A 115,343-nucleotide genomic window follows, 5' to 3' on the forward strand; every position below is an offset into this window, starting at 1 on the left:
TTAATCGCATTGAACAACTACGATTCCGTCGAAATCCTGAAGCTTATTTGGCAACTCTTGAGAAACTACTTCTCTAGCAAACTTTGCGGTTCTAGAAAAAAATCAAACCGATGAATCCCCAACTCTCCACGTTTTGGAGCTTATCTTATGAAGACGTTAAGCCAGTCTCCCAATTCATCCAAAAAACCTAAAACGGGATCTAGCCAGTCTGTAGACTCATCCAACGCGCTGATTGATATTGCTCAACATGATGTGGATGGAGTTCTGCACTTATTTGACACTTCTTTGGAGGGGCTAACTGAGACTGAAGCCAAGCAGAGGTTAGGGAAATCAGGGCTAAATGAGATCGCTCGTGAAAAAGCGATCGCTTGGTATGTCCAACTCCTAAAAACGGTGACTAATCCCCTCTCGCTTTTACTTATTGTTCTGGCGACAATTTCACTGTTAACTGGGAGTCCGACAGCCGCCTTGATCATTTTTATAATGGTTATTTTCGGTGGGTTACTGCGCTTTTCACAAGAATTTCAATCAAACAAAGCTGCCGAAAAGCTGCGGGAAATGGTGAGCGCAACGGCAACAGTGAGCCGCAAGGATGCCGCACCGAAAAAAGAGAAGGGAATAACAGCAGGAAAGGAAATTGCCGTAAAGTTCCTGGTTCCTGGTGATGTCATCTTTCTTTCAGCCGGAGATATGATTCCAGCCGATGTCAGGCTGATTGCGACGAAAGATTTATTTCTCAGTCAGTCAACTCTCACCGGGGAATCTCTACCCACTGAAAAACACGCAGAACTCCCGGATCACAAGGAGAAAAACCCACTAGAGTTAGTCAATCTCTGTTTTATGGGTACGGCGGTAGTCAGTGGTTCTGGAACAGCCGTTGTTGCCGAAACGGGTAGTCATACTTATCTAGCATCACTGGCGAAAACCGTTAGCGGACGCAAACCACGCACGAGCTTTGACAAAGGTGTGAATGGCGTCACCATGTTGCTGTTGCGCTTTATGCTGGTCATGGCTCCACTAGTCTTTTTGATCAATGGGGTAGTTAAAGGCAATTGGATCGAGGCATTCACCTTCGCTTTATCTGTGGCTGTGGGATTGGCTCCAGAAATGTTGCCTGTGATTGTCACGGCAAATTTGGCCAAGGGGGCAATTACCATGTCTAACAAAAAGGTGATTGTCAAAAACATTGATGCAATTCAAGATTTTGGCTCCATGAATATTCTCTGTACTGACAAAACAGGCACTCTCACCCAAGATAAAATCGTTTTACAGAGGCATTTAGATCCTTACGGTCAAGAAAGTACAGATGTCCTCAAATATGCTTATCTTAATAGCTTTTACCAGACTGGCTTAAAAAACTTATTGGATGTCGCCGTTCTCGATCACAATCAAGAACTTGCATCTTTAGACATTGAGAAAAACTACCAGAAATTTGATGAAATTCCCTTTGACTTTGTGCGTCGTCGGATGTCTGTTGTCGTCGAAGAAATGGGAAAACAGCACGTCCTAATTTGCAAAGGTGCTGTTGAAGAAATCCTCAAAGTATGCACCCAACTCAAAGTTGATAACAAGGTTTTGCCAATGGATGAGTCAGTCCGTACCAAGGTGGCCGATTTACAACAAAAGCTAAACTCTGAAGGGTTACGGGTAGTTGCGGTGGCATACAAAGTCATGCCACCGGATCAATTGCATTATGCCATTCCCGATGAGAGTGATTTGGTTCTGTTGGGTAACATCGCCTTTCTCGATCCGCCTAAAGATTCCGCAGCCCAAGCGATTAAAGCTCTCAAGCACAATGGAGTTGAGATAAAAATTATCACCGGGGATAATGAAATCATTACTCGTAAAATCTGCAAAGATGTTGGCTTACCTGTCCAAAAGGTTTTATTAGGTAGCGATATTGACTCTTTATCAGATGATGAATTAGCTTTATCTGCTGCAACCACAACTATTTTTGCTAAATTCTCTCCCACTCAAAAAGCTAAAGTTATTCAGGTGCTGCGAAAAAAAGGCAATATTGTAGGATACATGGGAGATGGTATCAATGATGCAGCCGCTTTGCGGGAGGCAGATGTGGGCATCTCAGTTGATACGGCAGTCGATATTGCCAAAGAGTCGGCAGACATTATTTTATTAGAAAAAAACTTATTAATTCTGGAAGCTGGGGTAATCGAAGGTCGCAAAACGTTTGCCAACATCATCAAATATATCAGAATGGGCACTAGTTCTAACTTTGGCAATATGTTTAGTGTCTTGGGTGCGAGTGCGATTCTGCCATTTTTACCGATGCAGCCAGTGCAGATATTAATAAATAATCTCCTCTACGACTTTTCGCAAACGGGCATCCCCTTCGATGATGTGGATCAAGAAGCCCTAATCAAGCCGCCGAAATGGAAAGTTGATAATATCCAGCGATTTATGATCTTCATCGGCCCGGTTAGCTCTATTTTCGACTATTCCACTTATGCCTTGATGTGGTTTGTCTTTGGGGCAAACTCTGTAGACAATCAAGCTTTGTTCCAAACGGGTTGGTTTGTAGAAAGTCTGATGACTCAAACGCTGATTGTCCATGTGATTCGCACGGCTAAAGTACCTTTTTTCCAGAGTCGGGCTTCTTTACCCATGCTCATGATCACCGCCACTGTGATGGCAGTCGGAATGTATCTGCCATTTTCTGCGATCGCACCCGATTTAGGGTTTGTTCCTTTGCCAGCCGTTTATTTTCTCTGGTTAGCTTTAATCCTAACTTGCTATTGCGTATTGACTCAATTTGTGAAAACTTGGTTCATCAAGAAATATGGATATACCTAACCCAGATTTCTCACAAATGAGAAAAAAACACGACGATATGCAGCCGGAGAATCGGCTCAATGGCTAGAACTGTAGAATCGGATGATAGGAAAAATTAAACTAACTCTTAGGGAACTCCAAGAAATAAATTATCCAATATTGTGGGGTGGGCATCTTGCCCGCCCTATGAACTGGGCTATCGTGTCGCCCACCCCACAAGAGTTAATTGAATATTTTTTTATTTGGAAGTCTCTTAACTTTTTTGATACCGCATCCCTGGTAGTTGTGAAACGAAACCCATAAGTTCTAACTGTAATAAAGCACCGGAAACTGAGCCAGCAGCCATACCGGTTTGTTGGACAATAAAATCAAAGGGTAAAGGATCGCTTCCGAATGCATCCATTATCGTTTGCAATTCTGGCGATAAAGTTGGCAAACTTAACTGTTCTGGTGCTATTGAAGCCTCAATGCCATCAAGTTGTGGTATTGCTCCTAACATTGTTAACAGTTCGTCTAATTCCTTAAGAATGAAAGTTGCTCCCTGACTCAATAACTTTAAGCACCCTTGGGATGGATAATCATCCAATCTTCCAGGTAAGGCATAGACATCTCTACCAAATTCATTGGCGTAGGTAGCAGTAATTAGGGCACCTGATTTTAATGGCGCTTCCATTACCAAAATGGCGCGGCTTAAGCCTGCAATAATTCGGTTGCGACGGGGAAAGTGAGTGCGATCGGGTGGGGTTTTTGTGGGGTACTCACTCACGACTAAACCAGCCGTCAAAATTTGCTTATACAAATCCCGATTTTTATGTGGATAGATGACATCTACACCAGTTCCCAAAACTGCGATCGTCCTTCCACCTGCTTTCATGGCGGCGATGTGGCTTTCGGTGTCAATTCCCTCTGCCATCCCAGAGACAACTGTAAAGCCATTTTTAGCTAAAGCTGTACTAATTTGCCGAGTCCAACGGATACCATATTCTGAAGGTTGGCGGGTTCCGACAATTCCAACCATTGGTTTTTGTCCGAGATTTTCTTGGAGTTCGACTTCACCGCGATAGTATAAAATTGGCGGCGGACTGGGAGTTTCTAGCAGTAAGCGGGGATAATCTGCATCTGCTGGTGTCCAGAAATGGGAATTTTCCTGCTGGTGCTGAATGAATAGTTGTTCTGGGTGCAAACGCGATCGCTGTTGTACTACTTTTTCTAGTGTTTGAAAACCCAAACCTTCCACTTCTCCTAACTGTACTTTGGTAGCGTTCCAAGCGGTTGCCAGCGTACCAAAATGCTGTTGCAGTCGTCGCAGTAATACCGGGCCAATTCCTGAAATTTGCGCCCAAGCTAGCCAATATGCACCTTCTTCTACCACCGTTCCATCCTCACACCTACTGGATTGAGTATTCCCAAATTAGGGTTGGCTGTTGATGGCGAGGTGGAGTTAAGGCAAGAGACGCGATGAATCGCCATATCTACAAAGACGCGATGAATCGCCGTCTCTACAAAGAACTTCTGTTTTTTCTTTCCCAATTCCCCTTGACTTTTGACTCTTGACTCTTGACTATTAACTATTGACTATCTATTTTTTGATCTTTTGTGATGAAATATTTTTATCGTCTTTTAATAAGCCTATCTGGGTGCTTAATATTTTTACTGGTGCATAGTGTGCCTAGTTTGGCAGCCGAAAAGATTGTTTTCAGGTACGGATTGTTTGAGCAATCGGTTCCGGTGGCAGATATACGCAACTATGACGAGACACAAAAGGCTTCTAGCGATTTGCAATCTTTCCTAAATTACCTCAGCCCTAAGGAGAAACAAAAGTTTCAAGATGCTCTGAAAGTGAAAATGTCTCTTGATATTGCGGCTTTAGATAAGCTGATAAACACAGGAATGGGCAAGCAAATTTTATCTTTTGCTTCTGGTGCGATCGCTCGTCGCGATCAAGCCAGTACACAAGCGCTACGAGCTGCTATTATTGTAGGAGCAAAATCACCAGAAGGTCTGGGAATAACCAGCTTTCTAGAAGCTTATCCCAGCAGTCAATTAGTTGTTGATGTGTCGAAAATTCAGAAGCTAGTCGGCATAGCAAATTTATCTTCTGGTTCTGCTGACGCACCGCCAAAAGACGATGTAAGTTCTTCACCTTTAGGGAAAATTGCCCTGCAATATCAGATACTCGCTGCCCAAGATAAACAGTTTTCAGGTTGTTTATTTGGCGATTCTGTTTCGGCTGAACTTGGTAATACTCTGGGGAATGGTACTTTTAATTTTGGGTTAAATGGTCTGAGTACAATCTCATTAGTGGAACAACTGAAAAGTCTAATTCCTACCAAGGTTAAATGTGAAAAAGCGATTATTGCTATAGGTGGAAATGATGCTTGGTATGGGATTAGTGATGAGTTGTTTACCAAAAATCTGCAAGAGGCGATCGCACTTATCCGCACAATGGGAACTAAAGAGATTTTTCTGATTCCAGCTTTTTATTCAACAGTTGCAGCCAGCTTAGATCCAACTGTATCAGCGCCGCTTCCAAAAGTTGAACAAATTAATGTTCTGATTAATCAAGTTGCTGAAACAGAAAAAGTGCCAGTTGCAGCAGCAGGACTAGCACCCTTATATGACAATAATGTTCTTAAAGAAAATTTAACCAGTGATGGCGATCATCTAAATGCAGAAGGACTGAAAATTTATCGGGAAGCATTATTGCAAATCCTGGGTAAGTAAGACAATTTTGGATTTTGGATTTTGGATTGAATGAAAAATCTAAAATCTAAAATCTAAAATCTAAAATCTAAAATATCATTGTTAGGCTTTCCAACTCAAAAACCGTGCATAAAGATAAGCAATGCCTTCATCAATAATTGTCCGCACACCTTCGCTAGAACCCCACCAATTTGTTGGATTGTAATCTTGCGTTTTAGCAGCGATCACACCAACTTTAATATCAGGGGTAAGTATTTTTCTAAAAAGAAACCAACTCCTACGAGCATGAACATCTAAGGAAAAAAGATTAATTGATTCTATCTGTAAATTGGAATTCGATAGCCAGCGATGAAATTCGGCAGCAGAGGCATAACTCCGATCTTTAACTACGAAAGGTGTTGGAACAGCTACAACTTTTTCTGCTTCTAAACCGAGTTTTATGAATGTGGCGGCTGACACTTCTGCAAAGTTTTTGTATCCGATAAGATAACTGCCTTTTCCTAATGTGCCTCCGGTAGTAATTATTTGCCGATAAGAACCAGTTTGAAATTCAGTCAAAGCTTTTTCTATAGCGTAATCTGGTAGCCATCCTTCAACAACTAATACTTCTGCTGATTCGATTGGGGAAGTTACGGCGAGAAATGAGTGTACATGAGTAAAAACGAAAAATATTAAATAAGCAATCAAAGCGATCGCAATTGCCCACCCCTGAGCCGTAAGTGTCCACATTTCTTGACGCTTGATTATTTTAATTTTGGGAAATTTTTGACCCCGACGATTTTTTGTCTGCATTAAACCTTAGCTAAACGTTGTTCTTTTAAATAGGTAAACACAGACTTATCTCCAATATCAGCAGGAATTGCTTGTACTGTTTTTCGTAGGGCAAACACCAAAAATAATGTTGCCCAAATTCCTAATAAAACACTTTCACCCTGAGTTGGTAAAATTCCTACTAAATGTCCTAACAACAGTATCGGTACTATTGGGGTTAATACTTTGGTTTCTAGGCGATTGAAGCAAAAAGCCTCTTTAAAATAAATACCTGTCAAAGCAACGAAGATAAAGCCAACTCCAAATAAGGTAATCGGTTGATTATAAACAGCAAGAGCTAAAGGTTCACTACTAGTTATTGCCAGAATCACTGATGCTATAGTACCGATCGCCCAAAAAATTTGCAACGTTCGGTGTAGTGATGCCATGTAAATATGAATGGTAAATAAACTTACACCAAGAGCGAGACTAAAACAAGCATATAGAGGTGTGAGTGCAGTTATAACAGTCTGGTTATTGTTGAATAAAACCAAAGCGCTGCCGATAGCAAAGCTCAGTGCTGCTACCATTAACCCAGCACGGTAGATAATTACGCCAGTGCGATCGCTCTGAGTAATTGTAAATTCCCCAAACTGGCCTTGATAAACTTCTGGTGCGGAGAGTGTTTGTGTAGTCATAGTTTGCTGATGAAGATTGTTTTGTATATGTATTAATCTTGACAATTCTCAAAAAAAGCTAAAATATACATCTATATATCTGGTAATGGTTAGACTAAATTCTAGCTGGGGATTCAAAGTAATCAGAAGCATCCAAAAATGGCAAAGAATAATCAGACTGTTCTGGCACTAACTTTACTCATTACAGCAAGTCTTATAGGTATATTTGCTGTTTTGGGCTGGATTGGATATTCGTTAACGCGGTCTAAGTCTGAGAGCAAAAGTCCAGGAAACACTAATTTAGTCAACACAACTACTAATTCTAGCTCATCGAAGCAAATAGAAATTACCACAGCCCGCAATGTCGATTACAGCCAGTTGCAGAAATATTTACAAAGCAAAGATTGGCAAGGGGCTGACAGAGAAACTTACCTGAGAATGCTAGATGTTGCAGGCACTAAGGCACAAGCTGAGGGTGCTATTGGGAAAGATGAAATGAATGCATTTTCGTGTGTTGATTTGAAAACCATTGACAGGCTTTGGAGTACAGCTAGTGATGGTAAGTTGGGCTTTAGCGCTCAAGAAAAAATTTTGAGGGAAGAAAAAAACGACTATCGCAAGATGTATGACGCGGTGGGATGGCAAACCTTAACAGGTGACTGGCTGATTCAGTGGAACTATAATCAGCAAATTAAAAGATACGAGTATAAACCTGGTAAGGAACCAAACTTTAAAACCTTCCCCCCAGGACATCTACCAACTGTGGAAAGAGGATATAACTTTGGTGTTTCTCTGGATGGGGCACTATCGAGATGTGGTATTTAAGTTAGCACCACTTGAAGCGTTTCTTGGCAATCTAAGTGCAACTGTGAGTGAGCATTACCGCTATTAATGGCAATTTCTACCCAGCCGTGACTGCCAACTAAAGCTATTATCTCTCCCAATTTGACATCACTGTAAGTTTCACAACCTGGTATAGTCAACCCAGCTACTTGTACATACCAAGTTCTGCCTTGTACGTAACTCCCTGGAATATTACTCACTAGGTTGCCAAAGTGGTCAATATATTGAATACAACCTACTACACCAGTTGTTGTTTGTTTGCAGTTGCCTATATCCAGTTTTACCAAACTTGCTGGATCAATTTCTTGTCCTAGCTGTTTGAAGGGGACACCACTAGCAAGATTCGCTCCCACTGGGGCAAAGATATCCCTACCGTGAAAAGTATTGCTTGGTTGGGGAGTTCGCCAATAGTTAAGATTTGTAAGTTCAACGGCGGCGATCGCAGGACTTTGACTGAGTACCCCGCTAAATATACCATTATCTGGGCCGACCAGAAACCCTTGAGCAAATTCTACTGCGATCGCTCGTCGCTTGCTTCCCACACCCGGATCTACTACTGCCAGATGTACTGTCCCAACTGGGAAATAGGGATAAGCATTCATCAAACTAAACCTTGCGGCGGCGATATCTTGCGGCGGAATTTGGTGCGTTAAATCTACTATCGTCAGTCTGGGGTTGATTTGGGCTATGACTCCCTTCATTATGCCTACATAAACATCGCGATCGCCAAAATCACTGAGCAAAGTTATAAGTGGTTGTTCATCTATCTGCTTCTTAGACATATTTAAGATAGAATATATATATAGCTATAAATTTCTGTAGCAACAGCTACAAAATGTGTGTTATGTTAAGAATACAAGATATACAGCAATACAGTTCAGAATGAGCGACAAAACACTTGTAGAGACGGCGATTTATCGCGTCTTGAAAACTGAACCGTATTGAGATATACAGCAAAAAATTAAAGAGGGTAATCACTATGAGTCAAAATAGACTACAAAGTGTGAGCAAATCACGAGAAGCTCACAGAGCAAATATTCAAAAAAGCCTAGAGCATCGCTTGGAAGTAGCCAGAGCAAAAGGCGACGAACAACTGATTCGTCAACTAGAAGCTGAGATGAGGTATTCCAGCTAAATCAAGTTTTCATTGTTCATAGTTTTGTTGTGTAACCCGCTACGGCGGGTTTTTTCTTTCTAGGGGGTTTCCTAGCAATTTTGCTCTTACAGCGTTTTTTAACCCACTCCCCATCCTCACACTTCCGGTTCAATACCCAAAGCTCGTAACTGTGCTGCCAACCTTTCAACACGTTGCAGGGCTGTTTCTTTAGCTTCTCGCTCTTGTTCGGCTCGTAAGCGTTCTTGTTCGGCTCGTTCTGCACCAGTAGGAATTACATTACCTTCAGCGTCACACCACCGCAACCAAACATCTCCTTTACCTTCATACGCGCCTTCCCACAAACATAAACCTAACTCAACTTCAGTCAGCCATTGCTCGCTCGTAGCTATATATTGCCGTCCTCGCAACTCATACATCTGTAAAACTTCGCCGCCAAACTGCCGACTTGGATCAAAGATAATGTAATACATTATCCGCATCCTGGCGTACTCTAATAATTTTCGTCCTGTTTCATTGCCTTCTCGATTGGAGACAATTTCAATTACTACCTCTGGTGGTTTGCCAAACTCCCAAAAGAAATAGGAGCGATGTTTTTTTTCCCACCAGTTTTCTGCTATCTGTACATCTAGACTCAAAAATACATCTGGCACAATCGGCGGTTGCTTTCCAGTGGTAAATAAACCCACATTGGCAGCAACGAGAAACCCTTGGGCATTACTTGCACCATTCCAAGAACTGTAAAGGGTTTCCGTTAATAATCTTTGTTGCTTTTCTGATGGTAGATTATCCAAGGGTTCATCATCTTCTGTCACCAGAAGACTAACATCTGGTAACAAATCTTCTGGTAATAAGCCGGCATCTGTTAAGGTGATAGACTCACTCATAAGGAATTCTGGGGGTAGCAGCTTAATTCTATTGTGGCAGCATCAATTCCCTTCATCCTACCAATAGATTTTCTACACCTACTGTTGTCGCCGTAGTTGCTACCTGGATAATCCTACTGTATTGCAGCCGCCACTGTAGTGCATTAGAAATTGTTAGATAGCCAATTTCTGGCGGTTGCTGCAAAATCCTTTCTGCAAGTATTTCACGCCCAATTTCATCTAAAGGAAAGTTGCGTTCTTCTAAAAATGCTATTACATCTTCTTTATTACCATTACGGCGTAAGATTTCTCTTAACCCATAAGTTGTTTGATAATCTCTAGTTCTTTCTCTTGATACAAATACAACATTCTGGAATTTTAAATTAGCTGTGCGATCGCTATGCTCATCAATCTTTTCGTATGCTAATATCAGCAGATTATAGCCCAATCCATACACCTTTTGACTGGCATTCCGAAAGGGGCAAGAAGATTGGGGCTGACGAATTGATGTCACTTTCAAATCAACTTCTAATCCAGGAAAATCAATTCCTAAAGCAGCAGTACCAAGGGTGTATTCATACTTTGTAGATAAATATTGATTAAAAGTCAATTCAACAAATGTTCCTACTGCTTTCCCATCTGTAATCCCATACATATTAGGAATCGGTGTTGCACTAAGTACAACACAAAAATCTCGTGCAGCAGTTTTGAGGGAAGATAAGGTTAGCGCTTCCATTTTTTAAATAGCCAAAGTTAATTGTTGCCAACCAGATTTACTCAATTCAAAGTTTGTTTGACCGATTCTTTTGCAAACCCACTCTACACAAGCTGGTACAATGGCATTGCCAAATAATGCGTATTGATCGTAAATTCTGGCAACTTGACACCAATCATCAGGAAAACCCATCAGCCTGGCATATTCAATATTAGTTAAACGTCGAAATTTATTACCTACTTGGTAGCGTTCATAATGCCTTGATGTTGAAGCAGTTAATGTTGATGCAATGCCATTAGTTCCAAATATAGTATAACCAAGTCTCGCGCCTCCGTCTTGGTTGTACAAAATTTCAACTCCATTACAATAGCGATTTACAGGCTTACTTTGCTTAATGCGCTCCAATGTATCGGCAGTAAAATCAAACTGGGTATCCAGCATTGACTCATTCTGAAGAATATCTTGAAGCCTCTTTCTCGGTTTCATGTCAGGCAATAACGAAGTATTTTGAGTGAACATCTGATTTTTATAGGCAATTCCCCAATTATCATTTTTCCTTTTCATGGTCATGATTGGCAACATATATTTTACCAATGAGACTTCGTTATTTGGCAGTAAAATATTGTCTTCTTTAGTTAAAAAAACTGATAATTTTTCTAAAGTATTAGGTGTTATATCTGTTGAAGTTAATTTTGTGCCAAAAATAAAAATTCTATCTCGATTTTGAGGGATACCAAAACTCAATGGGCTAATTATTCGCCATTCAATAAAATAATCTAGTTCAGAAAGTGCATTGATAATCAATCTAAAATGATAGCCATTTTCCATTGTCAAAAGTCTTTTGACATTTTCCAAAAAAAAATATTTTGGCTGCTTCTGCTCTAATATTTCGATAATGCGCTCAAATAATGTTCCCCTAACTCTATCTCTCACACCAAGTTTTTTACCAGCAGGGCTAAAAGGTTGGCAAGGGAAGCCAGCAGTTAAAATATCGTGATTAGGAATGTCTAAGATAGAGATTTCGTTAATATCGCCTAAAACAATAGAATCTTTGCCAAAATTACTTTCATAAACTTTACAGCAAAGTTCGTTAATATCATTTGCCCATACTGTTTGAATATTTGCATTCGCCATACCCAGGCGAAACCCACCGATACCAGCAAAAAGCTCTACAGCACTTCCGGCGGCTATGAGGTACATTCTCAAATCTGAAAGCTTTGATAGGAGAGGGGCGAGAGGAAAATCGTATTGCATAATAGCCGGAAGCGCTGTAAGGCTTTGAGTTTGTTTGTTGTCATCTACAATTTTGAAATCCAAATTATGCTTGTGAGCAAAGAGGTATATTATTCATTATCTTTGCGTTCTCAATTAAAGTAATTGGTGGGCATTGCCCACCCTACTTAGAAAAATTCTCTAGTTCACTAAGACTTTGGTTTATAAGTCGAAGCAACGTGCAATTCTTTCAACTGTTTAGCATCTACACTCGAAGGTGCATCTGTTAACAAACAACGCGCTTGTTGTGTTTTCGGAAAAGCAATGACATCTCGAATAGATTCTTCTCCAGCTAGCAACATTACCAAACGATCTAAACCGTAGGCAATGCCACCATGCGGCGGTGTACCATATTCAAATGCTTCTAAGAGAAAGCCAAATTTACTTTGTGCTTCTTCAGGAGATAAACCAATGGCTTCAAAGACTTGCTGTTGAATTTCTCGCTGATAAATCCGCAGACTTCCGCCGCCAACTTCTACGCCGTTAAGTACCAAGTCGTAAGCTTGGGCGCGTGCAGTTTTTAAATCACTCAAATCATCAGGATGTGGTGCTGTAAATGGGTGGTGTAGTGCTTCTAGACGTTTTTCGTCAGCATTCCACTCGAACATCGGGAAATCTGTAATCCAGAGTAAGTTGATTTTTTCTGGATCAATTAAGTTGAATTCTCTAGCGATCGCTTGTCGTAATCTATCTAAAGTTTTATTAACTGTAGCAGCTTCCCCTGCCCCAAACAACAGCAAATGTCCAGCTTTTGCACCTGTGCGGCGTAAAATTTCTTGTTTTTGTGCTTCACTGAGGTTGTCTTTAATCGCGCCAATGGTATCAATTTCGCCATCATCCCTAACGCGGATATAAGCTAAACCTTTAGCACCGGCTTCGCTGGCTTCTTTAAATAAGTCGCCGCCTGGTTTAATGCGGACATTGGAAATTACATCGTTACCGTTGGGAATCGGTAGGATTTTGACGATACCACCATTAGTAACAGTGTCCCGAAAGACTTTGAAACCAGAGTCTTTCACAATATCTGAGACATCAACTAATTCCAAACCATAGCGGGTATCTGGTTTATCACTCCCGTAGCGTTCCATCCCTTCAGCGTAAGTCAGACGGGGGAAAGGGCGCTGTAACTCAATGCCTTTAACGGTTTTGAAGATATGGCAAACTAAGTTCTCGTTTAGTTCGATAATTTCTTCTTGGGACATGAAGCTCATTTCCATGTCCAACTGGGTAAATTCTGGTTGTCTGTCGGCGCGTAAATCTTCATCACGAAAGCAACGGGCAATCTGATAATATCTATCTAAGCCGGATACCATCAGCAATTGTTTAAATAGCTGGGGTGATTGTGGCAAAGCATACCACTCACCAGGATTGACGCGACTGGGTAGAACATAATCCCGCGCCCCTTCTGGGGTAGAACGGGTAAGTATTGGGGTTTCGACTTCAATAAAACCTTCCAAATCTTCCAGATAACGACGCATAGCTTTGACAATTTGATGACGCAGTTGCAAATTTTGCGCCATGCGATCGCGTCGCAAATCTAAATAACGATATTTCAGCCGCAAGTCTTCCCGCACTGTCTCGGTGTCAGCTACGGAAACTTGGAAAGGTAACTGTTTGCGAACAGCATTGAGGAGTTTAATTTTATCAGCGTAAATTTCTACCTCGCCTGTTGGGATGCGGGTATTCAGCGATTCTTCGGGACGTTGTGTTACCCTACCAGTGATTTCGACAACATATTCATTTCGCAGGGCGTTAGCATATTCGTAAGAATCTGGGGTGCGTTGCGGATCGCTGACGATTTGGACAATTCCAGAGCGATCGCGTAAATCTAAAAATATCACACCACCGTGATCGCGGCGACGGTCTACCCATCCGTAAAAGGTAACTGTTTCTCCAATATGTTCTTTTCGGAGTTCGCCGCAATAGTGAGTTCGCATAAGTGTTAGTTCTGTTTGTCTGGGCTAGATTGGCAAGAAAATGTCAAAGCCTTCCCATTATCCAGCATCAATAGTCATTGTAGTAGTTCTGGTGAAATAAAAAATTAAATAATCTTACATATATAATGACTAAATCGACAGGCGGCTGTCCCGGACACCCCTTTTGTTGGGATGGGATTCCCGCCGATTTTCGTTGAATTCTGCATTTCAACCTTCCCGCACCATCCAAACCAACATTCCCAATAGTATTTCCACTGGCAAAACAGCATAATCATTCAAATCAATACTCAGTCTTTGCCCTTCTAATTTCAAAAATCGCCAAGCCGTACCACTGCTGACGCTACCATAAATTGTCTCAATCGGTATATTATTGATTTTATTAAACTTTTGTGCGGCAATCATTTCTGCTGCACATTGCCCTAAACCAGGTTTTAAATCACCTTTTTTAGCTTCACTAATCACGATCGCAGGAGCTTCAATAAATATTTGTTCGGGTGAGCGGCTAATTAAAAAATCACATACTCCACTTAAGCCTAATTCTGATGCGACGGTAAAATCTTCACCCGAAAAAAAGCTGACTTTACGTTCTAGAATTTTCCGAACTTCTACGAGGATTGGACTAATTATTAACTCTGAGCGAGCTTTTTCTGAGCCTGTTGCTGTTGCTAGTGGTAGTCCTTCGCTTAGTGCTTCTTTGAGGTAAATACTAGGCTCTATGGACTGGGTTTCGGGTAAAAAACGTCCATTTTCAACCGTAGTTAAGTTAAAGTCGCGTTTGACTTTTGACAGCGAAAAGTCACTATAAGACATTATAAAAACCCGGTTGGTTATTCATCCGCCAGTCATACAGAATACCCAACTGAATTCTGACCGGAGGCGGAGCGTCTCCGGCTCCGCTCCTGAATTCTGTTTGATAAATCACAGATTCGCGCATCATATCACTCAGTTTGAGTATCTTCTGTTTTCGCCTGTAATTTTTGAACCTGCTCAACAGTTAAACCTGTGACATCAACAATTATTTCCAGGTTGATACCTTTATTAATCATTTTGATGGCAATATCTTGAGCTTTTTGTTCAATGCCCTGTTCAAGCCCTTCTTGCAGAATATCTTGATAAATTACAGATTCGCGCATAATATCACTCCGCAAAATTCTTTTAATCACGTCTTTATTTAATACTAACCCAGCTAACACTGCTGTTGATGCAGCAACATTACTGCGGATTCGGGTATCATTTAATGCTTCAATAACTTGGGCAACTTCTTCTAAAGTTCGCGTTTGATCGTTGGTTTGGCTCAAAGCTGCAAACGGTAGCAAACCCGGAGAATTGAAAAATACTTCGGTTGGCTGTTCCCAAAGTCGAATTACTTCAAATCTATGGAGGCTATTTTCTAGAACAAATTCTGTTTGATAAACTAGCTCAGAATCACTTGGTTTTAGGTAAATAACTACCTGACGCATTCGCTTATGGGGAAATTTTCTATACCCCCGCAAACGATAATCACTCATCCGAAAGGGAATATCGGCTTTAGGTGTCGTTTGGAATTCGAGATGGAGGATAATTTCATCGGACTGCAACAAAATTAGTGCATCGGCGCGGATGGGTTCAAGAGATAATTCAGATGGACTAAGTTGGGTAAGAGTTATTGGTTCACCGAGTAGCCAAGTTGCAAAGTCGCTGGAAAATGACTCGGCGAGAAACTTGCAGACATTATCAAACATAGATCAGATTATATCAGTTTAATTGTGACGGCGTTAGCAAGTCATCGAGCGTCTTAAAATCGCCTGCCCCTTACCCCCATATCTGTTCGCGCAGCGTCCCGTAGGGAAGAAAGGGGTTTCCACGGGGCGAGGTGTCTGATGAAGATTAACAAAAGAAAAAATTCCGGGACAGAATATTGACTATAACTAGGCAAAAATGCTGATTTTCTGTTGGAATAACGCTTTAAAAACCATTGAGAATAATTGAGGATGCAAGAAAACGGTTGAGATTAGCATAAATTTCCAAAATTCATCCAAAAAAAGCATTTATCTGCTTAATAATAGCTTTCTCAGAAGTCTTCCTCTTGGTTTATAAATCAGGCTTGAGATTCCTTCAACTGCCAAATGTAGCACCAAATACATTTTTAATGCTACATTTGGTTTTTAATACAGGTAGAAGTAAAAAAACATATATCTTTAGTTCTAAAAATTGTCTATTTTAAGACATAGATGCTTAATGGACAATTTCTAAAGAGTTACTAATAACAATCAATAGTCACATGACTTTTAGCTAGTACGCCTGTGACGGAATTTTGCCTACCTTTAACAAGTTGCTCGATCAACTTGTCTGTTAATTGAGATGGTAGCTATATTTCTGCTGTGCTGTACTAGAGGCATTGCTTATCTGACTGAGTAGGTTTATATCGTAATCCCTAGATATTGGAAGAGCTTACAGACGAAAAATTACTCGACATTTTTCCTTAATATGAGAACTGCTTCAGGTGGAAAGCCAAAGGATGAAATACTGGATAACGAAATTAGCAATCTGTATAGTATTACTGTATGGCTTGTTGCTATCAACTGATTACGCAGAAGCAAACGAACTTCCAAATATTTCTCATCCTGATGTACAGCAACTAAATACACGCCCAAAAGTTGAAAACTTAGCGAGTCCTGACAATAATCTTACTGAGATTAAAAAGGAAGATTTTTGCCGATTTAATGGCATTGTGAATAGGATTGATAAACTAGAGGGACTCTTCACACTTTATTGCAGTGAGGATTCAGGGAAAATCTATTTAGAACTTAAACCAGAGCAGCTAAATAAAGACTACCTAGCGATAGTGACATTGGAATCTGGCGTTGGGGAAAGTGGGATTTATAGTGGATTACCTCTTTCAGATTTTATCTTCTACTTCCAACGAGTAAACAATAGATTGCATTTTGTTGTGCGAAATGTTAAATTCCGTACAGAAAGTAGAGCAGAACAGCGATCGCTTGCTCGTTCATTTAGCGATTCCGTTCTTTATTCACTCCAAATAGCTACTATCGATCCAAAGAATCAAAATATTCTGATCGAACTGAATGAACTGCTAATGAAGGATTTTCCGGGATTAACTACCCTATTAAAATATTCTTTGCAGGCTGATTATCGCTTAGATGCACGCAAGTCATATTTTGGTGATGTTAACAGCTTCCCGGAAAATGTAGAGATTGATTCTATTTATGGTTTTTCATCACTAGAAGGATCGAATTTAGTTACCGTACCCGATAGCAGGGCGCTGACTCTGAAGGTACACTACAGTTTTTCTCAACTGAGAGAAAAAAATGGTTATATTCCCAGACTTGCTGATGACAGAGTGGGATATTTTATTACTGCTTTCCAAGATTTCTCTAATAAGAATCCTCACGAATCATTTGTACGTTACATCAATCGCTGGTATCTAGAACCATCCGATCCAAATGCCCCCTTGTCTCCACCCAAAAAGCCAATCGTGTATTGGATTGAAAATGCTGTACCCCTAGAGTACCGCGATGCGATTCGTGAAGGCGTTTTGATGTGGAACAAAGCATTTGAAAAAGCCGGATTTCAAAATGCCATTGAAGTGCAGCAAATGCCAGATGATGCTGATTGGAAACCAGCCGATGTACATTACAACACTATTCGCTGGTTCAATTCTTTAGATGCAGGTTTTGCTAGAGGGCCAATGCGCGTCAACCCATTCACTGGGGAAATATTGGATGCAGATATCATCGTGGATGCCAATATGGTGCGTTTAGTTCAGCAAGAATATCACGCACTGATGGAAGTTAATTCATCACTAGGAACAAACCCATGTCAAGAAAAGGCAGGAGAACATGAGAACGTGAGGAAATTTGTGGATAGATTATCCGCGTCATCTCCCACTGCTCTTTTTTCCTCTGAGTTCTGCTATGGTGTAGAGTCTTCAAATCAAGCAGCTATAGGGGCGATGGCGTTGTCAATTTTGCCAAATGCTACACCCAGTAGTGAAACAATGAAGGAGTATGTGCATCAATATTTGCGTTCGATTATTGCTCACGAAGTTGGGCATACTCTGGGTTTGCGCCACAACTTTCATGGCAGCACCATGTTAGCGCCTGAAGAATTAAATAATACTGAAATCACTCACACCAAAGGTTTAGTAGGTTCGGTGATGGACTATCTACCTGTGAATATAGCACCGCAGGGAGTACAGCAAGGTGACTATTTCCCCGGAGTTGTTGGCCCTTATGACGAATGGGCTATTGAGTATGGTTATAAAAGAAACCCATCAGCAGCGCTTGAGGCGATTATTCCAGAATCAGAAAAAAGTTTTTTAGATCAAATTGTACTAGCATCACCTCAACCAGAATTATCTTACGCAACTGATGAGGATATCTGGGACATCAATCCTTTGGCAAATGTCTGGGATATGAGTAGTGATGTACTGCTTTATTCGCAGTGGCAAATGGATAATGCTCGTTTTATGTGGCAGCGCCTTGACAAGGGTTATCCATCGAAAGGAGAAAGCTATAGTAATCTACGTTTGAAATTCAATCGAGTACTTAAATATTATTTTCGGAACGCTACCTTACTTTCTAAATACATTGGTGGACAATCGTTTCAGCGTCTCCACGCTAGTGATGAGGCTGCTTGGACATTTGTACCAGTTTCACTTTTAAAACAACGTCAGGCGTTGACAAAATTACAAAAGTATGTATTTGCTGAGAATGCTTTCAGCTTTTCACCCCAATTGCTGAATCAACTAGCACCGTCGCGCTGGGAACATTGGGGTAGTCCTGCACCGAACAACCGCCTTGATTATCCAATTCACGATCGCATTCTGAGTTTCCAAAGTTCGATATTGCGATCGCTATTAGACAGCGATCGCCTAAATCGGTTACAAGATATAGAATTAAAAACTCTACCTGGGCAAGCTCTTTCCATTCCAGAACTGTTAGATACCCTGCAAACAGGCATCTGGACAGAAGTTTTCACCCCCGGAGAACCAAAGCCAATTTCTAGCATCCGCCGTTCATTGCAACGAGAATATCTAAATATTTTGCTCCAGATGATGTTGGGTATTACCAATACACCTGAAGATGGGCGGACATTGGCTTGGCATGAATTGCGCCAACTGCAAAAAGCCATTGATGTCAGACTCAAACAAATTGGTGAAAGTCTTGATATTTACACCTTAGCCCACTTAGAAGCTTCTGGCGATCGCATCACTAAAGCATTAAACTCGCAGTTACTTTCTAGGTAGCAATGATAAGGAGGCAGGGGCAAGAGGGTTTCAGCCTCGTTCATTTTTGTTAACATATAGGACTTACGCACAGGTAAGGGAAAACGAACCACAGAGAACGCAGAGACCACAGAGGAATGAGAGTTTGAGAGGGTTTTTGCGTAAGTCCTAACAGAGTTTGGTTTTATTCTGCCGACCTACTTACTCCTAAATATACATGGCAAAGTAGTCCTCATAAATTTCAGTATTGGTTGATAGCGTTTGTTCTACTTTTTCACGATCTACATCGATCGCCAAACTCGTGCCATTGCTTAGACTTCCTTCCGGTATGAAATCGCCACAGTATTCATTGGCGGGTACGGCTTCGTTCATCTTTTTGGGATAACTCAAACCCAGATGGCTCATAATGGCGATAAATTGATCGCGGGTGCGATTGGCAAATCGGGGATTGAGGCGTTTTTCTTCGCCAATAGTGGAAACGGTTCGCCCTTTGTAGTCATGGGCAGGATAAACCTGGGTTTCCTCTGGGAGAGTAAATAACTGTTGCGTCACTGTATCGTACAGAGTACCCGCATCGCCAGATTGAAAGTCTGTGCGTCCACAACCGCGAATCAATAAGGCATCCCCAGTTAACAGATGGGTATTGTTCACTAAATAAGCTAGATGGCTGTCGGTGTGCCCTGGTGTTGCGATCGCCTCAATTCGTACCGCTCCCACAATTAAGTTTTCGCGATCGCTAAGGGAGTGATCCGCAGACTTAGCAGTAGCATTTTGGGGCACTATTACCTGACAACCTGTTTGCTGTCTCAGTTTACCAGCACCAGTGATATGGTCAGCATGGATGTGAGTTTCCAAACAGTAGCGGAGACTCAACCCCAAGTCATCCAGTACTTGTAAATCACGGTCTACCTGCTCTAATACTGTATCTACCAGCACCGCATCTTTTGTCTGACTGTCCGCAATTAAATAGGTGTAAGTGCTGGATTCTGGGTCAAAGAATTGGCGAAACAACAGCGTTGACTGGGGTATAGCGGCTCGAAGGTCGCCGGAATCTTGTTCAGTAGCGCGAGAAATGGGCGAAACGGGACGTACCCGCACTGGTAGCGACTGCAACACCGTTGCTGCCAATACCTGGGCTTGTTCGCGCAGTTCGGGGATAGCGATCGTTTCCCACAAATTGCCTTTGCGTGGCGTGCCCAAGGTATAGAATAAGCTTGAACGTTTGCCCTGAGCATCTAATACAGCACCATCAGCAGCAGTATCCAAACCTAAGCCGATATCGTTGGGGCGGATCAATCCTTGGGTGCGTAAATTAGCAATTAGGGATTGGGGCGATCGCTGATAATTTGCCTGTACCCCAGTGCAATTTACTACGCGGCTAACTTGCAAGACTTGATTCCCTTGCGTTTGGCGTTGGCGAACGGTTACAGCCACCGCGTTAGGTGTTGTTTGATAATCCTGAATCCGCCCGGCGGTAATAGTTAGTTGCCCAGAATCCAGCATTGCCTGGACAACCTTGCCAATTTCGGGGGCAATTCGATGCCGATGCACATCCCAATAGGGGGTAGCATGGCGCAAAAGCCGTTTTTGCTCCACGCTGGGTAGTTGTTGCCAGAGTTGTTGAGTGATGGGACGTAGGGAATCAATCACCGATCGCCAGTTGTAGCCTTGCACTGTCGCCGTCTGCACCTCACGGCGAATGCGCCGCAGCAAGCCCCGAACTGTTTTCGGCGCGGTATCTGGGGTCAAAAATGCGGCGTAAGGTTTAGTCGATTGATGGGGTAGCGGAAACAAGCCCCGACGAGACACGGCATAAATTTTACCCCGATGGTTGCGGGCGTGGAGTGACACCACCATATCCACCATCGTCAGTCCAGTGCCAATTAGCAATACAGCCGCATCTGGCTCAAGCTCTGCCAAGGCCTCGGCTGACCAAGCATGACGTAGGTAGGGAGTGTCATTCTCAGAGGATGGCGATCCAGGAGGGGCGGAAGGTGCGTTTCCCAGTGCCAATACAATTTTGTCTGCCACAAAAGTACGGCTGCTACTCAAGGAGACGATCGCGCCTTTGGCTTGTGGCTCCACTGCCACCACTTCATCGATGACGCGCTCCAATCGGACGTTACTTGATGCCGTGGCTTCAGCTTCCTCCAAAATCGACTGGATATAAAGCCCGAATATCTGACGGGGAATAAAGCTGCTGGCATTCAAATCGCTGGGCAGAAATGCCGCCAACTCACTGCGGTTATAGTTTAACCAGCGCAGCAGATGACTCGGATCGTCAGGAAAGGCACTCATTTTGCCTGCGGATACATTTAGCAAATGGCTGATGGTGTCGGTGCTGTAGGCAACTCCCTTGCCAATGTCGTGACTGCGCTCAATCAGTTTAATCAATAAGGGGCGGTTGGCAGTTTTTAACAGGTGAGCCGCTACTAGAGAACCACTAAAGCCAGCGCCAACAAGGGCGATCGTGGTGGTTGAAGGATGTGCTATCAGGACATTAGAATGCATCACAGTGCTAGATAGAGTGTATGGTAACTATTTTCTCAATTAATTTAAATACTATATACCTATCGGTTTTTTGATGTATTATTCCAATGGTTGTTTATTTTAACTTGACCATGAAAATGTGCGCTAAGGAATAAGAATTAAATAACATACAATTTATGTCTCTAGTTTACCTCACCCTCAATCCCTCTCCTTTATAAGGAGAGGGAAGCTAGAGACAGGATGAAGGAAATTTTGCATCTTAATTTAACAGAGTACGGTGGATTTAAGTCCCCCGGTTCAATAACCGGTAAGTTTTGGGTCGGGGTCTAAATCCCCGGACGCGACGCTCGATTACTCGCTAACGCTGCGCTATCGCAGGCTCGCTACCGCAAAGCTTTCACAAAACTTACTTGCGACTTGCGACTTGCGACTTGCGACTTGTTTTAATCGACGTTCCTAACTCTTAAAGATATCGCTGCAATAGACCAATAAAAACTTCTGGGATTTCCAAATGAGGTAATATCCCGGCATCTGCGATCGCAATAAAATCTCGAATTGCCCTGGGATTTAAATTTGCCAAGCGTTGCCCTAATTTGATGTTAGTAAATTGTGCTTTCTCTCCCCAAAAAATGACGGTGGGAATTGTCAGTTGTTGAATATATAAACTCAAGTCGAAGTAAAGATCGCCCCGCAAAAAAGCCAAGGCGGCGAATTTGGCATTAGGCTGTTGTGCAGAAGTTAAATAAGCCTGTACAATCTCTGGGGATAGTCGTTGTGACTTAGCAAAGAGAAAACTTTCTAAAAAATTGCGGACTGCAATTTCATTTTCAGCTCCAAGGATATAAATAAAATTGTCCAACAGAGGCGTATTGATTACCGAAAGCGGAAGTCTGCGTCCAGCACCCTCTCCAAAATCATCAAATCCAGAGGGGGAAACTAAAAACAGTGCTTTAAATAAATTGGGTTGAACAATAGCGAGGCGGATCGCAAAAGCGGCTGTGAGAGATGAGGCTACCACTGTCACAGGCTGGCGACAAGTTTGGATGATAAACTCTGCGATCGTGCTGAGATAATCCCTAATTTTATAATCCCGGACTGGATGGGCCGATTCTCCCCAGCCGATGAGATCGGGGGCTAAAATGCGGTAATTAGAGGCAAAAGCTGGGTAAACTTTAGACCATTCATAAGCAGACGCACCACCACCAAAGTTATGAAGAAACAGTAGTGGGGGTAAATCTTCAGTGTCAGCGATCGCCCAAGGTGCATTTGTTTGGGTATAGTAAACCATTGCCCCCAAGGATGTATGGATGATTTTATGTCCAAAGCCAGGAGGTTGAAACTGAAGCATAAAATTAAAAAGTTTAGTTTAGTAAAAATATCCCTAGACCTGGCGAATAGAATTCGCGGCTATACGAGACTTTACCCACCTGCGTGGGTTTCAAATTCTTAGAGTCCGCGTAGGCGGACTACCCTGCGGGAAGCCGCAAAGCGTCTATGTTTGTGTAGCTGCAATTTCTAATCGCCAGGTATATTTGCTAATTGATAATTGATAATTCATAATTCATCCTTGCTTTTTGTCAGCATCTCCTGTGATTTGCACAAGTTGATGAAGGTTATCACCACTAATATGATAAGCTCCCCCAAAACCAACTACAAAACGACCTTCACTTGGGGTTAGCCGAAAAATCCGAAAGTCAGACAAGCCCCGCAAAACCTCGATAATTTCACCAAACCGCCCTTGAAATTGCTCAACAATTTGATTCCACTTATCAGTTTCACGCTCTATCAAAGTTGCCGTACAATCAAAACTCAAACGACGACGGGCAAAAATTAGATTACTTTTAGCTTCATCCTCGATAAACAAGACACTAACATGAGGATTGGCATAGAGATTTTTGGTATGAATCGAAAGACCACTGACGTAAATGTAGATATTTTTGGAATCATCAATTACAAAAGGAGCATAACTAGCATTGGGTATTGCCTGGGCGCTCACAGTGCTAATGATTACACTCTCAAAAGCTTCAGGAAACTTTTCATACTCAGCTTGAATGTTTTCAAGTTGACTCATAAGTAAATTACCGCTTGATTAGCTATACCTAACTAAGTATGGTAACGTGATTTGAGCGATGTCTACGATCCAGAGAATGCCCAAAAAATAAAAGCGATCGCTCTTTAAGTTAAGGGAGCGATCGCTAATTTTTCGATTGATTAGAGAATACAGCTTAAGCTGCAACAGGTTCCAACAATTTGATGTCAGAAAAGATAAATTCCTGAGTAGAAACTTGTCCTGCTGTCTCGGTGCGAATCTCCCGACGATTTAGAATGAAATAGTCACCAACTTTTTCATACTCATCAATAAATTCGCTTCTTCCGCCCTTTTGTTCCCCAGTTTTGGGGTCATGGTACACAGAGTCATAGCTGTGGGAAAGGTAGCCTTCGCCAGTATCGTGACTGGTGAAAGTGTCAATTGTCACGAAAGTACCGTGGATTAGACGATGAACATGGCAGACTTCATTATTGCGGACTTTGTATTTATCGCCCTCAGCCTTACCACCCATTAAAAGCTCAACCGCACCAGTTTCGTCAGTTTTACCATAGCTAAAAGTATTGGCGCTGTGGGTATCTTCAAAGCTGCGGCGGACGCGGTGAATTGCGATCTCCCAGGCTTGGCCATGAATTGCTTTTTGGGCTGACTCATCATCTACATCCAAAACTTCGGCTTTCAGATTGGCACTGATGATAACTTTGCCAGTAAACACTTGATCATCATGCTTAAAGGTAATATTTGCGGTATAACCGGGAAAATTCTTGTCCCAAGTATAGCGGTTTTCATAAGCAGCCCGGAAAAGTTCCTGAGCAGAGAGTTGTGTAACTGTCATGTGCTTCTCCTAGTCGCTACTGTAATTAGCGTTTTAGTTTCGTTGGTATTAGCATAGAAGTAATTGTTGAGGCTTGGATAGTCCCCAACTGGGTACACTTATGGCTAATTCTCTACACGCTGTATTTCATGCGATCGCCAATGTCCAGAATGAGCAAGAGTTAAGACTCGCTCTCACGGATAAAATTAGCGAGCATTTTGGCGTGCAAAATTGGGGTATTTATCTCCTAGATGAGCAGCCAAGCACTGAGATTAATCTTTCAGGCATCCCAGCAGTATGCTTAGAAAGCAATCCAGTGGGGCGTTATGTGGTTGAACGTCATGCTCCCGCCCATGAGCAGCTATTATTATCACCAGGAGACTGGAAGCATTTTTGTTCGCGTTCCGATCACGAACACGTCATGACTGGGCCAATTGTTTGCGATGGTCGTCTTGTCGGCACCCTTAACTTGGCTCGTGACAAGGGAAATCCGGCCTTTAATGGCAATGATTTAGCTGACTTGAGCGCTTTATGTATTCATTTGTCAGCAAAAATGGCAACCCTACGGACAAAACCCAAAATATCCAATTCCCTTTTAGTGAGTCCTTTAACAGCGCGTGAGTTAGAAATTGCCGATTTGGTGGCGCAAGGGTTAACGAATGCCGAAATAGGGGAAAAACTCTGGATTACGCAAAATTCCGTCAAACAAGCCTTAAAAAGGATGTTTCGGAAGTTGAAGGTTTCGGCACGTGCAGAAATGGTGGCAAAGCTACAAGATATACAAGTTTCATAAATATATAGCAATAAATAAGATCCCCGACTTCTTAAAGAAGTCGGGGATCTAAGCCTTGTGGTATTTGCAAATCAAATAGGATTGCTATAAGCTTGGTGAGCTAATTTAAATAAAAACTTTTGTTTTTGACAGTTTTATTTTTTGGACAATAGTAATATAAGTCGTGAATAAAGTCTTTGACAATTAAGACTTGGTGATAATTTAAGTAAGTTCTCTAGAACTTAGTTAGTTTTTTAACAGGAGAAGTAGGGTGCTTAACAACCTTGATCAGTTATTATCTCCCCGTAAGTGGGCAATTTCCCTCGCGGGCTTAGGCTTACTTCTCGGTTTGGGCTTTATAGCCAAGCAGACTCAAGTAATATCATTTACAGATTCTCGATTATCATCGGCTCAGATTCACAAAACCTCTGAAAACTCTCTTTTGTCGCAGTTGAGAAAAATTCGAGAGCAAAGAAGTCAACTTCATGCGGCTTCTGGAGGGAGAGAAGGTTTTTTGCATGAGAGCGGAAAAACAGTACCTACAATTACAGCGCTGGTTCCGGGCGATCAGGGGACTACAAAAAGCGCAGGAGTTTTGCCAAAAGCAAATTTTCCTACAAAAGATGGGATTTACCTCTATGGGCAATCCCCAAAACCAAACCAGCTTGGTCAAGGTTACATCATCTTTCAAAAACAGCAGGATAAGGTAACGGGTGCTTTATATATGCCCCAATCAGAGTTTAATTGTTTTCAGGGTACAATCAACCCATCAGGAGAATTGGCAATGACGGTTAATACTTCGTCAAATGAAGCCAACTCTAACCAATCAAATCAGGTAGCTACAAGCAGTAGGCTGCCCAAAATTAATGATGATGAGTCAAATTCTTATGCTTATTCACTGGCTCTGCAAGACTTTTATCGACTAAATTCTATCACTGCTAGCGATCGCCGCACGTTGCAAATGTGCAAATGAATAATGAGTTTTTGACGAAAACCTGAAATGGTACAGATCCCTGCTAAAGCCCTGACTCTAAGTGAATTCCTGGATCTGCCAGAGACAGAACCGGCCAGTGAATACATTCCCCCTGCCTTAGTTTGACTCCCAGGCGCACCCTCTGCGATTCACTTTACGCCAAGCCTGGGGAGTAGTTCCATAATATTGGCGAAACTGACGAAAGAAATGATTGATACTGCGATAGCCTAATGCGATCGCAATCTGCTGTATTGACTGGTCAGTTTTTAACAACAAAGTGCGTGCGGCTGTTACCCGCCGCCTAACAATCCAGCGATTTAGGGTTTCTCCTGTTTGATTTCGTACTAAACCAGTTAAGTATGCAGAAGAGAAACCCAGATATTTTGCTACATCACGCGAACTAATTGACTCGTGATAATGAGTTTCAATAAAATTAAATATCTTTTTTAGCTGAGGACAAGAACCAAAAAGCGCAGAAAAATTGGTGAATTCATCAGTTTCATCGGCTGACAACTCCAAGACGCGCCCAGATTCAAAGGCAAACCATTGTTTGATAATTGCCTGTTTTTTCAGTTGAGCTGCGATTGCTCCTAGTAATTCTTCTGGAGTAAAAGGCTTGATCAGATAGTCATTCGCCCCTAGTGCCATACCTTGGCGAACCTCTGCTTGGGTACTTTTCCCAGTCAGGAAAATAAAGGGAATAATGGCCGTGGTGGGATTTTGGTGTAGTGTCTTTAGAACTCCATAACCATCTAGTTCTGGCATCATCACGTCGCAGATCACTAAATTAGGCAGATGTTCATGTGCTTTTTGGACACCAATCCGACCGTTTTTGGCACTGATTGTTTCAAATCCTTCTATTTGCAAGGAATCTATCAAGATTTCTCTGGTTAGTTGCTCATCTTCGATGACTAATACTTTAATCATATTTTCCTCACTTTCTCGGTTGCAGGTGCTTTTGGATTGTTAATTTTGTAAGGGGAGGGCGATAGCAAACTCAGTCCCTACACCAACTTGACTTTTGACTGTAATTTGACCACCGTGGATATCCACAAGGTTTTTCACAATGGCTAATCCCAAGCCATTACCTGGTAAGTTATCGACATTCTTACCCCGATAAAATGGTTCAAACAATCTTTCTTGATCGGCAGCAGTAATGCCAATACCTCGATCTTTAATCTGAAAAATAACTTTTCCGCCTTGGCAGGAAACTATGAAATCGACAATGTTACCAGAAGGAGAATATTTAATCGCATTTTCAAGCAAATTTGTCAGAATAATCTGAAGCATTATTTTATCCACGCTAACTGATGAACAATCGCTTTCACAGCAGAAATTTATCAACTTCTGGTAACTTTCATTCGGATATAATTCTGCCAATAGGTTACGGCAAAATTGCAGCAAATCAAGTGGTTTTGGCTCAAATTTTAATTTTCCTGATTCTGCTTTACCGATGATTAAAACTTCATCGATTAACAAACTGAGCATTTCGACTCCTTTTTGCAGCCGATTCACATACTCCTGTATTTTGCCCTTACTCCAGTCATCGCTATGACGCTTTAGTAAGTTAGTGCAGTATGAAATGACATTGATGGGAACGCGCAACTCATGGGAAACCATCGATACAAGTTGCACTCTGCTCTCTCCTAGTTCTTTTTCTCGTTCTAGAATTTGTTTAATTCTCTGTTCTGCTTGCTTGTATTTGGTAATATCTACTGCTGTTAATAATTTGGCTGGATTTCCTGCAAAATCTATCACTTTCACCGAATAGTCTAGCCAGCATTCTTCACCATTTTTGGTTAGTATTTTAACTTCTTTATATTGGGGAAGAGTACAGTGAATGCAATCAAAGTTTGGGTTTAAGTCCTCCACAGTCATCGAGAGAAATTCTTCACCAGAATACCCAAATACAGAACAGGCTGCATTATTAAAAGACAGAATCTTTCCATCCGAGCCTACTAGGAAAATGGCTTCTGCTACACAGTTCATCAAGGACTTAGTTAACTGTAAATCCTCTTCTTTTATTTGCTTCTTTGTAAAAGAGCGAGAATCTAACAGCAGATTATTAAAAACCATCTTTTTAATTCCTGCAATGAAAGTTTGATTGAAGCAAAGATGGGTATAGCAGGAATGGCACTAAGTTAAGATACAGCCTTACCCTGACTGGTTCCCAGCCTGGAGGTTAGGAAACCATTTCTGGAGGCTTGGCCTCCTCTTTCTTGACCAGAGGCAGAGCCTCTTTTGAATCCGTTCCCAGCCTGGAGGCTGGGAACGAGGCTACACAAGCCTTTAGGCTTTTCTTAGTGCCATTCGGTCTAGCAGCATATCATCGAAACAGTGCTGTTAGCAGATATAGCGGTTCTCTGCCCTTGTGAGATAATCCACTAAGAGCAAGGCTACGGTGACAAGTCTGAAGTAGCTTACAAATCTGGGTTTTACCCCACCCTAACCCTCCAGGGGAGGGAACTAGATTTTCTGTTTCCCCCCCTTTATAAGGGGCGATTAAGGGGGGTAATTCCACTGGGAAGGCGGGAATTTTGCCCAAAATCATCCTTGTAGAAATATGAACACAGTTACAAGATGCTTATTACTTAGTTAACGTTAAGCATAACTTAGTTAACTTAACTGGACAAAATTAGGTTAATGGATCAAGATTAACTAAAGATTAACTTTAGTTAATATTTAAAAAAATCACATCTAGGAATTGAAATATATTTTTTGGTATCATAAGGCTGGAATTATAACTCAATTTAGCCGATAGACAGGGAGCGATCGCGTCTGATTTAGATGAGAGTAAAGTAGTCTGAGAGCGGCTTTTGCAGATATCTATCCGACAAACTCCAGTCAGCCATAAATAAACTTACCTGAGTAGACGAAAAAATTGTTGTCGGTACAGTTCTCTGGTGGTAGCATATAATTACCGATTCTCTGTAGTAACGCAATATTAACTTTGTTAATATAAAAGTAAATTATATACACTCTTAAAAGTCCATGAATTTAGAAGAAGTTATAAAAACTATAGATAATGTCGTTTTTACCAACACAGGTCAGCATTTGAGAGATGTGGAGGCTATTGTACTGCGAGGAACTTGGCAAGCTAAAACTTACGAGCAGATTGCCGAAACTTGTCAGTACAGCCTAAATTACATCAAACAAGTAGCTGCCCCCAAGCTTTGGAAATTATTGTCAGAAGCTCTGGGAGAGAACATCAGTAAAACGAATTTTCGATTTATCATTGAGCGGCAATGGGAGGGGCACTTAGAGAAAATATTACCTTCCCCTGAATCGGTGAATTCTTTATCAGCAGCAAACATCAATATAGATGGAAGACAACCCAAGGGGAACAGCGATGAGCTAAGAAGCCAAGATTGGGGTGAAGTACCAGAAATAAATATTTTCTACGGACGGACTCAAGAACTAGCCATGTTAAATAAATGGCTCGTAAATGATAGCTGTCAATTGGTAGCAGTTGTTGGGATGGGGGGAATTGGCAAAACAAGTCTCGCCGTACAATGCATTCAACAAATACACGATCAATTTGAGTTTGTGATTTGGCGAGATTTACGGAGCGCTCCATCAGTCAGCAAACTAGTGGCTGAACTGACACAATTTCTTTCTCCCCAGTCAAAAAATTATTTCAGAGAAGAAGACATTGAAACTCAAATCTCTGATTTCATCGGTCTTTTACGCCAACACCGATGTCTAATCGTTCTAGATACAACAACGGTAATTCAGCAAAATAGTCATGTTTCTGGACATTATCGAGAAGGATATCAAACCTATGGCAAGTTCTTAAGACGATTAGGGCAAGAGTCTCATCGCAGTTGCTTGATGTGGATAGCTCGTGAGAAACCCAGAGAAATCGTGCTGATGGAAGGAGAAACTCGTCCGGTTCACTCTCTATATCTGAAGGGGTTGGATTCCCAAGCTCAGGAAATCCTCAAAGATAAGAACTTGTTAGATAGAGAAAGTTGGGAAGACTTGATTCAACTTTATAGAGGTAATCCCTTAGCTTTGAAAATTGTTGCGAGTACGATTCAAGAATTGTTTGGTGGGAAAGTTTCTGCTTTTCTGAAACAGGAGACTATTGTTTTTGGGGAGCTAAACGATATTTTAGACGAGCAGTTTGAGTGTATATCGGCTCTAGAGCAAGAAATTCTCTACTGGCTGGCCATTGAGTGCCAACCAATTTCCTTATCACAATTGCGTGCAGATATCTTAGCACCGGTGGCTCAATCAGAATTAATCGAGGCATTGGAATCGCTTTTGAGGCGATCGCTGATTGAAAGAACTATTGTCCAAGAAGAAGTGATATTCTCACTTCAGCAGCCTGTAGTTTCCCAATACGTCATCAACCAAATCTGTGAGCGGATTTGTGCAGAAATTCAGGAATTCGGCAGAAATCACAAAATTGAGAAAATTGAACTTTTGAGAACTCTAGTTTTGGTTAAAAGGACACAAGAAAATGAAGCTATCCAAGAAATGCAAGTCCGGTTAATACTTAAACCAATCAAGAACCAATTATGTAAAATCCTCAAGGATGAAAATGTGATTTCGGAACTGCTAACCAAAATTCTCTCATTATTACAAGGAAAAACTTCCCTAGTTGTCGGATATGCTAAAAGTAATATTGAAAGTCTACTTTTAGAAATAAAATTGGATCTGGGCGATCTCAGCTATCGATAACAGTTAATCCCTCCTGACAAATCTAAAAAGTTGAAACATGAGCTACTGTATCAACCCCTGGTGTCTTCATCGCAAAAATCCTGACGATCGAGAGTCTTGCCAGAACTGTGGCTCTAGTTTAATTATTAACGAGCGATATCGGGTAATTAAGCCCTTACGAGAATTAAATAAAAATCACTACACAGAAATATTTGAAATAGATAACTTAGGAACAACAAAGGTTCTGAAAGTTTTGACCAGCAATCGCCGGCGGTTGGTGGAACTATTTGAGCAAGAAGCGAGAATTCCCAGGCAGTTGGAACATCTAGGAGTTCCTCAAGTCGATACTTACTTCTGTTTTTCTCCCAAAGACAGATCAGAAAAATTGCACTGCTTGGTAATGGAGAAAATTCCGGGGCAAAATCTTGCTCATTGGTTAGAACAAAATGGAGTATTATCTGAGAAGTTGGCAATTGATTGGTTACTACAGCTTGTCAAACTATTAGAAGGATTTCATCAAGAACAAGTTTTGCATCGAGATATTAAACCATCTAATATCATGCTTCGTCCTGATGGAAAACTGATATTGATTGACTTTGGGGCGGCGAGACAGGTAACGATGACTTATGTAGAAAAACTCCCAGGAGGTGACGTTACTAGAGTTTACTCTATGGGATATACAGCTCCAGAGCAAATGAATGGTCAAGCTGTTTATCAATCAGATTTTTTCGCTTTAGGGCGGACTTTGGTAAATTTATTGACAGGTGTACATCCTAATGAATTGCCGAAAAATCCTCAAAATGAGCGGTTAATTTGGCGAGAGCAAGCACCTCAAATTTCTGTTGGGTTGGCAAATTTAATCGACGATTTGATGACACCGTTGCCCCAAGAGCGACCTCTAGAACCGCAGAGAGTTTTAGAGCAACTTATAGCCAGCCAAGAACAAGAAATGCAGATTAATGAGTTAAGTGCAGGGCAAAAAAACTTATTATCAAGGGTGGGGATTTTTGCTGCAAGTGGCTTGGGCAACACTTGGCGCAATTTTGGTAAAGTAATTATTTTGAGTTTAGCGATCGCCTTTTTCGTCATGGCCATCAGAGATGTAGGACTACTCCAACCCTTTGAGTTAAAGACTTTCGATCACCTGATGGCACTGCGACCAATAGAAAAACCAGATCCACGCCTTCTGCTCGTAACTATTGATGAAGCTGACATTCAATATCAAAATCGAATGCAAATGCCGATCCGATGGTCTTTATCCGATCAGGCACTCTTGCAACTTTTAGAAAAACTAGAGCAATATCAACCCAGAACCATAGGTATAGACATCTATCGTGATTTTCCCGTCAACTCCGATTATCCCGATTTAGCAACTCGCCTGCGCTCAGACAATCGCTTTTTTGCTCCCTGTAAAGTTCCTTCTCCTAAAGATGGTGTTCCCGATGGGATTCCTAGCCCTCCAGAAGTACCCAAATCACGCCTGGGCTTTAGCGATTTTATTGCGGACGATGACGAAGTTGCCCGTCGCCATCTCTTACATTTAACCCCTCCGGTGACATCTCCTTGTGCCGCAGCTTATGCCTTGAGTCTAGAGATGGCACTCCACTATCTAGATAAAGAAGGCATTAAGTCAAAAGTTGCTGGCGATGAGGAACTACAGATTGGCAAAGTGTTGTTCAAACCATTAACAGACCATAGCAGTGGTTATCAACACATAGATGCATCTGGATACCAAGTATTGCTTAATTATCGTTCTTTGCACTCTCCTGTAGATATTGCCCAGCAGATATCTCTCAGAGACGTTTTAGAGGGTTTGGTAACACCTGAATTAATCAACTCGGTCAAAGATCGCATAGTAATTATTGGTGTTAGTGCTACTAGTGCTACTGATGAGTGGAAAACTTCTTACAGTGCTACAGCACTTCCTAATCGTCAAGAAGTACCAGGAATGTTTGTCCAAGCTCAGGCCATTAGCCAGATTCTCAGTGCAGTTCTCGATGGGCGGCCTTTAATTTGGTGGTGGTCTGGTTGGCTAGAAGGACTTTGGATCTGTGGATGGTCATTGCTGGGAGGGATTCTTGCTTGGTGGATTCATTCTCCCATCCGTCGAGGAATCGGAGTTGCGATCGCACTTTCCCTGCTTTTCGGTATTTGTTGGATCACATTTATCAACGCTGGATGGATACCACTTCTTCCGGCCGCATTAGCACTGATAGCTGTCCAGGTGGCAGTTGTCTCATTAGTTCCACAGACTCGCTGATCTAAGTTGAGAAACGTCAAAAATTTGAGGTTTTGAACTATGACTGAGAAGAGACTACTTCCTCAATTGATGAGCCTGAGATATATTGTGCCTTTAGCGATCGCTAGTCTAGCAAGTTATGCTTTCCCAATGCAGGCGAAAGTTGCCAATTTAGTCACAACTCCCGTTAGCCGTCAGCAAAATCAGTTAGTCCAAAAACCAACCTTACCTGACAACGGAGCGCCCACCGGTCGCCGTCGAGGAGGAACTAGTCGCAGTGATTGTCCAGCACTCAACATTCCAGTTACCGCCTTAGTTCCTGGTAAAGAGGCTGTTGGTGATTTTCAAGACTCTACATCTTTTTTAGCTTCAACCATCTCCGAGCATCCAACATTTTGGGTCTATACTCCCAAAGTACCAAACAGCGATCGCTCTGGAGAATTTGTTTTACAAAATGAAGCCGGAGACGATATTTACCGAAAAGTTTTAACGCTACCTCCAACAGCAGCAATTATCGGCATCACTCTGCCATCAATTCCGAAATATTCTCTAAAAACAGGTAAAAAATATCATTGGTATTTCACAGTATATTGTGGAAAACCAGAACCAGAAACAGGATATTTTTTCGTTGATGCCTGGATAGAAAGAGTTGCTCTGACAAAGGATCTCGAATTCAAGTTAGAGATGCCAAAATCTCAGAATTACCTAACCTATTTTGATCAGAATATTTGGTATGATGCACTGACCAACTTAGGCGAACAATTTCGTGCTAATTCACAAAACAATCATCTGAAAACTGATTGGATTAACTTTTTAAAATCTATTGGCTTGCAAGATATTGCTCAAGAACCTGTAGTGATGCTGATTCAGGATGCACAAAGCACCAGGCAGAACTAACCCAGGGTTAACAATTCAAAATTCAAAATGACGCTCTCTACGAGACGCTAAAAGCGAACGCGGACTCGCTAACGCTGCGCTAACAAAATTCAAAATTAAAGACATTTCAGACGGGGATTTAGCGAGAAACGCGGTCTTGGGATGCATCCCAAGTGGAGCGATTTCTCAAGACAAACCCCGACTGAAATGGGTGCTACATAAGCCAATTTCCTACTAAAATGAAACTTGCCCAAAAATAAGGACGCTTTTCTTTTTTCAACAGAGCTAATTGGGCTTGCTGGAGTGCCTTGGCTCTAGTCGAGCCTTTGTTTAATTCTTGGTACAACTGATTCATAATTTCACTAGTGGAAAAATCGTCTATTGACCATAGACTTGCTATTGTACTATCTGCTCCCGCCCTAACAGCAATCCCAGCTAATCCTAAAGATGCTTGCCGATCGCCCGTAGCAGTTTCGCATGAACTAAGGACTAGTAATTCGATAGAATTAGAAACAGTTGAGTCTTTTTGCTTTAGTAGGTCAATTAAATCTTCGATATTGAGCAGTCGATCCCAAGTGAGAATGAAGGTTTTTTCAGGGTTAGAACTAAATTGACTGTGAGTAGCCAGATGAATTATAGAAAAAGAAGCTGATCGCAGTTTATTTTGCAGGTTAGTTTTGGTAAACTTGCTATCTAGAAGTTCTTCACTATTAGGCATCTCAGTCTGAATGCGGGCTAACTCTTTTTTAACGTTAGTTAGTGGAGCAAATTCTTGACCTTCTACAAGGCGTTTTTGGCTGACACCAGCAGCTAAAACCTTAATTTTTGAACTGCTGCGTAGAGGTTTTGGCTCGACAAGTTGCAACCCAGGTGCTAGAGCGATCGCATATTTTTCGACTAAATATTTCTGTTGTTGTCCATCGTATAAAGCTGCCATAGGAATATTCCGTAAGGAACCATCTAGGACAAATACCAAAGTTTCGATGTTGCTATTTAAATCTGCTTCTAAAGGACGAATTAACCAATTATATACCTGTTGAGAAAGATATTTAACTTGGGTAGTCTGGCTAACATTTGGCAGAGATTGTTGTAACTTATCAATAGTACTTTCTATCTGCTTCTGAGATATGGCAGTTGCATAATAGCGAAGTTCCTCCTGCCGAGGTAGCTTGAGAATAATTGCTAATTGATTCTCTAGAATAATTGGATAGATAACTGCTGCTGTTGAATCGCTTTTATCAACAATTTGATCGATTTCAACTCTCGATTTTAAGCAGGGTTCTCCAAGAAAATTTTCTAGTTCTGCTAATTGTAAAGATTCAATTGTCGTCCGAGCTTTTTGCAGATTATTACTCTTTAAATTAGAATTTCCCTGAGTTTGCAAGAGTGACTCAACTAGCTGCCGATAGACAGGTTCGACTTGTTCTCGAAAGGAAAACTGGATCTGAGAATTAATTGCAGTCGTATCAAGACGAAGAGATTGTAAGCTCACAATAGCTGCATCATAAGCTGCGATCGCTCCTTTGATATCTCCTTGAGCTTTGAGGATATGTCCCAATTGCCATTGCCACTGATAAACCATGTCAGTGGCTTGGATGGCTTGAGCCAGAAAAAGTGCTTTTTGAGTAAGGGCTAGAGCTTCCGAAAACTGCTGGTTTTGTTCATAAAGCCAACTAAGATATCCCAGAGCATAAGATTGGGTCCGCCCATCGCCCAAGCTTTTTGCTAGCCCTTGGACTACAATCAACTCTTTGGCAATGTCTTTCAAGTCAGGATTATACCCCCCAATCAAAGCCTCTCCTTTTGTAGGGGAGAGGTTTTTCAGAGAAGAATAGTGGTTGAGACAAACTAGACTTTCAGCAAAATTAATCCGGGCGTAAATTGTTGTTTGAGTGCTAGGTAATTCCTTGACTTTTGATTTAATTTGTGGTATAAAGCTCTGAGCTTGTGCTAGCTGATTCATCTTCAGCAGGAGACTCAGGTGATTGAGTTGTGCTTGCACCCAAGTATTTGCAGAGATGGATTTAGTTGCTGCTTGTTGATACAGTGAAGCCGCCTGTTGATAAAGTGAAGTTTCTTCACCGGCTTTGGCTTGCTCCCCACAATTTATGGGACTTGAGTTTTGTTTATTGATTCTGCCTTCTTGAATCTGTATTCTGTCACCGAGAGATCGTTGAACATTACCCAGGCTTAACAAAACAGCGCTCTCAGTAGCTGGCGATGGTAGTTGGCGAGCGACTTGCAAACTTAAATCTAAAACTTTTGTTGACAAATCTGGGCGATCGAGTTTTTGGAGAACATCCCCAAGGCTGCGTAAGCCGTTGGCTTTATTCAGGGAATTTGGTTTCGATTCCAGGGCTGGGAACCAATCATTTTGCTGGCGATCTTTTTCATTGTCTTGGATTAATTGGCGGCAGTCAGGCTGGGCAATGTTAAAGGCTTGTAGTATCTGATTGCAAGCTTTGAGATCCAGTCCGTTGGCTTGCATGGCTTCAGCTACGTTAATTAAATTTTGAGTCTTACCTTCCTCATTACCTGCTCGTTTATAAGCATTAGCTGCCTCTTGCCAGATGTTTGCCGCCGCGTCAAACTGTCCGGCTTCGTAGAGCTTTTTTCCTTCAATTGCTAATTTTGCCGCCTCTGTTGCTGGTTCTTGGGCTGCTGCTGGTTTAGACAATAGGACTGGGATGTTGATAAATAAAATCATCCCTAACAAGACAAGGGCAGTTGTTTTGAGCAGCTTGACTAAGGTACGGCGATCGCATAACTTGGTTTTTCTAATTAACATGACAGATAACTGGCTTTGTGGCAAAACTAGAAGCTTCAGAAGTTGCAGAGGCAGTCAAAACAACTTGTCCTTGCTGATCGAAGCTCCAACTATTGGCCTCTAAGATGGGAGTTATTTCTGGAGATTGGTCTTGTTTTTCAGATGCGATCGCACTTTCATCAACTGCGATCGCTGGAACCCGTAAGGCATCTCCTGGCTGGGGAGGTAATCCGCCTCGTCCTGTGACAATAAATTGGCTTTCTGGTTGATTTCTAGTGACTCTACGCGCCGAACATCTTTGACTAATTAAGTTGCTGACATCGACTAAATTTGTGGGCAAAGGGACTAACTGTTTTCTGATATCTGCATTTTGAATATTGATTACTACCTCGCCATCTAGTTGGGGATTTTTTTGAGAAAAGGCAGTGATCTCGCTAAATGGAGCGAGGCGATCGCGCTTTTCTATCCCAAAAATTCCCTGAGCAGTAATTTTGATCAAACCACCTTTGCCTGCAAAAGCATTAGCGATAATGTCGCTATTTTCTGAAGGGACAGCGACTATAAAATTTGCATTGATATCAATATTGCCACCATTGCCTCCAGTTCCTTGTTGTCCTGCTGTGGTAGAGATAGTACTATTGTTACGTAGTGTTAGTACGTCTCGCACCTGCAATTGAATATTACCACCTTCACTATTAACTGTATCTGCCAATAAACGCGCTCCTCCTTCGAGAGTTAGGGAATCAGCTGTAATTCTCAAATCGCCTCCATTACCTTGATCTCCTTTTCCAAAGCCCGTGTTTGCGACAGACAAACTGGCACCATTAGTTACTGTTAACTTAGGTGTAGTAATCACAACTGAGCCAGAATTGCCCGTTGCAATTGCTGGAAGTCCTAAAATAGCTTGTAAGAAACGAGGCGGAGTCACAATATCAGAGCTAATCCGACTACTGAGAAATGTTATTACTGAAGGATCATTATTTAAAACACTAGAATTAGCAACTTCAATAGATTCTTTGGCGTTGATTGTGATATCACCTGCGTTACCACTAGAGTATCCACTAGAAATAATTGCGCCTCCGTCTCTGAGCTTCAATATGGGGGTATTAACAATCGTTTTTCCTGCATTCCCCTGTCCAAAAGAGTTAGAGACGATCGCACTATTTGATACGAACGGATTTGAATTCCCCTGAATATCAATCAAATTTGTGGCATTCACTCTCACCTGGCCTGCATTTCCTAGCCCCAATGTCGGCGATGTAATCTGTGCCCCCTCACGCAGCGTTAAAGTGCCAGTCGATACCGTCAGAGTCCCCGCTCCCCCAGTGCTAAAGGTTGCAGTTGTAATGGCGCTGAGATCGGACGGATCGATAGGTGAAGTTCCAGTCATTTGAATGAAATCTCCAACATTGATGGTTACATTTCCACTTTCAGCAGAACCAAAGGTTTGGGAAGCAATAGTGCCTCCATCGGCAAGGATCAGGCGAGGCACAGAAATGTTGATATTTCCTCCTCCTCCAGCACCCAATAATTGAGTCGCAATCCGACTAGAGACGGCTGGAGTTGTGCCACTAATTACCAAGGATTTACTGCCAATGATTTGGATATTACCACTGGGTTGTTCGCCCAAATTTTGCCCAACAATAATCGAGCCGTCTCGCAATGCAATATTTTTACCCCTTAACTGAACCGAACCTGCCATGACACCACTAACATCTACTAAGGCCGCAGAGCGAAGTTGAATATCCCCAAATTCAGTAGTAGGTGTTGAATTGATGGTTGAAAATTCATTACCTTGTCTCATCATCCATTTCCCATTGCTCAAAGCTGCCAAATCAATTTGGCCAGAATCAGCAATTAACAAACCGCCATCAAGGGTAATCTTTCCTCCCACGAAAGCCAAGGTATTGCCAGGAGAAACCTGTAACCCTGTACTATAAGTCCCTCGATTGAGCAGGGAAAGTCCAACTCTTGTGATATTATGTCCTGAGCCTTGGATACGAAGCTCTCCCGAATTAGCTCCGAGTTGCAAGCCAATAGGGGTACTGATTGTCAGAAGAGGGAAAGTAGAGTTGGTTGTGCTAAATTCCGAACCGTCTGCAAATTTCACCTGAGATGCTGTAGAACCAACAAACGAACCACTAATATTTAGTTTTGCATTGGAACCAAAAATAATCCCTTGGGGATTCAGTAAGAATAAGCTCACAGGATTTTTGCTATTGATAGTTTTAATCAAGCCATCAATATTAGAAACTCTCCCACCCGTCACGCGACTGAAAATAGTTGAGATATTGGGCGTATTGACTAAATCAAAGGTTGCAGATCCGCCCGTAGGAATGGAAAAATTACTAAAACTATGGAACAGATTGCTACCTGCTGCGCTGCCATTGATAATAGTAAAATCGTGGTTATTGACAGGGTTAACAGTTGTATTGAGGGTGCTATCAGATGTTACCTGAGCGTTGGCGAAACCGCACCACAGGAGCATTGCCCCCAATGGTAGCAGCATACCATTGACCAAACCCAACAAAATAATGTGTCTAATTAGCATGACAGATACCGGGGTTTGTCGCAAAACTAGAAGCTTCAGAAGTTGCAGAGGCAGTTAAAACAACTCGCCCTTGCCGATCGAACCTCCAGCTATTTGCCTCTAAGGTAGGAGTTATTTCTGGAGATTGCTCTTGTTTTTCAGATGCGATCGCACTTTCATCAACTGCGATCGCTGGAACCCGTAAGGCATCTCCTGGCTGGGGAGGTAATCCGCCTCGTCCTGTGACAATAAATTGGCTTTCTGGTTGATTTCTAGCGACTCTACGCGCCGAACATCTTTGGCTAATTAAGTTGCTGACATCGACTAAATTTGTGGGTAAAGGGACTAACTGTTTTCTGATATCTGCATTTTGAATATTGATTACTACCTCGCCATCTAGTTGGGGATTTTTTTGAGAAAAGGCAGTAATCTCGCTAAATGGAGCGAGGCTATCGCTCTGTTCTATCCCAAAAATTCCCTGGGCAGTAATTTTGATCAAACCACCTTTACCTGCAAAAGCATTAGCGATAATGTCGCTATTTTCGGAAGGGACAGCGACTAAAAATTTCGTGTTTATGTCTATATTGCCACCACTGCCCCCAGCCTCTTCCATTATGCTGGAGATGCTACTATTGTTGCCTAGCAATAGTATGTCTCGCACCTTCAATTTAGTACCTCCATTAGTAACTGTATCTTCCAATCGCTCGGATTGTCCTGCTGTGGTAGATATGCTACTATTTTCCCGTAGCAATAGTATGCCTCCCACCTGCAATTGGATATTACCACCTTCACTACTAACAGTATCTGCCAATAGGTCTGATTTATCTTGGAGGGTTAGAGAACCAGTGGTAATTCTCAAATTCCCGGCATTACCTTCGTCGAAGCTGTTGACGGCAATTTCAGAGTCATTAGTCAGATTTACAGAGCCATTGGACTCTATTTGGATATTTCCACCTTTTCCTTGTCCTAATGTACTAGCTGCGATCGATGCTCCATCGCTAAGTGTTAAGTTAGAAGTAGGCGTATTTAAGTTAATCTTGATATTCCCGCCATTGCCTTGTCCAAAAGTATCGGTACTAATAAAAGCATCCTGTGTTACTGTCAAAGACTCTGCATTAATATTAATGTCGCCACCATTTCCAATTGCCCCCGGTGTTGCTTGAGAGCCGATGAAAGTAGTGAACTCATCTTTATTTCCACCATCCAAGGTGATCGCACCCTTCACATCCAGAAAAATATTCCCACTATTTCCGGTTCCAAAGGTACTGCTAAACAAAACACCCCCCGGTTTTATGACTAGGGAATCTGCCTTGAGATTAATGTCACCAGCATTTCCGATTCCCGACTCTTCTACCGCCGTACTGATTCCACTAAGAGCATTGCTGTCTAAACTATCCAATGTAACAGCGCCTCTTACATTTATAGAGATATTCCCGCCATTTCCCGTGCCAAATACCTGGGTACTTATAGGTGTACCGTGTGTCATTGTCAGAGAGTCTGCCTTAATATTAATATCGCCACCGTTTCCGACTGCCGAAGAAGCTACTAGACTGCTGATACTAGAATTGTAGCCATTCTTACTTATACCATCAACGATAATAGCACCCCTCACATCTACAAAGATATTCCCGCCATTTCCTTGTCCAAAGGTAGTAGCACTGATATAACCTCCCGGTGTGATTGTTAGGGAATCTGCCTTAATATTAATATCCCCACTATCTCCAATTCCCGATGACAGCACTTGATTGAGAATACTATTAAGCACCAAGCCATTGCTGTTTTCACCCTCCAATTTGATAGCACCCCGCACATCTATAGATATATTCCCACTATTTCCTTTCCCTAAAGTATTGGCAGCCAAAGCACCGCCTTTTGTTAAGGTTAGGGAATTTGCCTTAATATTAATATCCCCACTATTTCCAACTCCCGATGGTTGCACTTGATTGACAATTCTACTAGTCAGACTATTGCTGTTTTCACTGTCTAATGTGATATCACCACTCACATCTACAGAGATATTCCCACTATTTCCTTGTCCAAAGATTCGGGAACTTAACTGACTTCCATCAGTTAAATTTAGTGAGCCTGCTTGAATATTAATATTGCCACTGTTACCCATAGCATTCTGACCGACTTGGTTGGTAATACTGCTGGATTGACTGACGGATATAGCTTGTGTGGCATTTAAGCTAATATCGCCTGCTCTTGTTTCTGGTGTTCCCAAACCAGCTGCAATCCCAGCTAATACAGAACTACCTCCACTAATATCTATATTTTTGGCATGGAGTGCGATCGCACCACCACCATCAGCAGCTACATTTACAACAGATCTATTTGTCAGTGAAATATCACCCCGCACTACTTCCTGTGGAAATCTCAAAGCCAGATTTTTACCATCAATACTTAATCCTATTTCCCCTACACTGGCTACACTACCTAATTCTACTCGTCCACCTAAAGCATTTAATCGCCCTGCATTTAATACATTTCCCCCCACTAACAGCAGGCTTTGTCCATCAGCCACTCTCAAACCTAATACAGGATTATTGACTCGATTCACTCCGGCTGATGCAATAGAATTATTTTCTATTGACCCAGCACCAATTTGATTAAAAAATAAGGCTGAGGGTTTTATGGTTAATAATGGTGATACTTCTGGTGATACTTCTTTTGATGTGCTACTGAACAATCCTTGTTCACCAAACTTGATTCCATTGGCTGATGTGGCTACAAATGAACCATTGATATCTAAACTTGCTCCTGCTCCAAATATAATCCCATTGGGATTGAGCAAAAATAGGTTGGCATTGCCTAATACTCCCAACTTGCCCAAAATCTCAGAGCGATCGCTCCCTGTCACTCTATCTATAATGTTCTCAATTCCCGCAGGATTGCTAAAATAAACAGCACGTCCTTCACCAACGTTAAATTCTTGGAAACTATGGAAAAGATTTATACCCCGTTGCGCTCCACCGGTGATATTTTCTATGGAAAGACCATCTGAGTTATTTATGACTTTGGAACTCTCAGAACCTAGTGTGTTATCAGGGACGATTTTACTCTGGGCAAAGGTTCGTTCTACTGATGAAATAATAATTGTTTTAAGTACAGCTAGGCAGATCGCTAATTTTATGATTTTCATCCAATGCGAACAGATGTGAACCATATTATAAATTACTGTTCTCAAGATAATTCTATTTGAAACAGGTAAGCACATCTTACTTAGTAGTACAAGACTACCTCAAGAGGCAGGTTTTTTCCCATAACTGTAATATTTCCCATAGGATGTCACACTTGTCAATACCCACTGACCCCTGCATAGGTTTTAGAAGTTATCTGTTTCGGTAGCCACCGTCTCAGGGGTACCATTGGCGTACAGTCAGGCATTTTTGCTCCCCTACATCCAGAGCAAATCTTACGCAGTATTGCCCCCCGATCTGAATCCTTACTCACCTATTTCCACAAAAATAGTTATTAATAGATAAAAATAGTGAATTTACAGTTATTGATTTTAGTAATAAGCTGATATTTGTTCATCACAGTTTATCAATTTGTAAAAAATGTCTTACTGGTATAATAGTGACGAAAATCGGCTGATTATTGCAAATCTAATCGCCAAGATTTGGCATGATTCAGCATATAAAGCTAGCTTCATTGATGACCCAAAAAAGATTTTGCAAGCAGCTGGTGTAAATGATATTTCTGAAGATGTGAAAATTCAGGTAGTAGAAAATACTCCAAAACGCCAATATTTAACCATATCAGCAGATTATTCTCCTGATGAATGGCATGAAATAATTGGATTTATACAACATTCTCTAGCACTACAACCTGAGCAAGAGATAGTTATTGTTCAGAATACAGATAACTTTCAATATATTGTTTTGCCCATTCTTACTAATGAACTCAGTTTAGAAGAAACGCAATTAATCCAAGGGGGAGCACCAAAAATTAAGTCAGTTGTAAATTCGCAAGTATTAGTGAATAAGCAAGTCTTGGTATCTGTAGTTGCAGCAGTACTAGCAAAAACAAAAACTCTAATCAAAGGGTAGCTATTATTAATAGGACTTACGCACTTGTCAGGTTTGAACAAGACTCTGAGATTGCTTCCTAACGTCACAATGACGGGAATATGTAGTCCGTGCGTAAGCCCTGATTAAGTTACCAAATTAAGTTGGAAGTAGTAAGTCGCAAGTCGGAAGTTAAAAATGATCTTTACTTGCAACTTCCGATTTTGAACTTCTGAAACATCATGTGAATAAAAACTATCTTGTCAATTAAATATGCAAGTGACAGAAAAGCTTGATTGGAAGATGACAACAATATCTATCGAAGAGGGATTAAAAACAGGAGAAATAAAACTTTTATTGGGTGACCAGAAGAATCTCGATCGAGACTATATTGCAACTATAGCTGCTATCAAGCGGTTTATGGAAAGATGGTCAGCTGACCGCCAATTCCGAGAAACTCTGCCTTTAGATCCCTATGGTGTGACACGCCAATACAAGCTGGATATAGATCCAGAGGAAATGAGGCTGTTATGGGATATGGAGTTTCTCGAAAATTATCATCCTGATGCCGCAATTCCTCTCAAAGTCAGACAATACGATGCATATATCAGTGAGTGTCTGCAATACCGAGAGAAAATACGCGAACAAGCGGTTCCCATTGAGCCACGATTGAGAGCATGGCGAAAACGCCAAATCCGCCGTACATTTAGCGAGTTTGGTTTTGAAAAAGGAGATAGTATTGTTCATGCGCCTTTTGCCATTGAGCTTTCCAAGGGCTGTTCGGTGGGATGCTGGTTTTGTGGAGTAGCCGCGCAACGTCTAGAAGGTATATTCTATTACAGTTCAGACAATGCTCGGCTTTGGCGTGAGGTGTTAGAAGTCCTGAAAAAAGTTATTGGTTCAGGAGCAAGTGAAGGATTTTGTTATTGGGCAACCGATCCTCTGGATAACCCAGATTACGAGCAATTCCTCATTGACTTTCACGCGATTTTAGGTAAGTTTCCCCAGACTACCACAGCATCGGCAATGAGGAATCTGGAACGAACTAAGAATCTTTTAAAGTTGTCTAAAGAAAAAAATGGCGATGTCGAACGTTTCTCCCTGCTGACTTTAAAAGACTTTGATAGAGTTCATCAGGAATTTAGTGCTGAAGAATTGATGTCTGTGGAGCTTATCTGTCAGAATGATGAGGCTTCGGGCGGGAAAGCATTTGCAGGGAGAGCGCGTGAGGAGCGTTTTAGTAAGCGGATGAAAGCATCTGAGCAATTTTCTTCTACTGCTGATGCTCAGATTGGTAACACAATTGCTTGTGTTTCTGGCTTTTTATTAAATATGGTAGACTTGAGCGTTAAGCTGATTAGTCCGTGTAATGCTGATGAAACATGGCCGTTAGGCTATCGCATTTATGACCAAGCCACCTTTAATACGGCTTCTGAACTGCATACGATTCTCAAGCAAATGATTAAAAATCATATGCCAATGACATTGGGTTTGCAAGACCCGATCAGCTTTCGACCTGACTTGGAATCTGAAAGGCTTGAGGATGATTTCTATTTGTTATCTCCCTCAGTTAAGCACTGTTTTTCTGACACACCACAACTTCAAAAAGTTCTAGAAAGTGCATTTGGAAAAAATGTAACTGCTGGAGAACTGGCGTTGACATTGGAGCGCGAACAGGGAATTCCTTTGTCGGAGACATTGTATTATTTAAATGCAGTTTTCCAAGAGGGTATGATTAACACATAACCCAATACGGTTCAGTTAGCGCCAAAAACCCCTCAGATGCGTAGGTTGGGTGGAGGAACGAAATCCAACATTTTCGCGGGTTTGTTGGGTTTCACTTCGTTCCACCCAACCTACGATTATCCTTAACTGAACTGTATTGACACATAACCTGTTTTGTCACTCTTGGAAAACAATAATCAAAGCCAAATTCTGAGACTTTGATTTAACAAACTCCGTGGGTTTAAGTCCCCCGGTTCAATAACCGGCAAGTTTTGGGTCGGGGTCTAAATCCCCGGACGCGACGCTCGAGTACTCGCTAACGCTGCGCTATCGCAGACTCGCTTTGCGCGTCGCTTTCACAAAACTTAATTACGAATTACGAATTACGAATTACGAATTATTTAATCCAGGTTTGAGGCTTTATCGGATTAGAATCCCCCGTGCTTCTAGCCGGGGGAGATGTCAATATGTTGTCTTGATGATCTAGGGTTAAGGCTATCAGAAAGCTTGCCCATAAACAATCATTTCTCGGCTCAATCCCTATTTGAGATAATCCGAGGAATAAAAAACATCGGGTATATAAGTAAAAATAAATTAGGGAGCCACCACGTTAAGTCAAAATCCAATCTTAGCGTCCAAAAGGCAATTGCTTGCAGACCTGAGCAAAACGTCAGTATTAATGATGTTAACGCAAATTTTATCCAAATTATTTTACCTTGTTGGTAAAGAAATAAGCTTAACAATCCTGTAAATGATATTAACAAATCTAAAGGCAAAAACGAAAAATTCCAAGCAACTAATATAGGATTTGTATAATCATTAAATAAATATCTATCAGGAATCAAATGAAGTAAGGTTATTATCCAATATAAAAGAAAGCCAATATCAGTAATTAAAAAAAACATCTTGAGCTTTTTCATAGTTTAATCCCCCTTTTAATATTATGAGGAAGGCTGTTTTACCATGATAAATAACTTATCAAAAATACATCATATCAAGAAAAAGTAGTGAATAAAATGCATGACAGTATATTTTATTCAAACTTATTGCCAATACAACCATATTTTCAACATCAAGAGCCAATGATTTTGATATTAGATTAACAAGGTAATGACAAGAAAATTAGAAAATATCAGATGGATCGGCAGAACGTAGTTTAACTATTGCAAACGCACTAGCAATAGAGCACATAACAATTGTCGATATTAGTACTCCAGAAGCCCGATAAACATTCATGGCAATAGGTAATAATGTGGCATTTTGTGCAAAATAATACAAGAAAATAGATAAAGTAAAACCTGGTGTATAGCCTAAAACAGCTAAAATCAAAGCTTCTTGTAAAACTACACCTAGAAAGTAACGATCTGCGTATCCCATCGCCTTCAGCGTTGCATACTCCGCTAGGTGATCGGAAACACCAGTATAAAGTATTTGATATACAATAACCGCACCGACTAGAAATCCCATCATGACACCCAGGCTAAAGATAAAACCAATGGGCGTACTGCTAGACCAATGTTCTTGCTCAAAGTCCACGAATTCTTGCTTGGTAAGTACTCTAACGTCCTGGGGTAAGTTAGCCACTAAATTTGCTTTGACTCTTTGAGTATCAGCCCCAGGTTTCAGAGTTATTAAACCTATATCTATTTGTTCGGGATTGCGGTTTTTAAATTTGAATATTCGCAAGAATGTCAAGTCACTGGCAATTAAATTTCCATCAGCAGCAAAAGAGTTACCTAATTTGAATAATCCTCCCACTTTAATTTTATGACCGCCCATCTCAGTAGAAACAATTTGACCTTGTTTAAGTTTTTCAGCAATTGCCATTGTGCCAAACTCAGGACGCGATGCACTGTCAAGTAAAACTACATCAGGCAGCTTAATTTTATTGAGATTTTCTGGGATGCCAGGTAATTTCAAAACCTGTTCATTTGGATTAAATCCTAAAAATAAGATTGTTCGATTGCGACGAGTTTCGGGATTTTTAAATCTAATAAAATCGACATAAAAAGAATTGACAGACTCAACACTATCAAAGCCTCGTGCTTGGTACAATCGGCGTCGAGAAAAGCTTTCCATATAGGCAATCGTTTCAGATTGGGGATTAATTAAAAATAAATCGCCTTGTAGACTCTTATGCAGCTGAGTGTTGCTTTCATATAGAGCATCCTGGAAACCCAATTGCATAAACATGAGAACGTCTGCAAATGCAATGCCTGCCATTGCCGCCAGAAGGCGACTTTTTTTGCGAGTTAGTTGTAACCAAGCTAGAGGAATTTTAACAAACATAGTCGAATTTTATTGAAATTTGTTGAATGTCCAGTTATTTTTGATGAGAAGGTGAAATATTAATCACCGCCTCTACTTGTAAATTCGTTAAACCTGCCACTTTTTTGCTATCTACTGGATCGAGGCGGATTTTGACTTTGACTACTCTTGCATCCAAATCTGCGGTTGGGTCGGTATCAAGAATACTTTTTTTCTCAATTTGCGAGCTAATCTGAACCACGGTTCCCCGTAATTGCTCGGCAAATGCAAAACTTGTAACAGTGGCGCGTTGCCCAATTCGTACTTTACTAATATCAGTTTCATAGACTTCTGCTACCACATACATTTGATTCGTTTGACCAAGATCGGCAATTCCTTGCTCTGTGACAATTTCTCCAGGTCGAGCATTAATTTTCAAAATCTGACTAGAAGAGGGCGATCGCACATAGGCTAAAGCCAAGTCTGCTTCAGACTTTTTTAAGGCTGCGATCGCACTTTCAACTTCAGCTTCAGCAGACAGCAAATCAGTTGGACGTATTTCCGTAATCTGGTTCAAGGTCGCTTTTGCTTCGTTAATCTGTTGAAGCAAAGTTTCCGAGGTCTGCTTCTGAGTGGCTTCAGTCTCGTTAATCTGTTGAAGCAAAGTTTCCAAAGTCTGCTTTTGAGCAGCTTTTGCCTCCTTCAACTGATCTTTGGCAGTTTCTACCTCCAGGCGCTTGCTGTCAAATTTTGAGGCTTCAACCGCACCTTGTTGGTATAGCATCTGGTAGCGTTCAAACTCTGTCTGAGCATTACGTAACTGAGCCTCTAGACGAGAAATTTTAGCTTGTTGAACTTTCTTTTCTCCTTGCAACTGAGCTTGTAGGCGAGCAATTGTAGCTTGCACAGTTGCAATTTGCCCACGCAACTGAGCTTGTAAGCGAGCAATTGTAGCTTGCCCAGCGATGATTTCTCCCACCTTCGCCCCAGCTTTTACCTTGGCTAAATTGGCTTGGGCGACTTTAACTTGTTTTTTCGCCTGTTCCCTAACAGCTAGCAAGCGATCGCGGTTTTCTAAAATGGCAATAACCTGCTGAGGCTGAACTTGATCGCCTTCCTTCACAAGCAATTGGGCTACTTTGACACCACCTTCAGAGGAAGGTGCAGCGGACAAATGAATGACTTCTCCTTGAGGTTCCAAACGTCCCAAACCAGCAATAGTAGTGACAGCCGAAGCACTTGCAGGTGTCTGTGTTAAGGAGCTACGGCTCTGAAAATTGAGTTGGTAATTTTGCAGAATGTAGACAGAGATGCCAATTCGGGCTAAACCTGCAAGAATTGATAAACCAATAACCCAGCATTTATTAGGTTTTGATAATAACTGGTCTGCCATTTTTCTTTTCTGTGTTTGTTTGTCCACCTTCTATTGGTTTTTCAGAATTTAGGGAACGGGAATTTCAGAGGAGTAGATTTTTTAATATTTTGGCGTATATGAATACTACCTTGCTGTCACGACTACTTTTGATACTTTTCCCAAAAACAAATTGAGCATTTTTGTATCACCTAAGGTGTGATTAAAACTATTTAAAAATTTTTTTCAGCCCCTTTTTCTGTTGTTTGTTACTTTCGATGCTGACACTCGGCGTGTATTTAAGAATGGCCGCTCGCAATAAAAAAAGAAGATATATGCTGCACCAAGAATCAGTGGTGTGCCTACAAACAGAAGTAAAACAAACTCAAAGACTTTTCCTAGATGCAATGGATGCAGAACATACTGCCAGACAATTTGTAGTAGAGGTGCATGAATTAGATACAGGCTGTACGAGAAGGTACCAATAAAGACAAGCGGACTCGAACCTAGAAAATTGCGAACTTTGTTCGCTCCAGGACGTGAGGCAGCTACAAGCAAAAATAACGTACCTAATGCACTCATAGTATCTAAAAAGGCAAAACGCTCTTCTGCTATATCGAATCCCCAGACATAGCAGAAAAAGATAATCGTCAGAATTAAACCAGCTACAACGAAGTGCCAGGGAAAATGCTTACGCACTAATTCCCAAAGCTGATCTTGGGAAAAGACGATGGTTGCACCAAGCATTCCCAACACAAAATAGAAACACAAACCTAAAAATTGTGGGGGTATTTCTTTTACCTGCGCGATTTCCAGCAGAATAATAGTAGTGTAAGTAAATAAGCCGATTCCAAGTGTGGTCTTAATGCTGCCAAAGCGCTGCCAGCTAAGTACGAGAAGGGGAAAGCAAAGATATAGGTGTGATTCAAGGGCGATAGACCAGAAAACATAGTTAATTTCGGTCGTGGTCACAAAATCTTGGAACATTGAAATATGTGCAATCAATCCACTCAGCGTTACTGGTATGCTTATATCCCACTGTGTCCCCGTCTTCAAACCAATAAAAAGCCAGATGAGCAATAGCGAAAACAATAGAGCACAGTAGTAGGGAGGCAGAATACGCCGAGCTCGCCTTTTGAAAAATTGCAGTGTCCCACCACGCAAAATACCATTGTTTTGAATAACAGGTAGCATCAGGCAAAAGCCTGATAAAACGATGAATACAACTACAGCAAAGTGTCCGTAATAAAGCCAGCTAGTGAGGATCAGTATCAATCCAGTAGGTCTATGACCATACCCAAAGGGGGGGAATACAGCTGGCCATATTTGATACCATGTATGACTGAATAGTACAAACAGAGCAGCGATCGCACGCAAGCCGTCCAGAAAGTTAATATGTTTTACTATACGCTCTGTAGAAGCCACTGCTCCTCCTGCAAGGTTGGGAACTAGATGCGTTTACTCTGGCTAATTAAGTGCATTGTTAATGATAAAAGGCATCAGTCGTTTCTTACTAATAACTAATGACCTCCACCACTGATGTTTAAACCAATTACTCCGATAATCACCAGCCCTATCGATATTATTTTCAATGCATTAGCTGGCTCCTTAAACCACAAAATACCTATGGTTGCTATCAGAACTGTCCCCAGACCAGACCAGATTGCATAAGCAACGCTGACATCAATCTTTTTAATGGCAAACGTCAAAGAAGTAAGACTGATACCATAAAAGATGACCATTGACACTGAAGGCAATAATTGAGTAAAGCCTGCTGATAATTTCATGCAAGTAGTGCCTGTCACTTCTGAAATTATTGCCAAGAATAAAAAAAGCCAACTCATTGGATGTCGCCTGTAAATTTGTTCGCAATAGGTAAAATCGGGCAAAGTATTGTTAATAGCTACTCGTTCCTAAAAACAAGTAACTATTAGTAATTAATAATGATTATTCTTTGGTGGCGACAAGAGCAGAGAACTCATGTATTACCGGAACTTCTTGTCCCTTGGCAAAACTTTCATCTGCATAACGGACAAAATTTTGCATAACTTGAGGTAGTAAATTCTTGTCCAAAGCATCTAAAAAGCCCGCAGAAGTACCTGACTTAATCATATATTCAGCCACTGCATTACCGTCTTCACAAGGAACAGTGACTTCTCCATCCCAGGCTTCTTGGACTTTAAAGCTACTTTTGCAAAAAGTTTTTACCAAATAATTCTTATCTTTTGGCAGATGAATGACCATATTTTTTATCATGGCATTTGGGTAATCCATCAGAACCTTTGTAAATAGATCAGAAATAGCTTTTAGTGAGCAAGCCCTATTTTCAATCAACCCAATAAAGCCTCCTGGTTTTACTACTCTTTCTATTTCCTGGAGGAACTTTCTGTGTTCCATATAGCAAATTCCCCAACCACAAACAATCCCATCTACGGAATTATCTGAAAGTCTCGACAGAAAAGAGAGAGCGTCAGATTGCACAAAGTTAATATTTGAAATACCTTGGGATGTAGCATTCTCTTGATTGCATTGCAGCATACCAGGAGAGAGGTCTACTGCAACCACTTTTCCATGTTTTCCAACTTTCTCAGCTAACCGATGAGTGAAGAACCCTGTCCCACAAGCTAAATCTAAGATATGTTGACCTGACTTAATTGAGAGTTTTTCCAACATTCCTAATGCCCCTTTCCCAAGATATTTTGAGTAATAGGCATCGTAGGACGCAGCGGCTACATTGTAATCAGCCGTTGGGTCTGAATTAATATTACTCAGCTTGAGCATGGCTGTTCTATAAATCAGTTGTGGCAATTTTAATGCTGACTTCATTGATTCACCTCAAAAATTAATGACTAATGTATAGATACGTGCCCATACTGACTAATGGCTAGTTAGTCAATGAATTAACTGACTTTCATAAATTGAGAAGCTTGAATTTTCGCTAACTCTTCGGCAGTTGTACTCACAGTGAAGCGGATTTGATCTTCATTATGAGTAGAAGCTATGAAGAAGCGCAGGCGGGCTGCTTTATCTGGAACAGCTGGATAAATTATCGGTCGGACATTAATACCACGCTTGAAGAGCGCTTGCGACAGTTGTATGCAGTGTAAGGAATTGCCCACAATGACTGGCACGACAGGGGTGTTCTGGCTCATGCCTGTATCTAGTCCTTGTTTGCGAGAAAGTTCTAGGAAGAGCTTTGAGCGCTCATACAGATGTGTGACTCGCTCTGGCTCTGCCTTGAGAATCCGGATAGCTGCTAGCGCTGCTGCTGCATTTGATGGTGAAATACCGACGCTGTAGACAAAGCCTGGGGCAGTGTATTTAAGATATTCGACCAAAGCTTTGCAGCCTGCTATGTAGCCGCCGCAGCTAGCAAACGACTTGCTAAGAGTACCCATCCACAGGTCTACATCAGTGGGATCGATGCCAAAATACTCCCCGATACCGCGACCGTGCTTTCCTAGTACACCTATGGAGTGGGCTTCATCCACCATTAAGAAGACCTTATGGCGTTTCTTAACCTCAATGAATTTCGGCAGGTTGGGAATGTCGCCGTCCATGCTGTAGACCCCTTCGATGACGATAAGCACCCGTTTGTAGCGGTGACGCTGGTTGCTGAGTATTTCGTCGAGTGCCTGCCAGTCATTGTGTGGGAAAGAAAGTCGTTTTGCTCCAGACAACTTACAGCCCTCTAATGCACTGTTATGAATGAATGCGTCATGCAGAATGAGATCGTCTTGCCCAAATAAATGACCAATGGTTGTGACATTCGTTGGATGACCTCCTATATAAACAATGCAGTCCTCCGTTCCAATAAAGTCAGAAAGTTCTCTTTCCAACTCCCGGTGCAACGGTCTTTCTCCTGATGCAATGCGACTTGCTGATACAGATGTACCAAATCGGTCAATAGCTTCCTTCGCAGCCTGAGACACTACTGGGTCGCCGGACATCCCTAAATAGTTGTAGCTAGAGTAATTGATAAATTGCCGATCGCCAATGATTGTCGTGTCGTTGTTTAACCCTTCATGCATTGTGAAATATGGGTTGACGGCACCACTAACTTCCATATCCTGCATTTGCTGTCGCAGTTTTAGGTACTCCGGGTATAGGTGAAAGTTATAATATTCATGCGGAATATCGTCAGTATTCTTCCCTAACAAATCGCAAAATAAAGCTTTCAGGCTCTGAGTATTACAGCTTTGTTGATTGCTAACTTTTTGAATAAGTAACTGCTTCAGAAGTACACGCTTTTCCTCGGTTGAGAAAACAGATATATTTTTATTGATATAACTCATTGCTGACTTCCTTGATGCAAGAATTTGTTGAGTAATAAATCGACTTCCCGATCTGAAAGTTGATCAACCTTGGCGATAATATCTTCGGTTTGCATAGATTCTAAATGTTGGGCAAGCTCTTCAATCGTTGGGTGCTCGTACAAGACAGTAGGAGACATTCTGCACCCAAGCCAATTCTCTAACTGGTAGGAAATATCCATTACTGCTACGGAATCCAGACCGTAATTGTTTAAGGGCTTGCGAACATCTATGTTATGGACATCTATCTCATGAGAATTAACTTTCAGATACTCAGTAATTTTAGAAACTAACCAATCTTGAATGGCTGACGCTTGCTGAAATATCTTTTGGCAACTCGTTTGTTCATCAGCATCATTTCTGCCTGATAAAGATGGTGGCGATTTGTGAGGTTGCAGTAGTTGCTGCTCTAGAAGTTCTACTTCTTCTTGCAGATCCCGAAACTTTGCTTTCATTCGAGGGTTCGCGATCCAGTCTGAAACTACATCTAAGCTGTTATTGAGAAAACCTGTTCGGCAAGCATAACGCTGAATCTTGCCACTAGAGGTTTTCGGTATGCTCCCAGTTTTGAGTAGCAAGATGGCATAAACTTGGATTTCGTGCTGTTGCGCCACCGCTTGGCACATCGCCGTGACAATTTCATTGACATTCAGATTCCGCAGGTAACTACGCTCTACCTCTTGTGCAATCACCAGTCGCTCAATACTATCCATATCGACTGAAAACGCTGCTCCGTGACTTATTCGTAGTGCCGGATGGCTCTGTTCCACAGTAAGTTCAATATCTTGGGGATAGTGATTGCGACCTCTGATAATGATTAAGTCTTTGATCCGACCCGTGATGAACATCTCACCATCCTGCAAGAATCCCAAGTCTCCTGTACGCAGAAATGGTCCGTTTCCATTATCTGCTAAGTAAGCTTTGAAAGTATGCTCTGTTTCTTCAGGACGGTTCCAGTACCCTTGAGCTACGCTGCCACCTGACACCAAAATCTCACCGACTTCATCAGGTAAACAACGGGTCAAAGTCTCAGGATGGGCAATAACAATCCGTTGATCCAACCTAGTTTGTCCACAGCTAACCAGTGTGCGGGTTCCATCCTTTTGTTTGAAAGCTGGAACCACCTGGTTTTGTTCCAGCGGATCTCCCTGGATGATTTTGATTGCTGGTTGAGTTGCCTTTAATCCACCAGAAACAATCAGGGTGGTTTCTGCCATCCCGTAGCAGGGATAAAAAGCGCTTTTTCGGAAACCACAGGGTTCAAAAGCAACAGCGAACCTCTCTAATGTCTCGGCACGAATGGGTTCGGCTCCGTTGAAAGCGACTTCCCAGCTACTCAAGTCAAGAGTCGCCTTCTGTTCATCCGTGATCCTGCGAACGCATAGGTCGTAAGCAAAATTAGGACCGCCGCTAGTGGTAGCTTTGTAGCGGGAAATTGCATTAAGCCACCTGACTGGGCTTTGCAAAAAGTCAACTGGTGACATGAGCGTCATCTTAGCACCGACATAGAGGGGCTGTAGTACACCTCCAATCAGTCCCATGTCATGGTATACAGGTAGCCAGCTCACACCCATGCTGTCGGGTGTGTCCTGAAAACACTCATGGATCAGAGCCGAGTTGTGTAGCAAGTTTCCGTGGTTGAGCATCACTCCTTTCGGAGTGCCTGTAGAGCCAGAAGTGTACTGAAGTAATGCCAGCGTATTGCTATCTAGTAGTGGTTTTTGCCATTCTTGTGCCAAATCGCTGTTGATGTTGTTGGTTGCCAGCCAGTGGAGAGCCTGTAGATTCGGAAACTCAGCGAATCGTCGCTCTACATTCGACAAGACAGTTGTAGTGGTGAGCGCTATAGTCGCTTGTGCATCTGCTACGATCGCTTGCAGACGGGATAGAGACTGGTTAGGACGGGGGGGATAGGCAGGGACAGCCACTACTCCAGCGTACAGACAACCAAAAAATGCCCCGATAAACTCCAAACCTGGTGGGTAGAGCAGCAATGCACGAAAATTTATAGCATCTATTGACTGCAATTGTGCTGCGATCGCTCGCGAGAGTCGATCTAACTCTTCATAAGTTATGCAGACTTCATCAGTTTCTCCATTGATCAAAAAGGTGTAAGCGATTTTATTAGGCTGATGAACTGCCCTACAGCATAGTATGTCAATTAAAGTGGAATAAGTCGAAAAGTTAAGTTGGGTGTTTGCTGAATTATTGAACCCAAAAATCATTATCTATCTCCAAAAATCTTAAAAATTTTCAAACGGCGATTAATGTCTTTAATACCGATTCTCGCTTTGGCCAGAAGAGGTACAAGAACCCCTCCCCGCAGGCGAGGAGGGAGCTATGATGGGGAGCATCCACTTTTGGCGGATCGCCCTCAGACTAGAAGTCTGGGGCTATACAAACCGACACCCGCCTGCGCGGGTTTCAGAGAGTCCGCGTAGGCGGACTTCGTTTGTGTAGCCGCGATTTCCAATCGCCCGGTGTTTCTTCCAAAAGTGGATGCTCCCGCTATGATGTATCTTACTAGAGTGGTAAACGCTATAAGTCTTTAAACAAATACGATATCACCCCCCTCCAACACCCTGATAGTTTAGGTTAAATACACATCAAAACTATCAAAAATAGAACAGATTGAATCAGTGTATCTAACATTAGGATAAATAAGTTTCTGCAATCTACCGCCAACAATTTTTTCTTCCTCAGTCTTGGTTAACTCGTCATTGGTTGCGGCGGACTCCAAAAGCTCTGTTTTGGCAACTTTTAATTCATCTGGAGTGTAATCAAAACCAGCCGCTTGCAGAATTTCACAACGTTGATGTTTAGTAGCAGCCTCCTCCAATTCTGCTCTGAATTCTTCATCTACTAGGAGCTTAGTATAAAGCGCTTTTGCACTCTCAATCGACATCTTTAAATATTCCTATTTTCTATATTAAATTAAATAGTTTCACCCATTAATAGATCGGAATCTTACTCCCCTTCCCTAAAAGGGAAGGGGATGGGGGGCGGGTATTGGTGTGTATTGGAGTGAACTGCAAACCGCTATAGATTACGTGAAAATTGCATTATTGCCAGAGTAGCACCGAAGGTAATCTGTGAGGATAGAGAAGTCTTAAAAGTCCATAGCCAATGCCGACACTTCCTTGACTAAAACCGGGATGATAAACTTCAGCAGGTAAATTAGGAAGCAGTTGGAAAGAACCAGCGATCGCAGCTCTGTGCAAAACTAGAGATGTCTGCAATCGAGCAGTTTCTAGCAATTCGGGACGGGAAAGTTGTTCAGCAGCTACTAGCAGTGCTTCCAGATGAGCAAAATTACCACAGCAGAGGTTGTCTAATGCTGTTAAACTGGGCTGCTGTATTTTTGGCAAGGTGATTTCTAATTCTTGACGTATTTCCTCTGTATTGAGGATATTTAAGCTTCCCAAACGAGCCAGAATAATCCCAGGTAAACCATGACACCAGCTAGCTAGAGGTTGACTATTATCTAGAAAATTGTCTGTTGCAGCTAAGGAACTTTGCTCGTAAGCGATCGCTTCTTTGGCTGTTGACAGAAAAGCTGAGTCTTTAGTTGTTGCATATAACTGTAGCAAGGCGTAGGCAATACCAGCTATCCCCTGAGAAAATCCTGTTAAATCTTCTCCGGCGGCGTTTTTCCAGATTTTACAACCCGTATATGTGGTAACACGCTGATCTAAGAGATAATTACCCCAGTCGATCGCTTGCTCTAAAGTGTCAGATGCTTGCGTAACTTTATACAAAGCTAATAAGCTAAGAATCGTTCCAGCCGCACCCATAAGAATACCTGGTTCTTCGTCAGCAGCAATTGCGTCTACTTTCAGCCAAGAGGCTATTTGTTGAGCATCATCAATGAGTTTTGGTTCAGATAAAAATCCGGCAATGCGAACGAAGGTATAAACGACAGAGGCTAATCCTGTAGCACCCCCCATACCCAAATGTTTAAGCAAAGCCTGTTGAAGTTCCGGATCTCGCTCCTGAATACCTTTGCGTAAAGACTGTAAAGTTGCTAATGCTAAATCGCCAAATTCTGCTTTATTTGTAACTGATGCTAATGCTGCTAAAAATAAAGCTGCGCCGCCAGAACCATTATAAAGGTTATAGCCCATTAGTCGCAGTTGAAAACGTTGCCCCTGAAAATCGTATGTCATACCGAGCCAAGCAACGCTATCGTTACTTCCGTAAATAGCTCGTTGCTTGATTTCTTGGGCGATTTCTATTACCTGATTTAAAATCGCTTTTTCACTTACTGGAGCAATTTCTTCCAGGTTGGGAGTGGTATTTGGTAAACTTGATAAATCTAATTTGTCAAAAGTTAAACTTGAGTAAAATGAACTGCGAATAATACTAATCTGCTCCGCTAAATTGGCATCATCAAATTGTTGCAAACGAACAATAACATCATCATAACTACAACTATCAACAAACTTCTCAATAGTTGTGTTTGAATTGATCACAATTGCATTATTATCTGAATAAGCACTGATATAAGGAATATCCAGTTGTTCTAGAGCTTGCTTTTCTGCTGCTAGCATTTCCCAAGAAGGATGTTTATCCTTTGAGGAAATAAAACCTAGAGCCAGAACATCTAACTCAATACTGCGGTCTGCTCCATCTCGCAGACATTTAGGATGCAAGGAATTTTGTAAAATGGAGGCATAAAGCTGAGTGTTGCGAAGCACAAGACGGACTTTTTGACCAGCAAATGCTTTTATGGGACTATCAGGTGCTAAGAGCGCTGCTTGATGTTGCACAAAAAATTGGTACATTTGTTGAAAGCCAGCAATCAATTCTTCTATATGCTTGCTTAAGGATGTATCCAAATTTTCTCCAAAGGGTTGATTGTTGTTTTCTGATAGTAATTGGCGCTCTTCATTACCCATCGCCATACTATCTGTGTTGACATTCACCCACTTTAAAACTGGCGCAGACACCTGCTGTTCGTTTAAACCTCCAAACCCACAATAATCTAAAGCAGCTAGCTCACCCAACTGCTTATAGTCGGCGATATGCACTCCTGGTAATAGAGCAGTAACTATTACAGACTCCGCAAGTTTTTGATTTGCTATTGATATCGCTTCAGGGTGATCTTCTTTCATCCACATGCTGTGATGAAAAAGTGTTTCTAAATCTACTAAAACTGGTTGTTCTCCACAAGCAATTAAGTTTTCGCAATGGCAGTCTGTTCCCTTCAAGGCGTAGACTATAGCTAATATCATTCCCGCACGCTGATAATAGCGTTTAACTGCCTCTTGGTCTTCACAGGGTAATGCATCGACAAATTCCATCCAACCGTGGGTAGAACTGTTGATAATTTTAAGAGTTTTGAGAGGTAAGGAAATATTTTGTTGGTTTATCCAAGAGATAAATTCAAAATAAGCCTGTTCTAAACCGAGGTCTTTAGGCTTGTATACTAGCTTTAAGTTTGAGGCAAACTTAATAATGATCACAGTTCGTCCGCAATTGTGAGGGTCAGAAAGGGATAACTTAATATCAACTACTTGCCCTAGTTCTCCATTTCCCTGAAATATTTGCTGAATTTCATCCCAGTCGGAAGCTAATCTCATAAGAAATTCTGCACTAGCTTCAATCCACAAATCTGTGGCGATCGCAGCCAATCGAGCCAATACGCTGTATTCTTGAAAAAATGCCCGCAAACCGTCACTAAGTAAGCCTTGGACAAACTTTACATACTGCTTTCTGGAAGAATTACCTTGTAATTGTCCAATTAAACGGACTAATTGAGAGCTTTTGAAAGCACGAGCAATTGAGAATTCTAAGTCTAAAGATTGTGCAAACAAATCTGTCAACTGCTTTAATAAACTTTGACCTAGTTGGATGCAAGCATTTTCTGATAAAACTTGGTAGCTAGAACCTACTCGTTCTATCAATTGCTCTACTGCTACCTCAATAAAAGGTAACAATACTTCTTCAAACGGCAATGGTTTCTCAGAATTTAAATATTTTTGTGATTCCTCAGAAAAAACTCTATCACTAGCATAAGCAGCGACTTCCATCGCTTTTTTTAAAGTATCAGTCCAACTGGGTAGAGCTTGTTTATCTGCTAAATAAACACTACCTAATGCCAAGCGAACCGCATCGATATCTAGATTATCCAAACTCAACCGCTTGGCAAATTTTTCTTGATTACCCTTAGCAGCTACTTGACACCATTTCTCTAATCGAGCATCAATTAAATGCTGCTCTGTTTCTAATTTCTTGGGAATAAAATCTTTACTCAGGCGCTCGGAAAATGTGCTAGCTCTCTCGACAATGGAAATAAGATTTTCGAAAGAAATTTTTGTAGATAAATTCCCTTCTACAACAGAATTATATCTAGATAAATTTGACGATTCCAGTATTTCATTTAGCATGAGTTATTACAATAAGTAAAGATTTAAACCCGGACTTTTTCCCGCTACCCTAATGTTTGTAGTAAGGACTTTAGTCCTTGAATTTGTAGTCAGGACTTTAGTCCTTGAATTTTAAATGACTAAAGTCCTAAGACGAACGCGAGTAAGGGCACGGGAGTGCCGTGCCCCTACACAGCGTGATATGATTTTGTACACAAATGTTGAATGTGTTGCGCTATATGCAAATTAGATGTTTTTAGCTTACTAGTTTTTGCTATTACCTTTAATCTCAGTCATACTTGTAAACAACTTTGCCAAATCTATCTTTTGCATTATAGGTTCGCTCAAAAAAAGCTCCTATTTGATTGCCAGTAAAAACAGAGTCAATTATGACTTTTAAATCTCCTGAAACATAGTCTTGAATTGCATTTTGTAAATCTTCTGTAAGACCGATGCAATTGCCGATTATCTCTAAATTATTAGTCATCACGTATGATATTACGCGATTTAAATTTGAAGAAGAAGGAGTAAATGGTTGATTAATCAATTCACAATATTGGTCATATATTCCACAGGTTATATACTTACCTCCGATAGCCATTAGCTGAACAACCTGTTCTAGATAGAGATCGAAAAAGGGATCAAATACGCAATTGAATCCACCTGTTTTTGCAGTGATTTTTTGAATTGATTGATTTTCCAGTAGACTGTTAGCTTTGGAGTCAACTAAAATAACCTCTTTCACTCCCAGGGCTTTGAGTTCATCCTCAAAAAGTTTTGAAGTAGTCGTGGCATAAATATTCACATCATACTTTTTCAAGGCATTAATCACAAACAAGGAAGTATTAGATTTAGCCGCAGTTACTAAAATATTAGCACCCTTAGTTGGGTTAAGCTTACGGACAATGCTATAGCTAGTTTGCGCTCCAATACTAAAAGCAGCAGCAACTTCATCTGGTATTTGTCGAGGTATTTTCATTAATTTGACCTGATGAAATACCTGATATTCTTTTGATTCGCTGTTGCTAGGAATACCTGCAATTACTCCAGGAACGCCTGATTCTGGATAGGCATTATTAGCAATTACTCTATCGCCAATTTTTAGTCCTATAACTTCTGAACCAATATCAACAACTTCGCCAACAAAGTCTGAACCAACAACAAAAAATGAATCTTCTGGGGACTTGATAGTAGCTTCAAAAATGATCGCCTTGTCGCGGTAATTACAGGAAAAAGCTGTTTTTTTGACTAAAACTTTGAATTGGTTTTGTAGAGAATTTTTATCAAATTGAATATCTTTAGTTTCAACTAATCCACAGAAAATAGGAACGTCATTCATATCTATAGAGTCAATGCCATTAAATCCATAGATGGGATTTTTAAGTTGGTTGATTTTATTAGCATAAATTGCCACGTTTTTCATCGTTTTTCTGAGTGAAATATTTTGTGTAGATATTGTGAAAGGTAAAAAATATGCTTTGTCTAGATCCCCGACAACTTTTACGAAGTCGGGGATCTAAATTTTCACGTTGGCATAGCCTGCCCGCAGGGCTTATGATTTAGGACTGCTATCAATGCTTGCTATGCGTGAGCATTAAGCTAGATAATAACCAAGAGATACAGCCAATGCACCTGAGGGGGTACCACCAAGTTTACCCTGATTGTTAGCCACCCATTTTGAAAGTTTAGCAATAGCATTAGCACCACCAGCGATCGCTTCTAATTCCTCTTCAGATAACTCTTGAGCAATAGCCACTGGACTCATTGGTAGCACAAAATGCAAAGAAGTGGGATTTTCTTCGAGGACTTGCACTTTGACATCAGCAGGAAATTCCACGCCAAATTCCCGTGCGATGACAGCTTTAGGATTGGTTAACAATTCTTGCTTGTAAGCTTCATCTTTCCAAGCTTTAGCAATAATGCGGGCTTCGATATCTTGACGAGTTTGTGCTTGTTCTTGTTGGCTCATTTTAGTTTATCCTTTGTGAATTTTGTAATGATTAATCAGCTTGTCTCAGATTGTCTTGCTTGGTGGTTTAGCGGTTTTTGGAAAGTTAGCAGAAAGAAGGTAACCCCCAGCGATGGCTTCTAATTCCTCTTCAGATAAATCTTGGGCGATCGCTAATGGACTCATCCTCAGTACAAAATATAGAGAAGTAGGATTCTCTTCGAGGACTTGCACTTTGACATCAGCAGGAAATTCGACGCCAAATTCCCGTTCGATGACAGCTTTAGGATTGGTTAACAATTCTTGCTTGTAAGCTTCATCTTTCCAAGCTTTAGCAATGATCCGCGCTTGGATATCTTGGCGAGTTTGCGGTTGTTCTTGTTGACTCATTATTTATTCTTTGTGAATTTCTTAATGAGCAATCAAAGTCTGTTGACAGCAACTGTGATCCGTGCTATACTGATAACAGGGAGTCTTATGTAACCCCCTGCGATCGCTTCTAATTGCTCTTCAGATAAATCTTGAGCGATCGCTAATGGACTCATCCTCAGTACAAAATATAGAGAAGTAGGATTCTCTTCGAGGACTTGCACTTTGACGTCAGCAGGAAATTCGACGCCAAATTCCCGTTCGATGACAGCTTTAGGATTGGTTAACAATTCTTGCTTGTAAGCTTCATCTTTCCAAGCTTTAGCAATGATCCGGGCTTGGATGTCTTGGCGAGTTTGCGGTTGTGCTTGTTGACTCATTTTTATTCTTTGTGAGTTTCTTAATGAGCAATCAACTTCTGTTAGAGTGTGATTGGCCTAAACTGGGTAATGGTTTTTGGAGGCTTACCACCAAGGTTGTAACCCCCAGCAATCGCTTCTAATTCCTCTTCAGATAAATCTTGGGCGATCGCTAATGGACTCATCCTCAGTACAAAATATAGAGAAGTAGGATTCTCTTCGAGGACTTGCACTTTGACATCAGCAGGAAATTCGACGCCAAATTCCCGTTCGATGACAGCTTTAGGATTGGTTAACAATTCTTGCTTGTAAGCTTCATCTTTCCAAGCTTTAGCGATGATCTGGGCTTGGATGTCTTGGCGAGTTTGCGCTTGTTCTTGTTGACTCATTTTTGTGAATTTTGTAAGATTATGACCCTCTTGTGCCGTTGCTTTATGAAGATGCGCCAAATTATCAGCCTCAATCGGCAGGCTTTCCATTTATAGCCGCACCCTTCTAAGGTGTCAGATTAAGCGCACCCTCACATAGGAATGGTATTAGCCTTTAATCGTTGCTGCCTCTAATCCCTGTTATAATTCCTGCTACTGATGCTGCTCCTATAGCAACTGAACCCCATTTTTTGACATTATTTGCTACCTTTACAAGTGCTGATAAAGCATAGCCACCAGCGATCGCTTCTAATTGCTCTTCAGATAACTCTTGGGCGATAGCCACTGGACTCATTGGTAGGACAAAATGTAAAGAAGTAGGATTTTCTTCAAGGATTTGGACATTTACATCACTAGGAAATTCCACTCCAAATTCCCGCCCAATGACAGATCTTGGATTGCTTAGTAACTCTTGCTTGTAAGCTTCATCTTTCCAAGCTTTAGCGATAATGCGGGCTTCGATATCTTGGCGAGTTTGCGCTTGTTCTTGTTGACTCATTTTTGTGAATTTTGTAAGATTATGAACCTCTTATGCCGTTGCTTTATGAAGATGCGCCAAATTATCAGCCTCAATCGGCAGGCTTTCCATTTATAGCCGCACCCTTCTAAGGTGTCAGATTAAGCGCACCCTCACATAGGATAGGAATGGTATTAGCCTTTAAAGAGTTTGACAACGGCTCCTACTGATACTGTTCCGATAGTAAGCTTAATTCTTGGAGTCCAGTCTGCGCCACCAGCGATCGCTTCTAATTCCTCTTCAGATAAATCTTGGGCGACAGACACTGGACTAACTGGTAGGACAAAATGTAAAGAAGTAGGATTCTCTTCAAGGATTTGGACATTTACATCACTAGGAAATTCCACTCCAAATTCCCGCCCAATGACAGATCTTGGATTGCTTAGTAACTCTTGCTTATAAGCTTCATCTTTCCAAGCTTTGGCGATAATGCGGGCTTCGATATCTTGGCGAGTTTGCGCTTGTTCTTGTTGACTCATTTTACTTTTTGTCAATTTTACAAATTGGATTTTTTGATGAGATTTACGACTAGACTTGAAGTCTATTAGTTTGGCTTTTTCAAGTTATCGAGTATAGTTATTCCTACAGCAGTAGTGATTGCGCCTTTAACTATCTCTAATCTCCAATCTTTACCGCCTGCGATCGCTTCCAATTGCTCTTCAGATAAATCTTGGGCGATGGACACTGGACTAACTGGTAGTACAAAATGCAAGGAAGTAGGATTTTCTTCGAGGATTTGTACATTGACATCAGCAGGAAATTCCACTCCAAATTCCCGCTCAATCACAGCTTTTGGATTGGTTAATAATTCTTGCTTATAAGCTTCATCTTTCCAAGCTTTGGCAATAATGCGGGCTTCGATATCTTGGCGAGTTTGTGCTTGTTCTTGTTGGCTCATTTTACTTTCTTATTTGTGATTTTTGTCATGAGTAATAAGCTTGGCTTATAACCGTTGTACGATAGATTTCACTGGCTGCGATCGCTTCTAATTCCTCTTCAGATAAATCTTGAGCGATCGCTAATGGAGTCATCGGTATCAGAAAACGCAAAGAAGTGGGATTCTCTTCGAGAACTTCTACTTTTACATCAGCAGGAACTTCCACCCTAAACTACCGCCCACAATGAATGTTGAATACCCACCCACGACTGAATTGAGTTCCTCTTCTGATAGCTCTTGTCCTTCTATTTGCGGGCACAATGGTAGGACAAAATATAGAGAATTAGAGTTTTCTTCGCGGACAGACACATTCAAGTCATCAGCAAACTTAACGCCAAATTTCTGCCGGGTAACAGTTTTAGGATTGGTTAGTAACTCTTGCTTGTAAGCTTCATCTTTCCAAGCTTTGGCGACGATGCGGGCTTCGATATCTTGGCGAGTTTGTGCTTGTTCTTGGCTGCTCATTTTTCAGCTTTATTTTTACTAATTTCGACTTACTTCTTCAGTAAGCCTTTCACTGATTTGATAATTTTGCCTGTAGAAGGTGTCAGTGCTGCCGCAGTCAAAATCAACGCCTGCAAAGTTCCGCCAGCCACAGACTCAAGTTCCTCTTCAGATAGCTCTCGTCCTTCTATTTGCGGACGCAATGGGAGGACAAAATATAGGGTAGTGGAATTTTCTTCACGGACAGATACATTCAAGTCAGCAGGAAATTCTACCCCAAATTCCTGCTCAATGATCGCTTTAGGATTAGTTAAAAGCTCTTGTTTGAAAGCTTCACTTTTCCAGGCTTTGGCGATGATGCGAGCTTCGATATCTTGACGAGTTTGTGCTTGTTGTTCGCTCATTAATTTTGACCTAATTTTTAAGTATTTTTTTGACTGATTTGACGATATCCCCTGTAAAGGGGGACGCTACTAAAGAAATCGTAACTAACCCACCTATAGAGCCTCCAGCAACAGACTCAAGTTCTTCTTCAGATAGCTCTCGTCCTTCTATTTGTGGGTGCAATGGAAGGACAAAATATAGGGTAGTGGAATTTTCTTCACGGACAGATACATTCAATTCAGCAGGAAATTCTACCTCAAATTCCTGCTCAATTATCGCTTTAGGATTGGTTAAAAGCTCTTGTTTGAAAGCTTCACTTTTCCAGGCTTTGGCGATAATTCGTACTTCTATTTCTTTACGAGTTTGTGCTTCTTGTTCGCTCATATTAACCTTGAAAAAAGATTTTTCGCTTTTGCAGATGGTCAATTATTTGAAAAACAAACTTTCTTTCCCACTTCTATAGTCAATCATGGATTTCGGTAAATCTCAATTAACAATTTTTAGTTAAAACTCACCTTTTTTCTGCAACAACTCAAAGGAAGAATCTGAGAATTATGATAGTTTGTAGTTGTGCTTTAGCGCTAAGGCACAACCAAGAGCGAATTCTAGAAATTTTACCGAACAGAATTCAGGAGTCAGGAGTCAGAATTCAGCAATGTTTTCTGTGCGACTGGCGGATAGCGCAGCGTTAGCGAGGGATGAAAATAAAGGTTTCGGCTATTGTTTGCGTAAGTACTGAGAATCTAAAAAAAAGTTACTCTAAAATCAAAAAAGTGTATTTTGTTGACAACAGCGATCCTAAAAGTGTTAATTTACAGAAAAGTTTTAATTTAATACTTAAATAAAGCACGTATGCAAGATGCAGTCTAAATTTTCCAACTTAAATCGCTTAGTTAAATTTTTTAATCCTTTTGCTTGGTCGATTACTGTAAAGCTTTCGGTAGCATTCCTGTTAGTGGCAATTTTACCGATGAGCTTTGTTGGCTATTACAATCTCCAAATGAGTACAAAAAGTATTGAAAATAGCGAATACTACAAGTTGCAACTGATTGCCACAAGTAAAGCCAATCGCCTTGATCAGTTGATTATCGATAATCAAAACACGATTAAAAATATAGCTACGGACTCTAGGGTGGGAAATTTTCTTAAGGCTGTACCTCTGAATCGAGAAATTTTCCATTCGGAAGCGCAAAAAGTCTTGCAGAGAGTTGCTATCACTCACCCCAATTATGATTTTGTTTACCTTATAGATAAAAACGGTATATGTATAGCTTCTACAGAACTTTCTTTAATTGGACGAAACTACGCTTTTCGAGAGTATTTTCAACGAGCGATCGCTGGGGATGCTTTTATTTCTAGTATCTTAATTGGTGTCACCACTAAACGAGAGGGTGTATTCTTTACCTATCCCGTATATTCTGATAATGGCGAAATTTTGGGAGTAGCAGCGATAAAAATTACGGCGGCAGATATTTGGGGTGTGGTCAATTCCGTGAATGAATCCAATATTACTTCTTTTCTTGTTGATGAACAAGGAATTATCATCAGTCACTCCAATCGAGAGTATCTCTACAACAGCCTGACTCCTTTACCACAAAACAGCCAAAAAAAGATTGCCGCCGAGAAACGTTATGGTCGTAATCTAATTAAAAGCTTGAATATTCCAGAGTTGAAAGTGATGCTCAATTCTGAAACATCAGGGCATACCAGTTATTACTCACCGATAGAAAAGAACTACCAGATAGTTGGTTATGCTCCCCTACAAACCCAATCCTGGGTTGTGGGGGTTAGTAAACCCAGAGTGATATTCATGGCTCCGATAAATCTTCTGGTTGAGCAAAATATCACCTTTGTTTTGGGAGCAGGAGCGATCGCAGCAATTGTAGCACTCACATTATCTCGAACAATTAGTAAACCTATTAATACTTTAATAGCCGCATCTCGGAATTTAGAAAAAGGAGATTTTATTCAGCATGAATCAAATTTGTACAAAAATTTGCTCAAGAATTCTCGCACTCAAGATGATATGGGTCAATTGGTACGGGTATTTATGAAGATGGCAGAAGAAGTGAGAGTGCGAGAGCAAAAAATGAAACTTCAGATGCAGGAACTACGCATTGAAATTGATGAAAATAAAAAAGCCAATCAGGTAGCGGAAATTACCGGAACACAATACTTTCAAGAACTCCAGTACAGGGCGCAAAAACTAAGAAACAGAGCTGAAGTTAGGGATAAAACTCCAACAGATTACTTCCAGAATTTACAGAAAAAAGTGCAAGCTCAAAAAGCTCGGTTACAACTAGGTCGATAAAATTGGATAGTTGCAGATATGTCATTTGATGAACTGATTTCGCGTCAAGATTTACTAGCGGGACTCCCTGCTAAACGTACCAATACTTTACTCTTTCTCATCGAGAGACAAACAGCACGACTAGCAGCCCAATCACGAGTTGAGTTTTCTCTTACCGACTCAGCCGAGCGCGATCGCCAGGTGGCCTTTCTGGAAGCTTTTGCTCTGGGAAAATCGCCCGCACTCCGCCCGACAATTCAACACTTAGAACGTTTTGCACCCCAATGGTCAGTACTTGTACCGGATAATCCCACACTGAAAGCGGCTTTACTCAACGCTTTCTGTCAGAAATACAACTTCACTAAGCAATTAGTTCCCAATATTCGAGCGGCTTTAGACTGCGATCAGCTAGCGATCGAGCAAGCTTATCAGCGTCTCTACCAAAAACCCATCGCAGTCGCTTTCGCCTCCCAAGTCTCCCCCAAAGAGAGATTGTCCTGGATAGCGGCGGCGAGTATCCAAAAGGTAGAATCCCTACCACCTTTCTGGATCGCTTCTTTAGTCACAATTGCCTTGGGACTTCCCCAAGCCTTCCTAGCTCTACCCATTGCTGTGGCTGAGTTAGGCCCTCTACCAAGTGTGGCATTTCTGATTGTTTTGGGAACAATTAACATCTTGACAATGGTTTGTATGGCAGAGTCCATCGCTCGGAGTGGAGACTTTCTTTCTGGCAAAACCTTTATTAAACAATTAGCGACAAACTACTTGGGTAAGGCTGGTTCTCTAATTCTTTCCGTTGCTGTGGGAATTCGCGTTTTTTTAATCGCCCTCGCCTGTTACATCGGCTTATCAGCGACAATGGCCAGTTTTACTTCTCTACCGGCTTCCCTGTGGGCAAGTTTACTTTTTTTCTTGGGACTATACATCCTGTCGCGCAAGTCCCTCAACTTGACCATTGGGGTGACAATCTTGTTAGCAGGATTAAATGTCAGCTTGCTCTTATTTTTAACAGTACTTTCTTTTGGACATTGGCAACTAGTCAATGTGTTGTATGTTAATTGGGCTTTTTTCGATGGGAGTGCTTTCAATCTCCAGATATTTCATCAAGTTTTTGGCGTTACCCTGATGCTTTACTTTGGCCACGTATATGTAGGCGAATGTGCAAAGGTAGTATTACCCAAAGATCCTAGTGCGACTTCCTTAATTTGGGGAAGCATCGCCGGTACAGCTTTTTTAACTTTCCTGTTTTGCCTTTGGGTGCTAGCAGTTAACGGCGCGATCGCACCGCAAATATTAGCAGCCCAGACAGGAACTGTTTTGGAGCCACTAGCGCAGCAAAACGGCCCGATAGTGAAAGTTGTGGGGGCAATACTTATCACTTTTCTGTTGGGAATGGCATGGTTTCGGAGTTCTAGTCTTTTAGTCAACTTGGCGCGAGAATGGATTCCTAACCAACCGCAATCGATTTTGACATTACCGCGTCAACAGGGTAGACTAATTTTGCGAACCCGCGATCGTTATAATCTCTGCTCAATTGGTCTAACTTATCTAGAACTTGCAGACGGACAGCCTACCTTTGATCTCAATATTCAATTGAAAGGTAATATCCATCGAGTAGAGATTAAAGTTGCTAAAAGTTGGGATATTAAAGAGTTAATCCCGAAACTTTCAGACCTAAATCTAGATGATGTTGACCTGAAAATAGAAATACAATCAGTGAGTGAAGAGTATGTCTGCTTGAAAGTCATCTCTGCAATGGCCATCGCCTACGAGGGGGCTTTAGAGAGAACGCGCGATGAAGATAAAACTGCTCATAAACAGAAATCCCAAAAAGCGATCGCCCAACACACTTGGGCATATTTATTAGAACAACGTCAATTCTTACTCTCTATTACTCCCCTATTCCTAGTATTTCTATTAACCGAAGGACTGTTCTTTTCTGGACAGCAATCCTTTACCAGCGTTCTCGGCTTCGCTGGAGTACTGGGTAACTCTCTTGTTGGTGGGATTTTTCCAGTTCTCCTACTGGCTTCCAGCCGACAAAAGGGTGAAATCTTACCAGGTATCGTTTTTAAACTGCTCAACTCTCCCTGGTTACTTGCCAGCATCTATAGTTTCTCCTTATTTACCCTTTTACTCCACGGCTTATTCATCTGGCAAAACCCCCTAGCCCGCATTGCTGCCTTGGGCATTACCGTCCTATCCTTAGCAGCTACCTTAGTCATGTGGCGAACTGGAGCCTTCATGTCCCGCACAGTAATAGAGTTACAAGAAAACAAGCAACAAGGAGGACAAACCTTCTTCAAAATAACCGCCGGTGGACAACCGAAAACAGCACAAGTAAGACTGGGATATGCAGACGGTGAGGAAAACTATCAAGCGGCTTCTGTAGAAATTCCCTCTCTCTCGTCTCTGCGTTATGCCATTTTCCAATTGCCAAGCAAACAATCAGAAGAACTCAGGGTGTGGGCGCACAGCAATCATCCTAACGGTGACTCTGAAAGTTTGCCCGCACTCTTAGAAGTAAATCGAGAAAATCGCAAGATGCAATTCGATTTAAAACTGTTCGGTGGCAAGGTTTTATTGCCTCTGATTAACGGTAAATACTGTTTAAAGCTTGAGTTCCCAGCAGCCTGATTTGGGAAATGAGGGAGTGAGGGACAAGAATTAATAACCAATGCCCCATGCCCCAATACGGTTCAGTTAAGGCTAGTACTATGAGTCAAAGTCATTTTTTTAACGAACCGCAGAGGCGCAGAGGACACGGAGAGAGAAGAAGGAGGAGGAAAAAATTGCTTAACTGAACTGTATTGCCCAATGCCCCATGCCCAATCCCCAATATCGGAGTATTTTATGAGTCAAATTATTTCTGTTCATTCATTCCGTGGCGGTACTGGTAAATCCAATATGACAGCCAACCTAGCCACAACTCTAGCATTGCAAGGAAAAAGAATAGCTATCATTGATACTGACATTCAATCACCAGGAATTCACGTTATTTTTGGTCTGAATGAGCAGAAGATGAATAATTGTTTGAATGATTATTTGTGGGGTAAGTGTGCAATTGAAGATACTGCCTACGATGTGACTCATCTTTTAAAGGGAGAAGGAGGCAGTGGTAAACTTTTCCTGATTCCTTCTAGTATTAATCCTGGTCAAATTACCCGAATCCTGCGCGAGGGATATGACGTAGCCAGATTAAATGATGGTTTCTATGAAATCATTGATACTCTAGATTTGGATTTTTTGTTAATTGATACCCATCCCGGTCTGAATGAAGAAACTTTACTCTCTATTGCTATTTCTGATATTCTGGTTGTAATTTTACGTCCAGATCAACAAGACTTTCAAGGAACTGCTGTAACACTAGAAGTTGCTCGCAAGTTAGAAGTACCTAAAATGATGCTGGTAGTTAATAAAGTATTATCTTCATTCGATTTTAATGCTTTGCAACAAGAGGTAGAGTCTACCTACAAAACCCCGGTTGCGGGTATTGTACCCTTATCAGAAGATATCATTCGCCTTGCCAGCAGCAATATTTTCTGTTTGCTCTATCCCAACCATCCCTTTAGTCAAATAGTGCATAATATTACTGCACAAATTATTAGGGAGCAAGCCAAGGTAGCGGTTAGAGGAGCTGTTTAATAATGGAACGGCAAAAATTTCGGACTGCCATACTTGCCTCTTATGGTGCTACCGGATCGGAAATCACAGAATTGCTAATTTACAATCAAAATGTTTTTAAACATGACAATTGGCAACCATCTCTAAAATTTCCCCTCGAACCAGAATCGCATATTGCGACTTGGGAAGAGTATGCTGTTACCGCTAGAAAAATAGGTGTTTTTGAAACCCTGAAGCAGGTATTAGTTCAGTTGTCGTTTCCCATCCAAGAAGGAATTAGCCAAACTGAAGTCTACCGTGCTGCTACTTTGAAGGGAGTTAATCTTGAGGGCATTTTCGAAGCAAGTGGTTTAGTGCTTGAGCATCCAGAAAAGCTGGATTTAAAAATTTATCAAAGTTTAGCGGGGGCGATTCCGGTTATACTTCCTGGTAATCGAGAGGATTTTGTTTCTTTGGTGCGATCGCTAACCAAACGTAATGAACCCCAACCCATTCCAGCTTCTATGGGGGCTTGCATGGTTGCTGGTTACAATAACTGGGATCGAATTCGCCGCGATCGCCAACGATGGGAAAAAGAAAATCCGGCCAATTGCTCCGAAACCGACTGGAAAGGGGAGTTTCGGCGGCTGATTCCTCAAAAAAGTCGCTATCAAGACCGATTTATTATTCTCAGTGATGGCTTTTATAGCAACGTTTTGCCTGATGATATTGGACTTTCAGAATCAGAATGGCGGCGTTTATCGCTGACGATTCGCTTAGAACACGAATGCACTCACTACTTTACCCACCGCCTATTTAAGTCCATGCAAAACAATCTTCTCGACGAACTAATCGCCGACTACCGAGGAATTGTTGCTGCGACTGGACGCTATCGAGCCGATTGGTTCTTGCGTTTTATGGGTTTAGAATCATTAGCTAATTACCGAGAAGATGGTAGATTGCAAAACTACCGGGGTGAGCCACCGCTTTCAGATGGAGCCTTTAAGATTTTACAGGCTTTAGTAACTGATGCAGCTTTAAATTTAGAGCGTTTTGATGCTGAGTATATTGATGAGTTAAGCATTGGTAACGAGCGGATTTTGTTAGCGATCGCCTTGACTTATTTAACCCTAGAAGAATTAGCTTCCCAAGAAATTACCACCAAGCTTATGACAATTTTAGAGCAACTACAGACAGATATATCTTTAGTCAATTAATTTTGGATTTTGAATTTTGGATTTACCTCTTAATCAATGGAGAAGATGTAAAGCATCGGAGATATTGTGTTTTAATCTCAGCTTGAGGCTGCCTCTACTACGTATCTCAACACAAATATTTTTGACTCAGACTCATAATTAAAAATCCAAAATCCAAAATGTAAAATTGCTCATTCATCTGAAAACTGTTCATTTTTAAAAAATAACTGTAGGTAAAGCAATGAGAGAAGTTTTACTCCAAGAATTGAGCAATAGCGATATAGATTGGATGCTCACCACCAGTCATCAGCGCGAAATACCAGATGGAACTGTCCTTGTGCAAGCCGGAAAAACTGCTGATACTTTCCATATTCTTCTAGAAGGAACTTTAATAGCTACTGTTTCTCAAAATCGTCATAATCCTTTGGCTCATGCTTTCGCCACTATCGAGGGAGACGGAACGGCTGGTTTAGAAGTTGTGAGATTCTCCAGTGGGGAAGTGATCGGAGAAGATTCGTTAGTTGGTGTTCGTTCAACTACTAACATTCAAGCTCTAGAAAAATCCTTAGTGATGTCTATACCTCTGGTGCAACTAGAAGGTAAATTGAAGCAAGATGCAGAATTTGCGGCTCGTTTTTATCGGGCGATCGCAATTTTATATTCAGACAGATTGCAAAATCTAATTTCGCGCCTTGGCCGTAGCAAACTCGTGCAAATTCAGCCGATTAGAGATGTACTTTTTATTTTTGGTCAGTTGCATGATAGCGACCTCGATTGGTTTACTGCTAATGGTAAACTTAAGAGAATTGCTCCTGAAGAAATCCTGCTGCGTCAGGGAGGTCCGGTAGATGCGTTATATGTCCTTCTACAAGGACAAATGGCTGTTTCCATTTCTAGCAACCAAGATAATCCTTTGACTCGCATCTTTACAACCTTGGAAGGAAATAAAGCCTCAGAACAAGAAATTGCCAAGTTATATAAAGGTGAAATCATCGGAGAAGCTACTTTTATTGATGGACGCTTACCCTATGCAAATATTAAAGCCGTAGAAGATTCTTTAGTATTAGCGATCGCTCGGTCGCAATTGCTAGCTAAATTACAGCAAGATGTTGGTTTTGCTACACGCTTCTATCGTGCGATCGCCACTCTGCTTTCAGATAGATTCCAAGGACTTCTGAACCGTATGGGCTATAGAAGATACACTTATAGTCCCGGACAGACATTAAGCGAAAAAGTTAAATATGAGGATGAACTAGATTCTGATGTTTTAGAGCAGATGTCATTAGCTGCGGTCAGATTTGATTGGATGTTAGAAAATTTGAAAGCAATTTAGAAAGGATCAATATTTCTGTTCACATTATTTCCGCGAACTTTGATGAGGTAAAGTTATGACTTTTTTCACAAATGCGGGTTACAAAATTTTGAAAGCCTGTGTTAATCAAAGTGAAGGGATGCATCCACGGGTATTTTGCCGACGCTGGTTTGGCTTAGAAGATATTCAAGAAGATGGCAGGCTTCGTTTTACAGAAACACAGATTTTAGCCATGGAATCAGAACATGGTTATCGAGAGAAATGCGTCAATTTAATTGCCAAGATATTAAAAATTAAACCGAATACGGTTCAACGATGGGGAAAAGGAGTTGAATTTAGTAACATACCTTCAGATAAGCGGCATCAATATGAAACCTATCTTCGTTACGTCGATATGCTGAGAGTGTTAAGTGCAAATTTGGCTAAACACGATGAAACTTTAGTAATAAAGCTGTTGAATAGCTCAACCAAATCAGCACAAAAAAATAATCTAGAGTCTTTCGATTTCAAAGTATCAGAAAAATCAGAAATACTCGTTTAAACAACAAAAAAACACTATTCTCATAACAATACAGCAGGATAACTAAGTTCGTAGTAAGGACTAAAGTCTTTGTTTTCTAAGCACTAAATAAAGTCCTTACTCCTCTCCTTACAGAGACAGGCTGCCCTAAATCACTACATACAAACCCTGATGACTAGCTTCACAAAGTAGTTATAGCAACACTTCAATCTCTACTGCAAAACAGAAGTTATTTATGCAAATTCACTTAATTGGTCATGCTTCTCTTTTTGTTGAAACCCAAGATTGCAAGATTCTTATGGACCCACTTTTATGGAATCCTGGAATCAGCGAAGGAATGCAAGATATTTGCCCCAAACGTCAAGTCCTTCACGACCAAATTCCTGAATTCGATATCTTGGTTATTTCTCACTGGCACATAGATCACTTCAATATTCGCTCTTTAGCTAATCTACCCAAGCATGTAGATGTGCTGATTCCCAAAGACAAATTTATGGAAACTTGCCTACGCAAATTAGGCTACCGTCATATCTACCCCCTCAAAGATTTTAATGAGGTACGAATTGGCTCGACTCGTCTAGTTGCGACTCGTTCGGAGAATCGCGTTCCTGAATATGGGATGATTTTTGCCGATCCTGACGGGGTGTTTTGGAATCAAGTCGATTCAGTTGTTACTCCTCAGACAATTAGTGAAGTTAAATCTCGCTATCCTCAAATTGACTTTTTATTAGCTCCTTGGGAACCGTTATTACAAACGCAATATCAAAATAATCAACGTGTTGTTTTCCCCTATGATACTTATAGTCATCTGATCAAACTTATCGGTTTAGTCGCACCAAAAGCTATGGCTCCGGGTGCCAATGGTTTTAAACAGATTAATGGTTCATCTTGGCTAAATCAGATCGTTTTTCCAGTGACACGAGAGCAATTCTGTCATGATGTGCGGCAGGCATATCCCACCATTAAAGATCAGCTATTTACCCTCGATCCAGGGGATGTTATTGCCTTGAACAATGGTGAAGTCAGCTATTCACCACAAGAGTCACCTTTTGTCAAAAAGCTAGGCAACGATCAAGATAGCAGCTTGTATTTCTCGCCCGTTAATACCGACAGCAAACTCATTGATGACAATCCAGAGGGATATGATATTGAAGATATGAAAAGCGTGATTGAGCAAGAAGTATGCGTTCACCTTCCCAAATTCTTCAATGACAAGAAAGATTCTTTATTTATGGAGTATTGCTACTGGCAAGCCATCTATCAGCTAGAAGTTATCTTCCCGAATTATTCTGAGGCTTGGTATTTCGATTTCAGTGAATATCCAATCCAATGCCGACGGGGGAAAAATCCTTTAGCCAACGTCTTTACTTTAGTTGCTGCTTCCAGTTTTTATGGGCTATTGAAAGGTATTAAGGGGTGGGATTACCTGAATTTAGGTGGTTACTACCGTTGTTTTAATAAAGTTTATCGAGCTACTCCCCACGGCATTATCAGTCCATTGGACGCTTCTAAGGAAGGAGTTCCAGATCCCTTGAACATCAAATTTCCCTACAAGCCAGTCTATGAGCAGGTTCGCCTTTATGAAATTGAAAAATGGGGTCAAGCCAATGACGATCAAACCGTCCACCCAAATAGTCAAAATCCGATGGTTATCATTGGCAATACTCTGATTAAACCCCAGCAGCAAGTTCAGTGCATTTAAAATGCAAGGGTTTTCTGAGCGATCGCATTCCTAACAAGTAATATCTCCTACCTTAGATAAAAACAAGAGGTGACTAATGCAAATTCACTTACTCGGCCATGCTTCTATTTTTGTTGAAACCCAAGATTGTAAGATTCTGATGGACCCAATACTCTGGGATTCTCATTGCGAAGGAATAGAAGATATTTGCCCTAAACGTCAAATCCTTCACGATCAAATTCCTGAATTTGATATCCTAGTTATCTCTCATCAACACACAGATCATTTTGATATTCGCTCTTTAGCTAATCTACCCAAGCATATAGATGTCCTAATTCCTAAAGACAAACTCATGGAAACTTGCTTGCAAAAATTAGGCTACCGCCACATCTACACCCTGAAAGATTTTAATGAGGTACGAATTGGTTCAACTCGTTTAGTTACTACTCGTTCAGAGAATCGCGTTCCTGAATATGGTATGATTTTTGCCGACTCTGATGGGGTGTTCTGGAATCAAGTTGATTCGGCTGTTACTACTCAGACAATTAGTGAAGTTAAGTCTCGCTATCCTCAAATTGACTTTCTTTTAGCTGGCTGGCAACCTATGCTAGAAACTCAATATCAAGAAAATGAAAATACCTGTTTCCCCTACTCTGCTTACAGTGAACTGCTCAAACTTATTGGTTTAGTCGCACCAAAAGCCATTGCTCCTGGCGCTAATGGATTTAAATTCATCAATGGATCTTCTTGGCTAAACAAAATTGTTTTTCCTGTGACGCGAGAGCAATTCTGTAATGATGTGCAACAGGCATATCCCACCATTGTAAATAAGATATTTAGCTTTGATCCAGGGGATGTTATCACCTTGAATAATGGTGAAGTCAGTTATTCATCACAAAAGTCAACTTTCGTCAAAAAGCTAGCGGATGATCGTGATAGCTTGTACTTCTCACCCGTCAATATTGATAGCAAACTCATTGACGACAATCCAGAGGGATATGACATTGAAGAGATGAGAAGCGTAATTGAGGAAGAAGTATGCGTTCACCTGACTCAATTTTTCAATGATAAGAAAGATTCTTTATTTATGGAGTATCGCTACTGGCAAGTCATCTATCAGCTAGAAGTGGTCTTTCCCGAAGACTCTGAGGCTTGGTATTTTAATTTCGGCAAATATCCAATCCAATGTCAACGAGGGAAGAATCCTTTAGCCAACGTCTTTAACTCCATTGCTGCTTCCAGTTTTTATGGGCTATTGAAAGGCATTAAGGGTTGGGATTGGGCAAGTATGGGTGGCTACTACCGTTGTTTTCAGAAAGTCTATCAAGCTACTTCTTATGGCATTATTAAGCCACTCGACAGTTCCAAGGAGAGAGTTCCAGACCCTCTGCGCCTAAAATTTCCCTACAACCAAATCTATGAGCAGATTCGCTTTTATGAAATTGAAAAATGGGGTCAAGTTAATGACGATCAAAGCATCGATCAAAATGATGATCAAAATCCGATGGTTATCATTGGCAATACTCTAATTAAATCACAGAAGCAAGAGATAGATAGAAATAAAGATCAAGACAAGAATATTGAACACATAAAAGAGCAACAGAATTTACTCCTAGAAGTTGCTAATTGAGGAAAGCAAAGCAAAAGCATATAGACCACTAAAAATCGACTAAAATTCCTCAATAAATAATGTATGCTTTTGCTGTCTTGTCTCTACAAAAAACTTGCTAATTCATTACTGAAATTTTAGAGAAATGCAAATAACTCAGAATCCATATTACTCTCTTAGAGCGAAAACTTTCAATCCTAGCTACCTTAGTTTGCTGAAAATGGAAATACTCTCTTCTCCCTACTTAGCCGCGAGTCAATTAAGCAATGATTTTGCAGGAACTAAAGGGTTTTCAATTGTTTTTCAAAGCTCAGGAATTAATCAAGTAAAACAACATTTTCCTTACTTAGAATCTTATTTGGATACTGTTTTATTACCTAGATGTAATGCTTTTTACCTCAACCCTCTAATTATAGAAGGAGGAGGTCGTATAAAGCCGCATATAGATTCTAGTATTTCTGGATATTGTAAACCTAATACAATCCCAAAATTCGTTAGCGTTTTCTATGTTCGAGTACCATCTGATATGAAAGGAGGAGAATTAGTTATCCTCAAAGAAGGAGATCAAGTAGGTGAAATTCAACCTCAAGCAAATACCCTGCTATATTTCCAGGGACACATGAAACATTCAGTTAATAAAGTAGAAACTTCCGAGGCTCGGATTAGTCTGGTTTGCGAACAATATATTTTAAACGAAATTCATCTTCAGAAAATACCAAATATGAAGATAGAATCTGGAATCTATAGGGCGGTTTCAGCCTTGGAGTAAAAGCAGACTATGGTAGTTTATCTTACAGTCTTGATATCTCAAATAGGCTAAAAAATAAAGCTGTGTAGGTTGTAGGTTGTGCTAAAGAACGAAACCTAGTTCTATTTTAAGAGAAATTAACCGATAACTATGCTGAATCAAGAAAAGAGATGTTTAAGTTAACGTCTCTTTTTTTTCTATCAACATCCAGCAAATAAACTTCTATAAGTCAAAAACTAATACTGTAAATCTTACATAAAAAGCTTTAGTTAACTCATTAAAATCCTTATTATATAAACATAGATTCTTCAAAGAACGACATTGAGAATTTTCGGAGTAAAATCATGTCAAAAGAAGCAGTGATTGAACTAATTGAAGCCGCTGAAAGCAACCCAACTTTGCTCAAGCAACTCCATAGCGCTCAAGGGCCAGAAACAGTGTTGGCAATTGCCGCAGAAAGAGGTTTTCAATTTAGCGAAGCAGAACTACTAGCTGTGATGCAAGAGAAGCAACTTTCTTTTGCTTCTGAAGCTTTGTCAGATGAACAATTAGAAGCTGTAGTTGGCGGTAAGGGGGATAAGAAGAACTCATACACTTACAGTACGTGGAATTAAACTGCCATTATTATTAGCTTTAGCAGTAGTGGGAAGAATCACTCAATAAAGGTAAGTAACAATATTTTCTAAGTAATAGTCCCATGACTACTCTAAATCTAGAATAGAGATGTTCGCTCGAACATCTCTATTTTTTTTTACAGCAACAGTTACTCAAAAGTATTAATAATCAAAAAATAGCACTGTAAATGATACACAAAAGCATAGAAATAACTAGACGAAGCTCCTACCATATAAATAACAGTTTCTAGAGAAAGAAACTATCTATCAATTCCCAGAACAATCCAAGAAATAGGAGTAAAATCATGTCAAAAGAAGCAGTCATCAAACTAATTGAAGCCGCAGAAAGCAACCCAACCTTGCTCAAGCAACTCCATAGCGCTCAAGGGCCAGAAACAGTGTTGGCAATTGCCGCAGAAAGAGGTTTTCAATTTAGCGAAGCAGAACTACTAGCTGTGATGCAAGAGAAGCAACTTTCTTTTGCTTCTGAGGCTTTGTCAGATGAACAGTTAGAAGCTGTAGTTGGTGGCAAGGGCAAGAAGCAGAACTCATATACTTACAACACATATAACTAAACTGCCATAGTTATTAGCTCTGGTGGTAATCTAGATTAGAGATGTTCGATTGAACATCTCTATTTTTATTTAAAAGATATAGCTATTTGAAAGTTACAAATAATTATCATGTAAATCATACATTAAAAGCTAGAAATATCCAGATAATAATACTATTGTAGAAACAACAACTACCTGAAAAATTAACTACCCAATAGTTTCAGGTTAAATCCAATATCTAGGAGTAAAATCATGTCAAAAGAAGCAGTGATTGAACTAATTGAAGCCGCTGAAAGTAACCCAACTTTGCTAAAGGAACTCCATAGCGCTCAAGGTCCAGAAACAGTGTTGACAATTGCGGCAGAAAGAGGCTTTGAGTTTAGTGAATCAGAACTACTATCTGTGATGCAAGAGAAGCAACTTTCTTTTGCCTCAGAGGACTTATCAGATGAACAGTTGGAGGCTATAGCTGGTGGTAAGGGAAATGTCACAGCAAACACCTATACTGAAACTACTTACAACGGTAAAATTAAAGGCAAGAAGTAAAATCTGTGTTCTAAAGTAGAGTTTCAAAGGAGCGGCAGCTTTTGCAAATTTAAGCACGCATTTTTGCTGCTCCATGAACTAAACCTCGTCCAAGTTGAGAACTAGAGTTTTTCAAATAAAACTCGATTAAGAAAAAACTATGGATTTCAAAGTACCGTGAAAAGTTAGCCACAACACCACTTTTTTAAGGAATATTTCGGTAATATAGTAGCCCTAAATCATTTGTAAAAATAAATTATTAACCGCAGAGGCGCAGAGAACAGAGAGAGAGGATTCGGAATATAAAAATAGTATGTATACTTTAACTCGTATTAATAATTTTGGCTATGCGTTTCTTTATGGCTCACTAACTTATCCTCTTTATCGTTCTCGATTACAAACTCTAACTATAGAGGGAAATACAATAGCCATTGGTGCATCTGTTTCGGACAAGCCTGTTGGTTTAGTTTTGGCTGAAATATTAGGAGATGGTTCGGCAAAGTTACTTTCTATTTTTGTGGAACAAAACTATCGATGCTTGGGAATTGGCGCAGCTTTACTGAATACTTTAGAAGAGGAGTTAACTTTAAGAGATTGTACGAATCTTGAAATAGTTTATACACTTGCTAAATCGACCACTTTAGCATTAGAACGTCTACTTCAAAAGTGTAATTGGCCATCTGCAAAACCTCGGATGCTAATTTGTAAGACAACGACAGATGATATGATTAATGCACCTTGGATGAAGTTGTCCAGACTTCCTGCTGCTTATGAAATTTTCCCTTGGATGGAAATTACTCCCCAAGAGCGCGTCGCCTTGAAAAAGCAACAAGAAGAAAAGCACTGGATGGCATCAGATGCAATTCCTTTTGATTACGAACAAGATTTAGAACCTATTAACAGTATAGGATTGCGGTACAAAGGAGAGGTTGTTGGCTGGCTTATTACCCATCGCACTGCTCCCGATACTATCCGCTATACCTGTAGTTATGTGCGACCAGATATTCAAAGAATGGGTCGAATTATTCCTTTGTATATTAGGGCAACTCAACTTCAGATGGAAGCTGGAATTAGTAGAGGAACTTGGACTGTTTCTCTTATGCATACCTCTATGATCGCTTTTGTGAAAAAGCATATGGGGCCATATTTGATATCTCTCGAACAATCTATGGGATCGTCTAAATCACTAACCTGTTTATAAATTAAAAAAGTAAAAATAATTCTTCCAATTCAGTAGCAGACTGCTACTGTTTTTTTATGGCTTTATTATTCTGACTATCATCAGCAGTATAAATTATAGCGGTTCCCATTCAGATGCGGTACAACATTACATCACGAGGTGTAGGGGCACGGCACTGCCGTGCCCTACGGGTGTACCTCAGGTAAACGAGAACCGCTATAATACGGTTAAATTAAGAACAATATTAGATTGGGTTTCGCTATCGCTCAACGCAACAAAGCCTTTATAATGTTGGGTTTGGTTCTTAAACTCAAGCCTTAACTGACTGAATCATATTGTAGTATAAATGCCGCGAATTTTTACGAATCAGATAGTATTCTTATTTTTTAATCAAATTCAAAAAGGTAATTTTCAATATTATTCTTTGAGAAATAATATTGAAAATTACCTTCTTTAATGGTACGTTAGTTTGCAAAGTTTAGATACCTAGAGCAAACAATGCACTAGATAATGATAGGACTCCTGTCTGATTTATGAACAATATTTCAGATAAAACCCTAATCAAACGGGCTTTTCAGTCTCAGGATGTTTTCAAAAATCAAATTGGAGTCCTATATATAGTATTCCTAAATCATGAATGAGAAATAGTAAAGGCTAAAAAGCTTATTAAGGCTTGCTTTTAGCCTCCCTAAATTTCTCACAAATGAAATATGATTCCTATAGTAGAACTAGGGTTTCTTTACAGTACCGATTTTCCAGTTGCCAACAGAACCTTTAAAACCATTTAAATCTGGTTGACCCCCTTTGGTAGGAAATTTTATGGTGATTAAGTTCTTACCACCAGCGATTTGCTTGAGGTCTTCTTCTGAAAGTTCCGCAGTGAGGATGAATTCTTCGTTGTTGTTAGACATTTTTTTCTTCCTATTGAATCAGTGAATATGACAGCAAAAACAAATGAACAAAAAATGGTTAGCTTACTGCTTGTTTGTTGCAGCTTGCTTTTTTCCGCTCTTGTCTTTGTTGTTTTCATATTAATATCCGCTTAGGGGATAAATCAATTCACTATTTTTAGCCAAAAGTGATGTTTTTTATGATTAGAAGTATTGGTGTCGCAACGTTAGCTAAAACTTAAAAAGTGCATCTTTTCATAAAAATTCTTCCTTGTAGATAGGTATTGTCTTCTATATACTGACTACAGGTTATTCTAAGTTATTTGTTGACGGCAAAATTATAATATTAGGTATTCATGAGCGTTTCACCAAAGGAAAAGGAAAAGAATAAACTCTTCCGCCAAGAGTCTTTAGAGCGTTTATCTTCTCCTGAAAGATTAGACCAACTCATGCGCGTAGTTGATCCTAAAAGTTGGATACCGCTAGCTACCTTGGGTTCTCTATCAATAGTTGCTCTAGTTTGGAGTATTTTTGGGCGTATTCCGATTACAGTCGATGGGGTAGGAGTATTGGTTTATCCTAGTACAGTTGTCCCTATTCAGTCGAAATTTTCGGGACAATTGGTGGCTTTGAAAATAAAACAAGGAGATATGGTCAAAAAGGGAGATGTTTTAGCAACACTTGATCAAGTGGATCTCCGCGAACAGCTGCAACTTGCACGAGGGAAATTAGAACAGTTACAGTTGCAAAACCACGAAGCTAAGTTACTACAAAACAAGCGCAGAGATGGGGAAATAAAAACAATTCAAGAGCAACGAGAAACTCTTGAGCAAAGGCTGCAAATGATGCAAAACTTGACTCCACTTTTAAAGGAAAAAAGTTTGGTATCAATTCAGGTCGAGCGTCAGAATCAAACACAACGGTTGCAAACACTCCAAGGGCTAGTTCCTACATATAAAACACGATTTGCAAATCGTCAAATGCTGTTTAAAGAAGGTGCAATTCCTGATGACACGTTACTACAATCACGGCAAGAATATTTAGATAATATGGCTAGCATTGAGGAAGTCAAATCTCAGTTGAAGCAACTCGATGTCAAGGAAGCAGAAGCTTTACAACAATATTTATCGAATTTGAATGAAATTAAAAATATCAAAGCTCAATTACAAGGACTCAAGAGTCAGAAAACAAGTTCAGATCAACAAAACTTAGAATCTTCAACTTCGAGGAAAAAAGAAATTCAAGATACTCAGCGAGAAATTACCCGACTTGAACAACAAATAAACAGTAACAGTCAAATTGTTAGTCAATATTCGGGACGGATTCTCGAAGTAACTATTAATCCAGGACAGGTTATTCAGGAAGGAAATCGCATTGCCAATATTAATACGGAAAATCAACCTGGAAAGCTAGTGGGTATCACTTATTTCCCTGTTGAAAATGGTAAAAAAATTCAATCGGGGATGAAGATTCAAATCACACCCCAAACTGTGAAGCGAGAACGTTTTGGCGGTATTGTCGGAACAGTTACGGATGTCTCTCCGTTTCCTATCACTACTGAGGCGGCTGCTAATGTAGTAGGCAATCCGCAAATAATCGCGGGGCTAGTTTCTGAAAAGCAACCGGTTGTGATCCAAGTATCTGCCACTCTAGAGCCAGATTCTAAGACTTTTAGTAATTATAAATGGTCTTCATCTCAAGGTCCCAGAATGACCATTTCTGCGGGAACTACGACATCTGTTCGAGTCAAGGTAGAAGAAAGAGCGCCAATTACCTTTGTCTTTCCGATTTTGAGGTCTGTCAGTGGTATCTACTAATCCTACATTTACAATACCAATTAATATTGGGCTATACTTGCAACGATTTTTGTCGAAAGGCCGCAAGCGAGTCAAAACTCCGACAGTTTTACAAATGGAGGCGGTTGAGTGCGGGGCCGCAGCATTGGGAATTATTTTAAGTCACTATGGTCGGATTGTTCCCCTACCTGAGTTACGTCAAGAATGTGGAGTTTCCCGCGATGGTAGTAAGGCTTCTAATGTACTCAAAGCAGCAAGAAGTTATGGACTTGAAGCCAAGGGATTAAAACAAGACTTGGGACAACTACAAGAGCTAAATCTTCCCTATATTGTGTTTTGGCAATTTAACCACTTTCTGGTGTTGGAAGGATTTAGTGGACAGCGAGTTTATCTCAATGACCCTGCTAGTGGGCCGCGAACGGTATCTTTAGATGAGTTTGATGAGGGATATACTGGAGTTGTACTGGTTATGGAACCAGGGGCAGAGTTCGCTAAAGGTGGTCGCAAAGCTAATACGCTGTTTTCGCTACGATCGCGCCTCAAAGGTGCCATTGGTGCTTTAATTTACTGTACAGTCGCAGGTTTCTTTCTCACCCTGGCTGGACTGGTGGAACCTGTATTCAGTCAAGTATTTGTCGATGAAATCTTAATCGAGGGAAGACAGGCTTGGCTACGCCCGCTACTTCTGGGGATGGCAATTACCGCAGTTTTTCAAGGAGGATTAACGCTATTACGATTACGATACTTGCGTCGGTTGAAAATTAAGCTATCTGTAGCCATGTCTGGGAGCTTTCTCTGGCATATTCTCCGCTTACCAATGAGTTTTTACGCTCAAAGATTTGCTGGGGAAATTAGCGATCGCACTCGTCTTAATGACCAAGTAGCAAACGTTCTATCAGGACAACTGGCAACTACGGTCATTGATACAGTTATGGTCATCTTCTATATACTAGTCATGTTTCAATACGATCAAATACTGACTTCTATAGTAGTTGGCTTTGCTGCCATTAACATCCTCACCTTGCGATGGATTTCTCGCCAACGCATAGATGCGAGTCAGCGATTGATGCAAGAATATGGTAAAGCGGCTGGTGCATCCATTGCCGGACTGCAATATATTGAAACCTTGAAGGCATCGGGAGTAGAGTCAGATTTCTTCTCTAAATGGTCTGGTTACTACACCAAAGCAATTAATTCTCAGCAGGAATTGGGAATTACTAACCAAATTTTTTCGGGTTTGCCTGTGTTGTTGACTTCCCTCTCATCAGCTTTATTACTTGTGATTGGTGGTTGGCGAGTTATGGAGGGAAATCTGAGCATTGGAATGCTTATTGCCTTTCAAGCGATTGTCGAGAATTTTGAACTGCCTGTTAACAATTTGGTTGGCTTTGCTGGCACTCTTCAAGAACTAGAAGGGAATTTAATCCGTTTGGATGATGTGTTAAATAACCCAACTGACACATCGATAGAAAATAGAAATAATTCGTTGTTATCTGTACAGTATAATTCAAATATAGCTCGTCTTCAGGGGTATATCGAATTACGCAACTTAACTTTTGGATATAGCCGTTTAGATTCTCCCTTAATCGAAAATTTTAACTTATCAGTTCAACCAGGGCAACGGGTGGCTTTAGTCGGTGGCAGTGGTTCTGGTAAATCAACCGTTGCCAAACTAGTCACAGGTCTCTACGAATCTTGGTCAGGAGAAATTCGTTTTGACGGACAATTAAGAGAAGAAATTCCCCAGGAAATATTAACTAATTCCATCGCTTTAGTTGAGCAAGATATTCTCCTATTTTCAGGAACAGTAAAGGATAATTTGACTTTATGGGACACTACAGTTCCAGATAAAAATTTAAGACAAGCTTGCCAAGATGCTGCTATTGAAGATGTCGTAAACTCTCTGCCTGGAGCATATAATTCAGAGTTGATGGAAGGAGGGGCAAATTTAAGTGGTGGTCAAAGGCAACGGCTGGAAATCGCCCGTGCGTTAGCGCAAAATCCTTCTATTCTGGTTATGGATGAAGCTACCAGCGCCTTGGATTCCGAGGCAGAAAAGATTATCGATCAAAATCTGCGCCGCCGTGGTTGCACTTGTCTAATTGTTGCCCATCGCTTGAGTACTATCCGTGATTGTGATGAGATTGTTGTTTTAGAACACGGCAAAGTAGTGCAGAGAGGGACTCATGAAGAGTTGTGGCAAGTAGAAGGGGTATACTCGCGGCTGATTAGAAGTGAAGGAGAAGCTATTGAGGAGATAAAGAATGGTTAACCAAATTAGCGATCGCCACTTTCAAGGAAAAGTATATCCTCTTAATGGCAATGAACCAATCCTACTCAATGACCCACAGACAGTTTGGATAGTTCAGTCTGGCTCTGTAGGGCTGTTTGCCGTCACCGTCAAAAATGGCGTAGTTGCAGGAACTCGCCGTTATCTTTTCAGCAGCGACTCTGGAGAAGCTTTATTTGGTACTGCTTCTAGCCACGGCTCAAATGACTGGCAGATATTGGCAATACCGATGGGAAAAGCAAAGTTACTAAAAGTAGAAAGCGAATGCTTCCGGGAATTAGTCGCTAATGCAGATATTAATATTGTCGGATTGGTGGAAGGATGGTTGCACAAGTTCAACGCCACACTTTTGTCAGCCGTTATACCTCCCATTCAGGTGAGGGCATCTGGGCAAGAACGATTTTCGCTCATCAATGGTCAAACTTTGCAACCAACACCAAATACAATCCTGTGGATACAAGTTCAAGAAGGAGTTTTATACTCCCTGGGAATTAAAGAACTTACCCTGACACCACAAACAGCAATACTACCCTTGACTTCTGCTATGTGGATAGAAGCAGGTGGTGCAGTACAAGTAGCGACAGAAATCACTAGGGAACTACGGGATGCAGATATCTTACTTTCTGGACTATCTCTGCTTCATAAGCAGTTTCTTTTTTGGAATCAACTGAGGGAACAAGAAGAACGCACCGAAGAACTACAACGTCTAAAAGCGCGGGAAAACCTGAATCAGCAGGTGACAGCAGAAGCTTTGGGAGAGCTAGCATCACCATTGATGCCTCCAAAAGCTGAATTTTTTCAGGAAGGCACACCCCTGTTAGTGGCTGCTGGCGCAGTTGGTAGAGCTATGGGGATGAAAATTTCTGCTCCTGGCAAATCAGAAGATATTAAACGAATTGCAGAACCTTTGGAAGCCATCGCCCGAGCTTCACGCTTACGGATGCGGCAAGTTTTACTCCGGGATAAATGGTGGCAGCAAGATTGCGGCCCTTTGGTAGGATATATTCAGAAAGATGAAGACACTGATCCAGTGGCCTTGCTGCCTATTTCTGCCAATCGTTACGAACTCTACGATCCAATTACCCAAACCCGCATCCCCATTAATGCAGAGATTGCCGCTAGTGTAGTTCCAGTTGCATATATGTTTTATCGGTCTTTTCCCGATAAAGCTCTTTCTGTTTTTGACGTAGTTAAATTTGCACTTTCCGGTCGCCGTAAAGACCTGTTGATTATTCTTTTTGCTGGTGTGAGCGTGACCTTACTGGGAATGCTTGTTCCCCAGGCTACTGCGATTTTGATTGATAATGCAATTCCTGATAGCGATCGCAATTCCTTAATGCAAGTTGGTTTAGGATTGCTAGTTGCAGCGATCGCCACCGCCCTATTCCGCTTGGTGCAAGGATTTGCCCTACTACGATTAGAAACTAGTTCTGATGCCAGTACACAGGCTGCTATGTGGGATCGGCTGTTGAATTTACCCGTCTCCTTTTTTCGCCAATATACCACGGGAGATTTGCTGTCTCGCACCAACTCTGTCAGTCAAATCCGTCGTCAGCTAGGCGGGACAATTTTAATCCAGCTAATTACCAGTTTGTTCGCTTTTTTAAATTTAGGACTTTTATTCTACTACAGTGCGGAACTATCTCTCATTGCTGTTGCCATAGCCATAGTAACCATTGCTGTCACTACTATTTCTGGAATGATTCTTGTTCATAAAGTTCATCCCCTACTAGAAATCGAAGGAAATATCTTTGGGCAAGTTGTAGAGTTAATCAACGGTATATCTAAACTCCGAGTTGCTGGTGCCCAAAAGCGCGGTTTTGCCTTCTGGAGTAAAAATTACAGTCGGCAAATCAAACTCGAACTTAGCACTCAACAAGTTGAAGATGCGGTGGCTGTGTTCAACACGATCATGCCAACACTTACTTCGGGGATACTTTTTTGGTTTACAGTCCAACTACTAATGAAAGCGGAAATGACTGGCACAGCCGGACTAAGTATTGGGACTTTTCTGGCCTTCAATAGCGCTTTTGGGACATTTGTTGGCGGTGCAACAGGGATGAGCAACACCGTGACTGATATTTTACAAGTTATCCTCCAATGGAAACGCGCTCAACCGATTGTCCAGATGTTGCCCGAAGTGGAACAGAATAAGGCAGATCCGGGTAAACTGATGGGGAGAATTGCAATCGATCGCGTTTTTTTCCGCTACCGCAAAGATGGCGCTCTGATTTTAGAAGACGTTAATATTAATGCTGAACCAGGAGAATTTATTGCACTGGTGGGAGGTTCTGGTAGTGGTAAATCTACGATATTTCGATTACTACTAGGTTTTGAGACACCTGAAGAGGGTAGCATTTATTATGATGGTCAGGACTTATCAGGACTAGATGTGAGTGCTGTTCGCAGACAGTTAGGGGTAGTTTTGCAGAATGGCAAAATTATGTCCAGTTCGATTTTTGAGAATCTGGCTGGTAGTGGAAGGATTACCTTGGATGAAGCTTGGGAAGCATCTAGGATGGCTGGGTTTGCAGATGACATAGATGCTATGCCAATGGGAATGCATACTGTCATCAGTGAGGGAGGTGGTAATCTCTCTGGAGGACAGCGACAACGACTTCTGATTGCCAAAGCCTTAGTATTAAAACCTCGGATTTTGCTCTTTGACGAGGCAACCAGTGCCTTAGATAATAGAACCCAAGCAATTGTTAGTGAAAGCTTAGATAAATTGCAAGTTACTCGGATTGTCATTGCCCATAGACTAAGCACAATTCGCAATGCTCATCGGATCTACGTACTGCAAGCAGGTAAAGTTGTCCAGCAAGGAAGTTTTGACGAGCTAGCTTTTAGAGAAGGGCTATTTGCTCAGTTGATGCAACGACAAATGGCTTAACCTAGTACCGCAAGGCGGAATTCAAAATGACGCTCTCTACGAGACGCTTCGCGAACGTAGACTCGCTTGCCGCCGGCGCTAACAAAATTCAAAATTCAAAATGAATAGAGCATAAGGTTTTCAGAGATTTTGAATGGTATGTCTATTTACGCCGTGGTGTACTAGTACAACACAGCGTAAATAAACCACCCATTTAAAATAGTCAGAAAGCTTACAAAATAAGCATTTTTTCTTTTTACTTTTGCCTTCTTGTACTAGGCGTGGTCCGATTTGGTTCCTAGTAAACTACTTAATTATTGAATCACTGTGGAGATTTTATGATTACTTCGGAGATAGCTTGAAGGTGGAATATCCCACAGGTTCCGGGGAAGAAATGACGTTAAATTCAATTATCCTGATATTAGGCAAGTAGTGTAAATTTAACCATGACCACAAGCATAGCCATCGCAGAAAAAATTACCACCCTTCGCCAAGTCGAGGAAAAACTGGGGTTAAAACTAAGTGGTGATACCCAATTTTTTACCGAATGGATGGCAGATTTACCAGCATTAAGTGAAGCAGAGCAGACAAGATTAGAACAAGTTCGACAAAACTATCTCTACCAAATCTCAGATGGAAGTCTTTTAGAAGAAACTGTCAAAATGGTTGTGCTGTCACCATTACTTGAACTTGCAGGCTTCTATCAAGCACCTTACAGATTTAAAACCGAGGTATCCGTTGATATTGTTGCACAAGGAGATAATGATGAGATTTTACGGGGCAGAATTGATGTTTTAGTTCTGCAAGCTAAATTATGGATTGTGCTAATTGAGTCAAAAAAGACAACTTTTGATTTAGAATTAGCGATTCCCCAAACATTAGCTTACATGGCGATTCATCCCAACCCAGAACAACCTCTGTATGCCATGATTGTCAATGGTAGCAGCTATTTGTTTGTCAAAACCTTGGGTAAACAGTATGGTATTTCCGATCTATTTGCAACCCGATCGCAATATCTTAACAATTTATCTGGAGTTTTAAGAATCCTCAAACATTTAGGTAGAATTATTACATAATTATAAGTTACTTACAGCACTGTTACATTGTTTCTTTGTTACATTATTCTCTAATTTCCGATTCCAGAACCTTCAACAATTTCTCTTCCAAAGCTCTCAAATAAGCGCGATTCAGCTTCCCGAACGACTCCAAAAACTTCTGCATCTATTACTGCAACGTATTTTAGTTAATATTTTTTCTATTAACTAATAACTTGGCATAACAAGTACTGAAGAACCCAAATTTACAGCCAGACAAACTATGAAAATTTCCGAAATATCGATAGAAACTCTGGAAAAAATCAAGTCAGTTAGGTGGGATAGAATTATTGAGAAACATGAAGGACCAGAAAGTTGGGAATCGGTTTTCAGATATGAAGAACCAGAATTTTTGTCAGTGGAAGAATGCTCAATATTATTACCTGTAGATAAATCACATCATCCGAATATGACTATAATACGTTGTATCTGGAGTGCGGATAAGAATTCTGTAACAGTTTTTCTATCAGATACTACCTATGAAGATGATCCATTTTTTTCGGGATTTATGGCAGTATGCGATCGCCTGAAGAATGAAGAATTTTTCTTAGCAATCTTGTATCATGAATGGTTTATTATTGAAAAAGCCGCAGTTTGTGAATAAAGAATTTTCAGTAGTTGTTCAAAAAACGGACAGATTTTCAGAAAAATTATGATAAATCCTTCTGCTACGCGACACGCTACGCTAACGAGCGTCAGATTTGGGATTTGGGATTTTAGATTTATTCCCCTTGACTTCGGGCGGGGCATGAACCAAAAATTCTTTTAATCCAAAATCTAAAATCTAAAATCGCTAGTCAAACATCAGTCAATTAAGGTATTTTTGGTTACAAAATAAGGTGACTATGGTGAGGGCAGAAGGTCAGGCAATACGGTTCGGATAAGCTATGGGGGAAAAACTACCAAAAAAGCAGTTGTTGCTCTCAACATTGTAACTTTGGTGTTGTTTGTGATTTGTAACTTTGGTGAATCCTTAGCCGTGACCCACGACCAAAGGCTGTTTTAGATGGTAATGTTTTACTAAATAACGAACCCATTTGCTCAACTCCCTTAGCAGGGCTATTAACCCAAATTGCTAGTTATTGATTCAGGCAACACGCTTTCTTGCCCAATTCAGCATAGAGCCAAAAATTTTGGATGTTTTTCTTTCCCCTCCTTTTCATCAACGTTCATAGTGACCGCGAATCCATACTCGATGGTGATTTCTTCTCTGCCAATGTCCAGGAATCCACCTGTGATGATGATGACCACCAATATCGATTACTAATGCTGATGCTTGTTTTGGCATGGCAGCAATAAATAGTGGTAATGCAACTAATAGACCTGCAAGCATCCGTTTCATAACTAATTTTCCTTAAATACCAATTGGCTTTTACAAGTAAGTCTAACTTGATAATTTCGGCTTTTTCTCTCCCATAAGTTCAGTAAATACTGGTAATTTATTCTTCTTAGAGAGAGATTTTCTTTCGAGAGCAATTGAACCATTGGATGAGAATACATTAGTTCCCCAGAATTTTCCGACTTGATTCTTGAGGCGAGGCAATGTCCTTATGAAATATGAATGGATAGAAATAGATGCCTACTCTAGTTGGTCAAATTCAGTAGATCACAAACTTTTTCCCAAAGGGCGATCGCTTACAATTTTACCAGTACACTAAGTGCTATATATTACATAGTGCATAAATGAAACTTATCATTATTTAAATTGTATGTTATTTAACCGAGTACCGTGGGTTTAAGTCCCCCGGTTCAATAACCGGTAAGTTTTGGGTCGGGGTCTAAATCCCCGGACGCGACGCTCGAGTACTCGCTTGCCGCCGGCGCTATCGCAGACTCGCTTTGCGCGTCGCTTTCACAAAACTTACTTGCGACTTGCGAGAATGGCACTAAGAAAAGCCCAAAAGCATGTGTAGCCTCGTTCCCAGCCTCCAGGCTGGGAATGTATTCCGAGAGGCTCTGCCTCTCGTCAAGCTACTGGAGGCGGAGCCTCCCAGAATGGGTTCCCAGCCTGGAGGCTGGGAACCAGTCAGGGCAAGGGCTGCATCTTAACTTAGTGCCATTCCGACTTGCGACTTGTTTTAATTCTTATTCCTTAATTTATCCAAACAGATTTACGGAAATCTACCCTTTGAGCGGCTACAGGTTATCCTTGAGAATAGGGAAAGCCGCCCAAAGAGTGTCTACGCACTTGATTCTTTAATTAACATTTTAAAATCAGATGATTCACAGGCAATAATAGAGCTTTTTCGCCTATTATCACCATTTAAACGTGGTTTTTGGCGATTATATGAAGTTTCTATTTATCAAAAAATCTATATTTAAAATTACACAAAATCAAATAAAAATTAATAGTTTCGAGTATAGTTACCTCTTTAGTAGTGGGTGATTTCCGTACTAAGATAGATATAAAATATAGAAGTAACAGCATAAGATTTAAAGGAAATTCTTAATAAGATTAGTAATCTGAAGTTACTTTCTGATGCCAAGTGAATCAATTACAAGCACTAAAACAACAGAAATAAAAAACTTCTAATTCAAGTTTTATTTTTTAGGAGGTTTATGATGAGAATTGCTCAAATAGCTCCATTGTGGGAAAGAGTACCGCCCCCAGCTTATGGTGGCATAGAGTTAGTAGTAGGGTTACTGACCGATGAATTAGTCCGACGCGGACACGAAGTAACTCTATTTGCATCGGGCGATTCTATTAGTCTGGCAAAACTAACATCAGTTCATCCCCGTGCCCTCAGACTCGATCCTACTATCAAAGATTACGCCATTTACGAGATGCTGAATATTGCTTCAGTGTATGAACGCGCAGAAGAGTTTGATATTATTCACTCTCATATCGGACATGGGGCACTGGCTTACGCAAATCTTGTCAAAACCCCTACAGTTCATACGTTGCATGGTATTTTTACCCCTGACAACGAAAAGATGTTTAGTTTTGGGAAAAAACAACCCTACGTCAATATTTCCAATTCACAACGAGAACCAAGGTTAGGATTGAACTCTATAGCGACGGTTTATAACGGGATTGATGTTAGCAGTTATGAGTTTCACTCTCAATCACAAAATCCCCCCTACCTGGCGTTTTTGGGTCGAATGTCTCCTGAAAAGGGAGCGCATTTAGCTATAGAAATTGCCAAACTTGCCGGTTGGCATTTAAAAATGGCAGGTAAGATAGATGTTGTTGATGTCGAATACTTTGAGAAGGAAATCAAACCGCACATTGATGGAAAGCAAATTGAATATTTGGGTGAAGCCAACCATGTTCAAAAAAATGCCCTCATGGGTGGTGCAGTCGCAACTCTGTTCCCGATTACTTGGCGAGAACCCTTTGGATTGGTAATGATTGAGTCAATGGCTTCGGGTACGCCAGTGATTGCAATGAAATTGGGGTCTACTGAAGAGGTAATTTCCCACGGTCAGACGGGTTTTCTTTGCAATAATATTCAAGAGTGCATCAGTGCTATCGATCGCGTCACAGAGTTAGATCGGTACGCCTGTCGTCAGTATGTTGAAAACCTTTTCAGCGTTGGGCACATGACTGATGGCTATGAGGCGGTTTATCAACAACTAATAGCAGAACGATTTTCCCAAAATGGGCATTTCCGCAGTTTGGTTGATTTAGCTAGCTAGCGATCGCATTTAAATATCGCATCTATCTGGTTTTAGAACCAGGGCGAATAGAATGATGCCTCCGGCACGCCAAGGGCGAACGCGGCTACACAAACATAGACGCTTTGCGGCTTCCCGCAGGGTAGCCCACCTTCGTGGGCTAATGAAAAATCAGGCTTTTTTTCAAAAAATTAGCTGTATTTACCAATTAGCAATTGCTAAAAGTAAATAAAAATTCCTACCAAGCCACGCGATCGCTCCATTTTCCCAACATCTTAGCACTCACTCCTGGAACTCGTTCTAAGTCTTGTAAAGATGTAAATCTCTGCTGTTGACGACTAATAATTATTCCCTGCGCTAATTTTTTACCCACGCCAGGGAGAGTTGCCAATTCTTCTAAACTTGCAGTGTTAATATTTACTTTTTGAATTGCTTGAAGTTCAGCTGATGAAGAAGTTTTTATTTGCGGACACCGTGTTTGTTCTAATTTGATTTTTTCTTGAATTGCTGTTGGCAATCCGGGTTTAATTTTGCTATAGAGACGCGCAAATTCTCGGACATAATGGGCAGCGACTATCGGATTTTCAATTACTACAAGAGTTTCATCATTACCATTATTGGCAGCATCAGACCAATTATGAGAACCTGTAATTACTGTTTGACTGTCAATAACACCAAATTTGTGATGCAATAAATCGCCTTTGGCTAACACAGGTACGCCCACGGTAGTAATTGGATTTGACCAAGGATGATTATCAATTTCATATTTACATTTGTTACTGAGAGCAACGCCCATCATATCTAAGGCTTCACTATAAGGACGATAGGCAAATTGTGGTTCAATTAAAGCGCGAATTTCCACACTTTGTTGATGGCGTTTTTCTAAAATATTGGCAAGACGCTGTTCGGAAAGAACAAATAATGCCATGTCAATAGATTGGGTTGCTGAATCTAAAGTTTTACCAATTAAACCATTACTACTGTTACTCCAAGGTTGAGTTGGAGAAGTAGGCGAAAATTGCACAGTAATTTGGGTATTACCTAAAGTTATTTGTTTAGGTAAACGCATTGGCTTTTTTAAACCAAATCGACTATCTGGTTTACCTCCTGGGCCATCTCCCCACATAATATTAAACTCTTCTGTAAATAAAGATGCTAATTCTGGGCTGTCAATTTGCAATAAGTTATTGGCATTGCCTAAACTGCTGGAATTTGTAAAATCTCCAGAGGTGTCACTTAATGTAAAATTAGCTGAAGTGATAATTACAAAGCGATTGTCCACAATCACAAACTTGTGATGCATCAAACTGCTACCTGCTGAACCATCTGCTCGATCGTCTAACCAGGGAATTTTGGCATTCTGCAAAATTATCAAAGCATCCCTTTGATTAATTTCTGTTGGACTAAGTTGATTATCTTGGTTAATATCGATAAATTTGCGGGATTCATTATAGCGTTCCCGTTCTCTTTTATCTAACTTACCGACTTCAGTAGATGTTAAGCTACTCCAAGGTCGGCTGTAGGTATTTTCTAAAATTATCCTGACTTTTACCCCAGCTTTTTGTCTATCAGCCAGTGCCTGGGCAACTTTGGGTAAACGTAATTCTTGTACCGCCACATCTACTGTAGATTTAGCGTGGGTAATAGCATCCGCAATCTGTTTTTCTAAATCATCCCCAAGGCGAGTTTGCTGACGGTAACTTTCTTGGTATTCTGAAGACTCAGAATGGTTAAAGTAAACTTGAACTAACGGATCTTGTGGTAAGGGTGCTGGACGTTGATTAGAAGACTGGACTCGTTGACAACCAGCGAGGGAGAATATCAGTAAAAAGATATATAAAAAATATCTTTGCCTAGAAATAACTTGCACTGTAATCTGTTAAAAGTGGATTGGGAGTGGACATATTTATCATTCCCAAAATTTTGCGTTCTGAATTAAGTAGAAAAATAACTTTCCTAGTATTGGGAAAAATCCACCGCTAGAGGCAGAATTACAGAGATTTTTTCAGGATTTGTCCACTAAAACTGTATATGCTGACAAGAACAGCAGTCTACTACTAACCTGTGTTCTCACCATTATTCGGTTATATGCAAATTTATCTAGATTACAGCGCCACTACACCCACTCGAAAAGAAGCGATCGCAGTTATGCAAACAATCCTCACTCAACAGTGGGGCAATCCCTCCAGTTTACATGAGTGGGGACAACGGGCGGCAATGGTTGTAGAACAAGCCAGAGTCCAAGTTGCTGGTTTAATTAACGCCGCTAGTCCTGAATCGATGGTTTTTACCTCTGGTGGTACTGAAGCAGATAATTTGGCGATTATGGGTGTGGCTCGATTGTATGCTGTTCCTCAACATCTAATTATCTCCAGCGTTGAGCATTCCGCAATTTCTGAAACAGCACGATTTTTAGAAACGTGGGGTTGGGAAGTTACACGCTTGTCTGTAGATGTGAAAGGCAGAGTTAATCCCTTAGATTTAAAGGCGGCGTTGCGACATAACACAGTTTTAGTTTCTATAATTTACGGTCAAAGTGAAGTTGGGACTGTCCAACCGATCGCAGAACTGGGTAAAATTGTGCGAGCGCATGGTGCTTTGTTCCATACAGATGCAGTCCAAGCTGCGGGACGTTTACTCATAGATGTGCAACAACTCCCAGTAGACTTACTTAGCCTTTCTAGTCATAAAATCTATGGCCCCCAAGGTGCAGGGGCGCTGTATGTGCGTCCTGGCGTGGAATTGATGCCTTTAATAGCTGGTGGTGGACAAGAAATGGGACTGCGTTCTGGTACGCAAGCAGTACCAATAATTGCCGGATTTGGTGTCGCAGCAGAATTAGCAGCGCAAGAATTGGCTACAGAAACACCACGGTTAATTGAGTTACGCGATCGCGCCTTTGCCCAATTAGCTGAGATTCCTGGTTTAATTCCTACAGGGGATAGCTGCGATCGTTTACCTCACCATGTCAGTATGTGCTTAGAAAACGCCGATGGCAAAAAACTGAGCGGTAAAACCTTGGTACGACAGCTAAACCTTGCTGGCATCGGCATCAGTGCTGGTGCTGCCTGTCACAGTGGTAAACTTAGTCCTAGCCCGATACTTTTAGCGATGGGCTATTCCGAAAAAGCGGCTTTGGGGGGAATTCGCATTACATTGGGGCGTGATACCACTGAAGCTGATATAGATTGGACAGTGATGGTGTTGAAGCAAATTTTGCAAAGGCTGACACCGGATTTATCTTTAGTTAAGCGTTAAATCAGTTGTGGGGTGTAATTTTTCAACCCAGATGAATAGGCTACCACAGAGACACAGAGAAGCCAGTGCGTTGGGCGGGTTCCCCGACTTGTAGCAACTGGCGTGACACAGAGAGAAGAGAAATAGAGAGGATTTTTTCGTCAGTTTTGGGATATTTTTTTATTTGGAATTCCCTAAACCTGTTCGGGATCGAGGGGGGCAAAATCATACAGTTCTGCCAACCATAATTCTAAAGGAACGTTGACATAATTCCTCGCTGCCACATCTCTGATGAGTGGGTGTGGGCGTTGAAAAAGCCAGGTAGCAGTAGCTTATTTTTGCCATCGATGACAATGCCAATTACTTGTAGATTGGGGGAAATGGCTGCAATTTTACCATCTACAACCTATACATCTACCGTTGCATAATCATCACTGATAGCAATCAAAACATTCTGGATAGGTGAAATTTAACATATTTAACCTTGATTAAGCAATTGTATTATTGACTGAATTTCAAGTTAAAAATAGAAAATGGTGTAGGGTATTGCAATTTTATGAATCTGCCTTTTCGGACATTGGGAGTATCACCAAATGCGTGGACAGTGAATCATGCGATCGCAGATATCACTCGTCCTCAAAAGACCCCACAGCCTGTTATTTTATCAACAGAAACAAAAAACCTGCATCTAGACTTGGCAAAAGCTGCTATCCTCGTCATTGATATGCAAAACGACTTCTGTCACCCTGATGGCTGGTTAGCGCATATCGGCGTGGATGTAACTCCGGCGCGTCAGCCCATTGAACCTTTAAATAACTTACTTCCCGAACTGCGTGAGGTTGGTGTTCCAGTCATTTGGGTAAATTGGGGGAATCGTCCCGACTTGCTCAATATTAGTGCTAGTTCGCGTCACGTCTATAATCCCACAGGGGAGGGTGTGGGATTGGGCGATCCACTGCCGAGCAATGGTGCTAGAGTACTTATGGCAGGTAGTTGGGCTGCGGCAGTAGTAGACGAACTAGAACAGCTTCCCGAAGATATTCGTGTGGATAAATACCGCATGAGTGGGTTTTGGGATACGCCATTAGATAGTATCTTGCGGAATCTGGGAAAAACAACATTATTTTTTGCTGGTGTTAATGCCGATCAATGTGTGCTAACCACGTTATGTGATGCCAACTTCTTAGGATATGATTGCGTTTTAGTTAAAGACTGTACCGCTACTACTTCTCCTGAATATTGTTGGCAAGCGACACTGTATAACGTCAAACAATGCTTCGGTTTTGTTGCTGAATCGCAAGCAATTTTAACAGCGCTGCATCATAGTGAGGAGTGAATCTATTTTGGATTTTGGATTTTGGATTTTGGATTTTGGATTTTAGATTGATCCCATGTATAAATACTCCTTCTTATGATCAAGGATTTTAGATTTTTTATCGCTATCGCGTTTAAATTCGCTTGCCATCAGAAATTTTTAAGTTTTGGATTCTGGATTGAATAATTTAAAATCCAAAATTTAAAATCTAAAATTCTGTGATTCAGAATTTGGATTTGAGGAATTTTCATACCCATCGATAACTTCAGAGGGGATAAATCAATGTACGCTACTCGTTGTGTAATTCCGGTGATCAAATCTCCCAAAGATTACCAAGTATATCGCATCAGTCCCAACGATACTAATCGATTAGCAATCATCTTTGATTCGATAAATGCTAATACTTCATTGACTTGCTGCATAGAAATTTTTGATGTTGGTGGACAAACACCGCCAAATCGCCATCAGTGGGCAGTGGAAATGTTTTTTGTTCTCAAAGGAGAAGCGATCGCTATGTGTGACGGCAAGAGTGCCACGATCAAAGCTGGGGATAGTTTATTAGTGCCTCCTACTGGAACTCATTTGATTAAAAACACTGGTTCTACTCGCTTGTACACTTTGACTGTTATGGTTCCCAATGAAGACTTTTCAGAATTGATTCGCAGTGGTATTCCGTCAGAGTTAGATGCAGAAGATATGGCAGTGTTGGGGAGATTTAATGCTTTGATGCCCTGTTAAAATAATAGACATCTCCGAAAAAGAATTGTTTTGACGTAGCAGTGCTACGTCTCTACAAGGGTTCTGGGTAACGCATCTTTAATTTCTGGAGATGTCTAATTCCTAATACAGCAGTTTTCTTTTGCATAAAGTATAAAGCTACGGGTTTTGAGGCAGGAGTGATGAGAAAGCGCTAAATTAGTGGATAAAGCTAAGTTTCCCGTAAGCTAAAATGTTTCTTACCATAGCAAGCGATCCTATACCTCTATCACCTGATTCTGATGGCGTTGTGCGTGTTAGTAATACTCGTGTAACCCTTGATACTGTCATTGCCGCCTTCTTGGAGGGTGTTACAGCAGAAGAGATTGTCGAGCAATATCCATCTCTTCTGCTTGCAGATGTCTACTCGGTGATTGGCTACTACCTTCGACGGAAAACTGAAGTTGATGCTTATCTAAAAATTCGACAAGAACGTGGCATCCAAGTTCGTCAAGAAAATGAGCGTCGTTTCAATCCGATTGGGATACGCGATCGCCTCATGGCAAGACTTACCCACTAAGGGCAGAGTTGAAATGCTGCGCCTTTTAGCAGACGAGAACTTTAACAACCAAATTGTTAGAGTCATTCTGGAATGGGCGGCGCAACAGGGTCGGATTCTATTAACTCATGATGTAGAAACAATAACTCGATATGCTTACGAGCGTGTACAAGCAGGGTTACAAATGCCAGGGGTATTTGAGATTAGTCGCAGCGTCTCAGTGGGATTGGCAATTGAAGACATATTGTTGATCGCGGAGGGAAGTTTTGAGGGCGAATGGGAAGGACAAGTGCAATATCTCCCTCTTCGTTAAAGTCCCAGCGCGGTTTAACAATTCAAAGATTTCCCAGGTTTGTTGATGTGGGAGCATCCCAAATGTGCAAAAACCTTGATAGCCCTCATCCCCTAACCCCTTCTCCCAAATATGGGAGAAGGGGAACTAGAGTTATGTCTCCCCTCTCCCAAACATGGGAGAGGGGCTGGGGGTGAGGGAAAAGATTTAAGCAAAATTGGGATGCTCTCGTTGATATGGCGATCGGCTTTTAGCTAAAGTCTACTGAAGTAGACTGGAAATTTTTGGCGATATTTAGTCATCTTCAGATGACTTTCGCTATTATACGAGAATTTCAATTCCCGGCGGACAAGCGGTTTCACGTTAAGTTGACAAAGTTTCTGGTATTCATACCAATGCTCATATTGCCCATCCCACAATAAATAATTGGATATTTTTTTAATCAAAAATCATGAGCGATATCTTTCCACTAATCGACAAGCTAGCATTTCTCACATTTATTGTTGCCACCATGCTGGGCACTGGTTTACGTCTAACCGTACAGCAGATTTGGGAACCACTCCGCAATATTCGTTTAATCGTCTTATCTTTGGTAGCAAATTTTGTTTTGGTACCGCTTTTTGTGTATTTACTGCTGCAAATAGTGCCTCTGAGTGAACCAATCAAAGATGGTTTTATCATCATGGCAATAGCAGCAGGCCCCCCGGCTTTACCCAAACTTGCTCAAATAGTCAAAGGTAATGTAGCTTTCTCCACAGGACTGATGATGTTGCTGATGTTTGGCACAATTATATACATGCCCATCGTACTACCCTTAGTTTTGCAAGGAGTACAAGTTAACTCTTGGGAAATTGCCAAACCCTTGCTATTTTTGATGTTAAGCCCATTAGCCATAGGGTTATTTATCAAAGCCAAATTTGCTGCGATCGCCTCTAGCTTCCAGCCGATTGTGTCGAAAATATCTAGTGCTGGATTATTTTTAGGTCTAGCAGTGAGGCTGGGTGTACATTTTTACGAAATTATCACTTTATTGCAAACAGGTGCAATCCTGGTTTGTGCGGTTTTCATTGTATTTTCCTTTTCCGTAGGTTATCTTTTGGGCGGCCCTGGTATCGATACCCAACGAGTACTAGGAGTAGGAACCGCTCAACGCAATTTTGCCGCAGCATTATTAGTGGGTACGAGCAATTTCGACGATCCCAACGTCGTGAGCATCATTATGGTGACGAGTTTACTCATGTTGGTCATAGTTCTCATCGCCGGACAAAAGTTTACAGAAATTCAAGAAGAAAAGATTCTAGAAATAGACCAGGTAAGTCAAGAATAGTAAGATTTGTTAGCAAGTGCATTGAAGAAGAATTCAAAAGATCTGAATTCAGGAGCGGAGCCGGAGATGCTCCGCCTCCGATCAGAATCAAGACGCTCGTTCCTCTCTACGAGAAGCCATGCCGCAGGCTTTACGCTACGCTATCCGCTTTTTCGGTCAGAATTCATGCTGAATTCTGACGACTGACGCATTTATTCTGTTCGATAAACCTATACTACTTCTACGAATCCATGCGCCAGATAAGCAAGAGATGAAACGAAAGAGATTTTATGCTTCGGCAAAGGACGCTAAACAAGCGTCGGAGCAAAGATCAATTTCTAGCTGATGTAGATAACCAGCTACTCGCTGTTGATCAAGGCACTGAATTTGATTTGCGTTTTGATCGGCAGGATTGATGCCAACTATATAGCTTGCAGTTGAAATACTAAGCGATCGCTGAAGATTTCCGTGTTTCAACTGTATATATTTCTGCCAGAAAAGCTGTGTAAAAAATGTTAACATAACGTCCTGTTTTCTGGTAATTCTGTTCCTTTGGGAAAAGAGGCATTACCCTACAGTAGTTAAGCCACAGCATAGATATTTCTGAGTTTTTGTGTCAGTTCCCTACGCCCACTACCGCGATGCCGTGGCAAATCATCTGTACTTTCTTCAGATGCTACCAGCCAGTGTTCGGAAGCAGGCGTGGAAGACAGCCCTGTTGATAAGTGATTGACCATTGCTTGGTGGTTAAAAGCTAAGGGGCCGAACACCAGACTCGATATTAAAAGTGAAATGGCAGCACGCATAGCAAATGTCTATTTTGGAACTCTCCACTTCACTGATACTTAGCTTTTTGATGAATATCCGGACAATTTATCAAAAAGTATTCTGTTTTACTGAAAATAAACTCCTCTTATCCTTAGTTTAAATGTTCGACTAATAACCAATTACCAGAGTGATTGTAACGACCCCACAATGTAACTAATTTTTCGTCAGGATAAGCGCGTAATTGCTGGTCAATGTGCGATCGCAAAGTCACAAGCTGCCAATTTTGCCCTTGATATGCGGCTGGTGTTGTGACAGTGAATCTGTATTCCTGCTGTGACAAGCGGTAAAAAATGCCTGTAAAACAGTTACTTTCCGGAATTAATGCCTTCCCCGATGGGTAAGGGCAATCGCCACTAACTGGATAGGCTTGTGGGTTCTCTAAGTAATACAGTTGCCAGTGCCGCCAATCCGAATGATTGGGGGGAAGATTAAACAAAGGAATAATTAGCGCTTTTGAGCGATTATCTTCTAATAAAGCCGTTTGGAGCTTTCTAATAGGTAAATCCCTCGGCTGGCAGTTTAATTCAACACATATCGCCGCCGCCATCCCTGCTGCTTGACCAATGCCCATAACCACAGGTTGTAATCTGGTAGCGCCATTGGCAATGTGGGAGACAGAAATATTCTTCTCACAGACTAAGAAACCATCTGTTGTAGCTGGAATTAAACAACTGTAGGGAATTGTAAAAGGAGTTCCAGTCCAACGTCCTCCCCAGCGAATCGATTTAGGTTGCAGTGGGAATTCAACACCAGGATAATGATGGTCATTGGCGTAATTACCAACTGCGATTGCTCCGCAAACGCCAAGGGCGAACGCATCATTAAATATAGATGCAACTCTACCTCTGGCGATCGGCAAAATATCCTGTTCGCGGACAGTCGTTAGCCCCACTAAGCGGCGGCTTTCCCGGTAATAAGGATGCAGTGCAAAAGCTGTAGAGGTGTGAGGAAATACTTTTTCTGCTAAACCATAGCGACTACCAAGCTGATTTTGGATAAAACGGGCAAAATTTTGGCTGTGCCAGCGAGATTCTTGGATGAATTCACCTCTGGTTACATCTGACTCTATCAACCTCCCTACCCCTTCGCCGTAGTCATTGCCACAGATTGGCCAATTCATCATAAATAGACCACCAGGCAAACGTCCATAATTTAAAAATGTCTCTGCTCCATAGCCATCCCAAGCACCTGTAAACTGGGATGGATTATAGTTAGGTGCAGCCGGAATTTCTGGGGCAACGCCTTCACCAAAGTCTTGCATAATCACTACATAAGTGGGCGCTTGCACAGGATATCTTTGGGTTAAAGAGTTAAAAGCTACTGGGGCGCTGGGTTCTCCCCACTCCGATTGCAATTCCCAACCCCAACGGTAAGGTATGTTAGCTAAAGCTAATAAATCTCCTAATTCTGTGCCATCGAGAATAACCTTGGCTGTGACAGCAAAATCAGCAAAGCGCACACCAGTAATCGAATCACCTTGTCGGAAGACTTCTAAAGGTACTTGTCCCGAAATCCAGTGTAAATTGGGCAATTCCTGCACCCAATCAGCAAAAATCTCTGCCCCAATCCGGGGATCGTAACTAAAAAAGCTTACCCAGCTATTATCTAATCCTCCCAACTGTCGTTGTCGCAATTCTTGCAAAAACGCACCCCATAACCCCGTTTGAAAGGCTTCTAATTCATTGCCATCAGGTGCAGATACTCCAGCCGAAGTTAGCATTCCTCCTAACCAAGGAAATTCACTCACCAAAATGGTTTTAGCTCCCCGTCGCGCCGCTTGGATAGCAGCCGCAGTCCCTCCAGTTCCTCCACCAACAACTAAGATATCAGCTGTATATGTCTGATGAACCATGACCAAATCCTCTACCAGGGTTAGCTATCTAGCTGATTTCGGTTGATCCTTGGCTCTACTTTTATCAGCTGAGTTTATAATTCACCTCTAGAAATCAGCTTTTGTCAAGTTTAAGAAGACTTTTCTAAGCACTAAAGTGCTGACTAGAAACCCTGAAAATGCACTACCGCAATTACCTATGAAATATTACACATTTGCTTTGGTGAGGTACAAGGGTCTTGCATTTTACACATCTGTATGCAAAGATAATTTTACAAAAATACTGTAAACCTATCGAGTTACCGGATTAATGAGGCTTAATGCTTTTAAATCTAGCTGATTGCAAGTGAAGGCATTCAGCGAGTGTTCATTTGGCAATGAATAACTAAAATCTCAATAATAATTTACTTGAGTGTAAATCACACTAACAAACTGAAGAAGAAAGAATAATTTAGACTAAAAAACAATGTGGATTGTTAAACTTGCTCTTCGTCGCCCCTATACATTTGTAATTACTTCTATACTTGTTTTTGTTTTAGGAGTAGTTACTATTACGCGCATGGCAACGGACATTTTTCCAGAAATTAATATTCCCGTTGTCAGTGTAATTTGGTCTTATAGTGGTGTCTCACCAGAAGAAATGGAACAGCGTATCGTTACATCGAGCGAACGCTCTTTTACAACCACTGTTAGGAATAAGAATTAAATAATATACAATTTATGTCCCTGGTTTACCTCACCCTCAATCCCTCTCCGATATATTGGAGAGGGATCGTGAGACAGGATGAAGTTTTGCATCTTATTTAATCCATGTTCCTTAATGATATTGAACACATCGAATCGCAATCACTCAATGGTGTTAGCGTCATTAAGGTTTTCTTCCAACCAGGGGCAAAAATTGAAGCAGCAGTGGCTCAACTTACCTCTAGAACAAATTTCTATTGAGATGGTGTTCCGCAGTTTGTATTTCTTTAACCGTGCCTGCTTGCAGAACCCACAGTTAGAACTTATATCTTGGCTTGTCGAAAATCATCGCTTAATGGGACTGGTTAAAGCTGTTCGCAAACGGCATAGGGATAATGCTAAAAGGTCACTTGACATTTGGGAACCAACCTTAACTTGACACCAATGGCAAGATGCCCACACCACAAGATTAGATCAATTATTTTTTACCCCTGGAATATAGACAGGTGCTTGATTTTTATGAAGAAGGGGAAGGGGGAAAGGTAAAAACCTCGCCCGAAGTCAAGCGAAATAATCCAAATTTTATGAGGAAGGTAAAAACCTCGCCCTTTGTGGGCGACTTGTTCATCCCTCAATACGGTTCGGTTAAGGCAAGAGACGCGATAAATCGCCGTCTCTACAAAGGACTAATTATTGTAAAGACGGCGATTTATCGCGTCTTTGCGGTCTAGGGCGTGTCATCAAAAAACCTTATCCGAACCGTATTGGTTCATCCCTTTCCCCTTTCCCCTTTAACTTTTTCCCTTTTATTTCGTTTATTGCGTTTGTGTAATACAATTAAAATAAAATACCAAGGTAACCCTCTTTATGAATACCTTCCTATCTAATCAAAATCTGCCTACTGATTCCAGTATTCTTACAGAAGCCGAAGCTAAGGCTATAAATCAACTTGAACATATACTCCTCAATCAGGAAAATAGTCAACTGAAATTAGCAGCAAACGGCGAAGAAATGACTATTCCTGATTCTGTATGTCGTGTGTTACGCCAAGTAGTGCAGGCAATGGCATCAGGCAAAAAAGTATCTATAGTTACATATAATCCAGAGTTAACAACACAACAAGTAGCTGATTTGTTGAATGTATCACGTCCCTATCTGATTAAATTATTAGAGCAGGGTGAGCTTCCTTATATTATGGTAGGAACTCATAGACGGGTGAAATTTGAGGATTTAATCAAATATAAACAGCAAAGGGATACTAAACGTGGACAATTGTTACAGGAACTAATAGAAATGAGTCAAGAAGCTGGACTTTATGATTATGAAGAATAATTAAAATAGTCAAATTTCTATGCCTAATGTAATCTTAGATGCTTGTGTTTTGTTTCCAATGTACCTACGAGATACCTTACTTTCTACAGTTGAGGCTGGTTTGTATGTACATTATTGGTCACAAAAAATCTTAGATGAAGCAATAGGAAATCTGATCAATAAAGGATATATGTCAAATGAGGGAGCGAGAAATTTAGAAACGGTCATGAAAGCAGCTTTTCCCGAAGCGATGATTGAAGTACCTATCGGACTGGAAGAATTAATGACAAATCATCCTAAAGATCGTCATGTTCTTGCTGCTGCTGTAGTTGCTAAAGCGGAGATTATTGTTACCAAAAATATTAAAGACTTTCAGGATCAAGATTTAAACTATTGGAATGTAAGAACACAGTCACCAGATGATTTTCTTTGTGATCTATTTGAACAATATCCTAAAATAATGGTTCAAATTTTGCTGAAACAATCTCAAAACTATAAAAGAAATCCTCGGACTGTTGTCGAATTACTAGATAAGCTGAGTAACCAGATACCAAAATTTTCCGAAAAAATCCGCACTTTCATAACCTAACCTGAACCACTAAATGTTACATGTATAACATCGAGTGGGGAAAAACCAACGTGAAAGCACAGGTATTTAGAGGCGTTAATCAACTTTCTTACGAAGATATCCCAGTTCCAACTGTGGAACCAGATGAAGTGCTGGTACAGGTGCGGGTTGTGGGGTTGTGTCAGTCAGATATTAAAAAAATTCGTTATCCACTATATGAACCACCGCGCATTTTTGGACATGAAACTGCTGGCACGATCGCAGCATTAGGCAATAATGTCACAGGTTGGCAAGTTGGACAACGGGTAGCGGTGATGCACCACATCCCTTGTATGCGTTGCGCCTACTGCCTAAATGATAATTTCTCGATGTGTGATGTTTACAAAAACATCTCCACTACCGCAGGCTTTAACGCCAGTGGCGGCGGTTTTGCTGATTATGTCAAAGTTCCTGGACATATTGTGGAAAATGGTGGGTTGATTCCCATCCCGGATAACATCAGTTTTGAAGAAGCGAGTTTTGTAGAACCGACTAATTGCTGCTTGAAAGCTGTGAAAAAAGCCCAAATTGCTCCAGGACAAACTGTGTTAGTTACTGGTGCTGGGCCAATTGGGTTAATGTTTATCATGTTGGTGAAGTATTTCGGAGCAAAAGCGATCGCTACTGATTTACTACCCTCTAGAATTGATAAAGCCTTGAGTGTCGGTGCAGAAGCAGCTTTTGATGCCCGCGATCCCGATTTAACAGCAAAAATCTCTGCCTTAACTGGTGGATTAGGTGTTGATGTTACTTTGCTGGCTGTTCCTAGTGAGAAAGCCTTCTTTCAAGCACTTGATAATACCCGCAAAGGTGGCAAAATCTTGTTTTTCGCCGAATTTCCCGATGAGTTGGAAATTCCCATTAATCCCAATATCCTCTACCGTCGGGAAATTGACTTGATCGGTAGTTACAGTTCATCTTATCGGCTTCAGAATCTCTCAGCCGATATTGTATTTAATCAGCGAATTGATGTGAAAGCGTTGATTAGCGATCGCTATCCATTAAAAGATTTATCAGCAGCAGTGGAGCAAGCGATCGCACCTACACCGGATACTTATAAAATCTTAATTTACCCGTAAAAGGAAATTTCTCATCTCCCGATACGGTTCGGTTAAGGCAAGAGACGCGATAAATCGCCGTCTCTACAATCTAGAGCTTGTTATCAAAAAACCTTATCCGAACCGTATTGCCCATTTCCCTCATCTCCCCAAAATGCTTATTACCCTATTTTTCGTAGCTCTACTAGCTTTCTACGTCGCCTGGAATCTCGGAGCAAACGATGTTGCTAATGCGATGGGAACCTCTGTAGGTTCCAAAGCTGTCACCCTCAAACAGGCACTCATAATTGCTGGAGTATTAGAGTTTACGGGTGCTGTGTTGTTTGGACATGAGGTAACGGAAACTCTAGCAACGAAAATTGCTAATCCCGTCTTATTCGCAGCTACACCCCAAATATTCGTTGTTGGAATGGTAACGGTATTAATATCTTGTGGTGTATGGTTGCAAATTGCCACATCAGGCGGTTTACCTGTATCCTCTTCTCATGCCGTTGTTGGCGCGATCGCAGGATTTAGTTGGGTAGCTTTAGGAGTAAATGCAATTGATTGGTCATCAATTGGTTTAATTAGCATTGGCTGGATTTTAACGCCGTTAATTAGTGGTGCGATCGCTGCTTTATTTTACAGTCAAATCAAGCACTGGATTTTAGATCAACCCAATCAAGTAGTCCAGTTACAAGAATGGATTCCCTGGTTAAGTACTCTGCTGCTAGGTGTATTCGGCGTAATTGTATTGCCATCACTAACAGAACCGCTAACCAATTTTGTAATTGAGCAAACTGGTTTCAATATCCCTGCTTACGACATCCCCTTGTTAACAGGTGCAATCGCAGCAGTTGGACTCACACTCATTAGTTGGCGACAGTTAGGGGAGACGGGGGGAGGCGGATTGGAAGAAAAATTTTTACCCCCGACTCAGGAATTACCATCAATCCAAAATCCAAAATCTAAAATCCAAAATCCCGTTGAGCGTGTATTCGGAAGATTCCAACTACTAAGCGCTTGCTTCGTAGCCTTTGCTCATGGTTCTAATGATGTGGGAAATGCGATCGCTCCTTTAGCTGCGATCGTTTACATCAATCGCACTGGTAGCGTACCTACTGATGGTATAACTATCCCTCTTTGGATTTTAATTCTTGGTGGTGCTGGTATTGTAGGTGGTTTAGCTGTCTGGGGAAAAAAAGTCATCGCCACCATTGGCGAAAACATCATTGCCTTGCAACCTAGTAGTGGATTTTGTGCCGAACTGGCAACTGCTACCACCATCCTCATCGCTTCCCGGCTAGGTTTACCAGTCTCCACCTCCCACGCTCTTGTCGGTGGTGTAGTTGGTATTGGACTAGTACAAAATCTCAAGTCGATTAAGTTTCAAACTCTAAAAGGTATTGCCGCCGCCTGGCTAATTACAATCCCCGTAAGTGCTGCACTGAGCGCTGCCATCTTTAGCATTGCCCGGATTTTATTCTTCTAAGAATTATTAATATTTTCCTAATTTTTTCCTTTACTGGAATTTACTCAAAGCAAAACCTAGACTGCAACAACGCCAAAAAACCTGCTTTTGCAGAATTGCTGCTCATTCATTAGAATGTTGTGCAGGGGATAGCGTAACTTTGAATTTCCACAGAAAGATACTTTAATCTCCATTTAGAGATATAAACTGTCACACAAGTTACATTCCAGACAAATTTACAGCTAGTTTCGCAAGTCAGACAATTTTGTGGCGATCGCACAGGCATCTGGAAATCTTTGACGAGTATTATTGGCAGCAAAATAATAAATATTTATTTGGAGTGAGATTTCTTTAAAATTGACATCCTCCCCACCCTACAACGTTATCGGGTGGGGATTCCAAAGATCGCTCTTTGGGTTTCCTCTTTCCACGAGTTGATTTGCTTGGAGGAGTTTCCTCACCCAAGTATTGATCAGTCTCTCCAGAGGCGTTAGTTCCGACGTGACCCGCCGTACTCAATCCTTTTTCTAATATGTTCCGCGCCGCATTCCAATCCCTGTCCTGGGTATGCCCACAGTGAGGACAAACATGAGTTCTAGTGCTAAGAGTCTTTTTGACAACCTCGCCACAATTAGAGCAATTCTGACTGGTGTAGCGGGGTGGAACGGCAACCGTGACAACACCAAACACCTTGCCAAAATACTCAACCCATTCACGAAACAGCGACCAGGAAACGTCACTAATCGATTTAGCCAAGCAATGATTCTTGACCATATTTTGCACCATCAAATCTTCATACGCCACGAGGTCGTTAGACCTCACTACGCACCTTGCCGTCTTAACAGCAAAGTCTTTACGTTGGCGACTTACTTTGAGATGCTTACGAGCAAGTTTATTTCTCTTCTTAATTCTATTTTGAGAACCTTTTTTAGTCTTAGACATCCGGCGTTGCAGTCGTCTCAAAGACTTCTCACTCTTGCGAAGATGCCGAGGATTGGCGATTGTTTCCCCGTTACTATCTGTATAAAAGTGGTTCAGTCCCACATCAATACCGATAGTTTTACCCGTTGGTTCTCGCCTTTCCACTCGCTCATGGTCAATGCAAAACTGGCAATAATAACCATCTGCACGACGCACAACCCGTACCCTTTTGAACTGTTTAAGTTGGTAGAAATGCAGGTCACGAGTTCCCCAGAGTTTAAAGGTTCCTGCCTTAAATCCATCGGAGAAAGTGATATACCTACGGTCGTCAGAAAGTCGCCATCCACAGGTTTTGTACTCAACAGAACCATGCGTTTGTTCTTTCTTAAACTTTGGGAATCCCTTTTTCCCTGGTTTACCTTTCTTGCAGTTATCAAAGAACCGAGCGATTGCAGACCACGCCCTTTCAGCGCTAGCCTGTCTTGCCATCGAATTAAGCTTAGACACCCAAGGAAACTCAGTATTAGCAGCAAGCACAGCGCAGAACTTACTGAGGTCATATCGCCCAATGCCCTTGTTGTCCATCCAGTATCTAAGGCTTGCATTGCGAACAAAACGAGTAGTACGAATGGCTTCATCAAGCGCTTGATACTGTCCGTCTTCTCCCTCAAGTTTGGCCTCAAATACCAGCATAGTTACGTCATCTACACTAACGTAAATCATCGCACAGAAATTGCTAAAATCTCCACTGTTCTCTCACTTGTTTTGCCCAAAGCAAAACGATGCTCCCTTGAACGTGGAGATTTTAGCCCACCTTTTATCCCCTCCCTACTCCGTTGAGGGAGGGGATGAAAGGTGGCTCATGGTAAAAATCTCATTGGTAAATAATTGATGACAATAAAACTGACCAAAAACGAAAAAAGTCTCTGTTCAAGCGACTCCCAGGCGTAGCAATCAATCCCAAATCCAATGGTTAAATACTTGTGAATGGCGAAGAGAACACACTGTAGTAAGCTGTGAGGCAAACTTGATGCTTTGCTAACTTGTGTCTAGTATGACAGAATTACGTTGAAATGCGGAAGTGCTGTTAAAATTTTTAATTTATCTGACAAAATACAGGAAATTAGGATGACCGCCAATAAAGTGTACCGAAAGCAGCTTTATCGTCAAGGTGTTAGAGGTTAGAAGCTAATGGGGCGATTCGAGAAGCAACCAGAAAACCCAAGAGTCAGAGGTGAGCTATCCAGAGCAGCAGAAAATGCGCTTTGGGCAGTAGTTGAAGACTTAGAAAATCTTCAGCAGAATGTCCTTAGAGCCTTGCAGGAAGACGTAAAGCGGCTTCAGTCAGAAAAAAACCGGTTATCTGATGAAATTCAAAGCTTGGTAGAGGAAAAAGAGCATTTACAACAAGTGCGCCAAATCACTGAGCAGCAAGTGTTAATTCGTCAACTGGCAGAAGTTCTGGCAAAGCACATATCATCACAACTGCAATCCTCTCTGGCAACTTTAGCTAGCCAAAACGTAGAGGGCAAATCTTACGAACAAGCTGCGCTGAAGTCTGCTGAAGTGAGCAGCAATGTAGTAGGTGAAATCAATGCAAAAGTCGAACACATGTTTGACAGTTTGGATGACACCGTTACTGTTACCTTTAATTCGCTACAACAGGAGTTGAAGAACTATCAAAGTAATCTTTCCCAGCAGTTGTCACGGATGTATAGCCAGCAGCAGCAAGGGGAAACGATTTTAACGGAATTTGTTAATCGCCTACATGGAGAACTAGAAAAAACTATAGAAGAAACTTCACGCAAACCAGCAACAGGAGGTATACCTACTGTTTTGCAGTTTACGGAGCCAGAAAAAAACAGTTCTGTTGAAACATCACTGCCAGAGTTTGAGGAAGTAGTAAGAAATTCCCTTGAGCCAATTTCCACGAATCCCAATCAATTATCAACAAGGGAAACAACACTAGAGCCGCCGTCTATTACAGAAAAGGTTGCAAATCCAATTTCTGTACCCAGCAAGGATTTGTCAGAAAGGGAAACAACACCAGAGTCGCTGTCTATTACAGAAAAGGTTGCAAATCCAATTTCTGTACCCAGCAAGGATTTGTCAGAAAGTGAAACGACATCAGAATCTACTGCTGCTGTAGTTCCGCCACCAGAAGACAATGCTACCGAACCAATTTCTGTCCTCAATCAGGAATTACCAGAAAACGAAACGATACCAGTGCCTCCGCTCCCATCTGTGCTACAGCCGAGAATAATTCGACCTTCTCAAAAACTAAATACTACTAAACCAATTTCTGCCCTTCGCAAGAAAGGATCGCAGAGCAAAGCTAAATCCTCATCAACTACTGCGCTAGAACCGCAATCGGAAGCAAAACCACCACAATCGCGATCGCCTAATTCCTCTGGCTTATCGACACTCCAAATCGGTTTCTTGTTAATTGTCTCATCGGTAGTGGTATCGTCGCTTTATAACGTAGCCATCAAGGTAATTTTCCACGAAGGTTCCCAGATTTTTGGGGTATTAGAGGTAGAGCAGTTACTACCGCCGACTTTGGGTAATACTCTGTTAATTTTGACGCTCCGGTTTATGGTAGTCGTACCACTGATGGTACTGCTGTCTCCGATGTTGCACCCAAGATTGTGGCAAGATTTGGAAAACTTGGCCGCTTCAGTTCGGGGAAATCCCACGCCTGCCAATGCAGCTACCAAGCAGATTTTGATATTGTCCATTGTGAGTGGATGCTTTTTGTTTTTGTCTCAGGTGCTAATCTACATTGCGATCGCTCAAGTACCCACCGGAATGGCGATCGCCCTGTTCTTTATCTATCCAATGGTTAGTGGTTTATTGTCGTGGTTTCTGTTTCGCGATCGCCCCACTCTATTCCGCATCGCGGCGATCGCTGCAATTTCCTGCGGCGAATTGTTGGTTTTAGCGGGTTCTCCCAGTATCGGTATCGGTAATATTTCAATGGGAAGCAGCACCGCCATTATTTCGGGTGTGGCTTTTGCTGCCTACATAATTTTGACGCGAGTCTGTGCCAGCAAACTCCATCCCGTGACTTTTACTTTAATTAACTTCACTACCATGTTGCTATTGAGCTTTATCTGCTTGATGCTACCCTTACCAAGCAATTGGAACTTGGTAGTACTTGACCCCTCTAAAATGCTGGAACTGGTTTTAAGCGCATTTATTTTGGGTGTGCTAACTCTTGCCGGCTATTTGCTCAACAATATTGGTATTGGTAAACTAGGAGCCTCGCGATCAGCGCTCATCGGTGGTAGCATCCCAGTTTTAACCGTGATTTTAGCTGGGTTAATCATTCAAGAAAATTTGGATATTGTGCAAATTCTGGGAGTGTTATTTGTAACCTTTGGCGCAGCTGCTTTCAGCTTTGAAACAATGCGAAATCAGGTTAAACCCTCTAATCCCACGAATTAAATGGCGAGTTTAATCAGCTTAAGTGTGATGGGAGCTACTTCACCTCCCATTCACTCAGGATCGGTTTTGAAGCTAATGCACCCACTTGTAACTTTTATAAATCAAATATCCCCGACTTCTCGAAGAAGTCGGGGATTTAAGTTTTCACCAATGATTATTAGGAATGCTGTATAGGTGCAGATAAAACTTAGGGACTTACAAATCAAAATATCCAATTAACTCTTGTGGGGTGGGCAACATGAGCGCCCAGTCCATAAGGTGGGCAAGATGGATATTATCTCTACTATAAGTGAGCAGTAATCAGAATAACTTGACTTGTAATAAATTTTTAGGAATTTAGCCTGATACAGGTAGGGAAAACACGTATATGTAAGCAGTATGAGTAGTACTAACTCCAGCTATTGAGTACGAGTACTTGCTCAGAAAGGAGATTTACAAGGAGTCAACACCATTCACATTTTGGAACTAGGAGATCCAGAAGTAGCAAAAATGTTTAGAATGAACTGTTTTTTCAACCTGGAGATGCCATTGAAACAACCAGTATTTCTATACTACGAAAACCCCTGCAAGTAATGCGGAATTAAAATTTTCTCATTTCTATGCTCTTGTGTTTGGTGAAATGGTATCTTTATTTCTGTCGTTCTTTACTAGTTAATGCAGTCTGCGTAGGCGTAGCCCACCGTAGGTATCGCTCAAATACCCCAGAAAAAGCTTATCTCGCTTTTCTAGCAACAAACTATCTACGTAATTTAAGTCTCTCAAATATATAAAATAGCGAGGTGAAAACATACTTAAAAGTAGACAATGAATTAGTTAAATCATGAAAATTTAAAATTCTTTCATGAAAAAAATATAAATTCATTGAGAAAAAGTTTCTAAATAATCATCTTATGGAATCTAAGATGTTTTATTATATGTATGACTAGTAACTAATCTTTCGGTTCCTAGCACGAGCAACAAAGCCTTGTAGCTACGCGATTCAGTCGAAATTAATCGCAGCTTTTTGTGTCAGATTATCCGTTCAAAAAGATAGACCAGACTTAAATTTAGGAGGAAATATGACAATATCATCAAACCTTGATTTAGTCAGAATAGAAAGTATTTAAATAGCGTCACTTATGAAATCCAGAACACATGATTTTATCCAGAAAGCAAAAAATAGTGATATGATGAGGAACAATATTTGAAAAACAACAGGTATTTTGAAATTGGAATTATTTGCTCTACTTGATGTCTATTATTTTCCCTCAACCCAACGGCTGATCCTGCCGAGACATCACTGGAGGTTGTGAACGGTATGATAGTTCACAAAGAGCTATGTGGCTCAACTTCTAAATATGGCTACACCTGGTAAACGATTCATTTTTAGACCACTCCCAATTATTTTTAGTAACCTGTGTACTACAAATAATTCGCCAAAGCTGAAAAATCCATCTTTTACTAGTAACAGATATCCCAGATAAACTGCACAAACTAGTTTTTACTCCGAGTCGGCATAGTGCCATAATTAGGTGTAAGCCGCTTGAGATTGTTGCTCTTAAAAGATGAAAAAAATCCAGAAAACTGAAAAGCTTTGTAGATTAATTGCAACATAGTTGACTTTTGGGAGATCAACCGCCGTTAAGCTTGATTTGGTGGTGTCTGTAATTTTCCGGTTAGATGCAGAGACAGTTATAGTCACAACTAGCGAATCTGCTTTTGTACCAGAAAATATGCGAGAATTGTAGTTTGTGCTACCACCGATATCATCGTTATCGCATACTAATATAATCTGAAGCAAAGACAGCCTTCAGCCAGGTGTATACTACCTATTTTCACTCGATTAAAAATTTGTAAACGTGCTATTCAATTGTCTGTAATATGAGTAACGACATAGATCTGATCAAACGTCTTGGCCCCAGTGCGATGGATCAGATCATGCTTTATCTGGCTTTTAGTGCCATGCGGACGAGTGGGCACAGGCATGGGGCATTCTTAGACGCAGCCGCAACAGCAGCAAAGTGTGCAATTTACATGACCTATCTAGAGCAGGGACAAAACCTGCGAATGACAGGGCATCTGCATCACTTGGAGCCGAAACGAGTAAAAATTATTGTAGAAGAAGTCAGACAGGCATTAACAGAAGGCAAGCTGTTAAAAATGCTGGGTTCTGATGAACCCCGCTATCTAATTCAATTGCCTTATGTCTGGCTAGAAAAATATCCTTGGCAACCGGGGCGATCGCGCGTTCCTGGTACCAGTCTGACAAGCGAAGAAAAAAGACAGATAGAGCAGAAACTACCAAGTAATCTACCTGATGCCCAGTTAGTTAGCTCCTTTGAGTTTCTGGATTTGATCGAGTTTTTGCACAAGCGATCGCAAGAAGACTTACCACTCGAACACCAAATGCCTTTAAGTGAAGCTTTGGGTGAGCATATTAAGCGCCGTCTGCTTTACTCAGGAACAGTAACGCGCATTGATTCTCCTTGGGGAATGCCCTTCTACGCACTTACCCGTCTTTCTTACACCCCAGCAGACGATCAAGAACGCACTAACATCCTGGTAGAAGATACCGCTCGGTATTTTCGCATGATGAAAAATTGGGCAGAACGGCAACGAAACGCCATGCGCTTACTGGAAGAACTTGATATCCTCCCAGAAAAAATGGAGCAGGCTATGGAAGAATTAGATGAAGTTATCCGTGCCTGGGCAGATAAATATCACCAAGATGGCGGGATTGCAGTCATTTTACAAACAGTTTTTGGCGAAAGAGAAGACTAGTAGCGCAAGGCGGAATTCAAAATTCAAAATTCAAAATTTAAAATGAATACAGCGTAAGCGTTTCATTGATTTTGAATTGGTAGTTTATTTACGCCGTGTTGTACTAATTTAATGTAGCGGAAATTTGTCTGTCTTTAACAAGGGGCTTAAGCCCCTTGTTTAGGATCGCCTCAATCAATTAC

General features: G+C 41.1%; 97 protein-coding genes and 1 pseudogene. 46 read left to right on the plus strand and 52 right to left on the minus strand.

Going from position 1 to position 115,343, the window contains the following annotated elements; translation table 11 throughout:
* The first annotated feature begins 147 nt into the window (after positions 1-147).
* A complete protein-coding gene (gene mgtA / locus V7K76_RS04770; protein WP_334775249.1) occupies positions 148-2,811 on the plus strand; it encodes a magnesium-translocating P-type ATPase in 2,664 nt (887 codons plus the stop codon).
* A gap of 232 nt (positions 2,812-3,043) precedes the next feature.
* Here the strand turns inward: mgtA and dprA are convergent, their stop codons facing one another.
* The gene (gene dprA / locus V7K76_RS04775; RefSeq protein ID WP_334775248.1) at positions 3,044-4,162 is read right to left on the minus strand and encodes a DNA-processing protein DprA; all 1,119 of its coding nucleotides are present in this window, start codon (positions 4,160-4,162) and stop codon (positions 3,044-3,046) included.
* Positions 4,156-4,320: a hypothetical protein gene (locus V7K76_RS04780; protein ID WP_334775247.1), complete on the minus strand. Its 165-nt coding sequence runs from the start codon at positions 4,318-4,320 to the stop codon at positions 4,156-4,158. The genes dprA and V7K76_RS04780 overlap by 7 nt, the downstream gene beginning before the upstream one ends.
* 135 nt (positions 4,321-4,455) lie before the next feature.
* Between V7K76_RS04780 and V7K76_RS04785 the strand changes: the two genes are divergently transcribed.
* The gene (locus V7K76_RS04785; RefSeq protein ID WP_335029699.1) at positions 4,456-5,514 is read left to right on the plus strand and encodes an alpha/beta hydrolase; all 1,059 of its coding nucleotides are present in this window, start codon (positions 4,456-4,458) and stop codon (positions 5,512-5,514) included.
* Between the two features lie 81 nt (positions 5,515-5,595).
* On the opposite strand, the gene V7K76_RS04790 is transcribed toward V7K76_RS04785, so the two are convergent.
* Positions 5,596-6,285, minus strand: a complete 690-nt coding sequence (locus V7K76_RS04790) for a YdcF family protein (RefSeq protein WP_334953807.1) — start codon at positions 6,283-6,285, stop codon at positions 5,596-5,598.
* Positions 6,285-6,941, minus strand: a complete 657-nt coding sequence (locus V7K76_RS04795; RefSeq protein ID WP_334775244.1) for a DUF2301 domain-containing membrane protein — start codon at positions 6,939-6,941, stop codon at positions 6,285-6,287. Before V7K76_RS04795 ends, V7K76_RS04790 begins: the two co-directional genes overlap by 1 nt.
* Positions 6,942-7,079: 138 nt before the next feature.
* Between V7K76_RS04795 and V7K76_RS04800 the strand changes: the two genes are divergently transcribed.
* Positions 7,080-7,745, plus strand: a complete 666-nt coding sequence (locus tag V7K76_RS04800; RefSeq protein WP_334953808.1) for a GUN4 domain-containing protein — start codon at positions 7,080-7,082, stop codon at positions 7,743-7,745.
* Here the strand turns inward: V7K76_RS04800 and V7K76_RS04805 are convergent.
* A complete protein-coding gene (locus V7K76_RS04805) occupies positions 7,742-8,545 on the minus strand; it encodes an SAM hydrolase/SAM-dependent halogenase family protein (RefSeq protein WP_334953809.1) in 804 nt (267 codons plus the stop codon). The genes V7K76_RS04800 and V7K76_RS04805 overlap by 4 nt on opposite strands.
* A 197-nt stretch (positions 8,546-8,742) precedes the next feature.
* Between V7K76_RS04805 and pirA the strand changes: the two genes are divergently transcribed.
* Positions 8,743-8,898, plus strand: a complete 156-nt coding sequence (pirA, locus tag V7K76_RS04810) for an arginine synthesis PII-interacting regulator PirA (RefSeq protein ID WP_334775241.1) — start codon at positions 8,743-8,745, stop codon at positions 8,896-8,898.
* A gap of 116 nt (positions 8,899-9,014) precedes the next feature.
* On the opposite strand, the gene V7K76_RS04815 is transcribed toward pirA, so the two are convergent.
* The 7 genes from V7K76_RS04815 to V7K76_RS04845 form a co-directional block, all read right to left on the minus strand.
* Positions 9,015-9,764, minus strand: a complete 750-nt coding sequence (locus tag V7K76_RS04815; RefSeq protein ID WP_334953810.1) for a Uma2 family endonuclease — start codon at positions 9,762-9,764, stop codon at positions 9,015-9,017.
* A 52-nt stretch (positions 9,765-9,816) separates the two neighbouring features.
* On the minus strand, positions 9,817-10,479 hold the full coding sequence (locus tag V7K76_RS04820) for a restriction endonuclease (RefSeq protein WP_334953811.1): 663 nt from the start codon (positions 10,477-10,479) through the stop codon (positions 9,817-9,819).
* A 3-nt stretch (positions 10,480-10,482) separates the two neighbouring features.
* On the minus strand, positions 10,483-11,775 hold the full coding sequence (locus tag V7K76_RS04825) for a DNA cytosine methyltransferase (RefSeq protein ID WP_334775238.1): 1,293 nt from the start codon (positions 11,773-11,775) through the stop codon (positions 10,483-10,485).
* 104 nt (positions 11,776-11,879) lie between these two features.
* Positions 11,880-13,667 carry an aspartate--tRNA ligase gene (aspS, locus tag V7K76_RS04830; protein WP_334953812.1) on the minus strand — a complete coding sequence of 596 codons (1,788 nt, stop codon included), beginning with the start codon at positions 13,665-13,667 and terminating at the stop codon, positions 11,880-11,882.
* Positions 13,668-13,874: 207 nt separating this feature from the next.
* Entirely contained in the window at positions 13,875-14,477 is a 603-nt protein-coding gene (locus V7K76_RS04835; RefSeq protein WP_334775236.1) for a hypothetical protein, read from the minus strand.
* Entirely contained in the window at positions 14,467-14,604 is a 138-nt protein-coding gene (locus tag V7K76_RS04840) for a hypothetical protein (RefSeq protein WP_335029700.1), read from the minus strand. Before V7K76_RS04840 ends, V7K76_RS04835 begins: the two co-directional genes overlap by 11 nt.
* A gap of 1 nt (position 14,605) precedes the next feature.
* Entirely contained in the window at positions 14,606-15,388 is a 783-nt protein-coding gene (locus V7K76_RS04845; protein ID WP_334953813.1) for an Rpn family recombination-promoting nuclease/putative transposase, read from the minus strand.
* A 776-nt stretch (positions 15,389-16,164) separates the two neighbouring features.
* On the opposite strand from V7K76_RS04845, the gene V7K76_RS04850 reads away from it, so the two are divergent.
* Positions 16,165-18,915 carry a zinc-dependent metalloprotease gene (locus V7K76_RS04850; protein ID WP_334953814.1) on the plus strand — a complete coding sequence of 917 codons (2,751 nt, stop codon included), beginning with the start codon at positions 16,165-16,167 and terminating at the stop codon, positions 18,913-18,915.
* A 186-nt stretch (positions 18,916-19,101) separates the two neighbouring features.
* Here the strand turns inward: V7K76_RS04850 and V7K76_RS04855 are convergent, their stop codons facing one another.
* From V7K76_RS04855 to V7K76_RS04870, 4 genes are all read right to left on the minus strand, one after another.
* Positions 19,102-21,405 (minus strand): FAD/NAD(P)-binding protein, encoded by a 2,304-nt coding sequence (locus tag V7K76_RS04855; RefSeq protein WP_334953815.1) that lies wholly within the window; start codon positions 21,403-21,405, stop codon positions 19,102-19,104.
* A 442-nt stretch (positions 21,406-21,847) separates the two neighbouring features.
* Positions 21,848-22,732, minus strand: a complete 885-nt coding sequence (locus V7K76_RS04860) for an alpha/beta fold hydrolase (RefSeq protein ID WP_334775232.1) — start codon at positions 22,730-22,732, stop codon at positions 21,848-21,850.
* Between the two features lie 213 nt (positions 22,733-22,945).
* Positions 22,946-23,455, minus strand: coding sequence for a HugZ family pyridoxamine 5'-phosphate oxidase (locus V7K76_RS04865; RefSeq protein ID WP_334775231.1), 510 nt, complete (start codon positions 23,453-23,455; stop codon positions 22,946-22,948).
* Between the two features lie 154 nt (positions 23,456-23,609).
* Positions 23,610-24,266 (minus strand): DUF3386 domain-containing protein, encoded by a 657-nt coding sequence (locus V7K76_RS04870; protein WP_334775230.1) that lies wholly within the window; start codon positions 24,264-24,266, stop codon positions 23,610-23,612.
* 100 nt (positions 24,267-24,366) lie between these two features.
* On the opposite strand from V7K76_RS04870, the gene V7K76_RS04875 reads away from it, so the two are divergent.
* Positions 24,367-25,038: a LuxR C-terminal-related transcriptional regulator gene (locus tag V7K76_RS04875; RefSeq protein ID WP_334775229.1), complete on the plus strand. Its 672-nt coding sequence runs from the start codon at positions 24,367-24,369 to the stop codon at positions 25,036-25,038.
* Between the two features lie 250 nt (positions 25,039-25,288).
* Positions 25,289-25,990 carry a hypothetical protein gene (locus V7K76_RS04880; protein ID WP_334953816.1) on the plus strand — a complete coding sequence of 234 codons (702 nt, stop codon included), beginning with the start codon at positions 25,289-25,291 and terminating at the stop codon, positions 25,988-25,990.
* A 117-nt stretch (positions 25,991-26,107) separates the two neighbouring features.
* On the opposite strand, the gene V7K76_RS04890 is transcribed toward V7K76_RS04880, so the two are convergent.
* Together V7K76_RS04890 and V7K76_RS04895 are read right to left on the minus strand one after the other, a co-directional pair.
* Complete coding sequence (locus V7K76_RS04890; protein WP_334775227.1) at positions 26,108-26,917, minus strand: response regulator transcription factor; 810 nt, start codon at positions 26,915-26,917, stop codon at positions 26,108-26,110.
* A 39-nt stretch (positions 26,918-26,956) separates the two neighbouring features.
* Positions 26,957-28,066 (minus strand): PAS domain-containing sensor histidine kinase, encoded by a 1,110-nt coding sequence (locus tag V7K76_RS04895; protein WP_334953817.1) that lies wholly within the window; start codon positions 28,064-28,066, stop codon positions 26,957-26,959.
* Positions 28,067-28,981: 915 nt separating this feature from the next.
* Between V7K76_RS04895 and V7K76_RS04900 the strand changes: the two genes are divergently transcribed.
* Genes V7K76_RS04900 through V7K76_RS04910 form a run of 3 tightly spaced genes read left to right on the plus strand, consistent with a single transcriptional unit; the run spans position 28,982 to position 33,791 of the window.
* Positions 28,982-30,676 (plus strand): NB-ARC domain-containing protein, encoded by a 1,695-nt coding sequence (locus tag V7K76_RS04900; protein WP_334775225.1) that lies wholly within the window; start codon positions 28,982-28,984, stop codon positions 30,674-30,676.
* Positions 30,677-30,713: 37 nt separating this feature from the next.
* Positions 30,714-32,915, plus strand: a complete 2,202-nt coding sequence (locus V7K76_RS04905) for a CHASE2 domain-containing protein (RefSeq protein WP_334775224.1) — start codon at positions 30,714-30,716, stop codon at positions 32,913-32,915.
* Between the two features lie 39 nt (positions 32,916-32,954).
* Positions 32,955-33,791 carry a DUF928 domain-containing protein gene (locus tag V7K76_RS04910; RefSeq protein WP_334775223.1) on the plus strand — a complete coding sequence of 279 codons (837 nt, stop codon included), beginning with the start codon at positions 32,955-32,957 and terminating at the stop codon, positions 33,789-33,791.
* Positions 33,792-33,984: 193 nt separating this feature from the next.
* Here V7K76_RS04910 and V7K76_RS04915 read toward each other — a convergent pair whose 3' ends face one another.
* From V7K76_RS04915 to V7K76_RS04925, 3 genes are read right to left on the minus strand one after another with little or no spacing between them, the layout of a single operon-like run.
* Positions 33,985-36,558 carry a CHAT domain-containing protein gene (locus V7K76_RS04915; protein ID WP_334775222.1) on the minus strand — a complete coding sequence of 858 codons (2,574 nt, stop codon included), beginning with the start codon at positions 36,556-36,558 and terminating at the stop codon, positions 33,985-33,987.
* Positions 36,548-39,088 carry a two-partner secretion domain-containing protein gene (locus V7K76_RS04920; protein WP_335029702.1) on the minus strand — a complete coding sequence of 847 codons (2,541 nt, stop codon included), beginning with the start codon at positions 39,086-39,088 and terminating at the stop codon, positions 36,548-36,550. The genes V7K76_RS04915 and V7K76_RS04920 overlap by 11 nt, the downstream gene beginning before the upstream one ends.
* Positions 39,078-42,209, minus strand: a complete 3,132-nt coding sequence (locus tag V7K76_RS04925; protein ID WP_334775220.1) for a two-partner secretion domain-containing protein — start codon at positions 42,207-42,209, stop codon at positions 39,078-39,080. Before V7K76_RS04925 ends, V7K76_RS04920 begins: the two co-directional genes overlap by 11 nt.
* A 418-nt stretch (positions 42,210-42,627) precedes the next feature.
* On the opposite strand from V7K76_RS04925, the gene V7K76_RS04930 reads away from it, so the two are divergent.
* Both V7K76_RS04930 and V7K76_RS04935 read left to right on the plus strand, forming a co-directional pair.
* Positions 42,628-43,119 (plus strand): nitrile hydratase subunit alpha, encoded by a 492-nt coding sequence (locus tag V7K76_RS04930; RefSeq protein ID WP_334775219.1) that lies wholly within the window; start codon positions 42,628-42,630, stop codon positions 43,117-43,119.
* A gap of 261 nt (positions 43,120-43,380) precedes the next feature.
* Positions 43,381-44,823 carry a radical SAM family RiPP maturation amino acid epimerase gene (locus tag V7K76_RS04935; RefSeq protein ID WP_334953819.1) on the plus strand — a complete coding sequence of 481 codons (1,443 nt, stop codon included), beginning with the start codon at positions 43,381-43,383 and terminating at the stop codon, positions 44,821-44,823.
* A gap of 512 nt (positions 44,824-45,335) precedes the next feature.
* On the opposite strand, the gene V7K76_RS04940 is transcribed toward V7K76_RS04935, so the two are convergent.
* The 22 genes from V7K76_RS04940 to V7K76_RS05045 all read right to left on the minus strand — a co-directional run bounded on the left by V7K76_RS04940 (position 45,336) and on the right by V7K76_RS05045 (position 64,851).
* On the minus strand, positions 45,336-45,722 hold the full coding sequence (locus V7K76_RS04940; protein WP_334775217.1) for a DUF5360 family protein: 387 nt from the start codon (positions 45,720-45,722) through the stop codon (positions 45,336-45,338).
* A gap of 202 nt (positions 45,723-45,924) precedes the next feature.
* Positions 45,925-47,091: an ABC transporter permease DevC gene (gene devC / locus V7K76_RS04945; RefSeq protein WP_334953820.1), complete on the minus strand. Its 1,167-nt coding sequence runs from the start codon at positions 47,089-47,091 to the stop codon at positions 45,925-45,927.
* Between the two features lie 34 nt (positions 47,092-47,125).
* The gene (locus tag V7K76_RS04950; RefSeq protein WP_335029703.1) at positions 47,126-48,442 is read right to left on the minus strand and encodes an ABC exporter membrane fusion protein; all 1,317 of its coding nucleotides are present in this window, start codon (positions 48,440-48,442) and stop codon (positions 47,126-47,128) included.
* Positions 48,443-48,646: 204 nt separating this feature from the next.
* Entirely contained in the window at positions 48,647-49,825 is a 1,179-nt protein-coding gene (locus V7K76_RS04955; protein ID WP_335029704.1) for an acyltransferase family protein, read from the minus strand.
* Between the two features lie 95 nt (positions 49,826-49,920).
* Positions 49,921-50,244, minus strand: coding sequence for a DMT family transporter (locus V7K76_RS04960; RefSeq protein ID WP_334953823.1), 324 nt, complete (start codon positions 50,242-50,244; stop codon positions 49,921-49,923).
* A 103-nt stretch (positions 50,245-50,347) separates the two neighbouring features.
* On the minus strand, positions 50,348-51,226 hold the full coding sequence (locus V7K76_RS04965; protein WP_335029705.1) for a class I SAM-dependent methyltransferase: 879 nt from the start codon (positions 51,224-51,226) through the stop codon (positions 50,348-50,350).
* 74 nt (positions 51,227-51,300) lie between these two features.
* Positions 51,301-52,695, minus strand: a complete 1,395-nt coding sequence (locus V7K76_RS04970) for an aminotransferase class I/II-fold pyridoxal phosphate-dependent enzyme (RefSeq protein WP_334775211.1) — start codon at positions 52,693-52,695, stop codon at positions 51,301-51,303.
* Positions 52,692-54,938: an AMP-binding protein gene (locus V7K76_RS04975; RefSeq protein ID WP_335029707.1), complete on the minus strand. Its 2,247-nt coding sequence runs from the start codon at positions 54,936-54,938 to the stop codon at positions 52,692-52,694. The genes V7K76_RS04970 and V7K76_RS04975 overlap by 4 nt, the downstream gene beginning before the upstream one ends.
* A gap of 365 nt (positions 54,939-55,303) precedes the next feature.
* Positions 55,304-55,618 carry a Nif11-like leader peptide family natural product precursor gene (locus tag V7K76_RS04980; protein ID WP_334777829.1) on the minus strand — a complete coding sequence of 105 codons (315 nt, stop codon included), beginning with the start codon at positions 55,616-55,618 and terminating at the stop codon, positions 55,304-55,306.
* Between the two features lie 157 nt (positions 55,619-55,775).
* Positions 55,776-59,102, minus strand: coding sequence for a type 2 lanthipeptide synthetase LanM family protein (locus tag V7K76_RS04985; RefSeq protein ID WP_334777828.1), 3,327 nt, complete (start codon positions 59,100-59,102; stop codon positions 55,776-55,778).
* A gap of 268 nt (positions 59,103-59,370) precedes the next feature.
* Entirely contained in the window at positions 59,371-60,504 is a 1,134-nt protein-coding gene (locus V7K76_RS04990; RefSeq protein ID WP_334777826.1) for a quinone oxidoreductase family protein, read from the minus strand.
* 171 nt (positions 60,505-60,675) lie between these two features.
* On the minus strand, positions 60,676-61,050 hold the full coding sequence (locus V7K76_RS04995; RefSeq protein WP_334777825.1) for an NHLP leader peptide family RiPP precursor: 375 nt from the start codon (positions 61,048-61,050) through the stop codon (positions 60,676-60,678).
* 45 nt (positions 61,051-61,095) lie between these two features.
* Positions 61,096-61,419: an NHLP leader peptide family RiPP precursor gene (locus V7K76_RS05000; RefSeq protein WP_334777824.1), complete on the minus strand. Its 324-nt coding sequence runs from the start codon at positions 61,417-61,419 to the stop codon at positions 61,096-61,098.
* A gap of 32 nt (positions 61,420-61,451) precedes the next feature.
* The gene (locus V7K76_RS05005) at positions 61,452-61,778 is read right to left on the minus strand and encodes an NHLP leader peptide family RiPP precursor (RefSeq protein ID WP_334777823.1); all 327 of its coding nucleotides are present in this window, start codon (positions 61,776-61,778) and stop codon (positions 61,452-61,454) included.
* Between the two features lie 41 nt (positions 61,779-61,819).
* Positions 61,820-62,146 carry an NHLP leader peptide family RiPP precursor gene (locus tag V7K76_RS05010; RefSeq protein WP_334777831.1) on the minus strand — a complete coding sequence of 109 codons (327 nt, stop codon included), beginning with the start codon at positions 62,144-62,146 and terminating at the stop codon, positions 61,820-61,822.
* A 154-nt stretch (positions 62,147-62,300) separates the two neighbouring features.
* A complete protein-coding gene (locus tag V7K76_RS05015) occupies positions 62,301-62,684 on the minus strand; it encodes an NHLP leader peptide family RiPP precursor (RefSeq protein WP_334777822.1) in 384 nt (127 codons plus the stop codon).
* A gap of 152 nt (positions 62,685-62,836) precedes the next feature.
* The gene (locus V7K76_RS05020; protein ID WP_334777821.1) at positions 62,837-63,181 is read right to left on the minus strand and encodes an NHLP leader peptide family RiPP precursor; all 345 of its coding nucleotides are present in this window, start codon (positions 63,179-63,181) and stop codon (positions 62,837-62,839) included.
* 65 nt (positions 63,182-63,246) lie between these two features.
* A complete protein-coding gene (locus V7K76_RS05025; protein ID WP_334777820.1) occupies positions 63,247-63,600 on the minus strand; it encodes an NHLP leader peptide family RiPP precursor in 354 nt (117 codons plus the stop codon).
* A 25-nt stretch (positions 63,601-63,625) separates the two neighbouring features.
* Positions 63,626-63,805 (minus strand): hypothetical protein, encoded by a 180-nt coding sequence (locus V7K76_RS05030; RefSeq protein WP_334777819.1) that lies wholly within the window; start codon positions 63,803-63,805, stop codon positions 63,626-63,628.
* Complete coding sequence (locus V7K76_RS05035; RefSeq protein ID WP_334777818.1) at positions 63,784-64,104, minus strand: NHLP leader peptide family RiPP precursor; 321 nt, start codon at positions 64,102-64,104, stop codon at positions 63,784-63,786. Before V7K76_RS05035 ends, V7K76_RS05030 begins: the two co-directional genes overlap by 22 nt.
* Positions 64,105-64,133: 29 nt before the next feature.
* Positions 64,134-64,487: an NHLP leader peptide family RiPP precursor gene (locus V7K76_RS05040; protein ID WP_334777817.1), complete on the minus strand. Its 354-nt coding sequence runs from the start codon at positions 64,485-64,487 to the stop codon at positions 64,134-64,136.
* A 10-nt stretch (positions 64,488-64,497) separates the two neighbouring features.
* A complete protein-coding gene (locus V7K76_RS05045; RefSeq protein WP_334777816.1) occupies positions 64,498-64,851 on the minus strand; it encodes an NHLP leader peptide family RiPP precursor in 354 nt (117 codons plus the stop codon).
* A gap of 475 nt (positions 64,852-65,326) precedes the next feature.
* Between V7K76_RS05045 and V7K76_RS05050 the strand changes: the two genes are divergently transcribed.
* From V7K76_RS05050 to V7K76_RS05110, 13 genes are all read left to right on the plus strand, one after another.
* A complete protein-coding gene (locus tag V7K76_RS05050) occupies positions 65,327-66,778 on the plus strand; it encodes a PDC sensor domain-containing protein (protein ID WP_334777815.1) in 1,452 nt (483 codons plus the stop codon).
* A gap of 18 nt (positions 66,779-66,796) precedes the next feature.
* Entirely contained in the window at positions 66,797-69,394 is a 2,598-nt protein-coding gene (locus V7K76_RS05055) for a hypothetical protein (RefSeq protein WP_334777814.1), read from the plus strand.
* Between the two features lie 216 nt (positions 69,395-69,610).
* Positions 69,611-70,402: a MinD/ParA family ATP-binding protein gene (locus V7K76_RS05060; RefSeq protein WP_334777813.1), complete on the plus strand. Its 792-nt coding sequence runs from the start codon at positions 69,611-69,613 to the stop codon at positions 70,400-70,402.
* Between the two features lie 2 nt (positions 70,403-70,404).
* Positions 70,405-71,577, plus strand: coding sequence for a DUF7005 family protein (locus V7K76_RS05065; protein ID WP_334777812.1), 1,173 nt, complete (start codon positions 70,405-70,407; stop codon positions 71,575-71,577).
* A gap of 220 nt (positions 71,578-71,797) precedes the next feature.
* The gene (locus tag V7K76_RS05070; protein ID WP_334777811.1) at positions 71,798-72,889 is read left to right on the plus strand and encodes a cyclic nucleotide-binding domain-containing protein; all 1,092 of its coding nucleotides are present in this window, start codon (positions 71,798-71,800) and stop codon (positions 72,887-72,889) included.
* A gap of 55 nt (positions 72,890-72,944) precedes the next feature.
* Complete coding sequence (locus V7K76_RS05075; RefSeq protein WP_334777810.1) at positions 72,945-73,409, plus strand: hypothetical protein; 465 nt, start codon at positions 72,945-72,947, stop codon at positions 73,407-73,409.
* Positions 73,410-73,623: 214 nt separating this feature from the next.
* Entirely contained in the window at positions 73,624-75,090 is a 1,467-nt protein-coding gene (locus tag V7K76_RS05080) for an MBL fold metallo-hydrolase (protein WP_334777809.1), read from the plus strand.
* 76 nt (positions 75,091-75,166) lie between these two features.
* A complete protein-coding gene (locus V7K76_RS05085; protein ID WP_334777808.1) occupies positions 75,167-76,699 on the plus strand; it encodes an MBL fold metallo-hydrolase in 1,533 nt (510 codons plus the stop codon).
* A gap of 124 nt (positions 76,700-76,823) precedes the next feature.
* Positions 76,824-77,447 (plus strand): 2OG-Fe(II) oxygenase, encoded by a 624-nt coding sequence (locus V7K76_RS05090; protein ID WP_334777807.1) that lies wholly within the window; start codon positions 76,824-76,826, stop codon positions 77,445-77,447.
* 323 nt (positions 77,448-77,770) lie between these two features.
* Complete coding sequence (locus V7K76_RS05095) at positions 77,771-78,040, plus strand: Nif11-like leader peptide family natural product precursor (protein ID WP_334777806.1); 270 nt, start codon at positions 77,771-77,773, stop codon at positions 78,038-78,040.
* A 305-nt stretch (positions 78,041-78,345) separates the two neighbouring features.
* Positions 78,346-78,615 (plus strand): Nif11-like leader peptide family natural product precursor, encoded by a 270-nt coding sequence (locus V7K76_RS05100; protein WP_334777805.1) that lies wholly within the window; start codon positions 78,346-78,348, stop codon positions 78,613-78,615.
* A 231-nt stretch (positions 78,616-78,846) separates the two neighbouring features.
* Entirely contained in the window at positions 78,847-79,140 is a 294-nt protein-coding gene (locus V7K76_RS05105; protein ID WP_334777804.1) for a Nif11-like leader peptide family natural product precursor, read from the plus strand.
* Between the two features lie 292 nt (positions 79,141-79,432).
* A complete protein-coding gene (locus V7K76_RS05110; protein WP_334777803.1) occupies positions 79,433-80,320 on the plus strand; it encodes a GNAT family N-acetyltransferase in 888 nt (295 codons plus the stop codon).
* 707 nt (positions 80,321-81,027) lie between these two features.
* Here the strand turns inward: V7K76_RS05110 and V7K76_RS05115 are convergent.
* Positions 81,028-81,210 carry a hypothetical protein gene (locus V7K76_RS05115; protein ID WP_334777802.1) on the minus strand — a complete coding sequence of 61 codons (183 nt, stop codon included), beginning with the start codon at positions 81,208-81,210 and terminating at the stop codon, positions 81,028-81,030.
* Positions 81,211-81,545: 335 nt separating this feature from the next.
* Between V7K76_RS05115 and V7K76_RS05120 the strand changes: the two genes are divergently transcribed.
* The 5 genes from V7K76_RS05120 to V7K76_RS05140 all read left to right on the plus strand — a co-directional run bounded on the left by V7K76_RS05120 (position 81,546) and on the right by V7K76_RS05140 (position 89,845).
* Positions 81,546-83,006, plus strand: coding sequence for an NHLP bacteriocin system secretion protein (locus tag V7K76_RS05120; protein WP_334777801.1), 1,461 nt, complete (start codon positions 81,546-81,548; stop codon positions 83,004-83,006).
* On the plus strand, positions 82,993-85,257 hold the full coding sequence (locus tag V7K76_RS05125; RefSeq protein ID WP_334777800.1) for an NHLP family bacteriocin export ABC transporter peptidase/permease/ATPase subunit: 2,265 nt from the start codon (positions 82,993-82,995) through the stop codon (positions 85,255-85,257). The genes V7K76_RS05120 and V7K76_RS05125 overlap by 14 nt, the downstream gene beginning before the upstream one ends.
* Complete coding sequence (locus tag V7K76_RS05130) at positions 85,250-88,168, plus strand: NHLP bacteriocin export ABC transporter permease/ATPase subunit (RefSeq protein WP_334777799.1); 2,919 nt, start codon at positions 85,250-85,252, stop codon at positions 88,166-88,168. Before V7K76_RS05125 ends, V7K76_RS05130 begins: the two co-directional genes overlap by 8 nt.
* Positions 88,169-88,593: 425 nt before the next feature.
* Positions 88,594-89,223 carry a type I restriction enzyme HsdR N-terminal domain-containing protein gene (locus V7K76_RS05135; RefSeq protein WP_334777798.1) on the plus strand — a complete coding sequence of 210 codons (630 nt, stop codon included), beginning with the start codon at positions 88,594-88,596 and terminating at the stop codon, positions 89,221-89,223.
* Positions 89,224-89,464: 241 nt separating this feature from the next.
* Positions 89,465-89,845, plus strand: coding sequence for a hypothetical protein (locus V7K76_RS05140; RefSeq protein WP_334777797.1), 381 nt, complete (start codon positions 89,465-89,467; stop codon positions 89,843-89,845).
* 558 nt (positions 89,846-90,403) lie between these two features.
* Here V7K76_RS05140 and V7K76_RS05145 read toward each other — a convergent pair.
* A complete protein-coding gene (locus V7K76_RS05145; protein ID WP_334777796.1) occupies positions 90,404-90,583 on the minus strand; it encodes a hypothetical protein in 180 nt (59 codons plus the stop codon).
* Positions 90,584-91,803: 1,220 nt separating this feature from the next.
* On the opposite strand from V7K76_RS05145, the gene V7K76_RS05150 reads away from it, so the two are divergent.
* A complete protein-coding gene (locus V7K76_RS05150) occupies positions 91,804-92,880 on the plus strand; it encodes a glycosyltransferase family 4 protein (RefSeq protein ID WP_334774919.1) in 1,077 nt (358 codons plus the stop codon).
* Between the two features lie 217 nt (positions 92,881-93,097).
* Here the strand turns inward: V7K76_RS05150 and V7K76_RS05155 are convergent, their stop codons facing one another.
* Positions 93,098-94,729 carry a DUF655 domain-containing protein gene (locus tag V7K76_RS05155; protein ID WP_334774904.1) on the minus strand — a complete coding sequence of 544 codons (1,632 nt, stop codon included), beginning with the start codon at positions 94,727-94,729 and terminating at the stop codon, positions 93,098-93,100.
* Positions 94,730-94,947: 218 nt separating this feature from the next.
* Here V7K76_RS05155 and V7K76_RS05160 point away from each other — a divergent pair, with 218 nt between their 5' ends.
* Positions 94,948-96,117: a cysteine desulfurase family protein gene (locus V7K76_RS05160; protein ID WP_334774918.1), complete on the plus strand. Its 1,170-nt coding sequence runs from the start codon at positions 94,948-94,950 to the stop codon at positions 96,115-96,117.
* Positions 96,118-96,293: 176 nt separating this feature from the next.
* On the opposite strand, the pseudogene V7K76_RS05165 reads toward V7K76_RS05160, so the two are convergent.
* A pseudogene (locus V7K76_RS05165) lies at positions 96,294-96,572 on the minus strand (amidohydrolase); the annotation flags it as partial.
* An 80-nt stretch (positions 96,573-96,652) separates the two neighbouring features.
* Between V7K76_RS05165 and V7K76_RS05170 the strand changes: the two are divergent.
* The 5 genes from V7K76_RS05170 (at position 96,653) to V7K76_RS05190 (ending at position 100,285) form a co-directional block, all read left to right on the plus strand.
* Positions 96,653-97,432 carry a cysteine hydrolase family protein gene (locus tag V7K76_RS05170; RefSeq protein WP_334774903.1) on the plus strand — a complete coding sequence of 260 codons (780 nt, stop codon included), beginning with the start codon at positions 96,653-96,655 and terminating at the stop codon, positions 97,430-97,432.
* 261 nt (positions 97,433-97,693) lie between these two features.
* A complete protein-coding gene (locus V7K76_RS05175) occupies positions 97,694-98,149 on the plus strand; it encodes a cupin domain-containing protein (protein ID WP_334774902.1) in 456 nt (151 codons plus the stop codon).
* Between the two features lie 211 nt (positions 98,150-98,360).
* Positions 98,361-98,687 (plus strand): DUF433 domain-containing protein, encoded by a 327-nt coding sequence (locus V7K76_RS05180; protein WP_334774901.1) that lies wholly within the window; start codon positions 98,361-98,363, stop codon positions 98,685-98,687.
* The gene (locus V7K76_RS05185; protein ID WP_334774900.1) at positions 98,626-98,979 is read left to right on the plus strand and encodes a hypothetical protein; all 354 of its coding nucleotides are present in this window, start codon (positions 98,626-98,628) and stop codon (positions 98,977-98,979) included. The genes V7K76_RS05180 and V7K76_RS05185 overlap by 62 nt, the downstream gene beginning before the upstream one ends.
* 430 nt (positions 98,980-99,409) lie before the next feature.
* Complete coding sequence (locus tag V7K76_RS05190) at positions 99,410-100,285, plus strand: bile acid:sodium symporter family protein (protein ID WP_334774899.1); 876 nt, start codon at positions 99,410-99,412, stop codon at positions 100,283-100,285.
* Between the two features lie 267 nt (positions 100,286-100,552).
* Here V7K76_RS05190 and V7K76_RS05195 read toward each other — a convergent pair whose 3' ends face one another.
* The 3 genes from V7K76_RS05195 to V7K76_RS05205 all read right to left on the minus strand — a co-directional run bounded on the left by V7K76_RS05195 (position 100,553) and on the right by V7K76_RS05205 (position 102,944).
* Positions 100,553-100,786: a hypothetical protein gene (locus V7K76_RS05195; RefSeq protein WP_334774898.1), complete on the minus strand. Its 234-nt coding sequence runs from the start codon at positions 100,784-100,786 to the stop codon at positions 100,553-100,555.
* Between the two features lie 59 nt (positions 100,787-100,845).
* Positions 100,846-101,070 carry a heterocyst-inhibiting protein PatX gene (gene patX / locus V7K76_RS05200; protein WP_334774897.1) on the minus strand — a complete coding sequence of 75 codons (225 nt, stop codon included), beginning with the start codon at positions 101,068-101,070 and terminating at the stop codon, positions 100,846-100,848.
* A 113-nt stretch (positions 101,071-101,183) separates the two neighbouring features.
* Complete coding sequence (locus V7K76_RS05205; RefSeq protein ID WP_334774896.1) at positions 101,184-102,944, minus strand: FAD-dependent oxidoreductase; 1,761 nt, start codon at positions 102,942-102,944, stop codon at positions 101,184-101,186.
* Between the two features lie 445 nt (positions 102,945-103,389).
* On the opposite strand from V7K76_RS05205, the gene V7K76_RS05210 reads away from it, so the two are divergent.
* From V7K76_RS05210 to V7K76_RS05240, 7 genes are all read left to right on the plus strand, one after another.
* Positions 103,390-103,629: an efflux RND transporter permease subunit gene (locus V7K76_RS05210; RefSeq protein ID WP_334774895.1), complete on the plus strand. Its 240-nt coding sequence runs from the start codon at positions 103,390-103,392 to the stop codon at positions 103,627-103,629.
* Positions 103,630-103,821: 192 nt separating this feature from the next.
* Positions 103,822-104,046 carry a hypothetical protein gene (locus V7K76_RS05215; RefSeq protein WP_334774894.1) on the plus strand — a complete coding sequence of 75 codons (225 nt, stop codon included), beginning with the start codon at positions 103,822-103,824 and terminating at the stop codon, positions 104,044-104,046.
* A gap of 145 nt (positions 104,047-104,191) precedes the next feature.
* Positions 104,192-104,338: a hypothetical protein gene (locus tag V7K76_RS05220; RefSeq protein WP_334953829.1), complete on the plus strand. Its 147-nt coding sequence runs from the start codon at positions 104,192-104,194 to the stop codon at positions 104,336-104,338.
* A gap of 136 nt (positions 104,339-104,474) precedes the next feature.
* Positions 104,475-104,939 (plus strand): helix-turn-helix domain-containing protein, encoded by a 465-nt coding sequence (locus V7K76_RS05225; RefSeq protein WP_334774892.1) that lies wholly within the window; start codon positions 104,475-104,477, stop codon positions 104,937-104,939.
* A gap of 19 nt (positions 104,940-104,958) precedes the next feature.
* Positions 104,959-105,507: a PIN domain-containing protein gene (locus tag V7K76_RS05230; protein ID WP_334774891.1), complete on the plus strand. Its 549-nt coding sequence runs from the start codon at positions 104,959-104,961 to the stop codon at positions 105,505-105,507.
* Positions 105,508-105,557: 50 nt separating this feature from the next.
* Positions 105,558-106,604, plus strand: coding sequence for a zinc-dependent dehydrogenase (locus tag V7K76_RS05235; RefSeq protein ID WP_334774917.1), 1,047 nt, complete (start codon positions 105,558-105,560; stop codon positions 106,602-106,604).
* A gap of 133 nt (positions 106,605-106,737) precedes the next feature.
* Positions 106,738-108,054, plus strand: coding sequence for an inorganic phosphate transporter (locus V7K76_RS05240; protein ID WP_334774890.1), 1,317 nt, complete (start codon positions 106,738-106,740; stop codon positions 108,052-108,054).
* Between the two features lie 330 nt (positions 108,055-108,384).
* On the opposite strand, the gene V7K76_RS05245 is transcribed toward V7K76_RS05240, so the two are convergent.
* Positions 108,385-109,647: an RNA-guided endonuclease InsQ/TnpB family protein gene (locus V7K76_RS05245; protein ID WP_334774916.1), complete on the minus strand. Its 1,263-nt coding sequence runs from the start codon at positions 109,645-109,647 to the stop codon at positions 108,385-108,387.
* A 498-nt stretch (positions 109,648-110,145) separates the two neighbouring features.
* Between V7K76_RS05245 and V7K76_RS05250 the strand changes: the two genes are divergently transcribed.
* On the plus strand, positions 110,146-112,401 hold the full coding sequence (locus V7K76_RS05250) for an EamA family transporter (protein WP_334774889.1): 2,256 nt from the start codon (positions 110,146-110,148) through the stop codon (positions 112,399-112,401).
* 1,537 nt (positions 112,402-113,938) lie between these two features.
* On the opposite strand, the gene V7K76_RS05255 is transcribed toward V7K76_RS05250, so the two are convergent.
* Entirely contained in the window at positions 113,939-114,181 is a 243-nt protein-coding gene (locus tag V7K76_RS05255; protein ID WP_334774888.1) for a hypothetical protein, read from the minus strand.
* Positions 114,182-114,261: 80 nt separating this feature from the next.
* Here V7K76_RS05255 and hetR point away from each other — a divergent pair, with 80 nt between their 5' ends.
* Positions 114,262-115,161 (plus strand): heterocyst differentiation master regulator HetR, encoded by a 900-nt coding sequence (gene hetR / locus V7K76_RS05260; RefSeq protein ID WP_334774887.1) that lies wholly within the window; start codon positions 114,262-114,264, stop codon positions 115,159-115,161.
* The last annotated feature ends 182 nt before the right edge of the window (positions 115,162-115,343 follow it).

The organism is Nostoc sp., from assembly GCF_036917975.1.
In the GTDB taxonomy this organism is placed as follows: domain Bacteria; phylum Cyanobacteriota; class Cyanobacteriia; order Cyanobacteriales; family Nostocaceae; genus Nostoc.

Excerpts from the sequence above, each read along its gene's own strand:
- mgtA (WP_334775249.1), top strand. The coding sequence starts at position 148 with ATGAAGACGTTAAGCCAGTCTCCCAATTCATCCAAAAAACCTAAAACG.
- V7K76_RS04790 (WP_334953807.1), bottom strand. The coding sequence starts at position 6,285 with ATGCAGACAAAAAATCGTCGGGGTCAAAAATTTCCCAAAATTAAAATA.
- V7K76_RS04795 (WP_334775244.1), bottom strand. The coding sequence starts at position 6,941 with ATGACTACACAAACACTCTCCGCACCAGAAGTTTATCAAGGCCAGTTT.
- V7K76_RS04800 (WP_334953808.1), top strand. The coding sequence starts at position 7,080 with ATGGCAAAGAATAATCAGACTGTTCTGGCACTAACTTTACTCATTACA.
- V7K76_RS04805 (WP_334953809.1), bottom strand. The coding sequence starts at position 8,545 with ATGTCTAAGAAGCAGATAGATGAACAACCACTTATAACTTTGCTCAGT.
- pirA (WP_334775241.1), top strand. The coding sequence starts at position 8,743 with ATGAGTCAAAATAGACTACAAAGTGTGAGCAAATCACGAGAAGCTCAC.
- V7K76_RS04815 (WP_334953810.1), bottom strand. The coding sequence starts at position 9,764 with ATGAGTGAGTCTATCACCTTAACAGATGCCGGCTTATTACCAGAAGAT.
- V7K76_RS04820 (WP_334953811.1), bottom strand. The coding sequence starts at position 10,479 with ATGGAAGCGCTAACCTTATCTTCCCTCAAAACTGCTGCACGAGATTTT.
- aspS (WP_334953812.1), bottom strand. The coding sequence starts at position 13,667 with ATGCGAACTCACTATTGCGGCGAACTCCGAAAAGAACATATTGGAGAA.
- V7K76_RS04835 (WP_334775236.1), bottom strand. The coding sequence starts at position 14,477 with ATGTCTTATAGTGACTTTTCGCTGTCAAAAGTCAAACGCGACTTTAAC.
- V7K76_RS04840 (WP_335029700.1), bottom strand. The coding sequence starts at position 14,604 with ATGATGCGCGAATCTGTGATTTATCAAACAGAATTCAGGAGCGGAGCC.
- V7K76_RS04845 (WP_334953813.1), bottom strand. The coding sequence starts at position 15,388 with ATGTTTGATAATGTCTGCAAGTTTCTCGCCGAGTCATTTTCCAGCGAC.
- V7K76_RS04850 (WP_334953814.1), top strand. The coding sequence starts at position 16,165 with ATGAAATACTGGATAACGAAATTAGCAATCTGTATAGTATTACTGTAT.
- V7K76_RS04855 (WP_334953815.1), bottom strand. The coding sequence starts at position 21,405 with ATGCATTCTAATGTCCTGATAGCACATCCTTCAACCACCACGATCGCC.
- V7K76_RS04860 (WP_334775232.1), bottom strand. The coding sequence starts at position 22,732 with ATGCTTCAGTTTCAACCTCCTGGCTTTGGACATAAAATCATCCATACA.
- V7K76_RS04865 (WP_334775231.1), bottom strand. The coding sequence starts at position 23,455 with ATGAGTCAACTTGAAAACATTCAAGCTGAGTATGAAAAGTTTCCTGAA.
- V7K76_RS04870 (WP_334775230.1), bottom strand. The coding sequence starts at position 24,266 with ATGACAGTTACACAACTCTCTGCTCAGGAACTTTTCCGGGCTGCTTAT.
- V7K76_RS04875 (WP_334775229.1), top strand. The coding sequence starts at position 24,367 with ATGGCTAATTCTCTACACGCTGTATTTCATGCGATCGCCAATGTCCAG.
- V7K76_RS04890 (WP_334775227.1), bottom strand. The coding sequence starts at position 26,917 with ATGATTAAAGTATTAGTCATCGAAGATGAGCAACTAACCAGAGAAATC.
- V7K76_RS04895 (WP_334953817.1), bottom strand. The coding sequence starts at position 28,066 with ATGGTTTTTAATAATCTGCTGTTAGATTCTCGCTCTTTTACAAAGAAG.
- V7K76_RS04900 (WP_334775225.1), top strand. The coding sequence starts at position 28,982 with ATGAATTTAGAAGAAGTTATAAAAACTATAGATAATGTCGTTTTTACC.
- V7K76_RS04905 (WP_334775224.1), top strand. The coding sequence starts at position 30,714 with ATGAGCTACTGTATCAACCCCTGGTGTCTTCATCGCAAAAATCCTGAC.
- V7K76_RS04910 (WP_334775223.1), top strand. The coding sequence starts at position 32,955 with ATGACTGAGAAGAGACTACTTCCTCAATTGATGAGCCTGAGATATATT.
- V7K76_RS04915 (WP_334775222.1), bottom strand. The coding sequence starts at position 36,558 with ATGTTAATTAGAAAAACCAAGTTATGCGATCGCCGTACCTTAGTCAAG.
- V7K76_RS04920 (WP_335029702.1), bottom strand. The coding sequence starts at position 39,088 with ATGCTAATTAGACACATTATTTTGTTGGGTTTGGTCAATGGTATGCTG.
- V7K76_RS04925 (WP_334775220.1), bottom strand. The coding sequence starts at position 42,209 with ATGAAAATCATAAAATTAGCGATCTGCCTAGCTGTACTTAAAACAATT.
- V7K76_RS04930 (WP_334775219.1), top strand. The coding sequence starts at position 42,628 with ATGTCTTACTGGTATAATAGTGACGAAAATCGGCTGATTATTGCAAAT.
- V7K76_RS04935 (WP_334953819.1), top strand. The coding sequence starts at position 43,381 with ATGACAACAATATCTATCGAAGAGGGATTAAAAACAGGAGAAATAAAA.
- V7K76_RS04940 (WP_334775217.1), bottom strand. The coding sequence starts at position 45,722 with ATGAAAAAGCTCAAGATGTTTTTTTTAATTACTGATATTGGCTTTCTT.
- devC (WP_334953820.1), bottom strand. The coding sequence starts at position 47,091 with ATGTTTGTTAAAATTCCTCTAGCTTGGTTACAACTAACTCGCAAAAAA.
- V7K76_RS04950 (WP_335029703.1), bottom strand. The coding sequence starts at position 48,442 with ATGGCAGACCAGTTATTATCAAAACCTAATAAATGCTGGGTTATTGGT.
- V7K76_RS04960 (WP_334953823.1), bottom strand. The coding sequence starts at position 50,244 with ATGAGTTGGCTTTTTTTATTCTTGGCAATAATTTCAGAAGTGACAGGC.
- V7K76_RS04965 (WP_335029705.1), bottom strand. The coding sequence starts at position 51,226 with ATGAAGTCAGCATTAAAATTGCCACAACTGATTTATAGAACAGCCATG.
- V7K76_RS04970 (WP_334775211.1), bottom strand. The coding sequence starts at position 52,695 with ATGAGTTATATCAATAAAAATATATCTGTTTTCTCAACCGAGGAAAAG.
- V7K76_RS04975 (WP_335029707.1), bottom strand. The coding sequence starts at position 54,938 with ATGATTTTTGGGTTCAATAATTCAGCAAACACCCAACTTAACTTTTCG.
- V7K76_RS04980 (WP_334777829.1), bottom strand. The coding sequence starts at position 55,618 with ATGTCGATTGAGAGTGCAAAAGCGCTTTATACTAAGCTCCTAGTAGAT.
- V7K76_RS04985 (WP_334777828.1), bottom strand. The coding sequence starts at position 59,102 with ATGCTAAATGAAATACTGGAATCGTCAAATTTATCTAGATATAATTCT.
- V7K76_RS04990 (WP_334777826.1), bottom strand. The coding sequence starts at position 60,504 with ATGAAAAACGTGGCAATTTATGCTAATAAAATCAACCAACTTAAAAAT.
- V7K76_RS04995 (WP_334777825.1), bottom strand. The coding sequence starts at position 61,050 with ATGAGCCAACAAGAACAAGCACAAACTCGTCAAGATATCGAAGCCCGC.
- V7K76_RS05000 (WP_334777824.1), bottom strand. The coding sequence starts at position 61,419 with ATGAGTCAACAAGAACAACCGCAAACTCGCCAAGATATCCAAGCGCGG.
- V7K76_RS05005 (WP_334777823.1), bottom strand. The coding sequence starts at position 61,778 with ATGAGTCAACAAGCACAACCGCAAACTCGCCAAGACATCCAAGCCCGG.
- V7K76_RS05010 (WP_334777831.1), bottom strand. The coding sequence starts at position 62,146 with ATGAGTCAACAAGAACAAGCGCAAACTCGCCAAGACATCCAAGCCCAG.
- V7K76_RS05015 (WP_334777822.1), bottom strand. The coding sequence starts at position 62,684 with ATGAGTCAACAAGAACAAGCGCAAACTCGCCAAGATATCGAAGCCCGC.
- V7K76_RS05020 (WP_334777821.1), bottom strand. The coding sequence starts at position 63,181 with ATGAGTCAACAAGAACAAGCGCAAACTCGCCAAGATATCGAAGCCCGC.
- V7K76_RS05025 (WP_334777820.1), bottom strand. The coding sequence starts at position 63,600 with ATGAGCCAACAAGAACAAGCACAAACTCGCCAAGATATCGAAGCCCGC.
- V7K76_RS05035 (WP_334777818.1), bottom strand. The coding sequence starts at position 64,104 with ATGAGCAGCCAAGAACAAGCACAAACTCGCCAAGATATCGAAGCCCGC.
- V7K76_RS05040 (WP_334777817.1), bottom strand. The coding sequence starts at position 64,487 with ATGAGCGAACAACAAGCACAAACTCGTCAAGATATCGAAGCTCGCATC.
- V7K76_RS05045 (WP_334777816.1), bottom strand. The coding sequence starts at position 64,851 with ATGAGCGAACAAGAAGCACAAACTCGTAAAGAAATAGAAGTACGAATT.
- V7K76_RS05050 (WP_334777815.1), top strand. The coding sequence starts at position 65,327 with ATGCAGTCTAAATTTTCCAACTTAAATCGCTTAGTTAAATTTTTTAAT.
- V7K76_RS05055 (WP_334777814.1), top strand. The coding sequence starts at position 66,797 with ATGTCATTTGATGAACTGATTTCGCGTCAAGATTTACTAGCGGGACTC.
- V7K76_RS05060 (WP_334777813.1), top strand. The coding sequence starts at position 69,611 with ATGAGTCAAATTATTTCTGTTCATTCATTCCGTGGCGGTACTGGTAAA.
- V7K76_RS05065 (WP_334777812.1), top strand. The coding sequence starts at position 70,405 with ATGGAACGGCAAAAATTTCGGACTGCCATACTTGCCTCTTATGGTGCT.
- V7K76_RS05070 (WP_334777811.1), top strand. The coding sequence starts at position 71,798 with ATGAGAGAAGTTTTACTCCAAGAATTGAGCAATAGCGATATAGATTGG.
- V7K76_RS05075 (WP_334777810.1), top strand. The coding sequence starts at position 72,945 with ATGACTTTTTTCACAAATGCGGGTTACAAAATTTTGAAAGCCTGTGTT.
- V7K76_RS05080 (WP_334777809.1), top strand. The coding sequence starts at position 73,624 with ATGCAAATTCACTTAATTGGTCATGCTTCTCTTTTTGTTGAAACCCAA.
- V7K76_RS05085 (WP_334777808.1), top strand. The coding sequence starts at position 75,167 with ATGCAAATTCACTTACTCGGCCATGCTTCTATTTTTGTTGAAACCCAA.
- V7K76_RS05090 (WP_334777807.1), top strand. The coding sequence starts at position 76,824 with ATGCAAATAACTCAGAATCCATATTACTCTCTTAGAGCGAAAACTTTC.
- V7K76_RS05095 (WP_334777806.1), top strand. The coding sequence starts at position 77,771 with ATGTCAAAAGAAGCAGTGATTGAACTAATTGAAGCCGCTGAAAGCAAC.
- V7K76_RS05100 (WP_334777805.1), top strand. The coding sequence starts at position 78,346 with ATGTCAAAAGAAGCAGTCATCAAACTAATTGAAGCCGCAGAAAGCAAC.
- V7K76_RS05105 (WP_334777804.1), top strand. The coding sequence starts at position 78,847 with ATGTCAAAAGAAGCAGTGATTGAACTAATTGAAGCCGCTGAAAGTAAC.
- V7K76_RS05110 (WP_334777803.1), top strand. The coding sequence starts at position 79,433 with ATGTATACTTTAACTCGTATTAATAATTTTGGCTATGCGTTTCTTTAT.
- V7K76_RS05115 (WP_334777802.1), bottom strand. The coding sequence starts at position 81,210 with ATGTCTAACAACAACGAAGAATTCATCCTCACTGCGGAACTTTCAGAA.
- V7K76_RS05120 (WP_334777801.1), top strand. The coding sequence starts at position 81,546 with ATGAGCGTTTCACCAAAGGAAAAGGAAAAGAATAAACTCTTCCGCCAA.
- V7K76_RS05130 (WP_334777799.1), top strand. The coding sequence starts at position 85,250 with ATGGTTAACCAAATTAGCGATCGCCACTTTCAAGGAAAAGTATATCCT.
- V7K76_RS05135 (WP_334777798.1), top strand. The coding sequence starts at position 88,594 with ATGACCACAAGCATAGCCATCGCAGAAAAAATTACCACCCTTCGCCAA.
- V7K76_RS05140 (WP_334777797.1), top strand. The coding sequence starts at position 89,465 with ATGAAAATTTCCGAAATATCGATAGAAACTCTGGAAAAAATCAAGTCA.
- V7K76_RS05145 (WP_334777796.1), bottom strand. The coding sequence starts at position 90,583 with ATGAAACGGATGCTTGCAGGTCTATTAGTTGCATTACCACTATTTATT.
- V7K76_RS05150 (WP_334774919.1), top strand. The coding sequence starts at position 91,804 with ATGAGAATTGCTCAAATAGCTCCATTGTGGGAAAGAGTACCGCCCCCA.
- V7K76_RS05160 (WP_334774918.1), top strand. The coding sequence starts at position 94,948 with ATGCAAATTTATCTAGATTACAGCGCCACTACACCCACTCGAAAAGAA.
- V7K76_RS05170 (WP_334774903.1), top strand. The coding sequence starts at position 96,653 with ATGAATCTGCCTTTTCGGACATTGGGAGTATCACCAAATGCGTGGACA.
- V7K76_RS05175 (WP_334774902.1), top strand. The coding sequence starts at position 97,694 with ATGTACGCTACTCGTTGTGTAATTCCGGTGATCAAATCTCCCAAAGAT.
- V7K76_RS05180 (WP_334774901.1), top strand. The coding sequence starts at position 98,361 with ATGTTTCTTACCATAGCAAGCGATCCTATACCTCTATCACCTGATTCT.
- V7K76_RS05185 (WP_334774900.1), top strand. The coding sequence starts at position 98,626 with ATGAGCGTCGTTTCAATCCGATTGGGATACGCGATCGCCTCATGGCAA.
- V7K76_RS05190 (WP_334774899.1), top strand. The coding sequence starts at position 99,410 with ATGAGCGATATCTTTCCACTAATCGACAAGCTAGCATTTCTCACATTT.
- V7K76_RS05195 (WP_334774898.1), bottom strand. The coding sequence starts at position 100,786 with ATGTTAACATTTTTTACACAGCTTTTCTGGCAGAAATATATACAGTTG.
- patX (WP_334774897.1), bottom strand. The coding sequence starts at position 101,070 with ATGCGTGCTGCCATTTCACTTTTAATATCGAGTCTGGTGTTCGGCCCC.
- V7K76_RS05205 (WP_334774896.1), bottom strand. The coding sequence starts at position 102,944 with ATGGTTCATCAGACATATACAGCTGATATCTTAGTTGTTGGTGGAGGA.
- V7K76_RS05210 (WP_334774895.1), top strand. The coding sequence starts at position 103,390 with ATGTGGATTGTTAAACTTGCTCTTCGTCGCCCCTATACATTTGTAATT.
- V7K76_RS05220 (WP_334953829.1), top strand. The coding sequence starts at position 104,192 with ATGAGGAAGGTAAAAACCTCGCCCTTTGTGGGCGACTTGTTCATCCCT.
- V7K76_RS05225 (WP_334774892.1), top strand. The coding sequence starts at position 104,475 with ATGAATACCTTCCTATCTAATCAAAATCTGCCTACTGATTCCAGTATT.
- V7K76_RS05230 (WP_334774891.1), top strand. The coding sequence starts at position 104,959 with ATGCCTAATGTAATCTTAGATGCTTGTGTTTTGTTTCCAATGTACCTA.
- V7K76_RS05240 (WP_334774890.1), top strand. The coding sequence starts at position 106,738 with ATGCTTATTACCCTATTTTTCGTAGCTCTACTAGCTTTCTACGTCGCC.
- V7K76_RS05245 (WP_334774916.1), bottom strand. The coding sequence starts at position 109,647 with ATGCTGGTATTTGAGGCCAAACTTGAGGGAGAAGACGGACAGTATCAA.
- V7K76_RS05250 (WP_334774889.1), top strand. The coding sequence starts at position 110,146 with ATGGGGCGATTCGAGAAGCAACCAGAAAACCCAAGAGTCAGAGGTGAG.
- hetR (WP_334774887.1), top strand. The coding sequence starts at position 114,262 with ATGAGTAACGACATAGATCTGATCAAACGTCTTGGCCCCAGTGCGATG.